Consider the following 112,526-nt stretch of genomic DNA (forward strand, 5'->3'; position numbering starts at 1 on the left):
CCCGCGCCAAGGGCGCGGGCCAGGTCGCCGCTGACGCGGCGATGCCTCCGGCGGGAATATTTTTGGCAAGATGAAGCGGGGCGGGCGCGCTGACTGGCGCCCGCGGGTCGTTGGTTCGGGATGTTCGGACTCAGATCTCGATGACTTCCATCACCTTGGGGGCGCGGACATCGACGCCGGGCAGGGCAGCTTTCAGCGCGTCGGCACTTTGTTCGAGGACCGGAAAGGTCTGGTAATGCATCGGGATCACCATCTTGAAATCAAAGAAGGTTTTCGCGGCATAGGCGGCGCGTTTCATGTCCATCGTGTAATACCCACCGGCGGCCAGGATGCCGATATCGGGGCTGTGCAGGGCATTGAACACACCCATGTCGGCCATCACATCGGTGTCGCCGGAGAAATAGATCGTGTGGCCCTCACCCGCGATCATGAACCCGCTTTCCGACCCGGCATAGGTGCCATCGGGGGTGGATGAGGAATGGGTCGCGTTCACCATTGTCACCGACACATCGTCCAACCGGACGGTGCCGCCCTTGTTGAAGCCGTTGGCATCGACCCCGGTCTTGGCTTGCAGCCAGCCCATCAGCTCAACCATGCCATAAACCGGAATCCCCAGCTCCTTGGCGAGTCCGCCGACATCGCCGACATGATCGCCATGGCCATGGGTGACAAAGATATGGGTGGCCCCGGCAATCGCCTCGTCGCGGCGGTCCTTGGGAAAGGTCGGGCCAGAGGGGAAAGGGTCGATCAGCAGGATCTTGTCTGCGATTTCGATGCGGAATGATCCGTGGCCGAGCCAGATGATTTTCATGGGGCGCCTCCTGTGAGTTGTGCATTGGCCGCGAAGGTAATGCGCGGAGGCGGGCGCGGCAATGCATCTGGCCGTGATCGCGTCAGCCGGTGGTGGCGCTGCGGCAAACCCGCTAGCTTTGGGTGAATGATAGATGGCATCGGAGGTTCGGCCATGGCCCGCTACTGGATTGGCGTCGCGGTCCGTGCTCATGTGAAACGCGGCGAGGCCGGCGGGTTTTGCCAGCTTGGTCATGGCAAGGCGGCGCCGGTGGCGCGATTGGCACCGGGCGACGGGCTGGTCTATTATGCGCCGCGCGAAACCCTGGATGGCAAGGACCCGGTGCAGGCCTTTGTCGCCATTGGCCGGGTGAAATCGGGCGACGTCTATCGCGCCGATCAGGGGGGTGGATTTCACCCGCACCGCCGCGATGTCACCTATCTGCAGGCGCGCGAGGCGCCGATCCGGCCCTTGCTCGATCATCTGAGCTTTATCGGCGATCCCAGCCATTGGGGCATGCCGTTCCGGCGCGGGTCCTTCGAGATCCCGCAGGCGGATTTCCTGGTGATCGCCAAGGCGATGGGCGTGGCTGACAGCTTTGCTGAGGAGAGATGAATGGACTGGACGCGGGCTGTGGACGGCTATTGTGAGAGGTTGGGGCCGGCCTATTGGGCAGAGCCGCTGAACGCCGTTACCAACCTCGCCTTTCTGGCTGCGGCGCTGCTGATGTGGCACCGTTGCGCCGGGTTGGTCAGCGGCCGGGTGCTGGCGGCGATCCTGTTCGCCATCGGCATCGGCTCTTGGTTGTTTCACACCCATGCGCAACCCTGGGCGGGCGTGGCGGATGTGGCGCCCATCGGCATCTTCATCATCGCCTATATCTTTGTCGTCAATCGCGACTTCCTGCGCCTGCCAGGCTGGCAGGCCGGGCTAGGTACGGTTTTTTCAGCGACGCTGATCCCGCTGTTGGCCTATCAATTCGGCAAATATGAACTGACCGCCGCCTCGGCGGGCTATGTGCCGGTGCCGATCCTCCTCTTCGGCTATGGCTGGGCGCTGCGGCAGCGCTTGCCGGTGGTGGCGCGGGGGCTGTGGATCGGGGCGGGGCTGCTGGTGGTCTCGATCACCCTGCGCAGCCTCGACCAACCGCTCTGTGGGGTCTGGCCGCTGGGCACCCATTTCCTGTGGCACCTGCTGAACGCCGCGCTGCTGGGCTGGCTGATCGAGGTTTGGCGGCGCCACGCGGTTGCGGCCTGAGCGTGCCAAACCCGGTCGCGCAGCGGTGATGCCGCGCCGCCTTGCGGCCCCGGCGCGGCGGGGCTAAACCTCCGGCAACCCGAAACCGCCGCCGAGAGGCCCCATGTCCATCGACACAACAACCGCCGCCCGGGTGGCGAAACTCGCCCGGATCAAGGTCGAAGACGCGGCACTGCCCGCGCTGGCCGATGAGTTCAACACCATTCTGGGCTTTATCGAGCAATTGAACGAGGTCGATATCGAGGGCGTCGAACCGATGACCTCGGTCGAGCCGATGCGCCTGAAGCGGCGTGAGGATGTGGTGACTGAAGGCCATCAACAGGCCAAGATCCTGGCCAATGCGCCGGATGCCCGCGAGGGGTTTTTCGCGGTGCCGAAAGTGGTGGAATAACTCATGAGCGATCTGAACAGACTCACCATCGCCGGAGCCCGCGACGCGCTGCGCAAGGGCGAGACCACCTCGGTCGCTCTGACCGAGGCCTGCCTGTCCGCCATCGAGGGCGCCAAGGCGCTGAACGCCTTTGTCCATGACACCCCGGAGCTGGCGCTGGAACAGGCCCGCGCAGCGGATGCGAAACGCGGCGCCGATGCACCCGCGCTGAGCGGCATCCCGCTGGGGATCAAGGACCTGTTCTGCACCAAAGGGGTGCCGTCACAGGCCGGTTCGGCGATCCTGAACGGGTTCAAGCCGGAATATGAATCCACCGTCACCCAGAACCTGTTTGATCAGGGCGCGGTGATGCTGGGCAAGCTGAACATGGACGAATTCGCCATGGGCAGCTCGAACGAGACCAGCATCTATGGCAATGCGGTAAACCCCTGGCGACGCGGCGATGACAACACCGCGCTGACGCCGGGCGGGTCCTCGGGCGGGTCGGCCTCGGCCGTGGCCGCGGATCTCTGCCTGGGCGCGACCGGCACCGACACCGGCGGCTCGATTCGTCAGCCAGCGGCCTTTACCGGCATCACCGGGATCAAGCCGACCTATGGCCGCTGTTCGCGCTGGGGCATCATCGCCTTTGCCTCCAGCCTCGATCAGGCCGGGCCAATGACCAAGGATGTGCGCGATGCGGCAATCATGCTGCAGGCGATGTGTTCGCATGATCCCAAGGATTCGACTTCGACCACCACGCCGGTGCCGGATTTCGAGGCGGCGCTGACCGGCGATATTCGTGGCAAGACCATCGGCATTCCTAAGGAATACACCCTCGACGGCATGTCGGACGAGATCGACGCGCTCTGGACCCGGGGCAAGGAAATGCTGCGCGACGCGGGGGCCAAGATCGTCGATATCAGCCTGCCGCATACCAAATACGCGCTGCCTGCCTATTATGTGATCGCCCCCGCCGAAGCGTCGAGCAACCTCGCTCGCTATGACGGGGTGCGCTATGGTCACCGGGCCAAGCTGGCACATGGCGATGGCATCACCGAAATGTATGAAAAGACCCGCGCCGAAGGCTTTGGCGCCGAGGTTCAACGCCGGGTGATGATCGGCACCTATGTGCTGTCGGCGGGGTTCTATGACGCTTATTACAACCGCGCCCGCCGGGTCCGCACCCTGATCAAAAAGGATTTTGAGGATGTGTTCGCCCAGGGCGTCGATGCGATCCTGACCCCGGCAACGCCCTCGGCCGCCTTTGGCCTGGGCGAGATGGCCGCGGCGGATCCGGTGCAGATGTATCTCAACGACGTGTTCACGGTTACGGTGAATCTGGCCGGATTGCCGGGTGTTGCGGTGCCCGCCGGGCTGGATCGTCAGGGTCTGCCGCTGGGGCTGCAGCTGATCGGACGCCCCTGGGAGGAAGATGCGTTGCTCAATACCGCCTATGCGCTGGAAACCGCCGCAGGTTTTGTGGCGAAACCGGCGAAATGGTGGTAAAGCAAATAAAAGTCAGGCCGATGAGCAGAAAACAGGTGCCTTTCATGCGTAGTATCCCGATGGCTGTGGTGCTTGGCGCTGCATTGCTGGTGACCGCCTGCACCCCGACAGTGCCCGACAGCGGGGCTGGTGTCGGCTTTGCCGATTACGAGGCCTATGCCGAACAGCGCGAGCGAGAGTTGCAGGGCCAGAGTCAGGCGGCATTGCCGCCGCCGCAGGCGATCGGGTCAGAGACGTTGCAACGTCTGGAAACCGGGCAAACCACCGGACAAACGACTGGCCAAACCACTGGCACGGGCAGCGGCAGCGATATCGCCGCGGACACCCAGGCGGCGCTGGCCGCGAGCCGGGTCAATTCCGGGCAGCAACCGGTGCAGGCCGATCCGAACAACCCGGCGCCCGAGGCGGTGAATTCATTCGGCATTTCGCGCGAACAGGATTTTTCGGCGGTTGACGAGCAACGCTCGATCGACGCGGACAAGGCGCGGCTGGCCCAGGTGCGGTCGCAATATCAGCAGGTCGAACCTTCGGCGCTGCCGTCGCGCACCGAGTCCGGGCCGAATATCGTGTCCTATGCGCTCAGCACCACGCATCAGCCGGGGGAGAGCCAGTATAACCGCAGCGGCTTCAACCTCCAGGCGCGCTATCAGCGCAATTGCGCCAAGTATCCCTCGCCGGATCTGGCGCAGACCGAATTTCTGAAAAACGGTGGTCCGCAATCCGACCGGATGGGGCTGGACCCGGATGGTGACGGTTTCGCCTGTTCCTGGGATCCGCGCCCGTTCCGCACCGCTCGTGGCGGCTGACAGCGAGCCTGATGCGCCGGGCGCGATCTGGTGTCCGTCCCCGAACCACGGACCACGCCGCCATGGTGGCGCGCCGTCGCTGATCGTCCTGCATTACACTGCGATGGCACGGGCCGAAGACGCGCTGGCGCGGCTCTGCGACCCTGATCCGCCTGACGGGCTGGGGCCAGTGTCGGCGCATTACCTGATCGGCGCCGAGGGGCGGATCTGGCAGATGGTGCGCGAAGCGGACCGTGCCTGGCACGCCGGGGCGGGCAATTGGGCCGGCTGCACAGATGTGAATTCGCACTCCATCGGGATCGAGCTGTCCAACACCGGCGCCAGCCCGTTTGCGGCGGCGCAGATGCAGGCGCTGGAGCGACTGCTGCCCGGTATCATGGCGCGCTGGGCGATCCCGCCCGCCGGGGTGATCGGCCATTCCGACATGGCGCCGGGGCGCAAATCCGACCCCGGCGCGCGCTTTGACTGGCGCCGCCTGGCCCTGCAGGGCTTGGCGCTCTGGCCCGAAACGACAGCCGAAACGACAGCCGATGTGGGCGATTTTGCCGCCGATCTGGCGCGGATCGGTTATCGCGTGCCCGAGTCGGCAGACCCCGAGGCGCTGCTATTGCAGAGCTTTCGCCAGCGCTTTCGCCCCTTTGCCCGGGGGCCGCTGTCTGATGCGGATCGCAGCGCCGCGCGCGCGCTGGCGCTGGCCTGCGGCTAAGGGTCCGATCCCGCCGGGCGGCGATTTGCGCAAGATCATTGTCATGGTGGCGTGAACCGGTCCAATCTCGCCCCAGCAAAAGGAGTGGATGTCATGTTGGACATTTCGGAACGCAAGATCGCGCAAGTGGTGTTGATGGCACATGAAATGCACCGCGCCGAGGGCGAATTGCGCGCCTTTATCGACGCGCTGAACGAAGATGAGGCGGCCAGCCTGGTCGCGCTCTACTGGATCGGTCGGGGCGCCTACGAGCCTGAGGAACTGGAAGAGGCCAAGGCGACGGCATTGAGAGAGGCCACGGCGCCGACCTCGGATTACCTGCTGGGCTCGCCGCATATGGCCGATCATCTGGAGGCCGGGATCGAGGCGCTGGGATTGGAAATCGTCGATGACGAAGATGATTTGATGCGCGGCGTCTGAGGCAGTGTAAGGCGGGGCAATGAAACCAAAAATTATTACAACCCTGCGCGGCTATAGCGCGGGCGATTTTCGTGCCGACACCCTGGCCGGGATCAGCGTCGCGATGGTGGCGCTGCCGCTCAGCCTGGCGATTGCCATTGCCTCGGGGGCCGATCCCGGCGCCGGGGTGGTGACGGCAATTGTCGCGGGCTTTGTGATCTCGGCACTGGGTGGCAGCCGGGTGCAGATCGGTGGACCGACCGGGGCGTTTATCGTTGTCGTCTACGGGGTGATTGCCGAGCATGGATATGACGGGCTGGTTCTGGCGACGCTGATGGCCGGGGCAATCCTGATGCTGGCCGGGCTGTCACGGGCCGGGGCGCTGATCCGCTGGGTGCCCGAGCCGGTGATCCATGGCTTTACCTATGGCATCGCGATCATCATTGGGGCCAGCCAGATCAAGGATGCGCTGGGGCTCACGACCGAGTCACTGCCCGCCGACTTTCTACCCAAGATGGAAGTGATGTGGGCGGCGCGGGCCAGCCTGACACCCGCCGCTGTCGGGGTGACGCTGGCCACCATGATTCTGATCACCCTGTTCCGGCGCGCCGCGCCGAAATGGCCGGGGCTGATCGTGGCGGTGGCACTGACCTCGGGCGCGGCGGCACTGCTGGCGCTGCCGGTGGACACGATTGCTGGCCGCTTTGGCGCGTTGCCGGATCACCTGCCAATGCCGCATCTGCCCGAGATCACCATGGCGCGGCTGGGGGAATTGCTGCCCTCGGCGCTGATCATCGCCTTTCTCGCCGGGATTGAATCGCTGCTCTCGGCGATGGTGTCGGACCGGATGATCGGTGGCAATCACCGCCCCAATGCCGAAATCATCGCCCAGGGGGCGGCCAACCTTGCCAGCGCGATGTTCGGCGGCCTGCCCGCCACCGGCGCCATCGCGCGCACCGCCACCAATGTGCGGGCCGGGGGCAAGACCCCGGTGGCCGGGATCGTGCACGCGCTGACCATCCTGCTGGTGATGATGCTGGCGGCGCCGCTGGCCGGGCTTCTGGCGATGCCGGCACTGGCCGGGGTGCTGCTGCTGACCGCCTGGAACATGGCCGAGCCGCAATCCTGGCGGGCGCATGGCAAGCTGCCGCGCGCCGATCTGGCGCTGCTGCTGATGACCCTGGTGCTGACGGTGCTGGCCGACCTGACCGTGGCGATCGGGCTCGGGGTGGCCGTCGGGCTGGCGCTGCGTCTGCGTCAGCGCGGCGGCAAGCCACCGACCTGGCACACGCCCGACCGTTAGGCCGGGCAGGCGGGTCTTGCGGCTAAAGCGTGATGCGGAACCGGGCAAAGCCGTCCGGCCCGTCGCCCGCCGCTTCGATCGTCACGCTCTTCAGGTCGCCGAGGTAATCGGCGGCCTTGGGGCCGGTGTCGAACAGGACGCTGGTGCCCGGCAACGGCTTGAAGCCCCAATTGCCATCTGCCGAAGGCTGGATCGTGCCCTTTTCGACGATATAGCGCACGATGATATCGCGGTTGGTGTCGGGGCCTTCAAAGATGATCGTATCGCCCTTGGCGCCGGGGAAATCACCGCCGCCAGAGGCGCGATAATTGTTGGTGGCAACGACGAACTCGATGTCGTCGGTCACCGGCTGGCCCTGATAGGTCAGGTTGACGATGCGGCTTGAATCGGGATTGAGCGGCTCACCCTTGGGCCCGAAACGCGACGGCTGACTCAGGTCGATCTGATAGCTGACCCCGTCGATTACATCGAAGTTGTAGCTCGGGAACGACGGGTCCAGCAGCGGCGCATCCACCGCCCCCACCGCGACCTGGTTAAACGCCCCGGCCGAGCGCTCCAGCCAGCCCTTGAGTTGCGCGCCAGTGATCCGCACCGCGCGGATGGTGTTGGGATAGAGATAGAGGTCGGCGACATTCTTGATCGCCACATCCCCGGCGGGCACATCGGTGTAATACTCCGGCCCGCCACGACCCCCGGCCTTGAACGGCGCAGCGGCCGAGAGGATTGGCAGCCCCTCATGCGCGGTGCCTTTCATCATCTCGGTGACATACCAGGATTGCGCAATCGAGACGATCTGCACGCTGGGATCGTCGGCCACCAGGGCGAAATAGGAATGCAGCGGTGCGGCGGTCTTGCCAACCCCGCGGCGGACATAGGCCAGCGTCGCCTCATGTTCGGCGCGTATAGAGTCAAGCACATCGGACTCGCTGTCGACCAGCGCACTGACCGACCGGTCCGGGTTGCGCTGCGAGATGGGCCGGGTCGAGACCTCTTGCATCACCACCCGCCAGCTGCCGCCTTGGTTTTCCAGCATCAGGTCGATCAACCCGAGGTGCGAGCCCCAGAAACCGCCCATCGTCGCCGGTTTGCCATGCAGCGTGCCCTTGGCCACGTCGACCCCGGCAAAGCCGTCATAGGTCGGTGACGGGAACACCAGGTGGCTGTGCCCGGTCAGCAGCGCGTCGATGCCATCAACCTCGGCCAGCGGCACCGAGGCGTTTTCCATGCCCTCGCTGTGTTGTGCCGCGCCGATGCCGGAATGGCTGAGCGCGATGATGATATCGGCGCCCTCTTCCTTCATCTGCGGCACCCAGGCGCGGGCGGTTTCGACGATGTCACGGGTGCTGATATTGCCTTCAAGATGCCTACGGTCCCAGTTCATGATCTGCGGCGGCACAAAGCCGATCAACCCGACCTTGATCATATGAGTGTCGCCCGATCCGTCGGTCAGGTGGTGATCGAGGATCACATAGGGTTTCAGCAGGGTGGTGTCGGCGCGTGGCGTGGCGCCGCGCTCCTTGACGACATTGGCCGAGACCACCGGGAAATCCGCCCCGGCGACGGATTTCATCAGGAAATCCAGACCATAGTTGAATTCGTGATTGCCCAGGGTCGAGGCGTCAAAGCCCAGGCTGTTCATTGCCTTGATCACCGGGTGCAGATCGCCCTCCTTCATGCCGCGCTCATAGGCGATGTAATCGCCCATCGGATTGCCCTGCAGGAAATCGCCATTGTCGAGCAGCAGCGCATTTGTCGCCTCGGCCCGGGTATCGGCGATATGGGCGGCGGTGCGGGCGAGGCCCACCGTGTCATCGGGTTTGTCGGAGTAATAATTGTATGGAAACACATGCACATGCAGATCGGTGGTTTCCATAATTCGCAGATGCGCCTGTCGGGCTGCCGCTTGGGCGGAGAAGGGGTGCAATGTGATCAATCCGGCACCGGCAATCGTGCCGGAAAGGAATGTCCGGCGAGACAAATGGTTTTGCGAATCGCGTTTCATATCGGGTTCCCCTGTTCAGGACTCCGTCAAAATATGCCAAAACGTGACACGCATATGATGTTTTTATGTGCGACCGAGTCTTGCAGAACAACTTTTGCCTGCATAGCCAAATATCGTTTCAGCACCGGACTCTTGCTAAAGTTGCAATGGCATCACGCAGGCTGGCGATTGCACTCGGCCCGGCTTTGGGGAAATGTGTGCCGAAACAGTGGAGGGCAGGATGCGGATTGCGGAAACGGTGACTTTTGGTGGCTCCGGGCTGGACCGGGCCGGAGAGATTCGAGGCAATGCAGATGTGATGCGCTTTGCCCGTGGCGCGGCCTCATCGGTCTGTATCGTACTCTGGCGCGGCAACATCCTGCTGGACGGCGGCGCGACACCGGTGCTGGCGCGGCTGCCGATGGATCACCCGTTGCTGGCGATTGGCGATGAGGAACCGATCCTGCTGGGCCGGGATCAGAACGGGCTGATCTTTGCCCAGGACATTTCCGGCTGGAAACCGGCGGGGGACACCTTTGCCGAACCGGGGCCGGGTCGGCGCATTGTGGCGCCGCTGCCTGCCCACCCGGACCAGGATGAAGAGCACCTGTTCAGCGATGTCCGCGCCGTGATGGCGGAGATGTCGCCGCGCGACGCCGAACTCGCCGCCACCGCCAAGGCGATCTACAATTGGCATTCCACCCATAAATTCTGCGCCCGCTGCGGCAGCCACAGCAAGATCGTCATGGCCGGTTGGCAGCGCTCTTGTGACGAATGCGGCGGCCAGCATTTTCCGCGCACCGATCCGGTGGTGATCATGCTGATCACCCATGGCAACAATGTGCTGATGGGCCGTTCGCAGGGCTGGCCGCAGGGCATGTGGTCGCTGCTCGCGGGCTTTGTCGAGCCGGGTGAGACGCTGGAGGCGGCCGTGCGCCGCGAGGTGATGGAGGAATCCAGTGTGCCGGTCGGCACAGTCACCTATCTGGCCAGCCAGCCCTGGGCGTTTCCGAATTCGATCATGTTCGGCTGTCATGGCGAGGCGACGGATGACAAGATCACCGTCGACGAGACCGAGCTGGAGGCGGCGATCTGGGTGCCGCGCGAAGAGATGGTCGATGTCTTTGCCGGGCAACACCCTGTGATCCGTTCGCCTCGCAAAGGCGCGATTGCAGAGTTCCTGTTGCGCAACTGGCTTGCGGATCGGCTGGATTAAAGTGAGATTGCGTCACGGGCAGGGGCGCAAGACCAGATAGAACGGGCGAGCCATGAAATTCGTTGCCAAAGAAGATATCGAGGCACCGATCGAATTTGTTTTCGATGATGTGTCAGATTTCGAAAGCTTTCAGCGTTCGGCAATGCGCCGGGGCGCCGAGATCACCCGCACCGATAGCTTGAGCGAGGTCGGGGTCGGGATGAGCTGGGACGTGGCGTTTGATCTGCGTGGTCGGCGCCGCGAAATGGCGGTCAAGCTGGTCGAATTCGAAAAGCCGACCGAAATGCGGTTCGAAGCGGAATCGCCCAGCTTGAATGTCGATTGCTGGATCGAGCTGATCGCGCTGTCGCGCAAACGCACCCGGATCAAGCTGCATCTTGAGCTGAAGCCGCAGAACCTGTCGGCACGGCTGCTGGTGCAGTCGCTGAAACTGGCCAAGACCAATCTGACCAAGCGGCTGCAACTGAAAGTGGCCGATTACGCCAGTCTGGTTCAGGACAAGTCCAAGCGCCACGCTTAGCGGGGCAGCCCGGCCGTGCTGGCCGGGCCTGGTTGCTCAGGCGGCCGCCTCTTCTGCCAGGCTGATCAGCACCGCGCCGCCCTCAACCGCGTCGCCGATGGCGCAGGTGATGGCGGTGATCGTGCCAGCACGCGGTGCCACCAGGGCGGTCTCCATCTTCATCGCTTCGATCACTCCCAGCCTGGCCCCCGCCTCGACCGCGTCCCCCGCCTTCGCCGACAGGCTGATGATGGTGCCGGTCATCGGTGCGGTGACCACATTGCTGTGGTCGATCACGGCGGCACCGCCCGCGCGGGCGTCGGGCAGGATCAGATCGCGCACCACCCCGTCATTCAGAACCGAAACCAGCCGGTCGGCCTTGCGGGTGATAACATGCGCCACCGCCTGAACCTGCTGACGGGTGGCGCCGCTGCGGGCGGTGATGGCGGGACCGTCGATCCGCAGATCGGTCAGGCTTAGCGGTCCGGTCGCGCCGCCGGTCAGACGGATCGCGCCGTTGCCGGTCATGATCAGCTGACGGTCGATCAATTCCCCGTCGTGGATCAGCCGCAGGTCATGGTTGGCGTCGCCCCATAGCCGGAAACCGAATTCCGGCGCATCGGGATCCAGCCCCAAGGCGGCAATCGCGGCAACGGCGATCTGTAGCTCGGTGAGCGGCGGTCGGGCGATCAAGGCTTCGACGTTGCGCTCGATCAGCCCGGTGTCAAATCCCTGGCCGTTGGCAAATTCTCGGTTCTGCGCCAGGGCGGTCAGGAATTCGGCATTGGTGGCGGTGCCTGCGACATGGGTGCCGCGCAGTGCTGCCAGCAGCGCCGCAAGCGCCGCCGCGCGGCTGCCGGCATGGGTGATGACCTTGGCGATCATCGGATCATAAAACGGGCTGATCGCGTCACCGCTGCGCACGCCGGAATCGTTGCGGGCCGTGGCGCTGAACGACAGATGCTCCAGCGTGCCGGTGGCGGGTAAAAAGCCATTGGAGGGGTCCTCGGCATAAAGCCGCGCCTCAAAGGCATGACCTCTGATCTGCAGATCCTCCTGCGCCAGCGGCAGCGGCGCCCCCGCCGCGACCCGCAATTGCCATTCGACCAGATCGACACCGGTGATCGCCTCGGTTACCGGATGTTCGACCTGCAACCGCGTGTTCATTTCCATGAACCAGAACCCGTCGGGGCGCAGCGGGCCGGAGCCGTCGACGATGAATTCGATGGTGCCCGCGCCGCTGTAATTGATCGCCTTGGCGGCGGTCACGGCGGCGGATGTCATCGCCGCGCGCAGCGCCTCGGTCATGCCGGGGGCCGGGGCCTCTTCGATCACCTTTTGGTGGCGGCGTTGCAGCGAACAATCGCGTTCGAACAGATGCACGGCATTGCCGTGATTGTCGCCAAACACCTGCACTTCGATATGACGCGGTGCGGCTATGAATTTCTCGACCAGCACATGGGCATCGCCGAACGCCGCCTGACCCTCGCGTTGAGCCGAGGCCAGGGCTTCGGCAAAATCCCCGGGCCGCTCGACCTTGCGCATGCCCTTGCCGCCACCCCCGGCGCGGGCCTTGATCAGCACCGGATAGCCGATCCGCCCGGCCTCTTCGGCCAGAAAATCGACCTCCTGTCGCGCGCCCTGATAGCCGGGCACCACCGGAACCCCGGCCTTGGTCATCAGGTCCTTGGCCGCGTCCTTCAGTCCCATCGCCCGGATCGCCTGGGCCGAGGGGCCGACAAAGACCAGACCGGCCTCGGTGACCGCGTCGACAAACTCCGGGTTTTCGGACAGGAAGCCATAGCCGGGGTGGATCGCCTCGGCCCCGGTTGTCAGGGCGGCCGCGATGATCGGGTCGGCGCGCAGATAGCTGTCAGCCGCCGCCGCGCCGCCGATATGCACCGCCTCACCGGCCAGGGCGACATGCAGCGCCCCCGCATCGGCATCGGAATAGACCGCGACAGTGGCAATCCCCATCTGATGCGCGCTGCGGATCACCCGGCAGGCGATTTCGCCCCGGTTGGCGATCAGGATCTTGGAAAAAGGTTTTGTCATCATCACATCCTGAACAGGCCAAATTTGGTGTCTTCGACGGGCGCATTCAGCGCGGCCCGCAGCGAAAGGGCGACAACATCCCGGGTCTTGCGCGGATCAATGATCCCGTCATCCCAGAGCCGCGCCGAGGCATAGAGCGGTCGTGATTGCCGGTCGAACATGTCGATCGTCGGCTGTTTGAACTGCGCCTCTTCCTCGCTCGACCACTCCCCGCCCTTGGCCTCGATCGCGGCGCGGCGGACATCCGCCAGCACGCCCGAGGCCTGCGGCCCGCCCATCACCGCGATCCGGGCATTGGGCCACATCCAGACAAACCGCGGCCCGAAGGCGCGCCCGCACATGCCGTAATTGCCCGCCCCATAGGATCCACCGACGATCACCGTGATCTTCGGCACCGAGGCGGTCGAGACCGCCGTCACCAGCTTGGCACCATCCTTGGCGATGCCGCCGGCCTCGTATTTCGAGCCGACCATGAAGCCGGTGATATTTTGCAGGAACAGCAGCGGGATCTTGCGCTGGCAGCAGAGTTCAATGAAATGCGCGCCCTTGGTCGAGCTTTCGGAAAACAGCACGCCGTTGTTGGCGATGATCCCGACCGGAACCCCGTCGATATGGGCGAATCCAGTGACCAGGGTGGTGCCGTAGCGCGGTTTGAATTCGGCGAAATCCGACCCATCGACCAGCCGGGCGATCAATTCGCGGGCGTCATAGGGGGTCTTGTCGTTCGCCGGGACCACGCCCATCACCTCGTCGACCGGATAGAGCGGTGCCCTGGGCGCGCGGAAATCAATGTTTGGGCGCGGGCGCGGCCCCAGGTGGCTGACGATTTCGCGGGCCAGGGCCAGGGCGTGCCGGTCATCATCGGCCAGGTAATCGGCAACGCCCGACAGCCGGGTGTGGGTGTCGCCGCCACCAAGGGTTTCGGCGTCGACGATCTCGCCAGTGGCGACCTTGACCAGCGGCGGGCCTGCCAGAAAGATCGTGCCCTGTTCGCGCACGATGATGGTTTGATCGCTCATCGCCGGGACATAGGCGCCGCCGGCGGTGCAGGATCCCATCACCACGGCGATCTGGGCGATGCCCTTGGCGCTCATCCGGGCCTGGTTAAAGAAGATCCGTCCGAAATGGTCGCGGTCCGGGAACACCTCGTCCTGATTGTTCAGATTGGCGCCACCGGAATCCACCAGATAGAGGCAGGGCAAGTGGTTTTCCTCAGCGATCTCCTGAGCGCGCAGGTGTTTTCGCACTGTCATCGGGAAATAGGTGCCGCCCTTCACTGTCGCGTCATTGCACAGGATCATGCAATCGCGCCCCTCGACACGGCCAATCCCGGCGATGGCACCGGCCGAGGGCACCTCGTCACCATATAGCCCGGAGGCGGCAAAGAGGCAGACCTCAAGAAACGGCGCGCCGGGGTCCAGCAGCCCGGCAATCCGGTCGCGCGGCAACAGCTTGCCCCGGGCGACATGGCGCTGGCGCGCGGAGTCTGAGCCGCCTTTCAGAACCCGCTCGGCCTCGGTCGCGATCTCGGCGTACTGGGCCTGCATGGCTGCGGTGTTTTCCGCAAACTCCGGCGCGTTCGGCGTCAGTTTGCTCTGCAATATCGTCATAGGGTCGTGTCTCCATTTTGGGCGGGCGGCGGCAGCCTGCGGACATGCCGATGCATCTCCGTTCTGATCCCCGGGGTTCAGCGGTGCGTTACGCTGTCAGCGCGCCATGAATTCCGGCAGGAACAGGGTGATCTCTGGCAGGGACAGCAGCAGCAGCAGCACCAGGATTTCCATTGCCAGAAATGGCAGGATGCCGCGAAAGATGGTCCTGAGCGGCACTTTGGTCTGCGCCGCCGCGACATAGGCGTTCAGGCCCAGCGGCGGCGTCAATAGCCCGATCTCGACGGTCTTGGTGACCACAATCCCGAACCAGACCGGGTTGTAATCCAGCGCCATCGCCGTCGGAAAGGCCAGCGGCATCGCCAGCGACAGGATCGCCAGCTGATCCATGAACATCCCCATCACCAGCAGCGAAAGAATGATGATTGCCATGATCGTTTCGCGCGACATGTCGGTGGTGGCGATGAATTCCAGCAGGCGATGGGTGATCCGGGTAAAGGCGAGGTAATTCGAGAAGATCGCCGAACAGGCCACAATCGTGACGATCATCACCGTGGCCCGGATGGCGCCGCTGATCGAGCGGTTGAATTGCACGAAATTCAGGGTGCGCTGAAACAGCACGATGATCAGCGCCCCCATGACGCCAAGGGCTGCCGCCTCAGAGGGCGAGGCCACGCCGCCGTAGATCGCGCCGATCACCAGCAGGATTAGCAGCACCATGGGAATGACATGGCGGCTGTCTTTGACCGCTTTGGTCAGGACAAAGGGCTCGCCCTTGGGTGCCTGATCGGTGGTGTGCGCGATGATCTTGATGACCACGGCCAGGCCAGCGGCGGTCAGCAACCCGGGGATGATCCCGGCGATGAACAGCTTGCCGATCGAGGTTTCGGTCAGCACCCCATAGACCACCAGCACGATTGAGGGCGGCACCACCACGGCCAGGGTGCCACCGACGCTGACCACAGCGGCGGCAAGGCGATCGGAATATTTGTGACGGCGCATTTCGGGAAAGGCCGAAGAGGCCATGGCGGCGGTTGAGGCGGTCGAACTGCCGACCAGCGCCGCCAGCAGCACCGAGGCCGCGACCGTTGCAATGGCCAGCCCGCCCTTGACGTGGCCGATCCAGGATTGGCAGGCGGTGATGGCGCGGCGGGTCACATCCCCGGCGGTCAGCAATTCGGCCATCAGAATGAACAGCGGGATCGCGACCAGAATAAAGGACGACGAGGTGTCGAAAAACGTGCGTTCCAACACCGCCAGCGCCGGTTTCCAGCCGAGCTGGGCGGCGAGGCCAAGCGCGCCGGTGATCCCCATGGCAAAGGCAATGGGCACGCGAAACGCCATCAGGACGGCGAGCAGGAAGAGTATGGCAATGAAAGTCAGCATCTGGTGCACCTGCGCTCCGTGAAAGGCAGGCGGTCGTCGCAACGACCGCCTGGATTGGGGGTTCGGAACCGGGGCTTAACGGCTGGTCAGCGCGCCATAAGCGTCCAGCACCGCCTTGGCCTGATCGTTTTTGAGGCGATCGGCCCAATCGGCGCTGACCGGCTGCAGCGCGGTTGCGACAGCGGCGAGTTCATCGTCGGACATCTGATAGGTCTCGATGCCCTGCGCCTTCCACTCTTCGACCAGACCCGAGACTGACTCGTCCTGCGCCTTGGCGACATGGGCCGCGGTTTCATCGCCGAGTTTCAGCATGGTCGCCTGCACGTCGGGCGACAGCGCGTCGAACAGATCGCTGCGCACCACCATCACAAAGCTGTAGCCGCCAAAGGAGCCATTGGTCGAAATGTGGCTGACGACTTCGTTCAGCTTGTAGCCGGGGACCGAGGCCAGCGGGAACAGGATGGCGTTCAGGCGGCCACGCTCGACAGCGGTATAGACCTCGGGACCGGGGATCGAGATCCCGACAGCGCCGAGCGTCCGCGCGGTCATTGATTGAGTGGACCCAGAGGTGCGCACATCCAGCCCGTCCCAGTCGGTCGGCATGCCGAGCCGTTTCTTGGCCAGAACCTGATAGGGCGGCAGCACAAAGCCATAGATTGGCGTCACCCCGGTCGCCAGGATTTCGTCACGCAGCGGGCCGTCTTTCAGCATGGTTTGCAGCGCCACGGTGCCCTGGACTGCCGAGCCATAGTAACCGGGCAGGCCGACCACCGAATTCAGCGGCAGCACATCGGCGTGATAGGCGGCGCCGAGCAGGGCGGCGTCGAGAATGCCATTGGCGACAGCGTCAAGCTGGGCGTTGGATTTCGCCGCCTGCTGGGACGGGAAATGTTCGAATTTGATCGCCCCGCCGGTGGCCGCTTCGACGGCGGCCATCCATTTGGTGGTGCCCTCGACCGACACGATATGTGTGGTGGATTGGAAATCACCCAGTCGCAGCGTTTCGGCCAGCGCGGGGGCTCCCGTCGCCAGCGCCAGGACTGCGGCGGACACAAATGCATTAAACGTCTTCATTGGTCTTCCTCCCATTGGTTTGTTGTCAGGTTTGAGCCACGGCTTTGTTCGAGAAAGCGTCGTGGAATAGCCGCAGACCCAGCACGCCACATCCCAGAGGAATGATCGCGTAGGCCCACCCGAGCGGCCAATCGAGCGCCCCGTATTCGACATCCCCGTGAGAGATGGCCTTGAGGGCAAATTTTCCGGACATCCAGGTGACCGCCACGAAGAAGGCGGCTGCCAGCAGCAACCGGCCTCTTGCGAGGAACGATCCCAGCAGTCCGGGCAGATGTTCCGGCACAAAATCCAGCGCCAGATGGCCGCCGTCGCGGAAAACCCGCGACAGCGACAAGGTGGCCAGGGCCGGCATCAGATAGAGCTCGGTGAGTTCGAATTGGATCTGCACCGGTCGGTTGAAAAACAGCCGGAGCAGAATATCCGCATTGAGCAACGCCGCGACAGCGACGAGGCTGAGGCAGCCTCCAAGGTGGAGGATGTCCTCGAGTTTGGTCAGAATTCTTCCAAACATGTTCAACCTAGCCTCCCCAGCGGTTGATCTTGCGGTTGATCAGCCGCGCCTCAGCGTTTGGGCAACTCGACGATGGCCGAACCGATCGCCGACATTTCGCCGTCCTGCTGTTCCGCGCGTTGCTGGACCTCGACCAGATAGCGTCCGTCTTTTTCGAATTTGCGGATCACGCTGGCGTGGATCAGGATGATGTCGCCTTCGGGGTTGTGCCGACGCACCTGGCTTTTCGCCTGGGCGAGAAAACCGTCATCGCCCATCCAGTTGGTGACCTGATGGGTCAGCCAGGAGGCGCGTTCGGGGCCGTAATCGTAGGCACCCGGTGCGCCGACCTCGAGCGCGAATTCCTCTTCCCAATGCACCCGCTCGGGGCAATCAGGGATGCCAAAGCGGTTCTTGATCCCGGCGCTGGGGTGTTTCTGTTGCAGTTGCCAGGCCAGTTTGTTGGCCCGGATATAAAGCCCACCCCAACCCTGCGCATAGGCGATGAAGCCGGTCGCGGTCATCGGACCCTTGACCATGGTCGGCAGCTCTTCGCCCTCGGTCACATCATCCCAATAGCGGGTTTCGGCGCCGCGAATGGTCTCTTGCGCATAGTATTTGTTGTAGGAATCGAGCTCGTCCTGGGTATAGACTCGACGGCCCTTGGCCTTGGCTTCGGTGTATTTGGTGCCGTTTTCGCGGGCCTGGTCGCGGTCGGTGCGGAAGCACCAGCTGTCGGCCGCGGCCAGCATGTCGCCGGTTTTCGCATCATAGAAATCGACGTGATAGATCTGTTGCACGGCTTTGCCGGCAAAGCGGGTTTCGTGTTCAATCAGGTCTTTCAGATAGGCTTCGGTGCGGAACTCGGTGTTGCGCAGGATCGGCTTGTGCCATTCCCAATTGGCACCGGACCACATTGCGTGCACGCCCGGCAGGCCACCGACATAGCCCGAGATGATCCGGCTGGTGGCGAACAGAAAGCTGGGCAGGGCAACCACGTCACCATATTTGGTGGTCTTGGCATATGCCGGGTCACACCACAGCGGGTTGTCGTCGCCAATGCCATGGGCGTAGTGGCGGATATTGTCGCGGGTGGCCTCATAGCACCAGGGTTCGACGGTGCGTTCGATCTTGACGCCAATCCGTTTGCGCAGATCATCCAGCCCCTCTTCGGTGATCTTTGGGAATTTCCGTGTCATGTCGTTCATTGCATTCTCCTTGAATGTCTTGATGGGTCTGGAAATTATTCTGCGGCGGCCAGTTTTTCGGCTTGCAGATCGCGAAGGATTTTTCGGTTCACCTTGCCTGCCGGTGTCTTTGGCAGATCGGTGACGAATTCGATTTGACGGGGGTATTCGTGGCGCGCGAGACGGGCGCGGACATGGTCCTGAATGCTGGTGATCAGGCCCTCGGTTTCCGCGCCCTTGAGGATGATGAACGCCTTGACCACTAGGCCGCGCAGCTCATCCGGGGCGCCGATCACGGCGCATTCGGCGACAGCCGGGTGGCTGAGGACCGCGTCTTCGACCTCGACCGCGCCAATCGTCCAGCCGGCCGAGATGATCACGTCATCGGCCCGTCCGCCGTGGTAGAAATAACCATCGGCATCGACCCGACCGAGGTCCTTGGTCGGGAACCATTTGCCGCGTTTCTTGACCATCAGCTCGCCGGTTTCACCGGGATCTGCCGGGGTGCCATCGGCGCGCTGAACTTCGACCTCGACGCCGGGCACCGCCTTGCCCATGGCGCCGTCCCGCACCTCAAGATCGTCAGCGCCGGGGTAGTTCGAGATGATGACGCCGATCTCGGTGGTGCCATACATCGAGCGCACCTTGGTGCCGAACACCTGCTCGACATAGGCGGCGGTCTCTGAATCGATCGGTTCGCCGGTGAAGGACAGCTTTTCAAAGCAATAGGTATAATCGCTGGCGACCCCGGTGTTGCGCATCATCCGGTAATGAGTGGCCGCCGCCGTCAGGTTGGTGATGCGGAAATCCTGGAGCGCCTTCAGCAGCCGCACCGGATCGAACTTGCCACTGAAAGTGCCGGTCGACACGCCCATCGCCAGCGGCGCCAAAGTGCCATGCCAGAGCCCGTGGCCCCAGGCCGGGGACGAGGGGCAGAAGAACCGGTCGCCGGGGCGGATGCCGGTGGCATAAAGCGCCGCGACCATCAGCGTGACAATCGAGCGATGATCGTGGCGCACGGCGGCGGGCAGCGCGCGGGTGGTGCCCGAGGTGTATTGCAACACAGCGAGATCGTCGTCCGAGGTTTCCAGATCGTATTGGGCGGGCAGGTGGTCGAGGCTGGTCAGAAAGCCGGTATCGACAACGGTGACATTCTTGGCGCCCCCGGTGATGGCGTCTTCGGCCTTTTCGGCATTGGTAAAGAAAATCTCAGGGCGGCAATCGCCGACCCGCAGCCGGATGCCATCCGGCCCGAACAGCGAAAACATCGGCACCGCCACCGCGCCGGTTTTGATCACCCCGAACATCGCGGCATAGAAGGCCAGCGACGGCTCGATCATCACCGCGACCCGATCTCCCTTTTTGATGCCCTGGTCGGCCAGGTAATGGGCAACTTGGGACGAGCGGCGCGACACCTCTTCGAAGCTGAGGATTTCATCCAGCCCGTCGGCATGGGCGATGCGCAGCGCGGTGTTGTCGCCGTCGACATGCCGGTCAATGCATTCATGGGCGATGTTGAAGCATTCACGATCGCCGTCGAACAGATCCCAGAGCTTCGCTTTCGAGTAGTGCGACTGAGCGTCCGCATAGGACGTGAAGTCTGTCAATCGGGTCATGCTCGCCTCCTTCCAATGTCGTGTCGGACCGCCAATTCAGGGCGTGTCCGGTTCGTTGACAAAGGGTGGGATTGTGAGAAATTATTGTCAATATGATTCTTTTATTGTATATAGACAATTAAATCGTGAATCATACGGAGGCCGAAATGGCGCATGATGACGACAAGCAGATGACCAAGCGACAGGTGCCTGCGGTCACCCGAGCCCTTGCAATCCTTAGACTTTTGGCGCGCTCGCCCGATCCGATCGGGGTCAATCCGATTGCCCGTCAGCTCGACCTGATCCCGAGCACTTGCCTGCACATTCTGCGGGTCTTGCAGGATGAGGGGCTGGTCGATTTTGATTCGAGCACCAAGCGCTACACCATCGGAATCGGTATCCTGCCGCTCGCCAGATCGGCCCTGCAGCGCAACACCTTTTCGACGCTGGTTCAGCCGAAACTGTCGCAGCTGTCGCAGGATTTTGATGTCACCAGTATCGCCACTCAGCTGTCCGAACCGGGCCAGATGGTGGTGGTCGCGCTGTCGCAATCGAACATGCCGTTTCGGCTTCAGGTCGATCTGGGCAGCCGCTTTCCCGCGCTGATCAGCGCCACCGGGCGCCTATTCGCGGCCTATAATGTCAGCGATGACGCCGAGCTTGAGGCGCGGTTTCACAAGCTGACCTGGGACAATCCGCCCTCGTTCGCGGATTGGCGGGCCGAGGTCAATGAGGCGCGCAGCCAGGGCTATGCGGTCGACCAGCGCAACTACATTTCCGGTGTGACGGTCGTTGCGGTCCCGGTCTTTGGCAATGACGGCAAGATGCTCCGCTCAATCGTCGCAATCGACATTTCCGAGCGCCTCAAGGACAAGAGCATTCCGAAACTGGCCAAGGCGTTGCAGGCGATCCGCGAAAGCATCGAGGGCAATCAGATCGACAGGGGGAGTTAGACGTGACGGGAGACGACAGCAGAGCGGCCAATTGGCGGGCCGGAAAGATGAAGGGGGCCCTGGGCCGGATCGGGCCGGTGTTGCGCGCGACCCGACCCGTCGCAGGTGCAATCGCCGTAATGATATCCGCGCCACGCTCAGGACCGAAAACATGACCGATCTCTCAGAACAGCCCCCCGCGGGCCCACTTGCCGGGATCAAGGTGCTCGACTTTTCGCGGATCCTGTCCGGTCCCTATGCCAGCATGGTTCTGGCGGATCTGGGGGCCGATGTTATCAAGGTCGAGGCCATTGAAACCGGCGACGACACCCGCAATTTTCCGCCGTTTCTGGGTGGGCTCAGCCATTATTACATCGCGCTCAATCGCAGCAAGGAAAGCATCTCGCTGGATCTGAAGTCAGCCGAGGGACAGCAGATCGCCAAGGATCTGGCGCAGGGCTGCGACATCGTGCTTGAGAATTTCAGACCCGGGGTGATGGACCGGCTCGGGCTGGGCTATGAGGCGCTGCGCCAAGTGAACCGGCAGTTGATCTATGGCTCGATCACCGGCTTTGGCGCGGACAGCCCGCTTGGCAGTAAGCCGGCCTTTGACATTGTCGCGCAGGCGCTGTCCGGGGTAATGAGCGTCAATTGCGAACCCGGCCAGCCGCCGAACAAGCTGGGGATCCCGCTGGGGGATATGGCGGGCAGCATATTCTCGCTGTTCGGGCTGCTGGCCAGCCTGCATGAACGCAATGCGACCGGGCAGGGCAAGCATGTCGAGGTGGCGATGCTGGACAGTATGATCGCGTTGCAGGGCTATCTGTCGCAGATCTATTTCGTCAGCGGTGAAAGCCCACGGCCCGTCGGCACCCAACACCCGAGCATTGTGCCCTATGGTGCGTTCCCGACATCGGATGGCCATGTCATCGTCGCCTGCCTAACCGACCGGTTCTGGCACAATTTTGCCCGTTCGCTGGGCCGCGAGGACCTGATCGAGGACGCGCGTTTCGGGGCCTACCAAGCGCGGCTGGACAACCGCAAAGCGCTGGACGCCATCATTCAGGACCGGATGACCCGCGACACCACCGGCTATTGGCTGGAGCGGCTGGAAACATTCGACGTCCCGAGTGCGCCGATCCTGTCGATTGGCGACGCGCTGGAACAGGATCATGTCATCCAGCGTGGGTTGGTCGAAACCGTCATCCATCCTTCGGTTGGGGCGATGAAGCTAGTGCGCGGCCCGATCCGGTTTAACGGGATTGGCCCGGCCCAGGCCAGGGCCCCGGCATTGCTAGGTGAAAACACCAGTGAGGTTCTGTCCCGCGAACTCAGCCTAAGCCCGGCGCAAATCTCTGAACTGGCCGCAAAGGGCGTGATCGGCGGGGCTTAGGCTCCGTCGGGTTCAGCTGCGGCGCGGATCGGCGGGATAGACTCCGAGGATTTCCAGCTCCGAGGTGAAATAGCCCAGCTCGTCCAGTGCCCGTTTGACCGGCGCGTCCTCGGGATGGCCTTCGATATCGGCGAGGAATTGGGTCGCGGTGAACGAGCCGTTCTTCATGTAGCTTTCCAGCTTGGTCATGTTCACGCCATTGGTCGCGAAGCCGCCCATCGCCTTGTAAAGCGCTGCCGGGATGTTGCGCACCTCAAAGACAAAGGTGGTGATCATCCCATGCGCGCCGCGCCGCGTCAGATCCAGGTCGGGCGACATCAACAGGAACCTTGTGGTGTTGTGGCCGTGATCCTCGATGTCGCGGGCCAGGACCTCCAGCCCATAGATCTCGGCCGCCAGATCGCTGGCCAGAACCCCGCAGTGCTGGTCGCCGTTGCGCGCCAGCTCGGCGGCGGCCCCGGCGCTGTCCACGGCGGTTTCGGCGGTGATGCCACGCTGGGCCAGAAACCCCCGCGCCTGTGGCAGCAGCACCATATGCGCCCGCACCTTTTCGATATCCTCCAGCGCCACGCCGGGGCGGGCCATCAGGCTGATCCGTACCCGAACGAAATGTTCCTCGATAATGTAAAAGCCGGAATTCGGCAGCAGCGAATGGATATCGGCGACTCGGCCATAGGTCGAATTTTCCACCGGCAGCATCGCCAGATCGGCGGCTCCGCTGCGCACCGCATCGATCACGTCGTCGAAGGTGCGGCAGGGCAAAACCGGGTGATCGGGGCGCGCCGCGACGCAGGCTTCGTGCGAATAGGCGCCCAATTCGCCCTGGAATGCGATGCGTTTGCTCATGGTTCCGATCCGCAACTTGGCCCAAAAGGGCGATTGGTCGCGGTAACTACACCTTGCGTAAGCCAAGGTGAAGCGGATAGATACCGGCGCAAACGGGATGAAATCCATCAAAGGACGCGCGAATTCCATGTTCGATACGATGACGATGACCAAGATCGTCGGCGGCTTCTGCGGGGCGCTGCTGGTCTTCCTTTTGGGAAATTGGGTGGCTGAGTCGCTCTATTCGATGGGGGGCGGGCATGGCGACGACCATGCGCAGGCCTATGTCATCGAAACCGGGGCCGAAGACACCGCCGACGAGGCCGATGAAGGCCCGGATTTCCCGACCCTGATGGCCGCCGCCGACGCGGGTGCGGGCGCCAAGGTGTTCAGCAAGTGCAAGGCCTGCCACAAGATCGACGGCAGCAATTCCACCGGGCCGCATCTGGACGGCGTCGTCGGACGCACCATCGATGCGGTTGAAGGATTCGGCTATTCCGGTGCCCTGCTGCAGGTTGGCGAGACCTGGACCCCGGAGAATCTGTTTCACTTCCTGGAGAGCCCGAAAGCCGCCGCGCCAGGCACCAAGATGTCCTTTGCCGGCCTGAAAAAGCCGACGGATCGTGTCAATCTGATCGCCTATCTCGACAGCATCAGCCAGTGATGACGTGCCGGGGCTGACCCGGTGCGGAAAAGGCCGCCGACCATCGGGTCCGGCGGCCTTTTTCATGCGCATTTTCTGCGCGTTGCGTTAGGTTGCATCACAAGGCTTCACGCATTCTCAACTTGAACCTTGCCAAGCCGCTCCTTTAGCTTGGCCACAAAGGGCCGCTGGCCCATCCTGTCCGGAGGTGTCTCGATGCTGCCCATGCCATTGCGTTCGCGCGTTTCCCTCGTCCCTCGTCCCCAGCGGGGCGCGGCGTTGTGGTCCGGGCTGGCGCTGGGGATTCTGGGGGCGCTGATGCTGGCGCTGCCGCTGGCGGCTCAGGACAGCACGGCCCAGGACAGCACGACCCAGGACGGTGGCGCCGAGGTGATCAAATCGCATGGTTTCAATGATTACAACGAGCTGAAATACCCCGCCGATTTTCCGCATTTCGACTATGTGAATCCCGAGGCCCCCAAGGGCGGCGAGATCGCCCTGGCGACCCAGGGCACCTTTGACAGCCTCAACCCCTACACCCGCAAGGGCCGCGCCGCGGCGCTGACCAGCGTGATGTTCGAAAGCCTGCTGGATGGCACGGCGCCCGCCGACGAATACGGCACCTCGTATTGCCTGCTCTGTGAAAGCCTTGAATACGACGCGGGCAAGACCTGGGTCATCTTTCACATGCGCAAGGATGCCAGGTTTTCCGACGGCACGCCGCTGACCGCGCATGACGTGGTGTTCACCCATAACCTGTTTCTGGAACAGGGCCTGCCATCTTATGCCGTGGCAGTGAAAAAGCGGATCACCGGGGCCGAGGCGCTGGACGATTACACGGTGCGGTTCACCTTTGCGGACGGTATTTCGCGCAAATCGCTCATTGATCAGGTTGGTGGCACCCCGGTGTTTTCGAAGAAATGGTTCGACGAAACCGGCGCCCGGCTGGATGAGCCGCGGCTGATCACCTCGCCCGGATCCGGCCCCTATGTGATCGACAATTTCGAAGTGAACCGGCGCATCGTCTACAAACGCAACCCGGATTACTGGGGCAAGGACCTGCCAGTAAATATCGGGCGGCACAATTTCGACCGCATCCGGATCGAATATTTTGCCGATGAAACCGCCGCTTTCGAGGCGTTCAAGGCGGGCGAATACACCATGCGTGTCGAGGGCAATTCCAAGCTCTGGGCGACCGCCTACGATTTCCCCGCCGCGCAACGCGGTCTGGTGGTGAAAGAGGAACTGCCGGACGGGTCGCCGCCCCCGGCCAGCGGCTTTATCTTCAACCTCGGGCGCGAGGCGCTCAAGGACATCAAGGTGCGCGAGGCGCTGGCGCTGGCCTATAATTTCGAATGGACCAACGAGAGCCTGCAATACGGGCTGTTCAGCCAACGCGAATCCTTCATCCAGGGCACGCCGCTGGCCGCCACCGGCGTGGCTGAGGGCGTCGATCTGGATTATCTGCAATCGCTTGGCGATCTGGTGCCGCCCGAGGTGCTGGGTGAACCGGTGCGGGTGCCGCATACCTCAAGCCCGGAAAAGCAGAATGACCGGCGCAATCTGCGCAAGGCGATGAAGCTGCTGGATGAGGCCGGTTGGCTGGTCGGCAGCGACGGGATGCGCCGCAACGCCGCCGGTGATCTGCTGCATATCGAGATCCCGGTCAATTCCGCCGGCGCCGCGGTGACAGAATCGGTGATCGAAACGCTGGTGCAAAACATGCGCCTGATGGGCGTCGACGCGCAGATGGAAAAGGTCGACCCGGCGCAATACACCAACCGCGAACGCGACCGCGACTATGACATCCTGCTGGATTCCTACCGCACCTTCCTGGGCGTCGGCACCGGGCTGAACCAGGTGTTCGGCTCGGCCGAGGCGGCATTCAGCCTGTTCAACCCGGCGGGTCTGGCCGATCCACTGGTCGATGCGATCATCCAAAAAGGTCTGGCCAGCGAGACGCTTGAGCAGGAAAACACCACGCTGCGGGTTCTCGACCGGGTGCTGCGCCACATCTTCTTTGTGGTGCCGGTCTGGTACAAGGCCAACCATTGGGTCGCCTATTGGGACATGTATGACCACCCTGACGAGATCGCGCCCTTCGACCTCGGCTATCTTGATTACTGGTGGTATGTCGCTGAAAAAGGCGAACAATTGCGGGCAACCGGGGCGTTGAGGTAATTCGCGCGCCATGGGAGCCTATATCCTCCGCCGGCTGCTGCTGATCATCCCGACGCTGTTCGGGATCATGGTGATCAACTTCACCCTGACCCAATTTGTGCCCGGCGGGCCGATCGAACAGATCATCGCCCAGATGCAGGGCGAGGGCGACGTGTTCCAGGGCATTTCCGGTTCGGGCAGCGATGCCGGGGCGACCGGGCCGGGCGAAGGTCTTGGTGCGTTGGGATCGGACAGCAAATACGAGGGCGCGCGCGGGTTGCCGCCGGAATTCATCGAACAGCTGGAAAAGGAATTCGGTTTCGACAAGCCGCCGCTTGAGCGCTTTGTCACGATGATATGGAACTACATGCGGCTGGATTTTGGCGAGAGCTATTTCAACAAGATGGGGGTGCTGGAGCTGGTGATCGACAAGCTGCCGGTCTCGATCACCCTCGGGCTCTGGTCGACGCTGATCGCCTATCTGATCTCGATCCCGCTGGGCATCCGCAAGGCGGTCAAGGACGGGTCGCGGTTCGACACCTGGACCAGCGGCACCATCATCGCGGCCTATGCGATTCCCGGGTTCCTGTTCGCGATCCTGCTGCTGGTGCTGTTCGCCGGTGGCAGTTTCTGGCGGGTGTTCCCGCTGCGCGGCCTGACCTCGGACAATTGGGAGGACCTGACCCTCTGGGGCAAGGTCGTCGATTATCTCTGGCACATCACCCTGCCGGTGCTGGCCTCGACGATCTCCAGCTTTGCCACCCTGACCCTGCTGACCAAGAATTCGTTCCTCGACGAGATCAAGAAGCACTACGTGATGACCGCCCGCGCCAAGGGGCTGAGCGAACGCCGGGTGCTGTATGGCCATGTGTTCCGCAATGCGATGCTGATCGTCATCGCCGGGTTCCCGGCGCTGTTCGTCTCGGTGTTCTTTGGTGGCTCGATCATCATCGAAACGCTGTTCTCGCTCGACGGGCTCGGGCGGCTCGGGTTCGAGGCGACCGTGGCCCGGGATTATCCGATCATCTTTGGCACTCTGTTCGTGTTTTCGCTGCTGGGACTGGTGGTCGGGATCCTGTCGGATCTGATGTATGTCTATGTCGATCCGCGCATCGACTTTGAACGGCGGGAGGGCTGAGATGGCCGTGGACCCCGCCCTGAAGCCGCCCAAGCGCAAATGGCTGTCGCCGCTGAACCAGCGTCGTTGGCGCAACTTTCGCCGCAATCGCCGCGCCTATTGGTCGCTGATCCTGTTCTCGATCCTGTTCACCCTGTCGCTGTTCGCCGAATTCCTGGCCAACGACAAACCGATCCTGATCCAGTATCGCGGCGGATATTATACCCCGATCTTCAACTTCTATCCCGAAACCGCCTTTGGCGGCGATTTCCAGACCGAGGCGATCTATTCCGATCCCGAGGTCAAGTGCCTGATCGCCACCGGCGGCATGGATGCGTGTTTCGACACTCCCGACGCTCTCATCGAAGATGCCAGGGACGGGGTGATCGCCGGGGCCGAGATTGCCAAGGGCTGGGCGCTCTGGCCACCGATCCCCTATGCCTTTGACAGCCCGGTGGACCGCCCCGGCGCGGCGCCTCTGCCGCCCAACGGGCAGAACCTGCTGGGCACGGATGACACCAAGCGCGACGTGCTGGCACGGGTGATCTATGGCTTTCGCCTGTCGATCCTGTTCACCCTGATCGTCACCACCGCCGCCTCGCTGATCGGCATCGCCGCCGGGGCGGTGCAGGGCTATTTCGGCGGCTGGCTGGATCTGGTGTTCCAACGGGTGCTGGAGATCTGGAACGGCATGCCGATGCTCTATGTCATCATCATCTTGTTCGCGATCCTGGGTCGCGGCTTCTGGTTGCTGGTGTTTCTGATGGTGCTGTTTGGCTGGCCCGGTCTGGTCGGCGTGGTGCGGGCCGAATTCCTGCGCGCCCGCAACCTGGAATATGTCCGCGCCGCCAAGGCGCTGGGGGTCAGCAACCGGGTGATCATGTTCCGCCACATGCTGCCCAACGCCATGGTCGCCACCCTGACCATGCTGCCGTTCATCGTCACCGGTACCATTGGCAGCCTCGCGACCCTGGATTTCCTGGGCTACGGCCTGCCATCCTCGGCGCCGTCGCTGGGTGAGTTGACCCTGCAGGCCAAGCAGAACCTGCAAGCGCCCTGGCTGGCCTTCACCGCGTTTTTCACCTTTGCGATCATGCTGTCGCTCTTGGTGTTCATCTTTGAAGGGGTGCGCGACGCGTTCGACCCCAGAAAGACCTTTCAATGAGCGTGCTTGAGGTCAAGGACCTCCACGTTGCCTTTCGTCAGGATGGGCAATTGTTCGAGGCGGTGCGCGGGGTGTCGTTCAGCGTCGACAAGGGCGAGACCGTGGCGATTGTCGGGGAATCAGGCTCTGGCAAATCGGTTTCGGCCCTGTCCACCGTGGCGCTGCTCGGTGACAATGCCGAGGTCAGCGGTTCGGTCACCTTTGAAGGCAAGGAAATGATCGGCGCGACCGAGGCACAGTTGCGGTCGGTGCGCGGCAACGACATCAGCTTTATCTTTCAAGAGCCGATGACCTCGCTCAACCCGCTGCACACGATCGAAAAGCAATTGGCCGAAAGCATCCAACTGCATCAGGGCCTGACTGGCGACGCGGTGCGGGCGCGAATCCTGCAATTGCTGGCTCGGGTCGGCATCCAGAATGCCGAGGAACGGCTGGGCGCCTATCCGCATCAATTGTCCGGTGGTCAGCGCCAGCGGGTGATGATCGCCATGGCGCTGGCCAACAAGCCGGCGCTGCTGATCGCGGATGAGCCGACCACGGCGCTCGACGTCACCATTCAGGCCCAGATCCTGGAATTGCTGGCCGAGCTGAAGCGCGAAGAGGGGATGGGCCTGCTGTTCATCACCCATGATCTGGGCGTGGTGCGGCGTATCGCCGACAGGGTCTGCGTGATGCAGGCCGGTGAAATCGTCGAGGCCGGCCCGACCGCCGCGATCTTTGACAATCCGCAGCACCCTTATACCCGGAAATTGCTGGGTGCCGAACCGGCGGGGCTGCCGGAACCGGTGGCGGATGACGCCCCGGTGGTGGTCGAGACCGATCACCTCAAGGTCTGGTTCCCGATCACGCGCGGCCTGTTCCGCCGCACCGTCGGCCATGTGAAGGCGGTGAACGACGCCACCATCAGCGTGCGCAAGGGCGAGACCCTGGGCATTGTCGGCGAAAGCGGATCGGGCAAGACCACGCTGGCGCTGGCGATCATGCGGCTGATCGCGTCCGAGGGCGGCATCACCTTTGTCGGCGAGGATGTCCGGCAATGGTCGACCCAGGAATTGCGCCGCCTGCGTGCCGATATGCAGATCGTGTTTCAGGATCCCTTTGGCAGTCTCAGTCCGCGGATGACCGCGGCGCAGATCATCGCCGAGGGGCTGGGGGTGCACAAGCTGGGCGGTGGCCGTCCACAGCGCGAGATGGTGGCCGAGGTGATGGCCGAGACCGGGCTCGACCCGGCGACGATGGATCGTTACCCGCACGAGTTTTCCGGCGGCCAGCGCCAGCGCATCGCCATCGCCCGGGCGATGATCCTGCGGCCCAAGCTGCTGGTGCTGGACGAACCGACCTCGGCGCTGGATATGACGGTGCAGGTGCAGATCGTCGAATTGCTGCGCGGCTTGCAGGTGAAATACGGGCTGGCCTATCTGTTCATCAGCCACGACCTGAAAGTGGTGCGGGCGATGGCACATCGGATGATGGTGATGCGGCGCGGTGATATCGTCGAACAGGGCGACGCCGAACAGATTTTCGGGGCGCCTCGCCACGCCTATACCCAGGAATTGCTGGCCGCCGCCCTGGCGCGTTAATCGGGGCCGAGCGCCTGCGCCCGGGTCCAGCCGATTGCCGCCTCAAGCGACAGCAATTGCGCCGCCGTCGACAGGCCCGAGGCCTGCGCCAGCGCGCCATAGGTTTCCACCCGCCAGTCGCGATCCAGATCGGCGGCGGTCTTGATCCGCTCCCAGGCCTCGTCCAGGCGATCCAGCTCGCGCAGCGCCTCGGCCTGCAGCATGGCGAGGATGGCGCGGGTGTCGCGGCGATCCTGGCCATCGTCGGGCAACCGGTTCACAAAAGTCGCGACGGCGCTGAGGGCCTCGTCCGGCGGGGCCGACATGGCGATCAGCCGGGTGCGGGTAAAGCGCATGTAAAGGATGTCGTCGGGCGGGATCCGGGCGACAAAATCCGGGTTGTCCAGGAACCGGTCGATCACCTCGGCCCCGAGATACCAATCGCCGCCGCCGCGCGGCCGTTCGATCGCATAGCCCAGGATCACCGGGTAGGCGACCCAGGGCCGCGCCGTCAGCGGATCAATCAGGTCATAGGCCTGCCGGGCGGTGCTGGCGGCGGCGCGGTCCTGTCCCATGCCGCCCTGGGCAATCGCGATCCGGTGCAGCAGGTACGCCTCCATATCGTCCGGGTGACCGGGCCGGTCACGCAGCCGCGACAGCGCGCCGCTGATCCAGGTCTGCCCTTCGCTGAACCGGCCCATCAGGTTCAGCGCATCGCCGACGCTGGCCATGTTCCAGATGTTCAACGGATGGTTCGTCGGCAGGGCCGCGGACACCTCTGCCGCCAGCGCCGCCATTTCCGCAAGCCGGTCTTCGATATTCTCGGTGCCGCCGGTTAGATCCAGATGATCGAAGTGCAACTGCGCAGAGAGCAGGCGCAGCCCGTCCTGGTCCGCATGACGGGCGCGGAGCGGGTCAAGGATGGCGCGGGCGGCCTCTTCGCCAAGCGCGTCATGCAGATCGGGGCCGATCATCAGCGCCGAAAAATCGGCGGTGGTGCTGGGGGCGGTCAGACCTGCCCATTGCCGCGCCCAATCCTGCACCAGCGCGCGGATCCGCGGGTGGTTGGCATCCAGCCGGTCAGAGAGGGCAAAAACCTGAAAGGCGGTGACCAGCAGCGCCATATCCGGCGCCAACTCCGGCAATCGCGCGACCAGCCGGTCCAGCGGCGCCTGAACCTCGGTCGCGGGGCGGGTGGAGCCGAACAGGACGGCGGTGAGCGCCACCAGATCGAGGAACGGATCATCCGGCGCCAGATCGGCGCCGGGTTGCGCGGCCAGCGCGCGGGCTTGGGTCAGCGCCGCGTCCGCGTCGTCGGGAAAGCCGGTCAGCGCCGCGTAATAGGCACCACTCGTCACCTGCAGCGCGGTCTTGCCATTCCCGGCCTGCAGCGCCTTGAGAACCGCGTTGTAGCCCCCGGACAGCACGCCACGCAGCACCGGGTTCCCATCCGCTGTCAGGTTGAGGGCTGCGACCGGTCGGAATTCATCCGCCAGGGCAAAGCCCCGCATGCCGGGATCGGCCACGTCGATCTCCGCCGCGATGCGCCGCACCAGATCTTCGCTGCGCCCGAGTGTGCGGCGGGCCACGCCATAGGCCCGCCGGAAAGCGGCCTGACTGGCGGCAGCGTCGCCCATGGCACGGGCAAAACCGGCGCGCAGTGCAATGAGCAGTGCCAGATCCGCGTCACCGACATTCGCGCCGGGATTTGCCGTCACCTGTGCCTCGCTCCGCGCCAGAATATCCGCCCCGGCGGGCAGGTCGCCGCGTTTTGCCAGCGCCCGCGCCAAGGCGGTGGCATTGCGGATATGGCCGCTGTCAAAGCGTTGATTTTCCTCAGCGCCTCGACCCGGTGCGGATGCGTGCCATAGCCCCCGGCATCGAGGATCTGCGCTGCCCCGGCCGCCATCCTTTCGCTCAGCTCCCAGTTGCGGACCGAGCGGTAGAGCCGGGCGAGGGCGAGATAGGGGTAGGCGCGAGCCAGCGCCGGGGAGTCGTCGGGCAGCCCGTCGCCGAGGCGGATCAGAGCGTCGCGCGCGCCGGTGCGATCGCCAGCGGCCGCCTGCGCCAGGGCGGCATCGGCGGCGGCGATCACCGCAGCAGTCGATAGCGGTTGCGCCAGGCCGGGGATCGGCACCAGGGCCAGCCAGAAGGCGGTGCAGAGGGCGGCGCGGCGCGGGCTCATAACGGTGGCGGGTCCGGGGGCAGTGACTGGGCGTAATCCCAGCCGATGATCGCCTCCCAAGCGGCACGATTATGCGCCTCGACCGCGTTGATATCGTCGCCATCCCCGGCCCGGATGGTGTCGCGCTGCCATTCGCTGCGAATGTCATTGGCGCGGGTCATCGCCGCCCAGGCGTCCGGGTAATCCTTGTTCCAATAGATCGCGATGGCCCGGGTCATCGCGATTTGCGACAGGTCGCGGCGCCAGTCGAGATTGTCGTCCGGCAGCGCCGCTTCGGCCAGGTCGAGCTGTTCCAGAACCACCGGAAGCTCGGCGTAATTGGCCAGCATGTCGGCATAGGTCTGATGCATATAGATCGCGTCGCGTGGCGGCAGCCGCTTCATGAAGGCCGCATCCTCGATATGCTTTTTCAGGATCGCACCGCCCATCTCGGCGTTGTCGTTGCGCATCCGCAGCGCATAGGCATAGGTCATCACCACCCCGGCGGCGAGATCGGCACGCGCCTCGAACAGGTCGATCATGTCATAGGCTTCGCGGGCCAGGGTCGCGGCAACATCGGCCTGATTGTCCTGCAGCATCAGATTGGCCTGGCGCGAGATCAGATAGGCCAGCGTGTCCTTGCGGTGATAGGGGTTGGCGCGCCAGGAATCCGTCGCGGCCTGCATCCAGGTCAGCGCCTCCTGGAACCGGTTGCGCGACCAGAAGGCATTGGCCAGGTTGAACTGGGTCGCCGCTGCGATCCCGTGATCGCGCGGCATCTGGTCGAGGATGACACTGGCCAGCCCGCTCATCTCAGAGAGGGCGCCGTCGGCGGAATAGAGGGTGGGCGAGCTCAGCAGATAGGAAAACCGCATGGTGTCACGCACCAGCGACAGGTCGAACTGATGGTCCATTTCGATCCAGCCGGTCATCCGGCTTGTCCATTCCTCGCCCTCTTCCGGGCCCATGTAGGTATAGATGACCTCACCCATCAGCGCATAAGCCCATTGTTCCAGAATATCCGGCGGGGTGCTGCGTTCGGCAGGCTGGGCCTCCATCCAGCGGCGGATGTCGGCGCGGATGCCGGCATCTTCGCCGGATTGGAACTTGGCCATCACCCGCAGCGCCAGATAGAGGCTGAGCTGTCCCTGCGGCAGGGTGGTTTCGCGGGCTTGCAGCCGGGCGATGGCACCGCCGACCTTGTCGGCCAGATGGGTGGTGCCCCAGGTTTTCGAAATCAGGTCGATCAGGTCAAAGATCGGGGCATTCGCCGGGATCGCATTGCCCAGCGAGGTGCGGGCGATGCGGCGGGCATCGTTCAGGGCGCTCTGACTTTCGTCATAGGCGCCCAGCATCGCCTTGTAGATGGCCAGGTTGACCAGATAGTCCGGGGTCTCGTCCTTGCCGTCCTTGCCGTCCTTGGCATAGGCGGCCAGCAGCCGTTCCAGCCCGGCGTAATTGCCCTCAAGGAACATCCGGATCGCATTTTCGCCGCCGCTGGTCAGGGCAAAGGACGCGGTGTCGATCGCGCCGAGTTCGGCGGCCAGCGCAAATCCCGCCATTCCCGGATCATCGGGATCGATCAGGTCGGCGTAGAATTTGACCTTTTTGTCCGTCACCCGGCGCGCCTTGCGCAGCTCAAGATAGGCGGCGCGGAAATATTCCTGGGTCTTGGCCTCGTTCTTTTGCCAGCGGTAGGTGAACGCGATCTGCCCAAGCAGATCAGACAGCGCCCAATCCGAGACTGTGCCGTTTTCGCGCAGCAGATCGACCGCCGCCAGCATGCTGGCCCGGGCCGCATCGATGCCATCGGTATTGGCGATGGCGCTGCCCAGCCGGGTTTCGTTCACCGCATAATCCGACCCGATATTGTTGACCGAGGTCAGATAGGCGCGGCGCTCCTCAAAGAACACCCGGGCTTCGCGAAAGCGCTTGGCCTCATAGAGCATCTTGCCGTGATTGCCGCGATAGAACGAACGATAGACCGGTTCGATCCCGTCGGTCTGATCCACCAGCTCCAGCAACTGTTCGGATTGGGTGATCAGCTGTTCAGGTGGCTCGCCCGCCGAAACCGCCGCGTTCAGCGACATATACATCAGGAACAGCGCCTGCGACTGGGTCACCAGATAATCGCCGCTGAACCGTGCCATAAAGCCTTCGCGCAGTCCCGAGGCGTCAGTCGAGGTGTTCACGGTCGCGGCGCGGGCCAGGAAGTAATGCGCCAGCTCGTTCAGATCGATGATCTCGTCATTGTCGTTGCTGTCCTGCATCGCGCCGCGCAGCACCACCTCGGCCTCGCTGGTGCGGCCGGATTCAAACAGCGCAACCCCCTGCAGCACCGTCGCCTCGATCCGGTAGGGGTGGTCGTTGGTTTCATCGCGGTCCAGCACCGAGGCCGTCGCAGCGGCAAAGCGCTGCATCTCGGACCAGTCTTCCTTGATGTAATAATAGCGGGCAAAGGCCAGTGCCGGATAGAATTCGGTCAGCAGATCGAATTCGGCCTCATGGGTGTAATCATTGGCCCGGCCGATCAGCGCAAAGGCGGCGTCCATCTCGCCAGCCTCGGCCAGGTCCAGCCCGGCATCGCAGAGTTCGAAAATCTCGTCCTTGGTCAGCTTGCGGGTGGCATAGCCGTCAGCCAGGGTCTGGCCGAGGGTCAGGTCAGGATAGCGCAGGAAATGGCTCTGAGCCAGGCTGACCAGGCCAAGGTCGTTGAAATCGTTCAGGAAAGCAGCGCGCAATTCGGCGGCGTCCGGTGCCGCGATCCTGGTGGCGGCCAGCGCCAGATAATAGCGCGCCAGTTCCTCTTGTGCCTGATCGTCGGGCAGCGGCGCGCTGTCGATCAGGCTCTGACGCAGCAGCGGGATGGCGGTGGTGGCGTCGCCTTTTTCATAGAGCGCGACGGCACGCAGAATGGTCGCTTCGATCCGAAAGGCGTGGTTGGTAAAGCCGACGTCGCGCATCGCCTCTTCGAAACTTGTTGCGAAGTTCAGGACATCGTCCCAGCGCGCCTCGCGGTAGGCCAGCTGGGCTTGGGGCAGGTCGGGAAAGCGCCGTGCCATCGGCGGCAGCGTCTCGTCAGCGGCCATCGCAATCGCCTGTTCCAGCGGTTCGCGGGCGCGGAGCACTTCGTTTTTCAGGAGATAGCCAATGGCCTGTGAGGTCAGTTCAAGCAGCTTGTCGCTTTTGCTGCCGCTGTTCTGGTCTTGGGCCTGGGCCTGGGCCTTGGATTGGTCCTGTGCCAGGGTCGGCACCGGCAGGATCATTGCCACGCTCAGCAGCAGCGCGGCGACGACGCGACGGGGCCCGAGGCCGCCGTCGCGCCGCATCATTTGGCCGTCAATTCGCGGCAATGACCTGCTCCATCCACGGCACAAAGTTGGACACTTTGGTATAGGCCGAGAACAGCGCGGTTTCGACGCAGGTCATGGTTTCGCTGTTGGCAAAGCCCCAGGACACAACCCCGGCCTGCACATAGGAGCCATCGCTGAGCGGCACGACGAGCGGGCCACCGGAATCACCCTGGCAGGAGGTCTTGCCGCCTTCATAGGTGCCCGAGCACAGCATGTTGTCGCTCAGCGGCATCGGCGCTTTCGAGAACAGGGCGTTCCAGGCGCTCTGTGCGTCATCGCCTTTGACGTTGAGGATTTGCAGCGCCTGAATGAAGGGCTCGACCGCTGCCTGACCACGGGCTTCCATCACGGCGCCGTTACACTGGTCGCGGCCCAGGATCTGGATCTGCGCCTGGTACATCTCGGCGGGATGGGTGCCGCCGTTGATCAGGCCCCAGCCGGTGACCACGGTCGGCACGCCGGTGACGTCAATCTGTTCGCCAAAGCTTTTGTCCGGCACTTTGATGGTCTGGTAGGACACGTTCGGTTTGCGGGCCAATTTGATCAGCGCGATGTCGCTGTCAAAGCCGTCCGGGTTATAGGCCTGGTTGCGGAAGATGCCCGCCACCGGGATCACGTCGCCCATGCCGGGCGCCAGTTTGTTGGTGCCGACAATGACGTTGACCTGCTGCGGGTTCAGGTCGAAATAGCCCTGGTCGTCCTGCATATAGACGCAATGCGCCGCGGTCAGAACCCATTGGTCCAGGATCAGCGAGCCGCCGCAGAATTGCGAATCCGGACCGACGGGGCGGCCAGCAATCAGCAGGCCGACCTGCCAGGGCCAGGCACCATTGGCGGCGATTTCGCCACCGATCACCCGGGCACCGCTGGCCTCAGCCTCTTTGCGGGCCATCTCGGCCTGCTGTTCCTTCTTGGCGGTTTCGGCAAAGGCGAAGGGCGAGGAAACGCTGGGATCGGCCTTGGGCGCGGCGTCGAAACTCTGGGCCATGCCGCCGGTGGCCAGCGCCGCAAGGGCGACGGCAGGAAGGGAAAGGCGTGTCAGGAATGTCATTTGTCTCACTCTCTTTGGTTGTGATTCACTTGGGGCTATCGGGTGCTGGTCGGAACCAGCGTGATGCGAAAACGCGTGACCTCGAGCGAGGGCAGGGCGCCTCCGAAACTGAAATTACGGGACTTTACCTCAGGATCCGCCGCCGCGAAAAGCCATTGTCCCAAATCGGGGGTGTCTTCGGGCATTGCGCGGGCGGTGCCATCGGCCAGGGCGGTCAGAACCGTGCGCGGCGCGCCCTGCACGGCGGGGGCGGCCAGAACCACCAGGTCCTCCTGTCCGGGCCGGTTGCTGGGGTTTGAGATTTGCAGCCCGATTTCTTCGCTTTCGCCAAAGCCGAGCCGGTTGGACAGGGCGCCGTCGGGATAGATCGGGATCACCCGGAAATCGCGGTCGATATAGAGAACCGTGATATCGCGCGCGGTTTTCGAGCCGTTCTTGACGGTCAGCCAAAGCTGGTCACAGGCATCGGCCCGCACCTCGCCCTCGGCAGCCGTCTCGGCGCCCGGGTCACCGCAATCGCTATCGGTGCCGGGGACATCGACCTTGGCCAGCGTCACGCTGAGCGAGGAGCCGGGCAGGGCAAAGCCCTTGACGCCGCTGCCCTCGGCGGCCTTCAGCGCCTGGCGCAGCCGATGCGCACGGATCGCCCGATCCAGAAAGGCGGCGGCCTCTTCGCGGCTGGCGCTGGCCGACAGGCGCGGGCTACTGCCGGCGCCAAGCCCGTCCAGAACCCCGTCACGCCCCGCCAAGGCCAGGCTGTCGCCGGTGAACACTGGCACATAATCCGGGGCGCCCTGGGCAATCACCTCAACCCCGTCGAGGCTGGCAGTCAAGTCGCGCAGCAGATCGGGCATCTGGCCGGGGGTGGCGCCCTGCATCAGCACCGGTGCCCCCAGTTTCAGGGCGGCGGGCAGGGCCGGGCGGTGCAGCCGGGCATAGCCTTCGGCGGGCAAGCCGGGGGTGCGGGCCAGCCGGGCGCTGTCGGCCTTGGCCTCGGCCACCTCGGCGATCACCGGATCCCCTGTGGTTTCGGCGCTGGCATAGACCGCGACCTGAGCGCCGGGTTCGATCCCGTGCAGCAGCCCGGCATTCAGCGCGCCGCCCTTGGTGCGCCAGACCGGGGCCACCGGATCGGCGGCACCAAACAGCGCCACGCCCAGCATCGGGCCCTCGGCATCCGGGGTCTGCGCTGCGGGCCCGTCCTTGGCCATGCCATCGACCGTGGCCAACAGGGCCTGTGACCAGCTGATGCCATTGGCGCTGGTCAGCACCGGCATCAAGGACCGGGTGAAATCGCCATACCAACTGGCCGCGTCACCTGGGTCGCCGACCGGGTATTCAAAGCTGCGCTGATCCGATTGCGAGGAATAGAGAAAGACGAAGCGGCCGCTCAGCGGCGGCGCGATCTGCCCCGGCAGGCTGTCGCCGGGCACCGCGTTCGGCACCCCGAGGCGCGCCGGGTCGATATAGCGCGCGGCTGAGATCTGGGCGTCCGGCAGGGCACGAAAACCGGTGGCGGAATGGCAGGCGTCCAGGATCGCCACCAGCTCGGCGCCGGTGTCGAGGATCGCCTGCATCATTACGCCGAGTTCGTCATCGACCAGCGCGTTTTCGACCGCGCCGATGGCGCCTTTCCAGTTCCTGGCATCCGACGGCAGCAGAATCTCGTCATAGCCCCCGGCCTCGTCACCGCTGGCATCGGGCATCTGCGAGCCATGGCCGGAGAAATAGAACAGCACCGTGTCGCCGGGTTGTGCGGTCGCCGCCAACCCTTGCAGGGCGGCGATGATCGCGGCGCGGGTCGGCGCGCCGTTGTGGCTGAGGCGCGGGTCAAGCCGGACGCCGGGGGCGGCCAGCACGGTGATATTCTCCGCCATTGCCCCGCGCGCCAGCAGCATGTTGCTGACCAGCCCGACGTCATTGGCCGGGCCACGCAGATCGGCGTTCAGGAATTCATAATCGGAAACGCCGACCACCAGCCCACGCACCTCGGCGCTGGCCGCCGGGGCGGTCAGGGCCAGCATTGCAACGGTGGCAAACCAACCTGCTGCAAGGTGGGGAGGGAAAGTCATCATGGGCTCCAGACCTTTGGTTCAATTAACGATTGCAACGGCCAAGCGCGCCAATCAAGTGAAACGCGCGTGTGACCAGATTTGTCATCAGTTCTTGATCGGGGTGATCCGCCTTGCGCCGGGGATATTGCCCGCGGCATCGGCCAGCTGGCGGGCGCGACCATAGCGGTTGGTCGAGCGTAGAAAGCCGTTGAGTTCCGGGTTCTGCCGGGTCGCCATCCGCCCCGCCTCGAGCGCCAGATCGACCTGATCGACCGGCAGTTGCAGGCGTGTCGGGATGGTGTCGAGCTTTTGCTTCATCGGTTCCGGCAGGCCCTGGAACGACACTTCCCCGACAAAGAATTTCAGATCACGGCAATCCCAACCCCGGGTTGATCCGCGCAGGCGGCGCACCTCAGAGGCAGGCAGCGCGCAGCGGTACTCGACCAGATCGGCCTGCCATTTGTCCAGTTGCAGCCGCATCGCGTCATAGCCGGTGCGCGAGGCCGAGGCCATCGCCGAGGACGCAATCGCCATCGCCAACTGCACCCCGCCGGGGCCGCGCAGATTCCTGGTCCAGGAATAATCGGTCTGCACCCCGGCATTGGCGACCAGGAACAGCATCCGCCGCAGCTTCACCGCCTCTTGCGCCGACAGGGGCGCAAAGGGCAGCTGTGCCCGCGCCCGTTCGACCGCCAGGCCGGTGGTGCCGAAATTGTCGGTAATGGCGCCGTCGAGCAGCTTGACGTACCGCACCGGATCGCCTGCGGCATAGGTTTCCAGCGCCGCGGCATGGGATTTCATCGCCCCCGTCGCCTCGGGGTTATAGCGTGCGGCGGTCAGCCAGTCCGGTTCGTTATAGCCGCAAGTGCCGGCATGGGATTCCAGGGTGATCGGCGAGAACACCAGTGGAAAGGCGGAGGAGGCGGCAATGGCATCGGACAGTGGATAACTGGACAGATCCGAACACAGCGCGTCAAAAGTTTCCGGTGAAAACAGGAACGTGGTCTGATTGGCGATGTCGCTGGCGTTGATCCAGGTGGTCACCCTGGACTGGCGGCTGAGGTCGCCAAAGGTGGCGCCGTGAAACAGGGTTTCGTCCAGGAACCGGCCATAGGTGCTGCGGCCATTGGCGCCGCCGGACAAGCCGCTGGCGATGGTGATCGGATTGTAGATCGACTTGGCCATGTATTTTTCGGCGTCGCGCACCAGAAAGCGGTCGCGATATCCGGCCAGCCCCCCGGCCCCCTTCAGCCCGAACCAGGCGGCGGTGACCGATCCGCCCGACACCCCCGACACCAGCCGGACGTCCGAGAGGATGCCGTCGTCATCGCCCGCGCCTTGAGTGGTGTCGCGCAGCGCCTCAAGCATCCCGGCAGCAAAGGCCGAGGCCCGCATCCCGCCGCCGGAAAACGCCAGCCCGACCCAGATCTCGCCATCGGTTTCGGAAACATTTACCGGGTCGACCAGAGGCCCGTTCACCCCCTTCGCCAGCGGTTGGTTCAACGGTGCGTTGATCGCTGCGCAGCCGGTCAGGACCAGACCGAATGCCAATGAAACCAAAGCCCTGAACACGTCAATTCCCCCTTGCCCCGGCAGCTTCAGGGCCGTGACAGTCTAGGCCAGGCGATTTCGATTCTGAAACCCTTTTGTGTGTTTGGCAGGCTCAGCGCGGCGCCGTGACGGGTGGCAATCGCCTGAACCAGCGCCAGGCCAAGGCCATGACCGGCCACCGATTGTTGATCGGCGCCACGGGTGAAGCGGTCAAACACCGTGGCGCGCAGCTCCTCGGACAGGCCCGGGCCACTGTCGCTGACGCTGAGCAGGTGGCGTTTGCCCTGCGGTTCCAGCGTCAGAATGATCCGGTCGCCCGCCTCGGTGTATTTGATCGCATTGTCGAGCAGGTTGGAAATCACCTGGGCCAGCAGATTGCGCTCGCCCAGCACCCAGGCCTCGGGGCTGATCTGCGCCTCGGCGTTCAGCCCCTTGTCTTCGGCCAGCGGCTCATACAGCTCAAACACCTCGGCGGCGATCTCGGACAGGTTCACCGGGACCAGACCGGGGCGCTGGCCCGAGGCGGCCTCGGCGCTGGAAATATCGAGCAGGCTGTCGAACATCCGGATGGTGCCAGCCATATCGGCGCGGATCGCGGCGACATCGTCCTCTTGCCCTTCGATCCGATCCAGACGCTGACGAATCCGGTTCAGCGGGGTGCGCAATTCATGGGCGATGGCGTCGGACAGCCGGTGGGTGGCGCGATTGAGCGCCTCGATCCGGTCCAGCATGGCGTGAAAATGGCTTTCCAGCGCGCCGAATTCATCACCGCTCCGCACCCCGGGCAGGCGCGCCGACAGCTCGCCCTCGGCAACCCGGTCGGCCAGGCTGTTCAGCCGACCGATGCGCCCGACCACCGCCCGCGCCACCAGCCAGCCAGCCAGCAGCGCCAGCGCCGAAAGGCCGATGGCGACCCAGAGGATGGTGCGGCGCAGCTCGCGCAGGGTTTCGGTGACCGGCGCCCAGGAACGGGCGGCGAGAAACGGAAACCCGCCGGGCAATTCCCGCGCCACGCCGCGAAAGGCCGCGCCGCCGGGCAGGGTCAGATCCTGCGCCGGGGTGGCGGCAAACAGGGCGCCATCCGGCACCGCGCCCGGTGGCCAGCCCTCAAGATTGCCCGCCAGAACTGCGCCGCTGCGGTCCTGCAACAGGTAGAGCCCGGAGTCCGGCGGGGTGATTGCGGCACGCGCCTCAACCGCCTCGCGCAGGCCGGGGATGCGGCGCTGGTCATAGACCTGGGCAAAGCCGGTCAGATCGGCGGCCAGCACCTCGGCCTGGCGCGCCTCAAGCGCGCGGGCGGTGATCCGGTATTGCAGCGCCATCGCGCCGAGCGACAGAAAGATGATGCCGCCGGCGACGATCAACATCACCCGCAGCGCGGCGGATCCGGCCAGGGATCGGCGCGGTCGGCTCATGCCTGCCCCGGGGCGCGGCGCGTCGAAATTGACGTGGATCGGGATTGGCGCAGCTTCACCCGACAACGCTCCCTTGCGGATCAAAGACATAGCCGACGCCGCGATCGGTGTGGATCACCGGATGCCCCGCCGCCTGCTCCAGCTTGCGCCGCAACCGTCCGACATGCACATCGACGACATTGGTTTGCGGGTCGAAATGCAGGTTCCAGACGTTTTCCAGCAATTGCGTCCGGGTCACCACCTCACCGGCATTGCGGGCAAAAAAGGTGATCAGTTCGAATTCCTTCGGGCTGACCGGGACATGGGCATTCCTGACATGCACGGTGCGCGCCTTCATCCGGATTTGCAGATCGCCAAAGGTAATCAGGTCATTGTCCAGCACCACCATGTCCTGACGCCGCAACAGGGCCCGCAGCCGGGCGCGCAATTCATCGCCATCAAACGGCTTGGCCAGGTAATCATCGGCCCCCTTTTCCAACCCTTCGATCTTGTTGGCGGCACGGCCCAGGGCCGAGACCACCAGCACCAGCGCGGTGGACCCGGCGGCACGGATCTTGGCGATGGCGTCGATGCCGTCGCCACCGGGCAGCATCCGGTCAAAGACAATGACCTTGAATTCCGCCAGACCGGCCGCCTTCAGACCGTCGGCGTAGTTGCGCATGACGATCGGTTCGGCGCCCAGATCGCGCACCGCTTCGGACAGCGCCTCGGCGGCCTCGATATCGTCCTCGACGATCAGAATACGGGGTGTGTCACTCATCGCCAGTTTCCTCCTGTTGCAGATCAGAACACCGACACCGCCGGGTCAAGGGCATTGGCACCGCCAAGCGGCACATTCAACTGTGCGTTGCTCCAGGGATCGACCAGGATATGCAGGGTGCGGCCACTGCGCTGCACCAGCAACACCACCGGGCGGTCGATTTGGGCGCTGTGCAGCGCCTCGGGCTCGGCGGCGCTGCCGTTCACCGCCAGGATCACGTCGCCCTGGGCCAGCCCGGCGCGGTAGCCGGGGCTGGACTGGGTGATGGTTTCAACCTTGGTGGTGTCGCTGGCCAGCCCGACGCCGAGCGTTTCCCAGCTGTAGGCGGCGATCAACCCGATCTGGCCCTTGATCTCGGCCAGGGTAAAGCGGGGCTTTTCCGGGGTCAGATCCAGCGCCAGGCTGATCTCTTGCCCGGCCCGCAGCACCATGATGCGCGCCTGATCGCCCTGGCGTGCATCCAGCTGCAGCGCCAGATCGCCGGGTTGGCGCAGCCCGCGCCCGTCCAGCGCCAGGATCACGTCACCGGCCAGCAGCCCGGCGCGCCAGCCAAAGCCACCGAGCGTGACATCGTCGACCAGCACCCCGTCACGATCCGCCAGCCCGAGGGCGCGGGCGATCTTGGGGGTGAGCGGGCGGGCGGTGACACCCAGCGAGGGCACCGGCGGTAGAGCCCCGGTCACCACCGCCGCCACCACATCGGCAGGAATCGCAAAGGCGATGCCCGCGAACAGCCTGGTGCCGTCGGCGATCCGGGCGTTCACCCCGCGCAGCGCGCCGCCTGCGTCGATCAGCGGCCCGCCGGAGGATCCGGGATTGAGTGCCGCGTCATGCTGGATCAGCCGCACCGGCACCGCCGGGTTCAGCTGCCGCGCCGGGGCCGAGACGATGCCGCGGGACAGGCTGAATTCCATTTCCAGCGGCGCGCCAAAGGCAAAGACCGGGATGCCCAGCGGCGGCGCCTCGGGGGTGGGTGGCAGACCGGGGCCGAACAAAGGCTCGTTCAGGCTGATCACCGCGATATCGCGGGCGGTGTCGACCTTGGTGACCGCCGCCGAGACGGTGCGCCCGGCCCGGTCGCGCAGGGTGACCCGGCTGCGTCCACGCAGCACATGGGCGCAGGTGACCACCACATTCCCGTCACCCCAGAGCGTTGCCGAGCCGAGGAATACCGCGTCGTCATCATCGCTGAGCACCACCAGCGTGGCGTCCAATGCCCGGCTCAGCAGCGCCGGATTGGCCACAGCTTCGGCGCGCACCGGGCGGTTGGCGGTCAACATCACCACCAGGAGGGCAAGCAACGGCACCATTGCCACCATCGGGGCAAGGCGGCGACGGCGGCGCTGCAGATGACGGGGATCGCTGGGCATCTCGGGGTCCTTTCACTGTGACGCTCCCTTGGTAACGGTCTGTGCGTCCGGGTTCACATGACAAGTCCCGTCATCTGCGCCAAACACCCAGAAACCTTTTGAACCACAGGGCATTGCGGCCCATTATCGGGGCAGCCTCAACCACCGGAGACCACCCCATGCGCCTATTCCCCGCCGCCCTCTTTACTGCCGCACTGGCGATCGTGCCGCAGGCCGGACCGGCCGAAGCGCTGTCGCTGGATGCCGACATGGTCCCGGCCAGCGCGGTGAAGCGGATCGAAATCTCGGCCCGGCTGCTGGAGACGGCGATGGGCGACCGCGATGCGCTGCTGGCGCTGGCAGCGGCCAAGCTGCGCAAATCGGCGCTGGGCAAAGAGGTGGCGCGCGAACCCGAACGCGACGGCCCGGTGCCCGAAGGCGCGGCCGAACCGCCGATCAGTTGGCAGGACATGCGCGACACCGCCCTGGCCCTGGCCCCCGGCGATCCGGTGATCGAGGGGCTGGCCGCAGATCTGACACTGGAAAAGTCCAAGGGCGTGGTCTCGGGCAAGGTCTATTCGATCAGCCAGATCCGGGCGGGCGGCACCGACACCTACCGGCCATTGCAATATGAGGGCAACGCCTATGCCGAGGTCTATGTCGAAGGCGCCAGCGCCGCCGATCTGAACGTCAAGGTGTTCGATCAGGCCGGGCGACTGGTCTGTTCTGACACTGACATCAGCGCCATCGCCTATTGTGGCTGGCGCCCGGCCGCGAGCGAGGAATTTTCTGTCGTGGTGCTGAACCGGGGTGGCGGCGGCACCTCCTATACCCTGATCACCAACTGATCCGATTTTGCCCCGAAAGCGATTGTGATGAAACGGTTATTCAAACTCAGCCTGGCTGTCGCCCTGACCCTGTCCACCGCGATCCCGGCGCTGGCACGTGACGCCCACGCGCTGCTGATCGGCGCGTCGCAATATCAGAACCTGGACGAAAGCGCCTGGCTGAACGGGCCAAAGAACGACATCACCCTGGTGCGCGATTATCTCAAGGCGAACCCGGTGCTCAGCTTTGCGCCTGAGCATGTGCATGTGCTGGCCGACGGGGTCGCGGGCGCGGCCCCGGCCACCCTGGCGGCGATCCGGCAGGAAATGGCGGCGCTGGCCGCCAATGTGGTGGCGGGCGATTTCGTCTATCTGCATTTTTCCGGCCATGGCACCCAGGCCCCCGCCGCCGACCCGGACAGCGAATTGGACGGGCTCGACGAATTGTTCCTGCCGGTGGATATCGGCCCCTGGAACGACACGGTGGGTGGCGTCGAAAACGGGCTGGTCGATGACGAGATCGGCCAGATGATCGACGCGATCCGCGCCAAGGGCGCCGATGTCTGGGTGGTGTTTGATTCCTGCCATTCCGGCACCGCCACCCGCGCCGCGCCCTCGGGCGACGATGATGTGCGCCAGCGGCAATTGAAACCCAAAGCGCTGAAAATCCCCGAGTCCCGGATGGCCGAGGCCGAGAGCAAGGCGCGCGGCCTGGCCGCCGCCGATCCGCGGGCGCGGGCGGCGGCCTCAATCGAGTCGACCGGTGACGCCGCGGCGACTCCCAATGAGGGGCAGGGCAGGCTGGTGGCGTTCTTTGCCGCCCAGACCAATGAGACCACCCCGGAAAAGAACATGCCGCGCGGCCAGCCCGGGCGCAAACCGCAGGGGGTGTTCACCTATACCCTGTTTGAGACCATGGCCGAACGGCCCGGCATCACCTATCGGCAATTGGCGCAGGAGGTGCTGCGCAAATATGCGGTGCTGAACCTGGCCCGCTCGACCCCGCTGTTTGAGGGCGATCTGGATCAGCCAGTGTTTGGCGAGGGTGGCGCCGGGTTGATCCTGCAATGGCCGGTCACTGTTGCGGGTGCGGAGCTGACGGTTCCGGCCGGGCTGCTGCATGGGCTGACCCCGGGTTCCGACCTGTTGTTGCTGGCCTCACCTGCCGATCCGGATGAGGCGGCATTGGCCAGCTACCGGGTGCGCGAAGCGACGACCTTTGCCGCCACCGCCATCGCCACCGACGAAGGTGCCGCGCCCGAGGTGCCCGCCGGGGCGGTGCTGCGCAAAGTGTCCAACGGTATCGACTTTTCGCTGACCGTCGCATTGCCGCCCGAGGGTACGACCGCCGCCGCCGCGATGCAGGCCGCCGTCGCGCAGATGATGCAGGAACCGGCGATTGCGTCGCGAATCAACTTTGTGCCGGCCGGCACCGAGGGCGCCGATCTGCGGCTGGCGGTTCTTCCCGACAGCCCGCGCCCGGATGCGATCTGGATCCTGCCCTCGACCGGGCTGGTCGCGCCCGAGGAGCTGGCCCGCACCCCATCGGTTTCCACCGCCGACAAGACTCCGGACAAGCTGGCCGCGGTCATGGCCGACAGCTTTGCCACCATCGCCAAGGCGCTGAACCTGATGAAGGTCGGCGCCGCCACCGCCAACACCAGCCTGCCGGTCGAGGCCGGGCTGATCACCGGGCGATTTGACTCCAGGACCGAAGAGGTGATCGCCAGCAGCCGCCTGCCAGTGGCCGGGGCTGATGTGCCGCGTATGGTGCCCGACGATGTGGTCGGGCTGCGGCTGACCAACACCGGCGACAGCCCGGTTGACTACAACCTGCTCTATGTCGGGGCGGATTATTCGATCAGCTTCATGGGCAACGGGCGGATGCAGCCCGGGGCGACGCTGGACGATGATTTCGTGCTGATCAGCGATGCCAGCTTTGGCCGCGACCGGCTGATTGTCATCCTGTCCCCGGCGCAGCCGCAATCGGCGGTCGAGGACCTGTCGTTCCTGGAACAGAACCCGCTGGAATTGTCGCGCAGCGCCGCAACACCGCGCGGGATCAAGGGGATGCTGGATGAGGCCGGGTTTGGCCAGACCACCCGCGGCGCGGTCAGCCTGTCCAGCCGCCGCAAAAAGGCCGATCCGGTGCCGGTGTTCCTGCAATATGAGATCGACACGGTGCCCGGCGGATCGTGACGTTGGAGCCTGTTTCCCTGTCCTGACCCCGGCGCTGGTCTCTCAGCTGCTGCGCTGGGCGATGCCATTCATGAACAGATCGAGGAAATGCGCCGAGACGTCCTGCGGCGACATCGCGTCATCTTCGCTGTGCCAGCGCAGGATCCAGTTCACCGCCCCAAGAAAGAAATTCGAGGTGATGCGCACATCGACCGGGCGCAGATCGCCCTCTTCGATGGCCTTTTCGATCAGCATCCGGGAGTAGCGATCCAGCGCGCGGCGACGATCCAGCAACTCGGCCTGATGGTCCTGGGGCAGGGAGCGGATATTGGCCATGGTGGTATAGGCGCCGCGTTCCTCCATCAGATTTTCCATGAACCGTCGGTAAAGAAGCTGCAGCTTTTCAAAGGCACTGCCATCGGCCTTTTCCGCCTCAAGCCGGGCATTCTGGCCGCAATTATAGGTCAGCTTGATGCATTCATACAGCAGCTGTTCCTTGTTCTTGAAGTAGTAATACAGCGCCGTCTTGGTCACGCCGATTTCGTCGGCGATCTCGTCCAGCGAAGTGGCGTGATAGCCCTTTTCGTTAAAGATTCGGGCCGCGACGCGCAGCGCCGCTCGCCGTTTCATCTCGCGGATTTCTGCCCGCGAAGCGACCGCGCCGTTCCAATTTGCCATGGGTGATCCAATTTTCTTGCGGTGTCCATACTCGACCGCTCTCGCGGCGCGATCAAGGGTCAATATGCGCAGATGCCTTGTAAACCTAAAGGAAACGGTCATCTCGGCTCGAATTTCGAGGGGCAGCGCAGGGATTTTCGACGGACTCTTCTCAGCGCATTCCCATCGGAAGATTTAGTTACGTATGAGTAAAAATAAGTTCTTTCCGGTAATGTAAACCAGTGGTTTCGGTGAGCCAAAAAGGGTTTCGGTGAGCCAAAAAGATTGTATCGTTGAATTGTTCAAGAAGTCCGCCAGGCGCGGACCGTCTTCAGGGAGGAAGAAAGATATGACCAACACTTCGAAAGCCATCAATCGTCGTTCGATGCTGCGCGGCGCGGCGGTGGGCGTCTTGGCTGCCCCGGCACTTGTCGGCAAGGGCATTGCCGCTGGTAAAGTCACCTGGCGTATCCAGTCGCATTGGCCGAAAGCCTCGGCGTCGTTCGAGGGCAGCCTGGTTGTTATGACCAAGCAGATCACCGAGGCAACCGAAGGCGCGTTCCAGTTCGAACTCTTCGGCGCTGGCGAATTCGCCAAGGGCCCGGATATCTACAACCTGATTCGCAAGGGTGTGGTTCCGATGGGCACTGCCTCGGGGTCCTATTTTCAGGACAAGGCCCAGGCCGCTTCCTTTGTCTACGGCATCCCCGGCGCATTGCGCGAAAGCTGGGAAATGCAATACGCCGTCAAGCTTGGCGGGCTCGAAGACCTGGTCAACGAAGAGCTGATCCCTGACGGTGTCATCCTCAAGAGCGACAAGGTTCTTCCGACCGAATTCGTGCTGTCGAAAAAGATCAACAGCGCGGCCGACTTTCAGGGCGTCAAAATCCGGTCCTCGGGCAGCATGCTTGACTATCTCAAGGCCGCAGGCGCGGCACCGCAATACATCCCGGGTTCGGAGCTGTACCAGGCGCTCAGCTCGGGCGTGGTCGACGGGGCTCATTGGGGCGCGGCCACCGGTGCCAAGTCGATGTCGCTGTGGGAGGTCTGTAAATACCACTACAAACCGGGGCTGGGTCTCACCACCGACAGCTACATCATGAACGTCAAGCAATACGAAGCGCTTGAGGACGATCTGCGCGGCGTGCTGGACACCGCCTGTGAGACTCGCTTCTACGAGCGGTCTTTGGAATATCAGCTGGGTGAGGCACAGTCGCTGTCCTGGGGTATTGCCGAAGAGGGCATCGAAGTGGTGCAACTGCCGCAAGACGTGCTGGAAATGCTGGCCGAGGCCTCGACCAAGATCCTTGAAACCGAGGGTCAGAAGGGTGAGATCGCGGCGCGGGCTGCGGGCATCTATACTTCGCTCATGAAAGACCTCGGCTACGCCTGATCCGCGAAGCTGACGATCTCTGGCGGTGCGGCCCTGACGGCCGCACTGTCGTTTACCAGCAATTCGGCGAACCATACGGGCGGTCTGGGTGCGCGGGCCGCGTCAATCGTTTTGCGGTCCAGGGCGCGGAGATATTGGCCATGGTGGTATAGGCGCCGCGTTCCTCCATCAGGTTTTCCATGAACCGTCGGTAAAGAAGCTGCAGCTTTTCAAAGGCACTGCCATCGGCCTTTTCCGCCTCAAGCCGGGCATTCTGGCCGCAATTATAGGTCAGCTTGATGCATTCATACAGCAGCTGTTCTTTGTTCTTGAAGTCGTGATACAGCGCCGTCTTGGTCACGCCGATTTCGTCCAGCGAAGTGGCGCGATAGCCCTTTTCGTCAAAGATTCGGGCCGCGACGCGCAGTACCGCTCCAATTCGCCATGGGTGATCCAAATTTCTTGCGGCGGCATGGCCCCACCGCTCTCACCGCGCGATCAAGGGTCAATATGCGCAGATGCCTTGTAAACCTAAGGAAAATGGTCATCTCGGCTCGAATTTCGAGGGGCAGCGCAGGGATTTCCGACGGAATCCCCTCGGCGCATTCCCAGCGGCAGATTTATTTACGGATGAGTAAAAATAGGTTCTCTCCGGTAGTGTAAACCGGTGGTTTCGGTGACCCAAAAAGATTGTATTGTTGAATTGTTCAAGAAGTCCGCCAGGCGCGGACCGTCTTCAGGGAGGAAGGAAGATATGACCAACACTTCGAAAGCCATCAATCGTCGTTCGATGCTGCGCGGCGCGGCGGTGGGCGTCTTGGCTGCCCCGGCACTTGTCGGCAAGGGCATTGCCGCTGGTAAAGTCACCTGGCGTATCCAGTCGCATTGGCCGAAAGCCTCGGCGTCGTTCGAGGGCAGCCTGGTTGTTATGACCAAGCAGATCACCGAGGCAACCGAAGGCGCGTTCCAGTTCGAACTCTTCGGCGCTGGCGAATTCGCCAAGGGCCCGGATATCTACAACCTGATTCGCAAGGGTGTGGTTCCGATGGGCACTGCCTCGGGGTCCTATTTTCAGGACAAGGCCCAGGCCGCTTCCTTTGTCTACGGCATCCCCGGCGCATTGCGCGAAAGCTGGGAAATGCAATACGCCGTCAAGCTTGGCGGGCTCGAAGACCTGGTCAACGAAGAGCTGATCCCTGACGGTGTCATCCTCAAGAGCGACAAGGTTCTTCCGACCGAATTCGTGCTGTCGAAAAAGATCAACAGCGCGGCCGACTTTCAGGGCGTCAAAATCCGGTCCTCGGGCAGCATGCTTGACTATCTCAAGGCCGCAGGCGCGGCACCGCAATACATCCCGGGTTCGGAGCTGTACCAGGCGCTCAGCTCGGGCGTGGTCGACGGGGCTCATTGGGGCGCGGCCACCGGTGCCAAGTCGATGTCGCTGTGGGAGGTCTGTAAATACCACTACAAACCGGGGCTGGGTCTCACCACCGACAGCTACATCATGAACGTCAAGCAATACGAAGCGCTTGAGGACGATCTGCGCGGCGTGCTGGACACCGCCTGTGAGACTCGCTTCTACGAGCGGTCTTTGGAATATCAGCTGGGTGAGGCACAGTCGCTGTCCTGGGGTATTGCCGAAGAGGGCATCGAAGTGGTGCAACTGCCGCAAGACGTGCTGGAAATGCTGGCCGAGGCCTCGACCAAGATCCTTGAAACCGAGGGTCAGAAGGGTGAGATCGCGGCGCGGGCTGCGGGCGTCTATACTTCGCTCATGAAAGACCTCGGCTACGTCTGATCCGCGAAGCTGACGCTCTCTGGCGGTGCGGCCCTGACGGCCGCACCGTCGTTTACCAGCAATTCGGCGAACAATACGGGCAGTCTGGGTGAGCAGGCTGCGTCAATCGTGTATCGCCGCAAGGGTAAGGGGTACCCCCTATGCTTAAACTCGCGCGGGCCATAACCGGCCTCAACATGTGGATCGGGAAGTGGGTGTCGCTCGCCGTTCTGGTCCTGTTTGCATTTCTGCTGGCCGATGTGGTCATGCGGTATCTCGTCGGACAGCCGACGATCTGGACGGCGGAGCTCGCCACCCTGATCTTCGGGGTCTATGCGATCATCGGCGGCGGCTACCTGTTGGCCGAGCGCGGTCATGTCAATGTCGACATCATCTACGGGGCGTTCTCGCGCCGCCGGAAATCGATGCTCGATATCCTGACCTTCCCGCTGTTCCTGATGTTTGTCTGTGTTCTTCTGTGGCAGGGCTATGATCTGGCGTCGGAATCCCTGGCCGATGCGGAAACATCGAACTCGATCTGGAAGCCCTATCTCTGGCCAACCAAGATCTTCATACCGATCGCGGCGACCCTGTTGCTGTTGCAGGGCTTTGTGCGGCTCTGGTCCGATATCCGGGTGCTGCGTGGGAAACCGATTCCCGAAGATGTGTTCGGCACGCCTGCCGCCGAGGAAACCAGTGCTGAAATGGCCGCTGCCGGGGAGATCCAGGAATGAGCGTCGAACTTTTAACCCTGCTGTTTTTCGGGGCCCTGCTGCTGTTCGTGATGCTGGGGACGCCGCTGGCCTTTGTGCTGGGCGGCATCTCGGTGGTCTTTCTCTATTTCGAGATGGGGTCGATCGGGTTTTACCTGTTGGCGTCCAAGATGTGGGAATCAATGTCGAATCCGACATTGATGGCGATACCTCTCTTCGTCTTCATGGCCATCCTGCTGGAGAAATCCGGCGTCGCCAACGATCTCTATGAGATGATGCATGTCTGGTTCGGCGGGCTGCGCGGTGGTCTGGCCATCGGCACCGTGCTGATCTGTGTGATCTTTGCCGCCATGTCGGGGATTTCCGGGGCGGCGGTGGTCACCATGGGGACCATTGCCCTGCCCAAGATGCTGGAGCGGGGATATGACAAGAAGATGGCCTTGGGAGCCATCAATGCCGGCGGCGGCTGGGGCATCCTGATTCCGCCGTCGATCCTGATGGTGCTCTATGCAATGCTGACCGAAGTCTCGGTGGGCCGGCTCTTTGCCGGTGGTGTCGGACCTGGGCTGACATTGTTCGTGCTGGTGTCGATCTATATCGGCGGGCGCTGCTGGTTGCAGCCGAATATGGGCCCGGCTCTGCCGAAAGAGGAACGCGCCGGTTGGGGGCCAAAGCTGCGCTCGCTGAAGGCGGTGATCTTGCCGATCATGATCGTGACCATCGTCCTGGGCGCGATCTTTGGCGGCTTTGCCACCCCGACCGAGGCGGCGGCGATCGGCGTCTTTGGCGCCATGTTCGCCACCACGGTGAACCGGCAGCTGAACTGGAAGGTGATCCACGAGGCCTCGATCGCGACACTGAAACTGGCGGCGCTGATCATGTGGATCCTGTTCGCAGCACATGCGTTTTCGACCGCCTATACGGCGCTTGGCGCACAAAGCCTGATCCAGGACCTGATGGCCTATATCCCGGGCGGAAAATGGGGCTCGCTGACCTTCATGCTGGCGGTGCTGTTCTTGTTTGGGATGGTGTTGGATCCGGTCGGCATCATGCTGATCACCCTGCCGGTGTTCCTGCCGGTGGTGAAGGCGGCAGGGTTCGATCCGGTCTGGTTCGGTATCCTGTTCATCATCATGATGGAGGTGGGGTATATGACCCCGCCCTTCGGCTTCAACCTGTTTTACCTCAAGGGGGTTTCACCTGCGGGGGTTACCATGGGCGACATCTATGCCTCGGTGCTCCCCTACGTCTTGGTCACCTTGATCGGGGTGCTGTTGATCATCCTGTTCCCGGGCATCGCCCTTTATCTGCCAAACCTGTTCTATAATTAGGAAATGCCAAGGCACGCCTCTTTCGCATCCGATCACCCTCAACAGGCCTGGCTAAGGTCAGGGTGTTGACGCGGATCGAGGCGGCCTTGGACAAGGCAGAGGGTGGGCGTGATGTCTGTGATCGCGTCGATCTCAACCCGACGACCAAGAAACTGCCAGAGGCCCGGGATTCCTGGGCCTCTGGCAATTGTGACGCGCTGATCGCGCTGGCTGGCGGGTTGTCCAACGACACCGCCAAGGGTGCGATGGCCTAAAGTCTGACCGGCAAGGATGCCTTTGCCCGTTTCCAGAACGATGTGTGGGTGCCGATGTGCGGGCGCCGCCGTTCGATGCGATTCCGACGACCGTGTCGATGGGCACGGACTTGACACGTCTCTGCTTGCAGGCCTGACCGCCTCGACCGGGTTCGAGCGTTTTGCTATGCCATCGACGCCTATGCCAACAACCAGGTGAAACCGGTGGCCAATGAACTCGCCCTCGCCTCGATGCGCAATGCCATTGAAGACCTGGAACGTGCCGTCACCGATGGCAGCGACCTTGAGGCGCGCACCGGTGTGAGGCTGTCAAGCTGTCTCGGCGGGGTCTGCATCGGGCAGAATGGGGTGGATGGACTCCACATTCTTCGCGCGCCGATTGATTTGACGTCGCAATGCGCTCGCAGAGCGGATGCCCCGGCCGCATCGCCAGTTGCGGGCTCTCGGGCGATAACCTTCCCCGCTCGACGGACATGGCGCTGCGGACACAAGCAACGCCTCGCACCAGCCGCGACATGAATTCCAAACAAATCTCCCAACTTTATGAGGCCCTGCTCTGATGTCTGCTTATCTCGATCCCGAACAAAAAATCCTGAAAGAGCAGGTTGACCGGTGGCTGGCGGAAAACGTCACCCCGATCATCAACAAGCATGAAAAGGACTGCACCTTTCCCTTCGAAATCCTCGATGAGCTGAAAAACTTTGGCTATCTCGGTGGCAAGATCCCCGAGGCGGATGGCGGTTTCGACCTGCCCTACACCACCTGGGGCATGTTGATGGAAAGCGCCGGATATTGCTGGGGCAGCCTGCGCACGATCGTCAACATCACCAATGGCACGATCCAGAAACTCAGCCGTTTCGGCACGCCCGATCAGAAAGAGCGGTTTCTGAAGCCAATGCTGCAAAACAAGCTGAAAAGCTGCACCGGCCTCAGCGAGCCGAATGTCGGCTCTGACGTGCGCGGCATCGAATGCCGGGCGGTTAAGAAGGGTGATCACTATGTCATCACCGGACGCAAGCTGTGGATCACCAACGGCATCAATGCCGACATTTGCCAGGTCGTCGCGCGCACCTATTCCGACGAATGCGATGGCGAACTGTCCACATTTATCGTCGAAAAGGGCATGCCGGGCTATTCGGCCAAGCGGGTTGAAAAGCTGGTGCTGCGCCCGACCGGCACCTCGGAGCTGGAATTCGACAATGTGAAAGTGCCGGTCGAAAACCGGTTGGGCCCCGAGGGCAAGGCGCTGTCCGGCACCCTGGCCGGGCTGAACACCGCGCGGGTCAACATCGCCATGGGGGCGGTCGGGGCCGCGCAATCGGCGCTCGATCTGTCGATTGAATACGCCAAGACCCGCAGCCAGTTCGGCAAGTTGATTGGCGAACACCAGCTGGTGCAGAAATACATTGTCGACATGACGATCCGGGTGAAGGCGGCGCGGGCGCTGTCCTACACCGCCGCCCAGGCGCTGGACCGGGGCGAAGAGGCGCGCGAGGATTGCTCGATTGCCAAGCTCTATGCCACCAAGGCCGCCTTTGAGGTCGCCGATATGGCGCTGCAGGTGCATGGCGGGCTGGGCTATGCCGTCGGCTATCCGATCGAGCGGATCTTCCGTGACACCAAAGGGGGCATGATCCCCGAAGGCACTGTCGAGGTGCAAACGCTGATTGCTGGCCGCGAGATCCTCGGCCTGAATGCAATCACCTGAGGAAAAATCAAATGACTGATCATTTTGAACCTTACCAGTTCCAAGATCTGACTCCGCTGTTCAATCCGAAAAGCATCGCCGTGGTCGGTGCCTCGGGCAAGGAACATTCCATCGGCAACCACACCTTCAAGAACATCGTCGAATATTCGAAGTTCGAAGGCACGCTTTACCCGGTGAACCCGAAACAGCGTGAGGTGATGGGGCTGAAGGCCTATCCCGATATCGCCTCGCTGCCCGAAGCCGTCGATGTGGTGGTCATCGTGGTGCCCGCGCAATTTGTGCGCGAGGCGCTTGAACAGGCGGGCGTCAAGGGTTGCGGCTTTGCCGTCATTCTGACCAGCGGCTTTTCCGAGGCCGACGCGTGGGGTATCGCGGAAGAGGCCAAGCTGGTCGAGATCTCCAAACGCACCGGCATCCGTATTTACGGGCCGAACTGCCCCGGTCTGGTGAATCTGAACGTGCCCTTGGGCATGTCGTTCAGCCCCGCCTACAAGGGCGACATCACCCCAGGCTCCATCGCGCTGGCGACCCAAGGCGGTGGCTTGGGCCGCAACATGATGCAGCACAATTACCGTGGGCTTGGGTTTTCGGCCTGGTCGTCTTCGGGCAATGAATGCGACCTGCAAGTTGCTGATTTCGTGTATCACTTCGCGCTCGACCCCGAATGCAAGGCGATTGCGATCCTGGTCGAGGGGTTCAAGGACGGCCCGCGTTTCGCCGCCGCCGCCGCCAAGGCCGCCGAGATGGGCAAACCGATCATCGGGTTGAAGGTGGGCCGGTCCGAATATGGCGCCAAGGCCGCGCAATCGCACACCGCCTCAATCACCGGTTCGGCCGAGGTCAACTCGACGGTGTTTCAGCAGCTCGGGGTCATCGAGGTTGATGATCTGGACGAGGCGATGGATGTCGCCATGCTGTTCACCCGCAAACAGCCGACCGGCAATGAAAAGGTCGCGGTGTTTGCCTCCTCCGGCGGCGCGGCATCGCTCTGCGCGGATAATGTCGGCACCGCCGGGCTGACCCTGTCGGAATTCACCCCTGAGACCACGGCGAAACTGGCCGAGACCCTGCCAAGCTTTGCCAATATCTCTAATCCGATCGACACCACCTCGATCTCGATCAGCCATCCACAGGCGCTGCTTGCCAGCCTGGTTGTCTGCGCCAGTGACGCCAACACCGATCTGGTGCTGGCGCCAATCCCGATGGATTACGGGATCTATACGGAAAACAACGCCAAGAACTTCAAGAAAGCGCAGGATACGACCGACACCCCGATCGTGCCGATCTGGTTCTCGGAAAAGACCGGTGCCGGCTATTTCGAACTGGCGCGCTCTGGCTTGGTCCCATTCCGCAGCCTGCGCAACATGGGCAAGGCGGTCCGGCGCTGGATCGACTACGGCCAGTATCTGTCGACCCGCGACAAGGGCTGGCAGCCGCTGATCGTCGAAACCGGCGTGGCGGGTGAGGCGGCCCAGACCCGCAGCCTGACCGAGGCCGAGGGCAAGGCGGAACTCGCCGCCGCCGACGTGCCCGTCACCGCGCCCGAGGTTGCCGCGACCAAGGCCGAGGCGGCCACGATCGCTGCCCAGATGGGCCGCCCGCTGGCGATGAAGATCGTCAGCGCCCAGATCACCCACAAATCCGATGTTGGCGGCGTGATGCTGAACGTCGCACCCGACAACGCGGGCGCTGCATTTGACACCATCATGTCGAATGCGGCCAAAGCCGCGCCCGGCGCCACCTTGGACGGTATATTGCTGGAGCCGATGGCGCCGGCGGGCGGAGTTGAGGCCTTTGTCGGCGTCGCCCGTGATCCGGTGTTCGGCCATGTGATGACGTTTGGTCTGGGCGGTATCTATGTCGAGATGTTCCAGGACGTGACCCGCGCCATGCTGCCGGTGTCCCAGACGCAGGCCAAGGCGATGATCGCCAAGTTGAAATCCGCGAAGCTTCTCACCGGTTATCGCGGTCAGCCGCCGCGTGATCTGGATGCGCTCGCCCTGCTGGTGGCAAAAGTGTCCGATTACGTGGCGGCGAATGCCGGTCGGATCGAAGAGCTGGACATCAACCCGGTCTGGGTCGGCGCCGCGGGTGAAGGCGCGCAGGCGCTGGACGCCGTGGTGGTGGTCCGGGCATGATGGCAGCGCATCTATGACGAAGCTGGCGCCGACGACATCACCAGCCAGCAGCCAGCGCCAGATCGCGCTGGTGCCCCCCGCCTGTGCGGTCTTTGCCACCGCCGATGGCGGCGCGGCCTCAGCGGCCACCATTGACCGGTCTTCTGTTCTTGGCGATGGCTTAGCGGCCACCGCTGACATGGATCGTCTGCGCGGTGATGAAATCGGCCAGCCCGGAACAGAAATAGAGGATCGTCTTGGCAACATCGACCTCGTTGCCAAGGCGCGGCAGCGGGGTCAGCGCCAGACTGCGCTGTTCCAGCTTGGCGAAATCCGGGCGCGCCCGCAGGCGCGGCGTCGCGATCAGTCCCGGCGCCACCGCATTGACGGTGATGTTGAACCCGCCCGCCTCGCGCGCCAGCGCATTGGTCAGCCCGATCAGCCCGGCCTTGGCCGAGGAATAATTGGTCTGCCCCTTGTTGCCGAGATAGGCCATCGACGAGGTGTTGACGATCCGGCCCCAGCCGCGCCCCATCATCCCCGGCAGCACCGCGCGGCAGCAATGGAACGTGCCTTTGAGCACGGTGTCATGGACATCGTCCCAATCGTCCTCGGCCATCTTCACCATGTATTTGTCGCGGCTGAACCCGGCGTTGTTGATCAGCACGTCGACCGGGCCAAGCTCAGCGGTGACCGCATCAAAGGCGGCGGCAACGCTGGCCTTGTTGGTCACGTCGCAGGTGATGATGGCGACCGCGGCCCCCGGCACTTCGCCTTCGATCCAGGCCTTGGCATCCGCCGCCGCATCGAGGTTGAGGTCCAAAAGCGCCACTGCGGCACCTTCAGCGGCCAGCAGCTTTGCGGTGGTGCGTCCGATGGCGCCACCGCCGCCGGTCACAGCCGCGACGCGGCCGGTGAGACCCAGATCCATGTTTGCCTCCCTGACAAAATTTTTACTGTTCGGACAGCAGATTGCCATTTCGCCATGGCAAGAGCAAGAAATTCGATTGTGGATATGGGGGATCAATTTTACTATCCGGTAAGTGAAAGGCGCTGAGACAGGGCGCTAAGGAAGGAAAGTACGATGGAATTGGAAAAACCCGACCTCTTTAGCCTGTCGTCGGACGGCGGCCTGCTGGACCTGCGCGGCGGGCGCTGCGGTGCCTGCGGCGATCTGAACTTCCCGTTCGGCCCCTATGGCTGCACTGCCTGTGGCGCCGAACCGGACCGGATGAGCGAAGAGGTGATGCCGGGCCGCGCCCAATTGCTGACCTTCATCACCATCCATCAGAAACTCGCCCCCGGCATCGTGCCGCCCTGTGTGGTCGGTGAGGCGCGTCTCGCCAACGGGTCGATCCAGGAGGTCATGCTGCATGGCGCTGAGGATCAGTATCGCGATGAGATGATGCTTCAGGCGATCCCGGTCGAAACCAAACGCGGCGAGGATGTTGTGATCGCCTGCCGCTTTGCCCCGGCCAAGGAGGCGTGAAAATGACCGCAACGCTCAAGGATCTGCGCCCCGTCTACGTCGTCGGCGTCGGTATGCACCGCTACCAGTTCGCCAGCGACACCCCCTATATCACCCTCGGGCTGACCGCGGTGCGCCGGGCGCTGGCCGATGCCGGGATCGACTTTCCTGCCGTCGAAAGCGCCTATGTCGGCTGCACCGGCATCGGACTGGCCGCCGGGCGGATCATGTTCAACCATCTGGGCAGCACCGGCCTGGGCGTGACGCAAGTCGAAAACGCCTCGGCCTCCGGTTCCTCAGCGTTCCAGCTGGCCTGTTTCGAGGTCGCCGCAGGGCTCAAGGATTGCGCCATTGCCGTTGGCGTCGACAAATACGGCGATCAGCTGCGCGCGGTGAACAAGGAAGGGGTGAGCAAGCTCTCTGACACGGCCAACATCCCGCTGATCCGCTATGCGATCATGGCCGAGCATCTGAAAAAGGCGAAGGGCCTCAGCCAGGAGGATCTGGCACTGGTCGCGTCCAAGAACCACACCAACGGCGCCACCAATCCGTTCGCCCAGTTCCAGAAGCCGCGCAGTGTCGAGGATATCCTGAAATCAACGCTGGTTGCGGGCACCACCACCTCGCTGATGTGCACCCCGCGCGGCGAGGGCGGCGCGGCGGCGATCATCTGTTCCGAGGCGGGGATCAAGCGGCTTGGCATTTCCGGCGCCAAACCGATCCGCATTCTGAGCTCGGTTCTGCTGTCGGAGAAACCACAGGTGGGCCGCGAATTGCCCTCGGTCACCGTGGCGCAAACTGTGGCGGAGCAGGCCTATGCCGAGGCCGGGATCACCTCGGGTGACCTCGATTGCGTCGAATTGCACGATGCCTTTGCGATTGAGGAAATTCTTTACACCGAAACCTTTGGCCTGGCGCCCAAGGGCGAGGGGCAGCTGTTCCTGCGCGATGGCGGCAGTGCCATCGGCGGAAAATGCAGTGTCAACTCCAGCGGCGGGCTGATCGCCCAGGGCCATCCGCTCGGCCCGACCGGGATCGGCCAGATCCACGAGATCGTCAAACAGCTGCGCCACGACAATGGCGACCGCCAGCAGCCGGACGCAAAGACCGGCATGGCCCATATGATCGGGCTTGGCACCATTTCGATCGCGCATGTTTTCCAGAGGGATTGAATCGATGCCAGAATATGAAACCCTGATCTATGACAAGGCCGACAATGGCGTCGTCACCATCACCCTGAACCGTCCCGACCGGATGAACACCCTGGGCGGCACGATGAAGCCAGACCTTTACGACGCGTTCCAGAACCAGATGCTGAACGATCGCAATGTGCGGTGCGTGATCATCACCGGAGCGGGCGAACGGGCGTTCTGTGCGGGCGCCGATATCAAGGAGCGCGCCGGCAATCGGCCGCCACGCGCCGAATATTACGCCAAACAGAAATTCACCCATGACCTGACCCGGCTGATCGAGGATTTTGAACGGCCCGTCATCGCCGCAATCAACGGTGTTGCCCTGGGTGGCGGTATGGAAATCGCGCTCTGCGCCGATATCCGCATTGCCGCCGACCATGCCAAGATGGGCCTGCCCGAGGTCAAGCTGGGGGTTCTGCCTGCCGCTGGCGGCACCCAGCGGATGCCGCGCCTGATCGGTGCGCCGCTGGCCAAGGAACTGATGTTCACCGGCCGCCACATCACCGCGGATGAGGCGCTGGCCTATGGCATCGTCAACCGCGTGGTGCCGATGGCCGATCTGATGAGCAATGCCCGTGCATTGGCCGACGACATCGCCGCGCAGCCGCCGCTGTCGGTCGCCTTCATCAAGCAGACGATCAACAAGGGGCTGCAGGTCGGGCTGGAAGAGGGGCTGGAATACGAACGCCTCGGCGCCGCGATGATCATGGACAGCGAAGACCGCAAGGAGGGCATGGCCGCCTTCCTGGAAAAACGTAAACCCGTGTTCAAAGGTGAATAACATGCACCCGCCAGTCTTTCGCACCCGCCTGACCGAGATGTTCGGGATGCCGCATCCGCTGTTCGTCGGTGGCATGATGGGCCATTCCCGCGCCAAATTCGTCGCCGCCTGCGCGCGGTCCGGGGCCATGGCCTTCATGACCCCGAAGAGCTTTGCCTCGCCCGAAGCATTTGGCGAGGCATTGGCGGAATGCATCGACCTGGCCGATGGTCACCCGGTCGGGGTCAATTTCTCGATCTCGCGGTTTCACAGCAACGAGGTCAATGACGCCTGTTTCGAAATCGCCCGGGCTGCGGGCGTCACCCGATTTGAAACCGCCGGCAATCACCCCGGCGAGATGATCCCGAGGATTCACGATGCCGGTGGGGTGGTGATCCACAAATCGACCCAGGTCCGTCATGCGCTGAAAGCGGCGGAAGATGGTGTCGATGCGCTGATCGTCGTCGGCATGGAGGCCGGGGGGCACCCCGGGATCAACCCGCATCCCGGTCATATCCTGCTTTCCAACCTGTTGCCGCAGGTCGATATCCCGGTGGCCCTGGGTGGCGGGCTCGGCACCGGGCGGCAGCTTTGCGGGGCTTTGGCCCAGGGGGCCGATGCGGCGTTGATCGCCACCCGGTTTCTCACCTCGTCGGAAATCGAGGTGCATGACAATTACAAGACGCGGATGGCCGAGGCCGGGATGGATGATTCCTTGGCCGTGCTGCATTCGCTGAAAGATACCTGGCGGGTGCTGCGCAACAAGACTTCGGAATGGGTGGCGCAAAAGGAAGCCGATCTGGCAGGCAAGGCCAGCCGCGATGATTTCGGTGAGGTTCTGATGGGCAATTACGCCCGGGAAAACGCCTATAAGGCCGGCGATATGGACAAGGGGCTGATGTCCTGTTCCGCCGCCATCGCCCATGCCGACAAGGTGCAAAGCGCCTCCGAGATTGTCGATACGCTGATGGCCGAGGCCCGGGCCGCATCATTGGCGATGCAGGCCCGCACGCTATGAGCGTCGTTTGCCTCGCGCCGGGATCAAACCCTGGATCAGAGCGGCTTGTCAGCGCCCTGCGCCCGTGCGGCGCGGACATGGCGTGAGTCGATGGGAACCTGTGAGCCGCGATCAACCAGCACCGGGTCAAGCAGCGCATTGGTTTCGCGGTCGTGGAACCGATAGGGCGGGGTGCCGTCATGCGGCTGATAGGTTTCGGCCCATTGGATCAGCGACACCATCACCGGATAGAGCGCGCGGCCCTTTTCGGTCAGCCGGTATTCAAAGCGTGGCGGCGCGGTACTGTATTGCTGGCGCTCCAGCACCCCGGTGCTTTCCAGTCGCTTCAACCGGTCGGCCAGCACATGCCGGGTGATTTTCAGGCTGGCGTGGATATCGTCAAAGCGGCGCAGCCCGCGAAAGCAATCGCGCAGCACCAGCAGCGTCCAGCGGTCGCCAACCACGGATAATCCGCGGGCCACCGGGCAGGGTTCGTTTTCCAGATCACTCCAACGCATGGCCCATGGTAGCGCCTCGAGTGAGTTCCGAAAAGGAATTTCCTTGCCATGAGTTCCGAAACGGAACTAACTTGGGTGAAAACGGGACAAGGGGCGCGGACATGACAGCTGAGACGAAGGGTGCCAAGCGCCGGCAGAGGGCTGAGGCGATGCTGCACGGGCCGGTCACCGCCACCGTCGCGCGGATGGCAGCGCCGAATGTGATTGGCATGATTGCGACGGTGCTGATCAGCGTTGCCGAGGCGACCTGGGCGGCGCAGCTGGGGCTTGAGGCGCTGGCGACCGTGGCGCTGGTGTTTCCCTTCGTGATGCTGACCCAGACCCTGGCCGGGGGGGCTTTTGGCGGTGCCACCTCGGCCGCCGTCGCCCGCGCCCTTGGCGCCGGTGATGAGGTGCGGGCCGGGCGCATCGCCTTGCACGCGTTGATGATTGCGGTGCTGGCCGGTGCGACGCTGGCGGTGCTGTTTCTGAGCGCGGGCGAGGCGATCTTTCGTTTGCTCGGCGGGCGCGGCGCGATGCTGAGCCTGGCGCTGGCCTGGGGCGCGGTCTATTTTCCCGGCGCGGCGCTGGTCTGGCTGTCGCAAATCGCCTCGTCAGTGATCCGCGGCACCGGCAATATGCTGCTGCCGGCGTTCAGCCTGGTGATGATCTCGATCCTCTCGGCCAGTTTTTCCGGCGCCTTTGCCCTGGGCTGGGGCCCGTTTCCGGCGCTGGGCGTGCCAGGGCTGGCGCTGGGCTTCTTGACCGGTCATGGCGTCACCGCATTGGCGATCATGATCTATTTCGCCCGGGGTGGGCTGGGTTTTTCGGTGTTCGTCAATCTGCGCCCGGCGCGGGCGTTCTTTGCGCCGATCCTCAAGGTGGCGCTGGTCGCCGCCCTATCGCCGGTGCAAACCATCCTCACCACCCTGGTGGTCACCGCCTTTGTCGCCCGGTACGGGGCCGAGGCGCTGGCCGGTTACGGGCTGGGCGCGCGGCTGGAGTTCCTGATGATCCCGGTCAGCTTTGGCTTTGGTTCGGCCGCAACGGCAATGGTCGGAACCAATATCGGCGCCGGAAACATCGCCCGGGCCCGGCGCATCGCCTGGACCGCCGCCGGGATGGCTGCCGCCTGTGTCGCGGTGATCGGCATCACCGCCGCGCTGGCGCCGAACCTGTGGCTGGGGCTGGTGCTCGAGACAAGCAGCGGCGGCGTGCATGAGGTCGCCTTGGGCTATCTCAGGACCGTGGCGCCGTTCTACGGGTTTCTTGGCCTCGGCCTGGCACTTTACTTCGCTTCGCAGGGGGCAGGGCAGGTGATCTGGCCGGTGCTGGCCGCCAGCGCCCGGCTGATGATCGTGGTGGCCGGTGGCCTTGCCGTGGTGGCCTTGGGCCTGCCGCTGTCCTGGCTCTATGCCGTCATCGCGCTGGCGATGCTTGGTTATGGTCTGCTGACCGCCCTGGCGGTGCTGAAGGCCAATTGGGCGCCGCCTCCGCCCAAGCCGGCATGAGGTCTTCTCGGGGCGTTGGGATTGCATGCCTGGCCCGAACCGGTTACCGCCTTGAGAACAGAAAGAATTGTAGCGGAGACCACCAGTAATGGCCGATCAGGATGATGAATATGTCTATGACGAGGCAACCGGCGAATGGCGCCCGGCCTCGGAACTGGCTGCGGCAGAGGCAAGCAATCTGGTGGTGCGCGACTCCGCTGGGACCGAGCTGGCAGATGGCGACTCCGTCACCCTGATCAAGGATCTGAAGGTGAAGGGCGCCAATCAGACCCTGAAACAGGGCAGCGTGATCAAGTCGATCCGGCTGACGGACAACCCGGAAGAAATCGATTGCCGCCACAACAGCATCAAAGGGCTGGTGCTGCGCACCGAATTCGTGCGCAAGCGCTGACCTGCCTGCCCAGATCAGCCGAACCAGCAGGTTGATCGGCCCGCGAAAGGCAAAGCCGTTCCAGACCACATCAGCGGCCTCGGCCAGTTCCGTATTCGGGAACCGGGCGAACAGCCGCAGCCGCATGATGTCGGTCACCGCCCGGCGCGCCAGATCGGTGCCCTGGCAGAAACGTGGCCCATTGCCGAACCTCTGATGTGGTCGCCCTCGAAACGTCCGCCGTTCGGCCAGATCTCTTCGTCTCGATTGGCCGAAGCCGGGACACAGAGGCAGATCGGATCGGGGCCACCGGCAGAGCCTCGCCCAGGAATTGATATGGGCAAAAACGATATCAGATGAGACTTTCGCGGCGTGCGATCGGGGGGCCGCTGAAACGAAAACCCCCGGGGCCATCGCCCCGGGGGTCATCAAAACTTGAAGTCTGTCCTAAGGAAGCCCTCAGAGCATGCCTTCGCGTTGCGCCTTTTTGCGCGCCAGCTTGCGGGCACGGCGAATCGCTTCGGCTTTCTCGCGCGCTTTTTTCTCGGAGGGTTTCTCGAAATGTTGCTTGAGCTTCATTTCCCGAAACACGCCTTCGCGCTGGAGCTTTTTCTTCAGAGCGCGGAGCGCCTGATCGACATTGTTGTCGCGAACAGAGACCTGCATGTGGTTGTCACCACCTTCCTAGGTTAGAGTTGCAATAGTCTGCAGGAGGTGGCGCTATAGCAGCGCCTGAAATAATTGTCCAGCAGATCGGACCGAGATATGAGGCCGCGATGAGTGATCAATCGACCCCCGCCAAACCCGCAGCCGAGGCGCTGCTCGACGCCGCGTTGTCGCATGTGCCGTTTGACGGCTGGTGCGACGCCACCTTTCAGGCGGCGGCAGCAGATGCCGGTGTCGATCCCGGCCTGGCCCGGGCGCTGTTTCCGCGCGGCGCGGTCGACCTGGCGTTGGCCTTTCATGCCCGTGGCGATGCGGTGATGCTGGCGCGGTTGGCTGAACGCGACCTTGCCGATCTGCGGTTCCGCGACCGGGTCGCGCTGGCGGTGCGGCTGCGGCTTGAGGCGGTCGAGGACAAGGAATTGGTGCGCCGTGGCATGACATTGTTTGCGATGCCGCAGCATGCCGGTGACGGCGCCCGCGCGGTCTGGGGCACCGTCGACACGATCTGGACGGCGCTGGGCGATAGTTCGGATGATGTGAACTGGTATACGAAACGCGCCAGCCTCAGCGGCGTTTATGGCTCGGTCCTGCTCTATTGGCTGGGCGATGACAGCCCGGGCCATCAGGCCACCTGGGAGTTTCTCGACCGGCGCATAAACGATGTGATGCAGATCGAAAAATTCAAGGCGCAGCTGCGCGACAACAAGCTGGCCGCGACGCTTCTGGCCGGGCCGCTGGCTGTGCTGGGGCAGATCCGGGCGCCGCGCGGCAAAGGCGGGTTGCCGGGCCGGACCGGCTGAACCACCAGTTTCACAAAGGATGGGGTCATGCGCCTTAAGGGTGTGCGCCGCAGCAAGAATGTCGAAGATCGCCGCAAGATGCGTGGCGGCGGCGCCGGGATCGGTGGGCTGGGCGTTGGCGGCGTGCTGCTGGTGCTGGCCATCGGCTATTTCACCGGGGTCGATGTCACCCCGTTCCTGACCGACAGCGGCGGCACCGCCGGCGCCCAGGTCGAGGTCGAATTGACCCCGGAAGAGGAGCGCGCCGCCGATTTCACCCTGCGGGTGCTGGCGACCACCGAAACACTCTGGGGGCAGGTGCTGCCGGATCAGGCCGGGATCCGCTATGCTCCGCCGGTGCTGGTGCTCTATTCCGGGGTCACGCAGAGCCCTTGCGGCGACGCCTCGGGCGCCACCGGGCCATTCTATTGTCCGGCGGACAAACGCGCCTATCTCGACACGGCGTTCTTTGCCACCCTGGCCCAACGTCTGGGCGCAAAAGGCGATTTCGCCGCCGCCTATGTGGTGGCGCATGAGGTCGCGCATCATGTGCAGAACGAGCTGGGCATTCTCGGCCAGGTGCATGAGGCGCGCCAGAGCGCCAGTGAAGGCGATGCCAACGCCCTGACCGTGCGTCTGGAACTGCAGGCCGATTGCCTGTCCGGAGTCTGGGCTTCGGGTGTCGACGGGATGCTGGAACCCGGCGATATCGAAGAGGCGCTGAATGCCGCCCGCCAGATCGGCGACGACACCCTGCAACGCAATGCCGGGCGGGTGCCGCAGCCACATACCTTTACCCATGGCACCAGTGCGCAGCGTGCGGGGTGGTTCACCAAGGGCTATGACAGCGGCCAGATCAGCGCCTGCGACACCTTCGCGGCCAAGCGGCTCTGACAGCCGTGTCGCCGACGAAGCCAACTGGCTGGGTTCTGGCGCTGATCCTCTGGGCATAGCTGTCGCCCCCCTGGACCTGGCCTGTTCTTACACGTCGTCGCTGGTCTTGCTCCGCCGCCCGGCCGCCTGGGTGCGGTTGTAATGACGTGACAACCGCTTGTCGCGGGCCCGCCCCTCGGCGACCGAGGCGCTGGCCTGACGATCCTCGGCCTTCAGCTTGCGCCAGCGGGTCAGCCGTGCCGGGTCGAGATCGCCTGCCGCAATCGCCGCCTGCACCGCACAGCCCGGTTCGCCCTCATGGGCGCAGTCGCGGAACCGGCAGGTTTCGGCCAGTTCGGTGATTTCGGAAAACACCGCGTCGATGCCCATCGCCGCGTCAAACACCCCCATTTCCCGCATCCCCGGCGTGTCGATCAGCCAGCCGCCCGCCAGACAGCGGTGCAGCGCGCGCGCCGTCGTGGTGTGGCGCCCGCGCGCGTCATCCTCGCGGATCGCGCCGGTGGCGGTGTCGATGCCGCAGAGCGCATTGGTCAGGGTGGATTTGCCGGTGCCCGACATGCCGATCAGCGCCACGGTCTTGCCCGGCCCGCAATGATGGGTCAATTGCGCGGCGGCCGCGTCGGATTTGGCGTTCAGGGCGATGACCTCGATATCCCGCGCGGCGCTGCGGGCCTGTTCAACATAAGGGTCCGGGTCGGCCAGATCGGCCTTGGTCAGCAGGATCACCGGTTCAACCCCGGCCTCATAGGCCAGCGCCAGCGCCCGTTCGAGCCGCGGCAGGTTGAAATCGTCATTGCAAGAGGTGGTGACGAACAAAGTGTCGATATTTGCGGCGATCAGCTGTGCCCTTGCCTCGGGGCCAGAGGCGCGGCGGGTCATTTCGGTCTTGCGATCCAGCCGCCGCACCACCCGGCTGCCCTCGGCCAGAACCCAGTCGCCGACCGCGTAATCCCCGGCCGAGGCATCGCCGGGAAAGACCAGGCTCAGCGGTCCAGCCTCGGTCAGGGCGGTGACCCGGTCGCGCATCACCTCGGACACCCGGGCGGGGGTCTGGCTTTCCAGCTCGTCCAGATCAAGTTGCGACAGGAAATAGTTCGACCAGCCGAGGTCGCGCAGGCTGAGCGGGTCGTTGGTCATTGGAGTAAGGGGTGCGCGCAGATCATGGCGGTCAATTTAGCGCCATGGCCGGGCCCGGGGCAATGGATCTTCGATCCAGGCGCGCATTCTTGTTGAGCGGTGTGGGGCGGCACTTGAAGGCGCTGGCCCGATTCCGCAGATCGCCGGGCGATCCGCTCTGTCGGGCGGCAGGTTTCCGCTTGGCGGAAACCCTGGGGTGAGAGGCTGGACAACGACCCAAGCGGGGCTCGTTACGGCTGCTTCCTTCCGGATCTGACCGGGTTGGCGAGGTGCCTGCCCGCGCCAACCTCTCAATCGGTGATATAGGGCGGCAGACCGGCGATGGCAAGTCATCGGCGGTGCCGTTGCGCTGGACCTCGCGCGTCCCGACGATTAGGTTGACGCGGATCAGCACGGGGACCCAATGAGCACCACCGAAACGCCCGCCTATCAGGTGCTGGCCCGGAAATACCGGCCTGAAACCTTTGTCGATCTTGTCGGCCAGGATGCGATGGTGCGCACCCTGAAAAACGCCTTCAAGGCCGATCGGATTGCGCAGGCCTTCATCATGACCGGGATTCGCGGCACCGGTAAGACCACCACCGCGCGGATCATCGCCAAGGGGATGAACTGCATCGGTGTCGACGGCCAGGGCGGCCCGACCACCGATCCCTGCGGGCAATGCGAAAACTGCGTGGCGATCATGGAAGGCCGCCATGTCGATGTGCTGGAAATGGACGCCGCCTCGCACACCGGGGTCGGCGACATTCGCGAGATCATCGATTCGGTGCATTACCGCGCCGCCTCGGCCCGCTACAAGATCTACATCATCGACGAAGTGCACATGCTCAGCACCAGCGCCTTCAATGCGCTGCTGAAGACGCTTGAGGAACCGCCGGCGCATGTGAAGTTCATCTTTGCCACCACCGAGATCCGCAAGGTGCCGGTCACCGTGCTGTCGCGCTGCCAGCGCTTTGATCTGCGCCGGATCGAGCCCGAGGTGATGATCGCGATGCTGCGCCGCATCGCCGATGCCGAAAACGCGACGATCACCGATGATGCGTTGTCGCTGATCACCCGCGCCGCCGAAGGCTCCGCCCGCGATGCCACCTCGCTGCTGGATCAGGCGATCAGCCACGGTGCCGGCGAAACCACCGCCGATCAGATTCGCGCGATGCTGGGTCTGGCCGACCGGGGCCGGGTGCTCGACCTGTTCGAGATGGTGATGCGCGGCGACGCGGCGGCCGCGCTGCACGAATTGTCATCGCAATATGCCGAAGGCGCCGATCCGATGGCGGTGCTGCGGGATCTGGCCGAGATCACCCATTGGATTTCGGTGGTTCAGATCACCCCCGAGGCGGCGGATGATCCGACCATTGGCCCGGATGAACGGGCGCGCGGTCAGGATCTGGCAACGCGCCTGCCGATGCGGGTGCTGACCCGGATGTGGCAGATGCTGCTGAAAGCGCTGGAAGAGGTCGCCGCCGCGCCGAATGCGATGATGGCCGCCGAGATGGCGGTGATCCGGCTGACCCATGTCGCCGATCTGCCCAGCCCCGAGGATCTGGTCCGCCGCTTGCAGGACACGCCACCCCCGCCGGGGCCTGGCGGCGGCAATGCGGGATCCGGCGGCGGCGGGTCGGCCTCTGCTGGCCGAACCGCCATGGCGCCCGCCGCCAGCGCCAGCACCGGCGCCCCGATCGCCCAGCACCACAGCGCTGGCGCGGCCCAGGCGCTGGCTGTCGATCAGGCACTGGCTCGGTTTCCCACATTCGACCATGTGCTTGAACTGGTCCGTGCCAATCGTGACGTCAAGCTGCTGGTCGAGCTGGAAACCACCCTGCGCCTGGTCGCCTACCAGCCCGGTCGCATCGAATTCGTTCCCACCCAGGCGGCGCCGCCGGATCTGGCGCAGCGGCTGGGCCAGCGGCTGCAGCTCTGGACCGGCAACCGCTGGGCGATCAGCGTGGTCAATGAGGGCGGCGCAGAAACCATTGCCGAACGGCGCGACGCCAAGGCGCGGGCGCTGAGAACCCAGGCCGAGGATCATCCGATGGTGCAGGCGGTGCTGTCGGCCTTTCCCAAGGCCGAGATCGTCAGCATCCGCACCGCTGCGGATATCGCCGCCGAGGCTGAGGCCGAGGCCCTGCCCGAGGTCGAGGACGAATGGGATCCGTTTGAAGAAGACTGATCCGGCTTGATTGTTTGCCACGGCGCCGCCATGTGCGGCAGAGAAATTGAATCGGCGGCGATCCCGCCGCAACGTGACAGGAGAGACACCATGTTCAAAGGCCTCGGACAGATGGGCGACATGGCCAATATGCTGAAATCCGCACAGGAATTGCAGCAAAAGATGGCCGATTTGCAAGAGCAGATGCGCGAGATGATCGTCGAGGGCAGCTCGGGTGCCGGGCTGGTCAAGGCAACCTGCACCGCCAAGGGCGAATTGCGCGGGCTGGATATCGACCCGTCGATCTTCAACCCGGAGGAAAAGGAAGTGGTCGAGGATCTGATCCTCGCCGCGATCAAGGACGCACAGACCAAGGCCAGCCAGAAATCCCAGGACGAGATGAACGCCCTGACCGAAGGCATGGGCCTGCCCAAGGACATCAAGTTTCCGTTCTGATGGGGCTGTTTCTGTTCTCTGCTGAACAGGCCGCCGCGCTTGGGCGGGCAGGGGTGGCACGGGTGATCTTCGGGGCATGGCTGGTGTGGGTCGTGGTGACCGTGCTGCCGTTCGTCGGGGGCATTCTATGAGTTCGACCCGCGACATCGACGATCTGATCGAGATGATGGCCCGGCTGCCCGGCCTCGGACCGCGCTCGGCCCGGCGCGCGGTGCTACACATGATCCGCAAAAAGGCGCTGGTGCTGAACCCGCTGACTGCTCTGTTGCAGCGGGTCGGCGCCAATGTGCGGGAATGCGTCACCTGCGGCAATCTCGGCTCGGCTGACCTCTGCGACCTCTGCGCCAACGAAAAACGCGCCATCGGTGAACTCTGCGTGGTCGAAGATGTCGCGGACCTCTGGGCGATGGAGCGTGGCGGCGCTTTTCGCGGTCGCTATCATGTGCTTGGCGGCACCCTGTCGGCGCTGGCCGCCATCGGCCCCGATGAGTTGCGCATTCCAAAGCTGATCCAACGGGTTGCCGAAGAAAACATCAGCGAGGTGATCCTCGCCCTCAACGCCACCGTCGACGGCCAGACCACCGCCCATTACATCGCCGACCAGCTTGACGGTCAGGTGCGGCTGACCTCGCTGGCCCAGGGCGTGCCGATCGGGGGGGAATTGGATTACCTCGACGACGGCACCATCTCGGCCGCTCTGAAAGCCCGCAAGACAATTTGACTAAAATTGTCCCCCGCTTCCTCTGGTCCAAAATATCCTCTGGGGTGAATTGGGCCAAAGGCCCAAGAGGGGGCAGACAGCCCCCTACAGACCGGCCCGCTATAGCCCGGCCCCCTCAAACAGACCGGCCCCCTCAAACCACCGCCGCCTCCAGCGCCCAGGCGGGCAGGGCGTGCCCCTGCACCACCTCCGCACCGAGCCGCCCCAGCTCATCGGAACATTTCGCGCCGCGCCCGCAGCCGGCGACGGCGACACTGACCCGCTGCGACAGGCTGCGGATCGTGGCGATATTCTCCGGCGCATAGCTGGTGACGCAGGGCATTGTCTGGCGGGCCTCGAGTGCCACGCCGGGCATCCGGGCGCGCAGCATCTGCTCCAGCGCGGCGGCGACCTCGGTGCTGCCATCGCTGCGGAACCAATCGCCGATCTCTTCACCGCGCAGCGGCAGGTCCACCGGGTCGCCGCCCATCTTCAGATAATATTGCCCGTCCGGATAAGGGATCGGCGGCAGCAGATAGGGATCTTCGCCGTTCGGATGCAGATAGATCAGGCTCGGCTGGGGGCTGAGGCGGCGCGCCTCGGCCGGGCTGATCCGCAGCAGGGCGACGGTGCGGGCGTAGACCGCCAGATCCAGCGCGTTGTTCAGCAGCAGGTTGGAAAACCCGCCCGCCGCCACCAGCACCCGGTCGGCGCACACCTCGCCGAGACCGGTGGCGATGCGCACCCCGGGGCTGACCTCGTCGATCCCGGTGGCCTCGGTCCGCAGGATCCGCGCCCCGGCGCGTTCGGCGGCGATGCCCTGCGCCAGCACCAGACGGCGCGGGCTGATATGCCCGGCGCGGCGTGGCTCATGCAGGGCGATGGTGCCGGGTGGAAAGGCAAAATAGGGGAATGCCGCAGCCAGATCCGCGTCACGGTAGGTCTGGCAATCGATGCCGTCGCGATCCCGCACCGCCTGCAATTGCTGCATCGGGCGGCTGGTCTCGGGCCCGGCCATCAGCGATCCGACCTCGGTGAAAAAGTCGATGCCGCTTTCGCTTGCGATCTCGGCGTAGCGACTGATCGAGGCGCGGCTGACCCGGCTCCAGAACGGCCAGGGATCGAGGCCGCGGGTGATCCGCCCCTCGTCGTAATGACTGGCAAAGACGCCGCGATGTGCGGCGCGATCCGTCGGTTCATCCGGCCCGATCAGCGTCACCTCGACCCCGGCTTTGGCCAGATGTCGCGCCGCCGCCGACCCGATCAATCCGCGCCCGATCACTGCGATATGCATGCGCCGCCCCTTTCGAACCCGGCCTCAGGATGTCACGCGCGCGGCGCGGGTGGAAGGGGGCGGTTCACCAGGATCACCCCGACCACCGCCAGCGCCACCCCGGCGAAAACCATCGTATCCGGGCGCTCGCCCAGCACCAGCATGCCTAAGCCCACCCCGACCGCCTGCCTGAGATAGGCCTGGCTGGCAACGCCCAAGGGGCCAAGCCGGGTCAGCAGGTGGAAATAGATCAACAGGGCAATCCCGGTGCAGAACAACGCCAGCATTGCCCAGGCGCCGAGTGCCAGCGGCGCGGGCGACAGCCTCAGCGGTGCTTCAAAGACGAAGGCCAGCGGCCAGAGGGTGAGTGCGGCGCAGATCATCGTGCCCGAGGCCACCGCCAGCGGCGGCACCCCGGCAAAGCGGCGCCCCCAGAAGGTCGCCAGCGCATAGATCATGGTGCCGAGCACACAGGCGATCTGGCCCAGAACTTCGGCCCCCAGCCCGTGGAGCGCCGCCGGGCCGACGATCAGCACCACGCCAGCCAGCCCGGTGATGGTGCCCGCCAGATGCGCCCGGCTGGCGCCCCGCGCCCGGGTGATCAGCAGGATAAAGACAAAGACCCAGAGCGGTGAGGTCGAATTCAGCACCGTGGCCAGGGCCGAGGGCACGAATTGCAGCCCCCAGGCCAGAAGCACCCAGGCGCCCGAGGCATTGAGCACCGATTGCACCGCCAGCAGCGCCCAGATCCGCCGCCCGCGCGGCAACCGGACACCGCGCGCCGCCATCACCGCCAGCAGCAGCAGCGCGCCGCCGGTGACCCGCCCGGCGACCAGGGTCAGCGGCGGGATTTCCGGCACCGCGATCCGCTGGAACAGATAGCTGGACCCCCAGAGCGTCGCCAGCAGGCAGAGCAAGGCGTAATCGCGCCCGCGCCCGTCACCCATCGTGGCGGGCCCGGCTGTCCGCCGGTGCCTCTGTCCGGTCCTCCAGGCCATAGGTGCGCAGGACCGTGGCGATGCGCAGCCGGGCGGCCTGGGCAAGATAGGCGTCGCGGCGGCCTGCGGCGGGGATGGCTTTGAACATCACGGCAATCATGCGGCGGCCTTTCAACGGATGCATTCGAGGAAGGTGCGGTCCTCGCGGATGATAAGGCCTTCGGGCTGGGCGAATTCGAAATTTTCGCGTCCCTGCGGATCCGCCGCCAGCCGCATCTTTCAGGCCTCATAGGCGGCGAGGCTTTCGCTGTCGTAGATGCCATAGGCCAGGTGATGGCAGCTTCGTGCGGCTGATAATAGCCGGTCAGATCGACCCCGCAACGCGGAATCGCCTCGGCCCGGTTGCGGGTATATTCGGCCAATTGTTCCCTTTTGGCCGGGTCGATCTGGTGGCGGAAGATGCAGACCCCGGTATGTTCCTTCTCGCAAAGTAAGCGCCCCGACGCCGCCGACCGGGCCGTGCGGGTCTTGCGCAAGTCTCAACCTGAACCGGCCAGATCCGCCGAAAATGGAGCGGATTTTTTTGCGGCTCTTGGCGCGGGGCCAACCAGAATGACAGCTGCCAGAACGGCAACGGCCCGCCCGGTGGTGCCGGACGGGCCGCGAAGTTGCAAAAGTGCAGGGATCACCCCGCCCGGGCGATCAACGCCCGCGACGATCGTCCTCTTCGTCATCCTCGTCGTCGTCATCCGATTTGCCGGGCAGGTTGAAGAAGCTTTCGGCGTCGCGGAAATCTTCTTTCTTTTCCGTGTCCTCACCGAGATCGGTGGACAGCGAAAAGGTTTCCAGCCCTTCGATGGCGGTCGGAATCCGCGGCTCGGCATCCATGCCAAGGCTCTGTTCGGTCGACAGCAGCTTGCGGCGTTCGTCATCGGTCATCGGGGTGCCGTCGGCGGCCTTCTTGCTGGCGGCTTTCTGCACCGAAGAGTCCAGTTCGGTTTGTTTGCACAGGCCCAGAGCCACCGGGTCGATCGGCTGCATGTTCGAGATGTTCCAATGGGTCCGCTCGCGGATCGACTGGATCGTCGGCTTGGTGGTCCCGACCAGTTTCGAAATCTGGCCATCGGTCAGCTCGGGGTGGAACTTCACCAGCCAGAGGATCGCGTTCGGGCGATCCTGACGTTTGGACAATGGCGTATAGCGCGGACCACGGCGTTTTTCCTCGCCTACGGCGGCCGAGTTGAACTTCAGCTTGAGCACATGCGTCGGGCTTTTTTCGGCCGCGTCGATCTCTTCCTGGGTCAGCTGGTTGTTGGTGATCGGGTCAAAGCCCTTGACGCCTGCGGCGACGTCGCCATCGGCGATGCCCTGAACTTCCAACTCGTGCAGACCAACGAAATCGGCGATCTGTTTGAACGTAATCGTCGTGTTGTCCACCAGCCAGACTGCGGTGGCTTTGGCCATGATCGGTTTGCTCATTGCAGGCGCTCCTTCTATGTCTCGCCGCAACATGCGGCACATCTTCCCCGGCGCCTGAATCAGGCGGCACCGGCCTTCGGTGCAGGTTTCCGTTGTCGGGGAACTTGGCGGTTATATAGTCGGGACGATACCAGTTGGAAAGCCCGAATGCATAAACTGATCGCGACCCTTGTTTCCTTGGCTCTGACACTGGCCACCCCGCTGCGGGCCGAGGGTGAAAAGGCCGGGGTGTTTGATTACTATCTGCTGTCGCTCAGCTGGTCGCCAACCTGGTGCGCGCTGGAGGGCCGGGCGCGATCCTCGCCGCAATGCGATGAGGAGGCCGATTTCGGCTGGGTTCTGCACGGGCTCTGGCCGCAATATGAGCGCGGCTACCCCAGCCAGTGCTCGACCGTCCACAGCGGACCGAGCTGGGGCCGAACTGCGGCGATGGCCGATATCATGGGCGCCCCCGGGGTGGCCTGGTATCAATGGCAGAAACACGGGCGCTGCAGCGGGTTGGCGGCCAACAGCTATTTCGACCTCGCCCGGCTGGCCTATGACAGGGTAAACCGCCCGCCGGTGTTACGCGCGTTGACCCGCGACGTGACCCTGCCGGCCAAGGTGGTCGAAGACGCGTTTCTTGAGGTCAATCCCGATCTGCGGGCCGATATGGTGACCGTCACCTGCAAGGCCGGGCGGATTCAGGAGGTGCGAATCTGCCTGACCCGCAGTTTGGAATCGCGCCGCTGCGGGGCGGATGTGATCCGCGATTGCAGCCTGAGGGATGCCCTGTTTGACGCCATTCGTTAGCGAAAAACAGCACGAAGGTTCAAATTTGGCGACATATCCTGCGGGTCTGCTGGGACTGCCAGCCTGCCGCCACTAAGACCCACCCGGCGTCAAATGACCGGGTCAGGCAGAGCGGTTGGCTGGCCCAGCCGTTTTACGGCGAGGACGAGGTGCTGACCCCGGCCAACAGCCTCATCGACGGCGATGCGACGCGGTCGACAGGGCCATCTCCAACGGGGGTCTATACCGAACGTTTTCTGCCCGGCCCCCGGGAGGCTGCAAGTCCGGGCGCCGAGGGCGCGCCGGATAAGCACCGGGTCGAGCTTTGACGCGCGACGGCTGGCGGATCAGTCGCCGATCTTCAACACGATCTTGCCGATATGGGCGCTGCTTTCCATCCTTGCATGGGCGTCGGCGGCCCGGTCCATCGGAAAGGTGCTGTCGATCACCGGGGCGATCCGGTCGGGCCCCAATTTCGGCCAGACCAGTTCGCGCAGCTGATCGGCGATTCGGGCCTTGGCGAGGTCGGATTGCGGGCGCAGGGTCGAACCGGTGATTGTCAGCCGCTTGACCATGATCAGGGCAAAATTCACCTCGGCCTTGGGGCCTTGCAGAAAGGCGATGTGGACCATCCGCCCGTCTTCGGCCAGGGCCTTGATATTGCGCGCAATGTAATCGCCGCCGACCATGTCGAGGATCAGATCGACCCCGCCCTCGTCCTTTAGCGCCTCGACGAAATCCTGATCGCGGTAATTGATCGCCCGCTCGGCCCCCAGCGCCACGCAGGCGCGGCATTTCTCATCCGACCCGGCGGTGGTAAACACTCGTGCGCCAAAGGCGCGGGCGAGCTGGATCGCGGTGGTGCCAATGCCGGAGGACCCGCCATGCACCAGGAATTTCTCACCCGCCTTCAGCCCGCCGCGCATGAAGACATTGGACCAGACGGTGTAGAAAGTTTCGGGCAGGCAGGCGGCCTGGGCCATCGAAAAGCCCTCGGGCACCGGCAGGCAATGGGCGGCGGGGGTGGTGACATATTCGGCATAGCCACCACCCGGCAACAGCGCACAGACTTGATCGCCGACCGCCCATTCACTGACATTTGGGCCAATGGCGGCAATCTCGCCCGAGGCCTCGAGCCCGGGCAGGTCGCTGGCGCCGGGGGGCGGGGCGTAATTGCCGGCGCGTTGCAGCGCATCGGGGCGGTTGACCCCGGCATAGGCAACCCGGATCAGCACCTCACCGGCGCGCGGCACTGGCATCGGGCGGTTGACCGGCTGCAGAACCTCGGGCCCGCCGGGCTTGGAAATCTCGATTGCGCGCATCGTCTCGGCCATGTCAGCTCCCCAGTTTTGGTGATTATTGCGACGCCGGGCGGGATTGTCCACCAAGCGCATAGGCTGCAGCGGCGCGCCCGGCCCGCTGGCCGGTGGCCAGACAGGCGCTGAGCAGATAGCCCCCGGTCGGCGCCTCCCAATCCAGCATTTCACCGGCGGCGAAGGTGCCGGGGCGGTCGGTGAGCATCAGATCCGGGGTCAGCGCGTCAAAGCGCAGGCCCCCGGCGCTGGAAATCGCCTGATCCAGCGGCGCCAGACCGGCCACAGGCACCGGCAACGCCTTCAGCAGCGGCGCCAGATCATCGGGCATCGGCCGCCCCCATTCCATCAGCAGGGCGCGCAGGATCGGCGCGAGCTTCAGCGTCCGGCGCAGATGGGTCGAGAGGCTGTCGCCCTGCCGCCGTCGCTGCAGACGGGCGCGGATGTCATCAAGGCTGCGGTCAGGGAACAGATCGAGGCTGAGCGGCGCGCCCGCCCGCAAGGCCGGGGTGAGCGCGTAGACGCCGCCGCCCTCGAGCCCTGCCGCCGAGATCACGCTTTCGCCGCGCGAGGTGATGGTCCCGGCGCTGAGGGCCACCGCCTTGACCGGCTGGCCAAAGAACGGGCGCATATGATCGGACCAGGCGATCCGCAGCGCCGCATTGGCCGGGGCAAAGGCGCGGCGTTGAGCGTCAGGGAACGCCGCCGCCCAGGCGCCGTCCGAGCCGAGCCGCGCCCAGCTGGCGCCGCCGAAGGCCAGCACTGCGACCTCCGCCTCGATCTGGCGCGGGCCCTCGGGCGTGTCGAATTGATGGATCTGCCCGTCCTGACCGGTCCAGCGCCAGCGGCGGCGCAGGGTCGCGCCGCTGGCCGACAGGCGGGCCAGCCAGGCGCGCAAGAGCGGTGAGGCTTTCATCGCCCGGGGAAACACCCGCCCGGTCGAGCCGGTGAACAGCGGTTGCTCCAGCGCCTCGGCCCAGGCGGCGATCTGATTGGGTGGGAAATCCGCCAGCGCGGTGGCCAGCGCAGCGGGCAGGGTCGGGCCAAAGGCGGCGCGAAACGCTTCGGGGGATTCGGATTTGGTCAGGTTCAGCCCGGATTTTCCGGCCATCAGCAGCTTGCGCCCCGGGGTCGGCATCTGTTCGGTGATCAGCGGAGCCAGCCCGGCAGCGGCCAGCGCCTCTGCCGCCATTAGCCCGGCGGGGCCAGCCCCGATGACCAGGGCGCGGATCGGTTCGGATGATGGCATGGCTTGCCCCTTGGCTTGGGTTGGCTTGGTTTGGGCCGAGATAACTTGGGTTGGGCGGTGGTCGAGGCCCGTCATGCGCCAGCCCTTGGCTGGAGGCAAGGCGGCCGCACGGGGGACGGCGGCCAGTCTGGCCATCGAGGCCAGCCCGTCCGGGGCCTTGCGGCCCAGGGGGCGCGGCCCCCTCGACCTGCGGTCTCACCCCCGGGATATTTTGGACCAGAGGAAGCGGGGGGGGGGCGGTTGCGGGGTTAGGCGATCAATCCGATCCGGCGGCGCAGGGTTTCGTCGCGCAGCGAGAGCTCCTGGCCGAGGCAATCGTCGGCGGCCTTGGTGCACATCCAGGCCAGCGCCCGGGCCGGCCAGTCGGCGGGGATGTGATCCTGCCAGTCGAGCTTTGACACCGGGTTGATGCCGCTGGCCTTGATGTCGCGCTGCATCTGGGTGGCGACGGTGCCCGGCGACAGGCCCATCACCCGCAGCCCGGACTGGGCGTTTTCCAGATGCGCGGCACGGGTGAGCATCGCCGCCCCGGCCTTGGAGGCGCAATAGGCGCTCCAGCCCTCCATCGGGCCATGCGCGGCGCCGGAGGAGATGGTGAGGATGCTGCCGCCACCGGCCCTGGTCATCACCGGAATCGCGGCGCGCATGCCGTGATAGACCCCCTTGAGATTGACGTCGATGAGCTGGCCCCAGGCTGCCGGGTCGGTGTCCTCGATCCGGCCGATCGGGGCGATCACCCCGGCGTTGCCGATCAGCACATCGAGGCCGCCGAACCGGTCCAGCACCCTGGCCAGCGCCGCATCGACCTGATCCTGGCGGGCGACGTCGCAGCGGATGGCAAGCGCGGTCTCACCGATCTCGTCGGCCAGTTCAGCGATCCGGTCGCCGGAGCGGGCGAGCAGCGCCAGCCTGGCGCCCTGCGCTGCAAATTCGCGCGCCGCCGCTTCGCCGATGCCGCGGCTGGCGCCGGTGATCATCACCACTTTGTCGCTCAATTCACTCATGGTCTCGACTCCCTGCTGCATCTGCATCTGGCCCGGATTGGTACTGCGTCGCGCCGCCCGGGTCCATTCCAACGCTCTTGACCGCAGATGCGGCAGATATGAAGCTGTGTGCAATTTTGCAAAGGAGTGACTTCGATGACGAATCTGTATTTGAAATCCGCCCCCTATTTGCGCAGCTTGCTGGCCGCCGGGGCGCTGGGCCTGCTGGCCGGGCCCGGCCAGGCGCTGACCGCGGATGAGCTTTGGGGTCAGTGGCGCGAATACCTGGGCAGCTATGGCTATGAGGTCTCGGCGCAGATCGCCTCGTCCGGTGACACGCTGACGATTTCGGATCTGGCGGTGAAACTGGACATGAAGGCGTTTGACGCCGGTGCCGGGGCGGTGACGATCAGCCTTGGTCAGATCACCCTGGCTGGGCAATCGAACGGCACCGTGATCCTGACCCTGCCGCCGGTCACGCCGCTGGTCGTCGATGTCGCGGCCGAGGGCGAACCGCCGGTCAAGGTGACGATGGATTACGCCCAACAGGGGTTTTCGATGATCGCCTCCGGCGACAAGGAGGCCACCCATAACGAATTCAGCGCCGACAGCCTGAAAGTGGCGCTGAAATCGATCCAGCAGGATCGGGTGAGCCTCGATCTGGGCGTGATCGAACTGGTCCTGGCCGGGCTCAACGGCACCAGCGATATCAGCTCTGGCGCGATCTATACGATCGAACAGGTGCTGGAGGCCGACCGGCTGAGCTATGTCGTCGACATCCACAATCCGGAGCCGGGCAGTGACGGCACCTTCAAGATGTCCGGCGAGATGCGTGGATTGACGAGCAACGGCGGCGGCGCAATCCCCAAAGACGTTGACATGACCGATATGGCCGCGGCGCTGAAAGCCGGATATGCCGCCTTTGCCGAGCTTGATTATCAGGGCGGCACTTCCGATATCGCCTTTCGTGAGCACGGCAAGTGGTTCGAGCTCAAGACCTCGTCCGAGGGTGGTTCCTTTGACTTCGACATTGACGCCGAGACCCTCAGCTATGGCATCTTTTCGCAGAACCTGGCGCTTTATACGGCGGGCGACGATGTGCCGTTCCCGGTCAATGTCTCGGCCGAAGAGGTCGGCTTTGGCCTGGCGATGCCACTGGCGGCCTCGGACGATCTGAAGGATTTCTGGGCCGAGATTTCGGCGACCGGGGTCAACCTGCCCAACGAGGTCTGGATGATGGGCGATCCGGGCAATGCGCTGCCGCATGATCCGGTGACGGTACAGGCGTCGCTGGCGGGCACCGGGCGGCTGTTTGTCGATCTGACCGACGAAGAGCAGATGATGAAGCTGGGTCAGACCGGCGGCCTGCCGGGGCTGGTTGAGACGTTGACCCTGGAAGCGCTGACGATCAAGGGCGCCGGCGCCGAGATCAACGCCAGCGCGGTGCTGGATGTCGACAATGACGCGCAGAGCCCGCTCGGCCCGTTTCCAAATGTCTTCGGCACCGCCGAGCTGCGGCTGATGGGGGTCCGGGCGCTGGTTGAAAAGCTGGCGGCGATGGGGCTGGTACCGCAGGGTCCGGCGTTGATGATCAATGGCATGGTGTCGGAACTGGGCAAACAGGAGACCGGCCCCGACGATCTGTCGGCGCATGTGGTGCTGGGTGAACAGGGCACGCTGACCGTGAACGACAAGCCGATTCCACTGAAATGATCCCTCTGCGGTGCCGGGCCTGATCCCCCCGGCCTGATTTCCCCGGCCCTCCCATCCCGGCCTGGATGCTGATCTGACAAGAAGATTGACCGCCCGCGTTCGGCGTGGGCGGTCATGCTTTGCAAGTGTGGTGGCTTGCACCGGCTGGTGTGCCGGGCTACCCCCTGTAGGCCGCCGAACCGGAGTCCTCACATGACCGACGCCCCTGCCGATCTGGAAACCATTGCCGCCGCGCTGCTCGATGCGGCGCGCAAGGCCGGAGCCGAGGCAGCGGATGCGCTGGCCCGCGATGGCACCTCGGTGTCGGTGGATGTGCGCGCCGGGGCGCTGGAACATGCCGAGCGCGCCGAGGGCATCGAAATCGGGCTGCGGGTGCTGGTCGGGCAGCGCCAGGCCTGTGTTTCTGCCTCTGACATCCGGGCGGAAACCCTGCAGGCGATGGCCGAGCGGGCGGTGGCGATGGCGCGCGAAGCGCCCGAGGATCCGTGGATCGGCCTGGCCGAGCCGGGGCAGCTGGCCCGCGAGTTGATCGACCTCGACCTTTGCGATCCGGCGGCCGAACCGGCGCCCGGGGCGCTGGAAGCGGCGGCTCTGGCGGCCGAGGCGGCGGCGTTGGCGGTCGACGGGGTGGCGCAGGTCTCGGGTGCCAGCGCCGGCTATTCGGCCTCGGCAATGCATCTGGCGGCGAGCAACGGGTTTTCGGCCGGGATGCGGCGCACCTCCTCCAGCCTGTCCTGCACCGCGATTGCCGGGCGTGGCGCCGGGATGGAGCGCGATCACGATTACGATGGCCGTCTCTATCGCGCCGATCTGCGTGATCCGGCCGATATCGGCCGCCGGGCCGGGGAACGGGCGGTGGCCCGACTCGGCGCCCGCCAGCCCAAGACCGGGGCCTATCCGGTGATCTTTGACGAACGGGTGGCCGGATCGATCATCGGCCATCTGCTGGGGGCGGTGAACGGCCAGGCGATTGCCCGGGGTGGGTCATTCCTGCGCGACGATCTGGGCGCCCAGATCCTGCCTGCCGGCCTGTCAGTGACCGAGGATCCACTGCGCCGCCGGGTGGCCGGGTCGCGCGCCTTCGACGGTGAGGGGCTGGCCACGGCGCGGCGCGATATCATCCGCGACGGGGTGTTGACCGGCTGGACCATGGACCTGGCGACGGCCCGGCAATTGGGGATGACCGCGACCGGCAATGCGGCGCGCGGCCTGTCCTCGCCACCCTCGCCCGCGACTTGGAACATCGAACTGACCCAAGGCAGGCAGAGCCGGGCCGAGTTGATGCGCGAGGTCGGCACCGGGCTGTTGGTGACCTCGCTGATCGGCGCGACGATCAACCCCAACACCGGCGATTATTCCCGCGGCGCCGCCGGATTCTGGATCGAGAACGGCGAGCTGGCCTATCCGGTAAATGAGATCACCATCGCTGGCAATCTGCGCCGGATGTTCGCGGCGATGGTGCCGGCCAATGACGCGCGCGGCTGGCTGAGCCATGTGGTGCCGTCACTGCTGATCGACGGGCTGACCCTTGCTGGAAGCTGACCTGGATCTGTTGGTTGCGGCGGCGCGCGAGGCGGGGGAGATCGCGCTCGATTTCGCCGGGCGGGCGCATCAGAAATGGGAGAAGCCGGATGGCGCCGGGCCGGTGACCGAGGCCGATCTGGCGGTGAATGCGATGCTTGAGGCGAAGCTGCGCGAGGCCCGCCCCGACTATGGCTGGCTGTCCGAGGAAAGCCCGGATGATCCCGACAGGCTGACCCGCGAACGGGTGTTCGTCATCGATCCGATCGACGGCACCCGCAGCTTTATCGAGGGCGGCGAAACCTGGGCGCATGCGCTGGCGGTGGTCGAAAACGGCACTGTGACGGCGGCGGTGGTCTTTCTGCCGGTCAAGGACAAGCTCTACAGCGCGGCGGTGGACGAGGGCGCCTGGTTGAACGCGCGCCCGATCCGTGCCTCGCATCGGACCCGGGTCGAGGGCGCGACGATGCTGGCAGCCAAGCCGGCCTATGAGTCGCGGCATTGGCCCGGTGGCATGCCGGTGCTGGTGCGCCATTACCGCCCGTCGCTGGCTTATCGCCTGGCGTTGGTCGCAGAGGGGCGGTTCGATGCGATGCTGACCCTGCGCGACAGCTGGGAATGGGACATTGCCGCCGGGGCGCTGTTGCTGGCCGAGGCCGGGGCTGCGGTGAGCGACCGCCATGGCGGGCCACTGAAGTTCAACAATCCGCATCCGCAGGTGCATGGGGTGGTCGCCGCCGGGCCGGATGTGCACAGCGGCCTGTTGGCCGGGCTGCACGGCTGAGGCATTGCGCCACCCGGCAGGGTGGCGCGCTGGGCGGCGCCTCGGGGGATCGACCCCCTCGGTGCCGGGCCTCCGGCGGGAATATTTCCGGCAAGATGAAGCGGCGGGTGGTCAGCCGGAGCCGATCAGCACCCCGGCGGCGAAGACCAGCGCCCCGCCCAGCACCACCTGGAAGGCGGCGCGAAAGAACGGGGTTTCCATATAGCGGTTCTGGATCCAGGCGATTGCCCAGAGTTCGAGGAAGACCACCACGAAGGCGGTGATCGTCGCGGTCCAGAAATCCGGGATCAGATAGGGCAGGGCGTGTCCGAGGCCGCCGAGAGTGGTCATCACCCCGGCCGCGATGCCGCGTTTCACCGGCGAGCCGCGCCCGGAGAGTTCGCCGTCATCCGAGGCGGCCTCGGTGAAGCCCATCGAGATCCCTGCCCCGATCGAGGCGGCGAGGCCGACGAGGAAGGTGGTGCCGGTGTCATGGGTGGCGAAAGCGGTGGCAAAGATCGGCGCCAGGGTGGAGACCGAGCCATCCATCAGCCCAGCCAGCCCCGGCTGCACCCAGGTCAGGATGAACTTGCGATGCGAGGATCGCGCCTCGGCGGCTTTTGAATCGTCATCGAGATACCGCTCGGCCAGATCTTCGGCCTTGCGCTGATGCCCGGCCTCGGCGGCGGCGAGATCACCGAGCAGAGCGCGGGTGGCGGGATCGGTACTGCGGGCGGCGGCGGCAAGGTAGAAGTGTTCGGCGTCGCGCTCCATGCCTTCGGCCTCTTCGCGGATCCGCTCGATCCCGAGGTTCTCGATCAACCAGACCGGGCGGCGGGCATAATATCCCGCAACATGTTCGCGCCGGATCAGCGGGATGGTGTTGCCGAAGCGTTCGGTGAACAGCGCGATCAGCCGCCGCCGGTGCTCGTCTTCTTCGGTTGCCATGCCGTCGAAAATTGCGGCGCTGTCGGGGAATTCGGCGCGCAGCCGTTCGCCGTAGCTGCGATAGATCTGGGCGTCGTCCTCTTCTGACGAAATGGCCAGGGCGAGGATTTCACGCTCGCTCAAATCGCGAAATTGACGGCGTTGGGTGAGAAAGCGCATGGCGGTCTCCGGCTGGTGGCAGGTCCGGGGCAGGGTAGGCCTTTGCTGGGGGGGCGTCCAGTTTGCATCGCTGCGAATCGGGGGCCTGGCTCCGGAAATCGGTGCCCGCGCGGCTTGCCGAAACTGAACCGTTCAGTTTATTATGAGGCCGCATGTCGCCGCGCTGAAATTGCCGCCCACCAACCCCGGAGTTGCCATGAACGCACCGAAATCCGTCATCCGTGTCGGCCGGAAATTCGAGCAGGTGCTGGAAGGCGCGCGCGACGTGTTCCTGGCCCAGGGCTTTGAAGGCGCGTCGGTGGATGAGATCGCCAAGCGGGCCGGGGTGTCGAAAGCCACGCTGTACAGCTATTTCCCCGACAAACGGTTGCTGTTTGTCGAAGTGGCCAAGCGCGAATGCGGTCAGCTGGCCGATGACGCGTTGGATCTGATCGCCCTCGATCTGCCGCCGCGGGAGATGCTGCGTCTCGCCGCCGACCGGATGGTGAGCTATTTCAATTCCGATCTGGCGATCAACACCTTTCGGGTCTGCGCCTCTGAGGCCGAGCGGTTTCCGGAACTGGCGCGGGAATTCTATCGCAATGGCCCGGAACTGGGCCGCGCGCGGCTGATGACCTACCTGGCAGGCGAGACCGGCAAGGGCGGGTTAACGATCGACGACATCGAAATGGCCGCCGATCAATTCGCCGAATTGTGCAAGGCGCGTCTGTTCTGCGACCGGATTCTTGGCATGCGCGCCCGGCTGACCCAGGCGGAACTCGACCGCATCGCCGCCGAGGCGGTCGAAACCTTCATGGCGCGCTACGGGCCGCGCCCGACCTAATCGAGGCGGCGGATCATCAGCTGATTTCCGGCGCCGCTGCGGGTTTCGAACGCCTTCAGCTCGGCCACCAGATCGGACAGTTTACGCTTGCCATAGGATCGGGTGTCGAAATCCGGGTTCTCGGCGGTGATATACTGGCCGACCTGACCCAGCGGATACCAATCGTCCTCACCCTCGATCCGATCCATGGCGCGGCGGATCAGCGGCACCGCCTCGATCGGACGCATCTTGGCAGTGGGTTTTTCAGTGCCACGCACCGGATCCGCGTCTTCGGTGATGTTTTCCAGCAGGATGAAGCGGTTGCAGACATTGCGCAGGCTTTCCGGCGCCTTGGCCTCGCCGATGCCGATGACGTCCAGACCCTGTTCGCGGATCCGGTTGGCCAGCGCGGTGAAATCGCTGTCCGAAGACACCAGCACAAAGCCGTCAAAGCGGCCGGTGTGCAGGATATCCATCGCGTCAATCACCAGCCCGATGTCGCTGGCGTTCTTGCCCTTGGTGTTGGCCGTTTCCTGATGCGCGACCAGGCCCAGCGCCCGGGTCTGGTCGGCCCAGTTGCGCAGCCGTTCTGCGGACCAATCGCCATAGACCCGGCGCAGGGCCGGTTCGCCAAAGCTGGTGATTTCCTTGAGCACGGCAGCCGCGAACCGGGCCGGGATGTTGTCGGCGTCGATCAGAACGGCGTAAAGTTTGCGGGTGTTGGGCATTTGTGGCTCCTGTTGCAATGCCATCCCTCGCATTGAAAGCGCACCGGGTCAAATCAAGGTGCGGGCGCAGGCGTCAGGTGGCGGTTGGTGCGGCGGTGATCATGCTGACACAAATCGGACAACCTGATTTCGGATCAACTCAATTCCGTGATCGGAAGCGACGATCCAGATGGCGTTAAAGGTCACGTCTTTGAGGTCAGTTATTTCAAGAGCGTCTAGCTCCCATTCCGGAGTCTCAAAGCTGTTGGCATATGTATTGGGATAAATCAGAAGAGTATCTATCCGATAGTCTACCTGTGATTTTCGTCGTATTGCCTGACCGACCAACTCGGAAAACCGGCGTTTCCGAGTCGGGTCGTCCAAATCAATTTCGTCCACTTTGGTTGGCTCGGTGTCCTGCGCGTCTTTTTCGCGGGATGTCCAAAGCTTCTGTTCTTCCGGATCGACCGCTTCTGTCACTTCAATGAAGTTTTTACCAATTTGGTCATTCAAAACGAAATCGGGGCGGTCGCGCTGGTTGATGCTGATAGGATAGGCAAATTTGCGGGCATTCGCTTTCAAAAACAGAAGCATCACATAGCCTTCGAGCAGGTGCTGCTTTCCACGTCGCTCCAACCTCGGCGGTGGAGATCCCCACCGCTCTTCAGCGATCGCAATCAGATCTGACCAGTTCGCGGCCCGAACCTCTGGCGTCAATACAGCACCACCGAACGGATGCTTTCGCCCGCATGCATCAGGTCGAACCCCTTGTTGATCTCCTCCAGCGTCAGCCGGTGGGTGATCATCGGGTCGATCTGGATCTTGCCCTCCATGTACCAATCAACGATTTTCGGCACATCGGTCCGCCCCTTGGCGCCACCGAAAGCGGTGCCTTTCCAGACCCGGCCGGTGACCAGCTGGAACGGGCGGGTGGTGATTTCCGCGCCTGCCGGGGCGACGCCGATGATGATCGATTCCCCCCAGCCGCGATGGGCGCATTCCAGCGCCTGGCGCATCACGTTGACATTGCCGGTGCAGTCAAAGGTGTAATCCGCCCCGCCGATCAGGTCGCCCCGGCGCTTGGTCAGGTTGACCAGATAGGGCACCAGATCCTCGCCGATCTCGCTCGGGTTGACGAAATGGGTCATGCCGAATTTCTCGCCCCATTCCTTTTTCGAATTGTTCAGATCAACGCCGATGATCATGTCGGCCCCGGCCAGCCGCAGGCTCTGGATGACGTTCAGCCCGATCCCGCCGAGGCCAAAGACCACCGCTGTCGCGCCAATCTCGACCTTGGCTGTGTTGATCACCGCGCCGATGCCGGTGGTGACGCCACAGCCGATATAGCAAATCTTGTCGAACGGCGCGTCTTCGCGCACCTTGGCCAGGGCGATTTCCGGCAGCACCGTGTGGTTCGAAAACGTCGAACAGCCCATGTAATGCAGGATCGGATCGCCATCGAGGGTGGTAAAGCGGGATGAGCCATCAGGCATCAGCCCTTGGCCCTGGGTCGCCCGGATCGAGGTGCAGAGGTTGGTCTTGCCGCTGGTGCAGGAATAACATTCCCGGCATTCCGGGGTGTAGAGCGGGATGACGTGGTCGCCCGGCTTGACGCTGGTGACACCGGCGCCGACCTCAAGCACCACACCGGCGCCCTCATGCCCCAGAATCGCCGGGAACAACCCTTCGGGATCGGCACCGGACAGGGTGAATTCGTCGGTGTGGCAGATGCCGGTGGCCTTGACCTCGACCAGAACCTCACCGGCGCGCGGGCCTTCCAGGTTCACCTCCATGATTTCCAGTGGTTTTCCGGCTTGCGTGGCGACGGCGGCACGGGTGCGCATGGTGTAGTCCTCCCTGAAGGTTCCCGCCGAAGGTGGGCGAAAGACGGCTCATTTGCAACGCTTCACGCGGCTGTTGCTTGTCATTTTGCCGCCGCCGGCTTCATGCTGGCGGCAATGGGCCCGAGACCCGAGATGAGGACAAGAGCATGATCCGTTTGGCATTTGCCGTGCTGGCGCTGGCGCTGCTGAGCGCCTGCAAGGAAGAGGATGACCCGATGCCCAACACGGACGAGTCCGCCTTGCAGGACGCCTGTGGCGCCTCCGGCTTGCAGGATATCGTCGGGCTGAAGTTTGATGCCAACCTGCTGCCCGCCGGATCCGGCAAGGTGCGGGTGATCCATCCCGACACCATGGTCACCAGGGATTACCGCCCGGACCGGCTGAACATCATTCTGGACGAGAGCGAAATCGTCACCGATGTGCGCTGTGGCTGAGGCTTGCCTCGGGTTGCGGTCCGATATATCCCTTATCTGGGAATGATTCCCAGATAAGGGAACAACATGGACGATCTTGCCAGTCGCCTGGCCGCCCGGCTCAGATCTCTGCGCCTGGAACGTGGCCTGACCCTGGACGCGCTTGCCGGTGAAAGCGGCGTCAGCCGGGGCTCGCTGTCGCGGATCGAAACCGCCGAGACCAGCCCGACCGCCGAGGTGCTGGGGCGGCTGGCGGCGGTGTATGGTCTGTCGACCTCGCGGCTGATGCGGCTGGCCGAGGTCGATCCGGCGCCGCTGATCCGCCGGGCCGATCAGGAGGTCTGGCAGGATCAGGTCACCGGCTTTACCCGCCGCACCGTTTCTCCACCCGCTGAAACCCTGGCCGGACATGTGATCGAAAGCCGCCTGCGCCCCGATGCCATGGTGCGCTATGACCGGGTGCCGGTGCCGGGGATGGAACATCACCTGCTGCTGACCGAGGGCGCGCTGCAGCTTGAGGTCGCGGACACAACCCACGCGCTCGGCCCCGGCGATTGCCTGCGCTACCGGCTGGATGGGCCCACAAGTTTCCACGCTGGTGACAGCGGCGCCACCTATCTGCTTTTCATTCTGTAAGGTTCAAAATGATCGAGGAAATCGCACCCGGAAGTTACGACGCTGAAATCGACGGGCTGACCAGCCTGTTGCACGCCTGCGTCCACGCCGGGGCAAGTGTGAATTTCGTCCTGCCGTTTCCGCCAGAAGAGGCACGGGCGTTCTGGACCGGCAAGGTCGCCGTTGCGATGGCGGCAGGCAAGCGGCGGCTCTGGCTGGCGCGCGCGGCCGGGCAGGTCGCGGGCTGCGTGATGCTGGATTGGGACCTGCCGCCGAACCAGGCGCACCGGGGTGAGGTCACCAAATTGCTGGTGCATCCCGATTTCCGTCGCCGTCACCTGGGACAGGATCTGATCGCCACCCTGCTGGCGGCGGCTGCGGCGCAGGGGCTGCGGCTGGTGACGCTGGACACCACCACCGGCAGTCCGGCGCAGGGGCTCTATGCCGCCGCCGGATTCAACCTGGCCGGGTCGATCCCCAATTTTTCGCGCCACCCGAGCGAGGATCGGCTGGAATCCACCAGCTATATGTACCGGGTGCTGTGATCGCGGTGCAGAGGCCGATCTGTGCCCGCATGGCGCAGCTGCTTGGCGGGCGGTTCCAGACAGTGCTGACCGCCCTTGCCTCGGCGGCGCTGGCGAGCTGGCGGCGGCGTTGGCCCGGCGTAACCGCCACGCGGATTGACGCCCCGCAGCGCATTCGCTAGCAGGCGGGTTTCAACCGACGGAGGCGACCCATGGCGCGCAGAAAAAAAGGCCGCGACATTTCCGGCTGGCTGGTGGTGGACAAGCCCACCGGGCTGACCTCGACCGCCGTGGTGAACAAGGTGAAATGGGCCTTTGACGCCAACAAGGCCGGGCATGCCGGCACGCTCGACCCCGAGGCGACCGGGGTGCTGGCAGTGGCGCTGGGCGAGGCGACCAAGACCGTGCCCTATATCACCGACGCGCTGAAAGCCTATGAATTCACGGTGCGCTTTGGCCAGGCCACCAACACTGACGATGCCGAAGGCACGATCATCGCCAGCAGCGACACGCGCCCTACGGATGAAGAGATCAAGGAGGCGCTGCACGGGTTTGTTGGTGAGATTCAGCAGGTGCCACCGCAGTTTTCCGCGGTCAAGATCGACGGCCAGCGCGCCTATAAGCTGGCCCGCGACGGCGAGTCGGTCGAGATTGCCGCCCGGCCGCTCTGGGTCGAAAGCCTGCTGCTGACCGACCGGCCCGATGCTGATAGCGCGGTGCTGGAAATGGTCTGTGGCAAGGGCGGCTATGTGCGCGCCATCGCCCGCGATCTGGGTGAACTGCTGGGCTGTTATGGCCATGTGACCCGGCTACGGCGGATCTGGTCGGGCCCGTTCGCGGCGGCGGACGGGATCAGCCTGGAGCAGATCGAGGCGCTGGCCCGGACCCCGGATCTGGATGCGCATCTGCTGCCGGTCTCCGCCGGGCTGACCGAGCTGCCCGAGGTCCACGCCACCGAACTCGGCGCCACACGGTTGCGCAATGGCAATCCCGGTCAGGTGATCGGCCCGGCGCTGGAATTCGGCGATGAATGCTGGGCCAGTTTCAACGGTCAGCCGCTGGCTGTCGGCACCTATCGCGGCGGCGAGCTGCATCCGGCCCGGGTGTTCAACCTGTGACCACCCCGCCGATGCGTGCCGGAGCGATCGAGCGGCGCCATCTGGCAGAAGGCGTCATGTCTCGGGCGCTCTATTCGCCCTGCGAAACCTATCGCTATCTGCTGGAACGCGACTGGCAGCCAGCCGCAGGGCGCATCGCTTTTGTGATGTTGAATCCTTCGACCGCCTCCGAGCAGCGCAATGATCCGACGGTGGAACGCTGTGAACGCCGGGCCCGGCGCCTGGGCTTTGGCGGGTTTACGGTGGTCAATCTCTTTGCGTTTCGCGCCACGCGTCCCGCTGATCTGCGCCGCGCGGAAGATCCGGTTGGGCCCGAGAATGACGCGGTCCTGGCGCAGGCCATTGCGGCGGCCGATCTGGTGCTGGCGGCCTGGGGTGCGCATGGCGCCTATCGTGATGCCGGCGCGCGCTGGGCGGCGGCGCAGCGCGCCAGCGGGCAGGCCATGCACCACATCGGGCTGACCAAGGACGGCCACCCGCGCCATCCGCTCTATGTGCCCTATGCGGTCGCTCCGCAGCTCTGGTTCTGACAAGTCTTTGTTAACCATCTGTTTTGAAAGGATTTGACCGGTGCCGCTCGGGTGTGGTTCCTAGGCCGCATCTGTGGGGGGCAGGCCGATGCTGATGCTGGCCGGATTGATGGGAATGATGCTGGTCGGCGCGTCGATGGTCGTCGGGCTGGACGAGCCCGAGGTGCCGGACGATGACCCGACAGCGCCCGAGGCCGAGGATGATCCGTCGGGCAAGATCCTGATCGGCAGCATTCTGGCCGACCTGATGGTGGGCACTGCAGGTGCGGATCAGATGGGCGGCTATGACGGCGACGACCAGATGACTGGCGGCAGCAGCGGCGATCAGATGCTGGGCCAAACCGGGCGGGATTCGATCGACGGCGAGGCGGGCAATGACACACTCTGGGGCGGTGACGGCGCCGATCAACTGGCGGGTGGGGCAGGCGATGACACGCTTTATGGCATGCTCGACAACGATGTGCTTTCCGGTGGCGCGGGCAATGACAGTGCTGAGGGCGGCATGGGCGCCGATCTGCTGAGCGGTGGCGTCGGCGATGACGCACTGCACGGTGGTCATGGCGGCGACAGCCTGATCGGTGGTGCCGGGTCCGATACCCTGTTCGGCGGGTTTGGCAACGACTGGATCGACGGGGCGACACGGCAAGATGCGCCCGAGGTCGATGCGGCGGCTGATCCGGTCAATGACCCGAGCACTGATGCCGATTACCTGAACGGTGGCGGTGGCGCGGACACGCTGATCGCGGGCAGTGGTGATATCGTCACCGCCGGGCGCGGCGCCGATCAGATCGTGCTGGGCAATTGGATCATCCCGGGCGAAGAGGCCGGGATCATGGATTTCACCCCCGGTGAGGACAGCCTGCTGGTGGTCTATGACGATGCCGCCGGTCCGGCACCCGAGGTTGAAATCGTCCCGGTCGGTGGGCAGGTGCATCATGTGATCGTTGGCGGTGTGCTACATGCCAGCCTGATCTCGGACTTGCCGGTCGACCTGGCCGATGTGGTGCTGACCGCGCAAAGCGCCTTTGGCGTAATCCCCACGGCCAGCGCCCTCGTTACTGCCTGAGTGCCGGGCACGATTTCCCTTTCCAAGCCGGGGTGGATGCCCTATGTGCCCGCAATCTCCTGCGAAACGCGCAGGGGTGACTCCATGGACCCTGCTGGACGACATCCCGGCTTGCGCCCGTAACCCTTTGATAACAGGAGACCCCGATGTCGATCACACCCGAAGAAAAAGCCCGTCTGATGAAAGAATATGCAACCAAAGAAGGCGACACCGGCTCGCCCGAAGTTCAGGTTGCCATTCTGACCAGCCGGATCACCACCCTGACCGAGCATTTCAAGACCCATAAGAAAGACAACCACGGTCGCCGTGGCCTTTTGAAAATGGTCGCCCTGCGCCGCAAGCTGCTGGATTACACCAAAGGCAAAGACGAAGCGCGCTATCAATCGTTGATCCAGCGTCTGGGCATTCGCCGCTGATCACCGGCTGGCCCTGTAAATCAGGCCAAACCACCGGCTGAGTTTGAAACCGCGTCCCTGGGGCGCGGTTTTTTCGTTTCGCTCCGAATTCCATTTGGCAACTCAGTTTTTTCTCCTTTGTCTGCGCCACACAATCCGGCCAACAAGGTCGGAACCAAGGGACAGAAAACGAACAAATACTTCGCAGAACTTATTGGGACTTTCACGCAGGTGCTGTTCGGCTGTGGATCGGCGGTTATTGCCGGGGCGGACATCGGGTTGATCGGGATCAGCTTTGCCTTTGGTCTGGCGCTGATCGGCATGGCCTATGGGATCGGTCCGGTTTCTGGCTGCCATATCAACCCGGCGGTGTCGCTGGGCATGGTGGCCGCCGGCCGCATGGCGCTGCCGGAAGCGGTGAAATATATGATCGCGCAGATCATCGGCGCGATCATCGCGGCCGGGGTGCTGTTTGTCGTCGCCAGCGGCAAGGCCGATTACAGCATCGCCACCAACGGTCTTGGGCAGAACGGCTGGGGTGCCGGGTATCTCGGCGAATATTCCATGCAAGCCGCGCTGGTATTCGAGGTGGTCGCAACCTTCCTGTTCATGGTTGTGATCCTGGGGGCCACCGGGGCCGGGGCGCTGGCCGCAGGGCTGGTGTTTCGCAGTGGGATGTTGAACGCGGCGGAATAAAGCCGACCGGCTGCCAAGCCGGAGTCAGGCCACGCCGGGGTGCCATCGGTGCCCCGGCGTGCTGGTGACGTAGCGGACCACCGTTTGCGGCCAGCGCAGAGCGCAATCCTCTGTCCTTTCCTGTTTCAAATTGCGGCAATCTCCTGTATGGCCCGCCCATCTGAGACGTGACGCCAAGGACCCCGGCGTTGTGCAACAGGATCAGGGGTCGGCGGCAATGGGGCCGCCATTTAAATGGGAGACCCGGGAACGCCCGGGAGTGCTCCCCTACAGGATACGCTAGATGTTCAATGTAACGACGAAAACGATGGAGTGGGGCGATGAAACCCTCACTCTTGAAACCGGCAAGGTTGCCCGTCAGGCGGATGGCTCTGTCATCGCGACGCTGGGTGAAACCTCGGTCATGGCGAACGTGACGTTTGCGAAAACGCCGAAGCCCGGTCAGGATTTCTTTCCGCTGACCGTTCACTATCAAGAGAAATACTATGCCGCCGGTAAAGTGCCGGGCGGCTTTTTCAAGCGCGAAGCGCGGCCGACCGAAAAGGAAACGCTGACCGCTCGCCTGATCGACCGTCCGATCCGCCCGCTGTTCGTTCCCGGCTTCAAACATGAAGTGCTGGTGATGTGCACGGTGCTGTCCCACGATCTGGTCAATGATCCCGACATGGTCGCAATGATCGCCACCTCGGCGGCGCTGACGATTTCCGGCGCCCCGTTCCGTGGCCCGATCGCTGGTTGCCGGGTTGGTTTCGTCGATGGCGACTATGTGCTGAACCCGGAAGTCGCGGATATGCACAAGCTGCGCGAAAACCCCGAGCAGCGCCTCGATCTGGTTGTCGCCGGCACCAAAGACGCCGTGATGATGGTCGAATCCGAAGCCTATGAGCTGAGCGAGGCCGAAATGCTGGGCGCAGTGAATTTCGCCCATGCGCAGATCCAGCCGGTGATCGACCTGATCATCTCGCTGGCCGAAGACGCGGCGAAAGAACCGTTCGATTTCCAGCCGCCGGATTATTCCGAGCTCTACGCGGCTGTGAAAGCGGCGGGCGAAGACAAGATGCGCGCCGCCTATGCGATCACCGACAAGCAGGAACGCACCACGGCTGTTTCGGATGCCAAAACCGCGATCAAAGCGGCGCTGAACGAAGATCAGCTGGCGGACGACAACCTCGGTTCGGCCCTGAAAAAGCTGGAAAGCGCGGTTCTGCGCGGCGATGTGGTGAAGAACGGCAAACGTATCGACGGTCGCAAGACCGACGAGGTGCGCCCGATCGTGTCCGAAACCGGCCTGCTGCCGCGGACCCATGGTTCGGCCCTGTTCACCCGTGGCGAAACCCAAGGTCTGGTTGTGACCACCCTGGGCACCGGTGACGACGAGCAGATGATCGACGCGCTCAGCGGCACCTACAAGTCGAACTTCCTGCTGCATTACAACTTCCCCCCCTATTCGGTTGGCGAAGTGGGCCGCGTGAGTGGCCCGGGACGGCGTGAAATCGGCCATGGCAAACTGGCATGGCGCGCGCTTCAGGCGGTTCTGCCGGCGGCCACCGATTTCCCCTACACAATCCGGGTTGTGTCCGAGATCACCGAATCCAACGGCTCTTCGTCGATGGCGTCGGTCTGCGGCGGTTCGCTGTCGATGATGGATGCGGGCGTGCCGCTGAAATCCGCGGTTGCCGGTGTGGCCATGGGCCTGGTCCTGGAAGATGACGGATCCTATGCCATCCTGACCGACATCCTGGGCGACGAGGATCACCTCGGCGACATGGATTTCAAAGTGGCTGGCACCGAGAACGGTATCACCTCGTTGCAGATGGACATCAAGGTCGCCGGCATCACCTCCGAGATCATGGAAAAAGCCCTGGCGCAGGCCAAGGCTGGCCGGATGCACATCCTGGGCGAGATGAACAAGGCGCTGTCCGGCGCTGGTGATTTCTCGGTTCATGCGCCGCGCATCGAAACGATGCAGATCCCCACGGACAAAATCCGTGAGGTCATCGGGTCCGGCGGCAAGGTGATCCGCGAGATCGTCGAACTGTCGGGTGCCAAGGTCGATATCAACGACGAAGGCATCATCAAGATCGCCAGCCCGAACGGCGATGCCATCCAAAAGGCCTATGACATGATCCATTCGATCGTGGCAGAGCCGGAAGAAGGCAAAATCTACAAGGGCACCGTGGTCAAGATCGTCGATTTCGGCGCCTTCGTGAACTTCTTTGGCAAGCGCGACGGTCTTGTGCATGTCAGCCAGATCGAGAACCGCCGTCTGAACCATCCCTCGGATGTTCTGAAAGAAGGTCAGGAAGTCTGGGTCAAGCTGCTCGGCTTTGACGATCGTGGCAAGGTGCGCCTGTCGATGAAAGTCGTGAACCAGGAAACCGGCGAAGAGGCTACCGAGGAAGCCGAAGCGTAAGCTTCACCGCTCGACTGATAAGGAAAGGCCCCGAAGCATCGCTTCGGGGCCTTTTTATTGGTGATCTCTGACGCCAGTCGGGATCAGCTTTTCGGCGCGGTGCCGTCAGCTGGGGCGGCGTCCGGGTTGACGCAGGCGATGAGCTGGCAGCCTTGCGACCCCAGTTCCTCACCGGCCTTGCAGGAGGCACGGGCCGCCGTGGCCGCGTCGCGCACGGTTGCTGCTTCGGCGACATATTCGTTGCCATTGGGCTGGAACGGACCGGTGTTGCCTTCGCTGTCCGCAGCGCCGGGGGCACCGCCATGGAAAGTGCAGGTAATAGGGGAAGCGGCCTGGGTCGCAATGGTGCCACCCAAGAGGATCGCCAGAGCGGCGATAACAGAATAATGACTCATGATTTGTCCATGGATGATACCGCGGCGCGCCCATAAAAGCCGCCGCGATTCAATTCGTTATGCTGAGTCGTTTGATCCGTCAATATGGATTTATACTGCCGCCACAACTTTGGTTTCCGCCCGGGAACCTGTCGCAAAATCCCGGCGGCTTCCCGGTGGGTTGACGGCAGCCCCGGGCCTGCGATGCTTTGCTCAGGAGGTGGCCCATGTATCATGAAGGCGAGGTCAGTTACGAACCGGTCCCGTTGCCGGATCGCCGCGATCTGAGCGACAGCGAGATGGCGGAAAAGGCTGCGGAATTTTTCGATCTGATGAAGCGGCGGCACAGCATCCGCGCGTTTTCCGACCGGCCGGTGGCGGCGGCGGTAATTGCCGATTGCATCGCCACGGCGGGGCGGGCACCCTCTGGGGCCAATCACCAGCCCTGGCATTTCGTGGCGATTGCCGATCCCGGCATGAAGGCCGAAATCCGCCGGGCGGCCGAGGTGGAAGAACAGAAATTCTATGCCGGCGGTGGCGGCGAGGAATGGCTGAAGGCGCTGGAGCCGATCGGCACCGGGGTCGACAAGCCGCATCTCGAGGTGGCGCCCTGGCTGATCGTGGTCTTTGCACAACGCTACGGGGTGACCCGACAGGGCAACCGCTACAAGAATTACTATGTGCCGGAAAGTGTCGGCATCGCCACCGGGTTCCTGATCGCGGCGCTGCACAATGCCGGGCTGTCCTGTCTCACCCATACGCCAAATCCGATGCGGTTTCTGAATGGGCTCTGCAATCGGCCAGAAAGTGAAAAGCCGGTGATGATCCTGGCGGTCGGGCATCCGGCTGAGAATGCGACGGTGCCGGCGGTGGCCAAGATCAAGAAGCCGCTGGATGAGATATTGACGATCTTCTAATCCTGACGGGCCGGGGGCTGTCTGCCCCCATCGGCCTTTGGCCGATCCCCCCGCCAAAGATGTTTGGAACCAGAAGAAGCGGCAGGGTGCATCGCCGGTCCGGGTTCGCTATGCAGGGGTGAGATGTGAAAAGGTGAGATGCGGATGCGGGTGATTTCAGAGAACCGGTGCTTTGGCGGGGTGCAGGGGGTCTATGCCCATGCCAGCGCAGTGACCAAATGCGAGATGACCTTTGGCCTGTTCCTGCCCGAGGCGGCGGCACGCGCGCCGGTGCCGGTGCTGTGGTATCTCTCCGGGCTGACCTGCAGCCATGAGAATGCGATGTTCAAGGCCGGGGCGCAGGGCTGGGCCGCCGAACAGGGGATCGCGCTGGTGTTTCCCGACACCTCGCCGCGCGGTGCCGCCGTCGCCGATGACCCGGCCTATGATCTGGGCCAGGGGGCGGGGTTCTATGTGAATGCGACCGAAGCGCCCTGGGCCGAACATTTCCAGATGTGGGACTACCTGACAGAGGATTTGCCCGAGGTTCTGGCGGAAGACTTCGCTCTGGACATGTCGCGCCAGGCGATCACCGGGCATTCGATGGGCGGACACGGGGCGCTGACCCTGGCGATGGCCTTGCCGGGGCGGTTCCGCTCGGTCTCGGCCTTCGCGCCGATCTGCAATCCCTGTGGCTCGGATTGGGGGCGCAAGCAATTTGGTGCCTATCTGGGTGCAGATGAGGCGCGCTGGCAGGCGCATGATGCCAGCCTGTTGATGGCGGCGCGCGGCTTTAACGGGCCGGTGCTGGTCGATCAGGGCGGCGGCGATGAATTCCTTGACCTGCTGCGCCCGGAAACCCTGTTCGCTGCGGCGGCGGCCCGGCGCCAGGCCGGCAGCTTTCGGATCCAACCGGGCTATGACCACAGCTATTTCTTTGTGGCGAGTTTCATCGCCGAACATGTCCGCTTTCACGGCGCGGCGCTGCGCGGATGAGCGTCATCTATATCGATGCCGACGCCTGCCCGGTGAAGGCCGAGGCCGAGCGGGTGGCGAGCCGCCATGGGCTGCGGATGCTGCTGGTCTCGAACGGCGGCATTCGCCCCTCGGCCAATCCGCTGGTCGAGATCATGGTGGTCGCCGCCGGGCCGGATGCGGCGGATATGTGGATTGCCGAGCGCGCCGGACCGGGCGATGTGGTGGTCACCCAGGACATCCCGCTGGCGGCGCGCTGCGTCGAGGCCGGGGCGCGGGTGCTGAAGCCGAATGGCGAGGTGCTGGATGCCCGCAACATCGGCCAGGTGCTGGCGATGCGCGATCTGATGACCGATCTGCGCGCCGCCGATCCGTTCCGCCAAGGCGGCGGTCGACCGTTTTCCAAGGCTGACCGGTCGCGGTTCCTGGAGGCGCTGGAACGCGAGATCCGGGCGGCGCAGCGCGGCTGAGGCACCGGGTTTCAGCGGCCGGGCATCCGGGGCAGGGGGGCCTCGGCATGAAAGGACCTCACCGGGTGCACCGCCGTCGGGTCATCGAGCCGCGCGGTGAAATCGTGGTCTGCATCGTGGTCTGCGGGGAGGCGGGGGGCTGTCTGCCCCCCATCGGCCGATGGCCGATTCCCCCCGAGGATATTTCAGACCAGAGGAAGCAGGGGCGTCAGTTTTCTTAGGCGGTGGCGATTCCGGCGATCCGGGCGCGGGCCGAGTTGGAGCGCGGCGTCCAGAGGCCGCGATCGATCGCCTCTTGCAGGCGTTCGGCAATCTCGCGCAGGGCGGCGGGGTTGTTGTCGGCGATGAACTGGCGGGTGACTTCGTCGTTCAGAAACGCCTCTTCGACCAGATCGAAATGGTGGTTCTGCACCGCGCCGGTGGTGGCGGCAAAGGCGAACAGATAATCCACCGTGGCAGCGATTTCGAAAGCGCCCTTGTAGCCATGGCGTTTCACCCCGTCGATCCATTTCGGATTGACCACGCGCGAGCGGATGACGCGGGAGATCTCTTCGTCCAAAGTGCGGATCACCGGGCGTTCGGGGCGGGAATGATCGTTGTGATAGATCGGGCGATCCTGGCCTTGCAGGCTGTGGATCGCCGCCGCCGCGCCGCCTTCGAATTGGTAATAATCGTCGCTGTCGAGGAGATCGTGCTCGCGGTTGTCCTGGTTCTGCACCACCGCCTCGGCCTGTTTCAGCCGGGTTTCAAAGCCGTCGCGGTCGGCGGTTCCCTCGGAGTCGGCGGCATAGGCGTAGCTGCCCCAGGTCAGATAGGCCTCGGCGAAGTCGGATTTGTCGGCCCAGAGCCGTTCGTCGATCAGCGCCTGCAGCCCGGCCCCGTAGGCGCCGGGTTTGGCGCCATAGACCCGCGCCACCGGTTCGCCGGCCCGGGCGCGGGCGGCGGCCGGGTTCATCTCGGCGGGTTCATCGAGCGCCTGCACCGCGCGGGCGGCGCGGTCGATCAGCGCGATCAGCTGCGGAAAGGCGTCGCGGAAGAAGCCGGAGATACGCAGGGTGACATCGACGCGGGGCCGGGCGAGGATCGAGAGCGGCAGGATCTCGAACCCGGTGACCCGGCGGTTGGCACTGTCCCATTGCGGTTTCACCCCCATCAAGGCCAGCGCCTGGGCAATGTCGTCGCCGCCGGTGCGCATATTGGCGGTGCCCCAGGCGGTCAGCAGCAGCGACCGAGGCCAGTCGCCCTGGGTCTGCAGGTGCTTTTCGATCAAGAGGTTGGCGGATTTCCAGCCCAAGGCCCAGGCGGTCGGGCTTGGCACTGCACGGCTGTCGACCGAATAGAAATTGCGCCCGGTCGGCAGCACATCCAGCCGCCCCCTTGTCGGCGCGCCGGAGGGCGCCGGGGCGACGAAACGCCCGGCCAAGGCGGTGAGCAGGCCCGCGGCTTCGCCCGGTCCGCAGGCGTCGAGCGCCGGGGCGATACGGCTGACGAGGGCGGAAAGGACGGCAGCACTGGCGGGACCGGGAGCAGCGGGTGCCGGTTGGTCGAGCAAGTCGATCGCCAACAACTCCAGCCGTTCGACCGTGTCGCCCTGGTTGCGCCAGCTCGCCGGTGACAGGGCCGCCAGTGCCGCCGGGCGCGGGCCGTCCCAGGCCGCGGCCATGTCGCAATCCAACGGATCGAAATCGAGGCCGAGATCGGCCGCCAGCGCGCGGAGCAGCGAGGCGTCGCCGCCCGTGCCATCGCCGCGCGGGATCCGGGTCAGGGCGATCAGCAGATCGCGGCGCAGGCGGCCTTCGGGCGTGTGTCCGAAGATATGCAGACCGTCGCGGATCTGGGCCTCTTTCAACTCGCAGAGGAACGCGTCGAGCTTGGCCAGATCGCTGTCGGCGTCAGCACCTGACATCCCGGCATCCTTGTCCAGCCCGGTGGCGGCGGTCAGCGACAGGATTTCGCGGCGCAGATGGGCGATGCGGCGGGGGTCGACGCCTGCCGCCTCGTAATACTCATCGACCAGCGCTTCGAGATCGCGCATCGGGCCATAGCTTTCGGCGCGGGTCAGCGGCGGCGTCAAATGGTCGATGATCACCGCCTGGGTGCGGCGCTTGGCCTGGGTGCCTTCGCCGGGATCGTTGACGATGAACGGGTAGATATGCGGCATCGGGCCGAGCACCGCCTCGGGCAGGCAGCTTTCGGACAGCGCCAGCGCCTTGCCGGGCAGCCATTCCAGATTGCCGTGCTTGCCCATATGGACGATGGCATCGGCGCCGAAGGCCTCGCGCAGCCAGATGTAGAAGGCGAGGTAATTATGCGGCGGCACCAGGTCCGGCGAATGGTAGGTGTCGGTGGGATCGATGTTATAGCCGCGTGCCGGTTGCAGGCCGACGACAACATTGCCGTAGGTCAGTACCGAGAGCTTGAACGCGGGCGCCGCAGCGTCGGGTTCGGGTGACGCGCGCCCCTCCGGGGGGACTATTCGTGGCAAGATGAAGGGGTCATCTTCGGGCCTGCCCCAGCGATCGGTGATCTTTTGTTTCACCGCCCAGGGCAGGGCGTTGAAGTGGTCGAGATAGGTCGAGAGCGGCAGCGCGACCCCGCCGCTGCGCTCGGCCCGGTCGGTGAGCCAGTTGGTCGGGCCGGCAAGGATCGCCTGCATCAGCGCGGCGCTGTCGTTCGGCGCGGCATCGACGCGATAGCCGTCGCGGGTCAGCAGCTGGAGGGCATGAACCGTCGCGGCGGGGGTGTCGAGGCCGACGCCATTGGCCAGGCGGCCGTCCTTGTTGGGGTAATTGGCCAGCACCAGGGCGACACGGCGCTGGCTGGCCGGTTTGGTGCGCAGGGCGCACCAGCGCCGGGTCAGGGCGGCGACGAAATCAATGCGGTCGCCGCGCGCCCGGTAGGTGGCAATCGGGCATTGGGTGGCCGCGTCGAAATAGGCTGCGTCCTTAAAGCTGATGGCACGCGACAGGATGCGGCCATCGACCTCGGGCAGGGCGACATTCATCGCGATGTCGCGCGCCGACAGGCCGCTGAGACCACTTTCCCAGGCCTCTTCGGTGCCGCCGGAAAGCACGATCTGGAACACCGGTGCGGCATTGGCGCTGGCCGTGGCCAGCGGGTTGGCTGCACCGTCGTCACCCTGATGCGGAGTGCCGGTGGCAAAGGCGGTGGCGTTGAGGATCACGGCGGGTGGCGCGGCGGCGAACAGATGTTCGAGCGTGGCGGTGGAGATCGGATCCTTCAGCGAGGCGACAAAGATCGGCATCGGCGCCAACCCTTCGCGCAGCAGCGCCTTGGTCAGCCGGTTGATCGGGTTCAGCCCGGCGCCCTGCAGCAATGCCCGGTAGAATATGATCGGCACCACGGCGGCATTGTTTGGCCAATGGCCGCGCAGCTCCGCCAGGGTCGGGGCCGGGTCGCCAGGCCAGTAGAGCCCGGCGCGCAGCAGCGGCGCCGGGGCGGCGGGCGGCGCGCCACCGTCGAGCATATGCGCCGCATGGGCCAGGAAATTGCTGGCATTGTCCGGCCCGCCTTCGACCAGATAGGACCAGAGCCGGTCGTAATCCGCATCGGCAACGCTGGACAGGGCGCGAAGTTCGTTGTCCGGCTTGTCATCGCCGGGCAGCAACGCCAGCGGCACCCCGGCGGCATGCAACCGGGCGCAGTATTGATCGACGCCATAGCGCCAATAGCCGCTGCCGCCGAGCAGCCGGATCACCACCAGTCGCGCCTTTGTGGCGCAGTGGTCGAGATGCAGATCGACCGACATCGGGTGGCGCAGATGGGTGAGATTGGCCAGCCGCAGACCGGGGGCTGCGGCCAGATCGGCGCGGGCCGCCGACAGCGCCGCGAGTTCGGTGTCGGCCGCCGAGATCACCACCAGATCCGCCGGGGTCTGGTTCAGATCGACAGGATCGTCACCGTCGTCATGGGATCCGGGGGTGGCGGCGAGAAGGTGCATGGCGGTGGGTCTGTCGCTTTCGGTCGGGCTAGGTCAGCCGTTTTTCCATGAAGACCGAACGCGGGTCTTCGCGATAGGCGCCGAACGGGCCGCAGGTGGCAAAGCCATGGGCGCGATAGAGCGCCTGGGCGGCGTGCAGGGTGTCGCCGGTTTCCAGCCGGATCAGCGGCAGGTCCTCGGCCCGGGCCAGATCCTCAAGCGCGCGCATCAGCGCCTTGGCGGCGCCGCTGCCTCGGGCGGCGGGATCGACGAACATCGATTTGACCTCGCCATAGCCCTCGCAAAGGGCCAGCGCGGCACAGCCGATCACCACCGCGCCCCGGCGGGCGATGAGAAACCGGATATTGGCGGCGGTCAGCGCGTCGATCGACAGGAAATGGTTACTCTCGGCCGGGAATTCGGCACGCATCAGCGCATGGCTCTGGCCCAGCAGATGCCGGGCGGCGGGGCTGCCCGGATCACCAGGCTCGACGATGATCACCGGCTCAGCTCGCGGGTGATTGCGGCACGGTCAAGCCCGGCCTGGCCGATCACCACCAGCCGGGTTTCCCGCGCCTCAGCGCCAAAGGGACGGTCGAAATAGCTGTCGACCCGGGGACCGACCGCTTGCAGGGTCAGGCGCATCGGCTTGCCGGTGACGGCGGCAAAGCCTTTCAGCCGCAGGATGTCATGGCTGCGGATGGTCTCGGTCACGGCCGCAGCAAAGGCCGCGGGATCGCTGATTTCGCCACGGGTGATGACAAAGGTTTCGAATTCGTCATGGCCGTGATCGTGATGATGGTCGTCGTCCGCATGATCATCTTCGTCATCATCATCATGGTGATGATGGTGGTGCAGCTCGTGCCGGGCTTCGGTGTCGGCCTCGGCGCCGGAATTCATTCCCAGCAGCACCGCGATGGGCAGCGCGCCCATCGAGGCGGCAACCACATGCACGCCGTCACGGGTGGCGCCGCCCAGATCGGCAAGGATGCGGGTGGTCTCCGCCTCGGACAGCAGGTCGGCCTTGTTCATCACCACCATATCGGCGCAGGTCAGCTGATCTTCGAACAGTTCCGACAATGGGGTGTCGTGATCGAGGCTGTCATCGGCGCTGCGGGCGGCGTCCACCGCCGCCACATCATGGGCAAAGCGGCCATCGCGCAGCGCCGGGCCATCGACCACGGTCACCACCCCGTCAACCGTCACCCGGGTCGAGATTCCCGGCCAGTTGAAGGCGCGGATCAGCGGCTGTGGCAGCGCCAGGCCCGAGGTTTCGATGACGATGTGATCGGGCCGGTCGGGCCGGTCGAGCAGCTTTTCCATGGTCGGGATGAAATCCTCGGCCACGGTGCAGCAGATGCAGCCGTTGGAGAGCTCAAGGATATCATCCGCGGTGCAGGCCTCGTCATTGCAGCCTTTCAACAACTCGCCATCGACGCCGAGATCGCCGAATTCATTGATGATCAGCGCGATTTTCTTGCCGCCCGCATGGGTCAGCATATGGCGGATAAGGGTGGTTTTCCCGGCGCCGAGAAAGCCGGTGATGATGGTGGCGGGGGTTTTGGCAGGCATGACGATCCCATGAGGCTGCGGGGGCGAAACGGCCCCTCAAAACGTCTGGGGCCGGGGGCAAGCCCCGGCCCGTTGCTTTCGGTCGGATCGACGCTCAGCCGGCGTTGAACAGCCGGGGCGTGGTCAGCCCGGCGCGTTCCAGCCCGCGCAGCGATTTGGCAGCGGCCAGCACCGCGAGATCGGCAATCGGTTCGATCAGCACGACCAGCATATAGGCGCCACCAAAGGTAAAGACGCTTGCGGTGGTCGCGGCGGTAAAGCCCTGACCGTAGAAGGCCCAGAAGGCCACCCAGAGAACGACGCCACCCTGATAGGCGGTGGAAAGCGCCAGCGCGTCCTTATAGCTGATGTCGACATAGGCGGTGTCGCGCGGGATCAGCCGGTCGGCCAGCGCCTTGACCGCAAACAGCGGGACCAGCACCGTGGTCACGTTGATGAAATATTGCGGCAGATCGAAGGGCGCGAAAAACATCCCCTGCAACAGCAGACCAAGCGCCAGACCAAAGGCCGCAGGCGCGGCGCCGAGCAGCAGAAACAGGGTCGAGCCGAGGATGAAATGCACCTCGGACACGCCAACCGGATAATGCGGCAGCAATTCGAAAAAGCTGAACACCGCGACGGCGGCAAGTGCGGTGCGGCTGGCGAGCGACACCAGGCCCTTGTCCTTCAACGTGTCCCAGCCCTGTTTCAGGGCCCAGGCGCCAGCGCCTGCGGCGGTGGCATAGCTGAGCACCATTTTGGCGCCGTGAACGATTCCGGGTTCGATATGCATTGTCTCTATCTCCTTCGCCGTCACACCCGACAGCGGCATTCGGTTTCCAACGCACGGCCGGTCTCCTGGCTGGCGGGTCGATACGGGCCGTCGCCTTCCCGGTTTCCCAGTGGCTGATGATGGCCCGCTCACCGCTTCACAGTCGCGGGGGCGGCTGCGGCTCGGGATCCCGATATGGGTCATCCGTTCCGCATTCCCGATTATCCCCGAACGCTTTGCGTTCTTGTTGGGGAACCGTGCCTCACCTTCTTGCAGGCGCGCGGGGGGCGAGGTCAAGGTGAATCCGCGCCGGGGTGCAGCGGGCCCCCGATTTCACCGCGCCAGCCCGCCGGTTGTTTGCGCATCGCCAAGCCGGTCGGCGCAAGGATGCGCTCATTGCCGATCACCGCGGTTAAGGCCAGGGCGGCGTGGAAGGCCTGGAGATAAGGCCAGGGCGGGGATTTCCCCTCGGTCGGCCATATCTTGTGGATAACTGGCGGGATTACGCCATATCCAGTTCGCCAGTGATTGACTCAACCCGGCCCGGCCCGGCACGCTCAAGGACAACGGGAATCACCCGGCAGGGTAGGCTATTGCGGTTTTCCAAACTCAGACTGACCGGCTTCAAAAGCTTTGTTGATCCGACTGAATTGTCAATTCAGGACGGTTTGACCGGCGTGGTTGGGCCAAATGGCTGTGGCAAATCCAACCTGCTGGAGGCGCTGCGCTGGGTGATGGGCGAGACTCGCGCCAGTGCAATGCGTGGCGGCGGTATGGAAGACGTGATCTTTGCCGGGGCCTCCAGCCGCCCGGCGCGCAACTTCGCCGAGGTGCAGTTGCATCTGGACAATTCCGAACGTCTGGCCCCGGCCGGGTTCAATGATCACGATCATGTCGAAATCATCCGCCGGATCACCCGCGATGTCGGATCGGCCTACAAGGTCAACGGCAAGGATGTGCGCGCCCGCGATGTGCAGATGCTGTTCGCCGATGCCTCGACCGGGGCGCATTCCCCGGCGCTGGTGCGCCAGGGCCAGATCAGCGAATTGATCAACGCCAAACCCAAGAACCGGCGCCGGATTCTTGAGGAAGCGGCGGGGATTTCGGGCCTTTATCAAAGGCGTCACGAGGCTGAGTTGAAATTGAACGCGGCCGAGCAGAACCTGCTGCGGGTCGATGACGTGGTCGAACAGCTGGCGGCACAGCTGGCGCAGTTGGAACGGCAGGCCCTCCAGGCCGCGCGCTATCGCGCCATCGGTGCCGATCTGCGCCAGGCCGAGGGCATGTTGCTCTATCGGCGCTGGCGCGAGGCGGATGAGGCGCGCAACACCGCGCTGACCCTGCTGCGCGAGCGCACCAGCGCCGCCGCCCAGGGCGAGGCCGCCGCCCGCAACGCTGCCAAGGCGCGCGAAGCGGCAGAGGTGGCGCTGCCGCCCAAGCGCGAAGAAGAGGCGATTGCCGCCGCCGTCTTGCAACGCCTGCAGGTCGAACGCGACACGCTGGCTGAACGTGAAGCGCGGGCGGTTGAGCGGATCGAGGCGCTGAAGGCGCGGATCGCCCAGCTCTTGCATGATATGGAGCGCGAGGCCGGGTTGAACCGCGACGCCGGCGAAACCATCGCCCGGCTGGAGGCCGAGCGCGCGACGCTGGCCAGCGCCGGTGACGGCCATGCTGTGGCGCTGGAAACCGCCGCCGAGGCGGCGCGCGAAGCGGCGGCGCTGTTGCAGGAGCGTGAGGGCGAGCTGTCGCAGCTGACCGAAGACGTGGCGCGGCTGGCCGCCCGCCATCAATCGGCGCATCGCTTTCTCGATGACAGCCGCAAGATGCTGGCGCGTTCTGAGGGCGAGGCGGCCAAGGCCAATGCGGCGGTGGCTGACTCGCGCAAGCTGTTGCAGGGCGCCGAGGCGGCGCAGGCCGCGGCCAAGGCCGCCGAGGCGACGGCCCAGGCCACCGCGCTCAATGCCGAAGAGACATTGCTGGCCGCCGAAACCGCCCGCGCCGACACCCAGTCGCGCGAGGCCGAGGCACGGGCCGAACGTTCGGCCGCCGAGGGCGAGATGAATGCGCTTCAGGCCGAGGTGCAGGCGCTGGCCCGGCTGGTGGCCCGCGACACCGCCGAGGGCGGCCAGGTGATGGATCTGGTCAAGGTGCGCCCGGGCTATGAAAAGGCACTGGGCGCGGCTCTGGCCGATGATCTGCGCGCGCCGGTGGTGGACGAGGATGGCCCCTCGGGCTGGACCCGGCTGCCAGGCTATGGCGCGGCGCAGGAATTGCCCGCCGGGGTGCAGGGGCTGGCGAATTTCGTCACCGTGCCCGAGGTGCTGCACCGCCGGATCAGCCAGATCGGTGTGGTCGAGGCCGAGGAAGGCGCGCGGCTGCAGGCGCTGCTGAAACCCGGCCAGCGTCTGGTCACCGCCGAGGGTGATCTCTGGCGTTGGGACGGGCTGCGCGCCTGGGCCGAGGATGCGCCCTCGACCGCCGCGCTGCGGCTGCAACAGCTGAACCGGCTGGAAGAGCTGAAGCAGGAATTGGAGCGGGCCGGCAACCGGGCCGAAGGCGCCCGCGCTGCGCATGAGCATCTGGCCAAGCGGCTGGCCGATCTGGCCGAGGCCGACAAGGCCGCCCGTCAGGCCCGCCGCGATGCCGACCGGCTGGTTGCTGAGGCCGCCCGCGCCCTGTCCCGCGCCGAGGCCGATCAGAACCTCGCCGAGAGCCGGTTGGAGAGCCTGGGGCTGTCGGTGCAGCGCCACGAAGAAGACGCGATGACCGCGCGCAAGCAATTGGCCGAGGCGGAAAAGGCGATGGCCGATCTGGGCGATCTCGGCGCCGCCCGCACCGCCGCCGAGCAGATCAAGCTGGCGGTCGAAGGCGCGCGGATGGCGATGATGTCGCGCCGCGCGGCGCATGATGAGCTGCGCCGCGATGGCGAGGCGCGGGTGAAACGCGCCGCCGAGGTTGCCAAGGAACTGGCCAGCTGGACCGCCCGGCTGGACAGCGCCGGTCAGCGGGTCGGCGAGTTGAACACCCGCAAGGTGCAATCCGAGGCCGAGCTGGTCGAGGCGGCGGATGTGCCCGCCGGGCTGGCGGCGGAACGTGACAAGCTCGACGCTGGTATCGTCGAGGCCGAGACCCGCCGCCGCAACGCTGCCGATGCGCTGGCGGCGGCCGAGGCGCGCGCCCGCGAAACCGTCGCGGCGGAACGTCAGGCCGAACGCGACGCCTCGGACGCGCGAGAGGCCCGCGCCGCCGCCGAAGCCCGCGCCGAAGCCGCCGCCGAAGCGGTCAGCGCCGCCGCCGAGCGGATCGCCGATGACACCGAACTGTCGCCCAAGACCCTGCTGGAAAGCCTCGACACCGATCCCGATGCGATGCCCGCCGCCGATCTGATCGAGGCGGATGTGAACCGGCTGAAACGTCAGCGCGACGCGCTGGGCGCGGTCAATCTGCGCGCCGAAGAGGATATGAAAGAGGTCGCCGGCGAACATGCGCAGCTGATCCACGAAAAGGCCGATCTGGAAGCGGCGATTCAGGCGCTGCGCGGTGGCATCGCCAGCCTGAATCGCGAGGGGCGCGAACGGCTGCTGACGGCGTTCGAGCAGGTAAACAGCAATTTCGCGCTGCTGTTCAACCATCTCTTTGGCGGCGGCGAGGCCAATCTGTTGCTGGTCGAAAGCGACGATCCGCTTGAGGCCGGGCTGGAAATCATGTGCCAGCCGCCGGGCAAGAACCTGGCCACTCTTTCCTTGCTGTCAGGGGGCGAACAGACCCTGACCGCGCTGGCATTGATCTTTGCGGTGTTCCTGGCCAACCCGGCGCCGATCTGCGTGCTGGACGAGGTCGACGCGCCGCTGGACGATGCCAATGTGAACCGCTTCTGCGACCTGCTCGACGAAATGTGCCGCCGCACCGACACACGGTTCCTGATCATCACCCACCATGCGGTGACAATGGCGCGGATGGATCGGTTGTTCGGGGTGACAATGCAGGAACAGGGCGTCAGCCAGCTGGTCTCGGTCGATCTGAAAAAGGCCGAGGCGCTGGCGGCCTGAACACCCGGGCGGCGACACCCGACGGGTGAAGGATTCCGGACTTGACCGATGCTGGGGCAATGCGGTGTCCTAGGGTCAGCCTGCATTGATCCGAGAGTTTGACATGAAACATTTTTCTCCCCGCATCGTTTCGTTCGCCCTTGCGCTTGCCATGGTCTGCAGTGGCCCGGCCCTGTCGCAGGGGTTGATCCCGATCACCGGCGGCACCCCGGGTAACCCGGATGCGCCGCCCGATGCCGGAGGTCAGCCGCCTGACGATGGCGGTGCCGGGATCAGCCGACCGGCACCGGGCGGTGATGCGCCACAGCCGCCGGGGCCGGGCGGATCGCCTGCCGCCACGACCAACCTGCTGGCCAACAACCCGGAATCGATCCGCGACGCGATTCAGGCCGCTGGATTTCAGGCAATCCTGGAAACCGATTCATCGGGCAACCCGTTGATCCGCTCAAAAATATCCAAATCGCCGATCTGGATTTTCTTTCTGAATTGCGACCGCGAAGGCGGCTGCCGCGCCCTGCGTTTTCACACCGGGTACAAGTTGAACCGGCAGGTGGATTTCAAGGAACTGAACGGTTTCATGCAGGAATACGCCTATGCACGGGCTTTCCTGAATAACGAGGGCTATCCGCGCATCCAGATGGATGTGCTGATGCGCGCCGATGGTATGGGGCGCGAGAATTTCGCCTATTACCTCGATCTGTGGCGTGAATTGGTGATGCTGTTCGAAAAGCGCATCGGCTTCTGATCACGCCAGCGCGCTGCCGGGCCGGGGTCGGATGTCTGACCCCGGCCCGGTGAATGGCTCAGAGCCACCCGAGCAGATCCCGGGTCGGCCAGGCGTCGGCGGGCAAGCCCAGTTTGATCTGCATTTGCTGCACCGCCTCGCGGGTCTTTTCGCCGAGGATGCCGTCAACCTTGCCCACGTCATAGCCGCGCGCGGCCAGCTTGCGCTGCAATTGCTTCATCTGTGGTCCTGACAGGCCGGGATCGGGATTGCCTGCGTCAAACACCGGGGCGCCCATCAGCCGGGTGGCGAAATAGGCGGCGGTCATCACATAGACAAAGCTTTGGTTCCACTCGAAATAGACCCGGTAATTCGGATAGGCGAGGAAGGCCGGCCCGTGACGCCCCTGCGGCAGCAACAGCGAGGCGGGCAGCGACGGCGCCAGCATCCCGCCATCGCGCGGCTGCACCCCGCGCCGCGCCCAATCGGCGGCGGACATCTGATGATCGAGGCCGGACAGCGACCAGTCGAGATTGGCCGGCACCCGCACCTCCTGCATCCAGGGCTCACCGGCCCGCCAGCCCAGCCGCTGCAGCATCTTGCCGCCGGACATCAGCGCATCGGGGGCGGAACGTTTCAGATCGACATGGCCATCGCCATCACCATCGGTGCCGTTTTCCAGGATATCGGCAGGCAGCATCTGCACCATGCCGATCTCTCCGGCCCAGGCGCCGGTGGTGGTTTTCGGGTCGAAGTCGCCGCGTTCATAGAGGCTGAGCGCGGCAAAGATTTGCGGGCGGAACAGCTCGGGGCGGCGGCAATCATGGGCCAGGGTGACCAGCGCGTTCAGGGTGTTGAAATCTCCCTGAAACGCCCCGTAATCGGTTTCAAACGCCCAGAAGGCCAGCAGCACCCCAGGCGGCACACCAAAGTCACGCTCGACCCGGTCAAAAACCCGGGCGTAGCTCCGCGCCTTTTTCCGCCCGACCTGCATCCGGTTGGCGGAAATCAAACGCCGGGCGAAGGTGGTGAAATCCAGCTGAAACACCCCCTGGGCGCGGTCGGCTTTCAGCACCCCTCCATCCTGGCGCACATTGGCAAAGAACCGGTTCACCTGGGCGGGCGCATGGCCCCTGGCGACGGCCTCTTGTTTCAGCCCAGCGACAAAGCCGGAGAAGGCGCCGCCACATTGGGCGGTGGCGGCACTGGCGCTGAGGGTCAGGGCAATGAGAGCGGCGGAAATGGATTTCATAAGGTCCTCTGGATGATCGAAATATCGGGCGAACCTAGCAGTCTGGCGGATTTGGGCAATGCTCAGATCACCACCACCAGCAGCGCCGCCAGGGTTGCGGCAATCAAGATCGCCGCCCAGACTCGCCAGAGCACCTGCACCGCGGCCTCGATCTGGCCGGGGCCGGGGCTGTGGGTGCCGTCCGGATGAACAAAGGCATAGTCGCGCATTTGCCCGTCATAGGCACGCGGCCCCGACAGGGCGGTGTCGACGGCGCGGGCCATGGCCGCCTCGGGCCAACCGGCATTGGGCGAGCGGTGGCGGCGTGCCTCGGCGCGGATCGCGGGCCATTGCCGCAAGCCGCCGGTCAGCAGCGCGATCAACAATGCCGATAGCCGCGCCGGGATCAGATTCATCAGATCGTCGGTGCGCGCTGCGAGTTTGCCGAATGCCTCATAGCGCGGGGTGCGATAGCCGATCATGCTGTCGGCGGTGTTCACCATCTTGTAGGCGGCGAGGCCGGGCAACCCGCCGATCAGAAACCAGAAGGCCGGGGCCACCACCCCGTCGCTGAAATTCTCGGCGGCGCTTTCGATGGCGGCGCGGCTGATGGCGGCATCATCCAGCCCGGCGGTGTCACGCCCGACGATCCGGGCGACGGCGATGCGCGCGGCCTCGGTCGAGTGGCGCAGGGCGGCGGCCACCGCGCTGACATGATCGCAGAGCGAGCGCTGCGCCAGCAGGATCGCGGCGCCCAGCACCTCGGCCCAGGGGCCAAGCCAGGCGATGGCCGATCCGGCGGTGAGTGCCAGCAGGACCAGCAGCGCCAGCGCCAGGCCGCCGCGCAGGATCCGCTGGCGGCCCTGGTTGAGTCTGCTCTCACAAATCGTCACGGCCCGGCCCATCAGCACCGCAGGATGCGGCAGGCGCGACCAGAGCCACTCCGGCTCACCCGCCACAGCGTCAAGGATCAGCGCCAGGCAGAGGATCGCGGCCAGCGACATCGTTCACCCTGCCAGGGCGTCGGTCAGGCGCGCCCAGTCGCCGGGCGCGGGCAGGCCCAGTCGGATGTGGCGCGGCGACCAGGGAAACACCCGCGTCCAGATCCGCTGCTGCGCCAATTGGTCCTGCAGCGTCGCCGCATCGGGCAATGTGTCGGGCAGTGTGTATAGACGAAACAGGCTGGTGCCACCGGCGAGTTCTGCGCCGGTCGCGTTCATCAGCCGGTCCAGCCGTGCGGCATCCGCATTCAGCCGGGCGCGGGTGGCCTCGGCCCAGCCGGGATCATCCAGCGCCGTCGCGCCGATCGCCAGAGCCGGGCCCGAGATGCTCCAGGGCCCGAAAGCGATGCGCAGTTCTGCGATCAGCGCCGGGTCTCCGATGGCAAAGCCGAGTCGCAGGCCCGCCAGCCCCCAGAATTTGCCCAGACCCTTCAGGATCAGGGTGCCGGGCTGTGTGGCCTCGGCGATCAGGCTGCGCTCCGGCGCGGTGTCGCAAAAGCTCTCGTCGATCACCCGCAGCCCGATGCTGCGCGGTGGCGCGATATGCCAACGCCCGGTCGGATTGTTCGGCGAGACGATCACCAGGCCCGAATCGCCGGGTGCCGGATCCCGGTCCTGCACATCCCATCCGGCGCGGGCAAAGGCGGGGGTATATTCGTTATAGGTCGGTCCCGGTATCGCCACAGGTCCGGGCGGCGCCAGCGCGGGCAGGCGCGGAATGACGGCCGACAGCCCCGGCAGGGCCAGCAGATCGGCGCCTTCGGGCACCGACCAATGGCATCGCGCGGCGCTAGTCAGCCGGGCCAATGCGCCCCGGTCTGGCAGCGCCTGCCAGATCTCCGGCGTCAGCTCCGGAATCGGATAAGGCACCGGGTTGATGCCGGTGGACAGGTCGATCCACTCACCGCGCGCGCCGCCATAGCGCCCGGCGGCGTCATCCAGGCCACCGCCATGGTCGCGCCCCACTGCCATATCAGCTCTTGGGCAGCGGCGGGTGGCGGGTCACGAAATGTCCCTTCACCCCCTGCGGCCAGGCACGGAACGGCACTTGTCCGGACTCCGAGGCGGCATGCTGGCGGGCATAGTCGACAATCGCCTCGGCGGCCTCGGGCAGCGGTTCGAACCGGCCCAGAGTATAGGCCAGCTTGCCCGTCGCCTGGATCGCGATGTTGCAGGAATGGCTGCAGCCCATCAGGCAGGACACCCGGCGGGTGCGTAGACCGGCGGCCTCGGCCAGCGGCTCGATCAGATCGGCGAGCTTTTCGCCATCCGTGGTGTCGCTGACCTTATCGGCCGAGTCGTCGCGCTTGCAGGTGTCGCAAATGGTGATCCAGCTGGTCATCGGGTCTCCGAAATGTGACGCCAAGCAGCGCCAGTTTTCTGTTGAATTTCTAGGTGATAGGTGAAAATTTGAGCATCCCCAGCCCAATCTTGTGCAATTCCTCGCGCATCGACCAATGGTCGCACCCCAGAAGGGCAAATTTTAACCCTTTGTTAGGAACTCGGGCGGAGTTTGTTCATGTAGTCGGCGGGGTCAGCGCGACGATTGTGTAACGCGAACCCCGACACCGGCGCAAGGCGGCGACGACCGCAGCGCAGAGCATTGGATGACAGGGCCAGGAGCAGATGAAAGTATTGATCGTTGAAAGCGAACCCGAATTGGGCCGGTTGTGGCAGCGCCACATGGACCGGCAGGGCTGTGACACGGTGCTGGTGCATGACCAGGACGGCGCGGTCGAGGCGCTGCGCGGCGATCCCTTTGATGTGATCGTGCTGGACCTGATCCTGACCGAGGGCTCGGCGCTGGCGGTGTCCGATTTCGCCAGCTACCGACAGCCGGATGCCAAGGTGATCTTTGTCACCAATTCGGCATTCTTTTCCGACGGCTCGATCTTTAACCATTGCGTCAATGCCCGCGCCATGGTGCGCGCGGACAGCCCGCCCGACGATCTGGCGGCGATGGTCGAGCACTACGCCTTGGCCGGGTGATCTGCACCTTGTTTCCCCAGAAAATTGGTACAACGGGCGGGTCGATGACGCGTCCGCGCCGTATCGCGTCGGGATTGCCAATTGCC

At 64.5% G+C, this 112,526-nt stretch carries 104 protein-coding genes, 1 other RNA gene, 1 pseudogene and 1 riboswitch; of the genes and pseudogenes, 60 read left to right on the plus strand and 46 right to left on the minus strand.

Annotated elements, in window-relative coordinates; translation table 11 throughout:
- Positions 1-130 precede the first annotated feature (130 nt).
- Positions 131-811, minus strand: coding sequence for a metal-dependent hydrolase (locus P1U48_RS06540; protein WP_301068137.1), 681 nt, complete (start codon positions 809-811; stop codon positions 131-133).
- A 153-nt stretch (positions 812-964) separates the two neighbouring features.
- On the opposite strand from P1U48_RS06540, the gene P1U48_RS06545 reads away from it, so the two are divergent.
- The 8 genes from P1U48_RS06545 to P1U48_RS06580 all read left to right on the plus strand — a co-directional run bounded on the left by P1U48_RS06545 (position 965) and on the right by P1U48_RS06580 (position 7,140).
- Positions 965-1,405, plus strand: a complete 441-nt coding sequence (locus P1U48_RS06545; protein WP_301068138.1) for an EVE domain-containing protein — start codon at positions 965-967, stop codon at positions 1,403-1,405.
- The gene (locus P1U48_RS06550) at positions 1,406-2,047 is read left to right on the plus strand and encodes a ceramidase domain-containing protein (RefSeq protein WP_301068139.1); all 642 of its coding nucleotides are present in this window, start codon (positions 1,406-1,408) and stop codon (positions 2,045-2,047) included.
- Between the two features lie 103 nt (positions 2,048-2,150).
- Positions 2,151-2,438, plus strand: coding sequence for an Asp-tRNA(Asn)/Glu-tRNA(Gln) amidotransferase subunit GatC (gene gatC / locus P1U48_RS06555; protein ID WP_301068140.1), 288 nt, complete (start codon positions 2,151-2,153; stop codon positions 2,436-2,438).
- A gap of 3 nt (positions 2,439-2,441) precedes the next feature.
- Positions 2,442-3,926, plus strand: coding sequence for an Asp-tRNA(Asn)/Glu-tRNA(Gln) amidotransferase subunit GatA (gene gatA, locus P1U48_RS06560; protein ID WP_301068141.1), 1,485 nt, complete (start codon positions 2,442-2,444; stop codon positions 3,924-3,926).
- 44 nt (positions 3,927-3,970) lie between these two features.
- Positions 3,971-4,732 carry a hypothetical protein gene (locus P1U48_RS06565; RefSeq protein ID WP_301068142.1) on the plus strand — a complete coding sequence of 254 codons (762 nt, stop codon included), beginning with the start codon at positions 3,971-3,973 and terminating at the stop codon, positions 4,730-4,732.
- Positions 4,722-5,438 carry an N-acetylmuramoyl-L-alanine amidase gene (locus tag P1U48_RS06570; RefSeq protein ID WP_301068143.1) on the plus strand — a complete coding sequence of 239 codons (717 nt, stop codon included), beginning with the start codon at positions 4,722-4,724 and terminating at the stop codon, positions 5,436-5,438. Before P1U48_RS06565 ends, P1U48_RS06570 begins: the two co-directional genes overlap by 11 nt.
- 93 nt (positions 5,439-5,531) lie before the next feature.
- A complete protein-coding gene (locus tag P1U48_RS06575; protein WP_301068144.1) occupies positions 5,532-5,858 on the plus strand; it encodes a DUF3775 domain-containing protein in 327 nt (108 codons plus the stop codon).
- Positions 5,859-5,877: 19 nt separating this feature from the next.
- Positions 5,878-7,140 (plus strand): SulP family inorganic anion transporter, encoded by a 1,263-nt coding sequence (locus P1U48_RS06580; RefSeq protein ID WP_301068145.1) that lies wholly within the window; start codon positions 5,878-5,880, stop codon positions 7,138-7,140.
- A 22-nt stretch (positions 7,141-7,162) separates the two neighbouring features.
- Here the strand turns inward: P1U48_RS06580 and P1U48_RS06585 are convergent, their stop codons facing one another.
- Positions 7,163-9,142, minus strand: a complete 1,980-nt coding sequence (locus tag P1U48_RS06585) for a bifunctional 2',3'-cyclic-nucleotide 2'-phosphodiesterase/3'-nucleotidase (RefSeq protein WP_301068146.1) — start codon at positions 9,140-9,142, stop codon at positions 7,163-7,165.
- A gap of 220 nt (positions 9,143-9,362) precedes the next feature.
- Between P1U48_RS06585 and nudC the strand changes: the two genes are divergently transcribed.
- A complete protein-coding gene (nudC, locus tag P1U48_RS06590) occupies positions 9,363-10,337 on the plus strand; it encodes an NAD(+) diphosphatase (RefSeq protein WP_301068147.1) in 975 nt (324 codons plus the stop codon).
- A 52-nt stretch (positions 10,338-10,389) separates the two neighbouring features.
- Positions 10,390-10,857, plus strand: coding sequence for an SRPBCC family protein (locus tag P1U48_RS06595; RefSeq protein ID WP_301068148.1), 468 nt, complete (start codon positions 10,390-10,392; stop codon positions 10,855-10,857).
- Positions 10,858-10,893: 36 nt separating this feature from the next.
- Here the strand turns inward: P1U48_RS06595 and P1U48_RS06600 are convergent, their stop codons facing one another.
- The 7 genes from P1U48_RS06600 to P1U48_RS06630 form a co-directional block, all read right to left on the minus strand.
- Positions 10,894-12,891, minus strand: a complete 1,998-nt coding sequence (locus tag P1U48_RS06600; RefSeq protein WP_301068149.1) for a biotin carboxylase N-terminal domain-containing protein — start codon at positions 12,889-12,891, stop codon at positions 10,894-10,896.
- A gap of 2 nt (positions 12,892-12,893) precedes the next feature.
- Positions 12,894-14,438: a carboxyl transferase domain-containing protein gene (locus P1U48_RS06605; RefSeq protein WP_301068150.1), complete on the minus strand. Its 1,545-nt coding sequence runs from the start codon at positions 14,436-14,438 to the stop codon at positions 12,894-12,896.
- Positions 14,439-14,597: 159 nt separating this feature from the next.
- Entirely contained in the window at positions 14,598-15,887 is a 1,290-nt protein-coding gene (locus tag P1U48_RS06610; RefSeq protein WP_301068151.1) for a TRAP transporter large permease, read from the minus strand.
- A 75-nt stretch (positions 15,888-15,962) separates the two neighbouring features.
- Positions 15,963-16,961 (minus strand): TRAP transporter substrate-binding protein DctP, encoded by a 999-nt coding sequence (gene dctP, locus P1U48_RS06615; RefSeq protein ID WP_301068152.1) that lies wholly within the window; start codon positions 16,959-16,961, stop codon positions 15,963-15,965.
- Positions 16,962-16,986: 25 nt separating this feature from the next.
- A complete protein-coding gene (locus P1U48_RS06620) occupies positions 16,987-17,472 on the minus strand; it encodes a TRAP transporter small permease (protein ID WP_301068153.1) in 486 nt (161 codons plus the stop codon).
- A gap of 50 nt (positions 17,473-17,522) precedes the next feature.
- Complete coding sequence (locus tag P1U48_RS06625; RefSeq protein WP_301068154.1) at positions 17,523-18,659, minus strand: MaoC family dehydratase N-terminal domain-containing protein; 1,137 nt, start codon at positions 18,657-18,659, stop codon at positions 17,523-17,525.
- Between the two features lie 35 nt (positions 18,660-18,694).
- The gene (locus P1U48_RS06630; RefSeq protein WP_301068155.1) at positions 18,695-20,254 is read right to left on the minus strand and encodes an AMP-binding protein; all 1,560 of its coding nucleotides are present in this window, start codon (positions 20,252-20,254) and stop codon (positions 18,695-18,697) included.
- A gap of 146 nt (positions 20,255-20,400) precedes the next feature.
- Between P1U48_RS06630 and P1U48_RS06635 the strand changes: the two genes are divergently transcribed.
- A complete protein-coding gene (locus tag P1U48_RS06635) occupies positions 20,401-21,186 on the plus strand; it encodes an IclR family transcriptional regulator (RefSeq protein WP_301068156.1) in 786 nt (261 codons plus the stop codon).
- A gap of 151 nt (positions 21,187-21,337) precedes the next feature.
- Positions 21,338-22,558 (plus strand): CaiB/BaiF CoA-transferase family protein, encoded by a 1,221-nt coding sequence (locus P1U48_RS06640; RefSeq protein ID WP_301068157.1) that lies wholly within the window; start codon positions 21,338-21,340, stop codon positions 22,556-22,558.
- 12 nt (positions 22,559-22,570) lie between these two features.
- Here the strand turns inward: P1U48_RS06640 and P1U48_RS06645 are convergent, their stop codons facing one another.
- Positions 22,571-23,404, minus strand: a complete 834-nt coding sequence (locus P1U48_RS06645; RefSeq protein ID WP_301068158.1) for a prephenate dehydratase — start codon at positions 23,402-23,404, stop codon at positions 22,571-22,573.
- Between the two features lie 127 nt (positions 23,405-23,531).
- Between P1U48_RS06645 and P1U48_RS06650 the strand changes: the two genes are divergently transcribed.
- From P1U48_RS06650 to P1U48_RS06670, 5 genes are all read left to right on the plus strand, one after another.
- On the plus strand, positions 23,532-24,047 hold the full coding sequence (locus tag P1U48_RS06650; protein WP_301068299.1) for a cytochrome c family protein: 516 nt from the start codon (positions 23,532-23,534) through the stop codon (positions 24,045-24,047).
- A 297-nt stretch (positions 24,048-24,344) separates the two neighbouring features.
- Entirely contained in the window at positions 24,345-26,207 is a 1,863-nt protein-coding gene (locus tag P1U48_RS06655) for an extracellular solute-binding protein (RefSeq protein ID WP_301068300.1), read from the plus strand.
- Positions 26,208-26,217: 10 nt separating this feature from the next.
- Entirely contained in the window at positions 26,218-27,324 is a 1,107-nt protein-coding gene (locus P1U48_RS06660; RefSeq protein ID WP_301068159.1) for a microcin C ABC transporter permease YejB, read from the plus strand.
- A gap of 1 nt (position 27,325) precedes the next feature.
- Positions 27,326-28,468, plus strand: coding sequence for an ABC transporter permease (locus tag P1U48_RS06665; RefSeq protein ID WP_301068160.1), 1,143 nt, complete (start codon positions 27,326-27,328; stop codon positions 28,466-28,468).
- Positions 28,465-30,048 carry an ABC transporter ATP-binding protein gene (locus tag P1U48_RS06670; RefSeq protein ID WP_301068161.1) on the plus strand — a complete coding sequence of 528 codons (1,584 nt, stop codon included), beginning with the start codon at positions 28,465-28,467 and terminating at the stop codon, positions 30,046-30,048. The genes P1U48_RS06665 and P1U48_RS06670 overlap by 4 nt, the downstream gene beginning before the upstream one ends.
- Here the strand turns inward: P1U48_RS06670 and P1U48_RS06675 are convergent.
- The 9 genes from P1U48_RS06675 to P1U48_RS06715 form a co-directional block, all read right to left on the minus strand.
- Positions 30,045-31,817 (minus strand): hypothetical protein, encoded by a 1,773-nt coding sequence (locus tag P1U48_RS06675; RefSeq protein ID WP_301068162.1) that lies wholly within the window; start codon positions 31,815-31,817, stop codon positions 30,045-30,047. The two genes, P1U48_RS06670 and P1U48_RS06675, sit on opposite strands and share 4 nt — an antisense overlap.
- Complete coding sequence (locus P1U48_RS06680) at positions 31,742-32,212, minus strand: hypothetical protein (RefSeq protein WP_301068163.1); 471 nt, start codon at positions 32,210-32,212, stop codon at positions 31,742-31,744. The genes P1U48_RS06675 and P1U48_RS06680 overlap by 76 nt, the downstream gene beginning before the upstream one ends.
- A complete protein-coding gene (locus P1U48_RS06685; RefSeq protein ID WP_301068164.1) occupies positions 32,209-35,523 on the minus strand; it encodes a hypothetical protein in 3,315 nt (1,104 codons plus the stop codon). The genes P1U48_RS06680 and P1U48_RS06685 overlap by 4 nt, the downstream gene beginning before the upstream one ends.
- A 7-nt stretch (positions 35,524-35,530) precedes the next feature.
- Positions 35,531-36,595 carry a serine protease gene (locus tag P1U48_RS06690; protein WP_301068165.1) on the minus strand — a complete coding sequence of 355 codons (1,065 nt, stop codon included), beginning with the start codon at positions 36,593-36,595 and terminating at the stop codon, positions 35,531-35,533.
- Between the two features lie 35 nt (positions 36,596-36,630).
- Positions 36,631-38,619, minus strand: a complete 1,989-nt coding sequence (locus tag P1U48_RS06695) for a caspase family protein (RefSeq protein ID WP_301068166.1) — start codon at positions 38,617-38,619, stop codon at positions 36,631-36,633.
- Between the two features lie 135 nt (positions 38,620-38,754).
- Positions 38,755-40,200, minus strand: coding sequence for a patatin-like phospholipase family protein (locus P1U48_RS06700; protein ID WP_301068167.1), 1,446 nt, complete (start codon positions 40,198-40,200; stop codon positions 38,755-38,757).
- Between the two features lie 47 nt (positions 40,201-40,247).
- A complete protein-coding gene (locus P1U48_RS06705; protein WP_301068168.1) occupies positions 40,248-41,615 on the minus strand; it encodes an ATP-binding protein in 1,368 nt (455 codons plus the stop codon).
- 55 nt (positions 41,616-41,670) lie between these two features.
- Positions 41,671-42,375: a response regulator transcription factor gene (locus P1U48_RS06710; RefSeq protein ID WP_301068169.1), complete on the minus strand. Its 705-nt coding sequence runs from the start codon at positions 42,373-42,375 to the stop codon at positions 41,671-41,673.
- A 23-nt stretch (positions 42,376-42,398) separates the two neighbouring features.
- Positions 42,399-43,745, minus strand: coding sequence for a trypsin-like peptidase domain-containing protein (locus tag P1U48_RS06715; RefSeq protein ID WP_301068170.1), 1,347 nt, complete (start codon positions 43,743-43,745; stop codon positions 42,399-42,401).
- A gap of 158 nt (positions 43,746-43,903) precedes the next feature.
- Between P1U48_RS06715 and P1U48_RS06720 the strand changes: the two genes are divergently transcribed.
- Together P1U48_RS06720 and P1U48_RS06725 are read left to right on the plus strand one after the other, a co-directional pair.
- The gene (locus tag P1U48_RS06720; protein ID WP_301068171.1) at positions 43,904-44,572 is read left to right on the plus strand and encodes a hypothetical protein; all 669 of its coding nucleotides are present in this window, start codon (positions 43,904-43,906) and stop codon (positions 44,570-44,572) included.
- A gap of 27 nt (positions 44,573-44,599) precedes the next feature.
- The gene (locus tag P1U48_RS06725) at positions 44,600-46,750 is read left to right on the plus strand and encodes a caspase family protein (protein ID WP_301068172.1); all 2,151 of its coding nucleotides are present in this window, start codon (positions 44,600-44,602) and stop codon (positions 46,748-46,750) included.
- 42 nt (positions 46,751-46,792) lie between these two features.
- On the opposite strand, the gene P1U48_RS06730 is transcribed toward P1U48_RS06725, so the two are convergent.
- Positions 46,793-47,407, minus strand: coding sequence for a TetR/AcrR family transcriptional regulator (locus P1U48_RS06730; RefSeq protein ID WP_301068173.1), 615 nt, complete (start codon positions 47,405-47,407; stop codon positions 46,793-46,795).
- A gap of 328 nt (positions 47,408-47,735) precedes the next feature.
- On the opposite strand from P1U48_RS06730, the gene dctP (P1U48_RS06735) reads away from it, so the two are divergent.
- Positions 47,736-48,779, plus strand: a complete 1,044-nt coding sequence (dctP, locus tag P1U48_RS06735; RefSeq protein WP_301068174.1) for a TRAP transporter substrate-binding protein DctP — start codon at positions 47,736-47,738, stop codon at positions 48,777-48,779.
- Positions 48,780-48,831: 52 nt separating this feature from the next.
- On the opposite strand, the gene P1U48_RS06740 is transcribed toward dctP (P1U48_RS06735), so the two are convergent.
- Positions 48,832-49,215 (minus strand): TetR/AcrR family transcriptional regulator, encoded by a 384-nt coding sequence (locus tag P1U48_RS06740; RefSeq protein ID WP_301068175.1) that lies wholly within the window; start codon positions 49,213-49,215, stop codon positions 48,832-48,834.
- A gap of 297 nt (positions 49,216-49,512) precedes the next feature.
- On the opposite strand from P1U48_RS06740, the gene dctP (P1U48_RS06745) reads away from it, so the two are divergent.
- From dctP (P1U48_RS06745) to P1U48_RS06770, 7 genes and pseudogenes are all read left to right on the plus strand, one after another.
- Positions 49,513-50,556 carry a TRAP transporter substrate-binding protein DctP gene (dctP, locus tag P1U48_RS06745; RefSeq protein WP_301068176.1) on the plus strand — a complete coding sequence of 348 codons (1,044 nt, stop codon included), beginning with the start codon at positions 49,513-49,515 and terminating at the stop codon, positions 50,554-50,556.
- Between the two features lie 140 nt (positions 50,557-50,696).
- Complete coding sequence (locus tag P1U48_RS06750; RefSeq protein WP_301068177.1) at positions 50,697-51,269, plus strand: TRAP transporter small permease subunit; 573 nt, start codon at positions 50,697-50,699, stop codon at positions 51,267-51,269.
- Positions 51,266-52,579 (plus strand): TRAP transporter large permease subunit, encoded by a 1,314-nt coding sequence (locus P1U48_RS06755; protein ID WP_301068178.1) that lies wholly within the window; start codon positions 51,266-51,268, stop codon positions 52,577-52,579. Before P1U48_RS06750 ends, P1U48_RS06755 begins: the two co-directional genes overlap by 4 nt.
- Before the next feature lie 47 nt (positions 52,580-52,626).
- On the plus strand, positions 52,627-52,833 hold the full coding sequence (locus P1U48_RS06760) for an iron-containing alcohol dehydrogenase (RefSeq protein WP_301068301.1): 207 nt from the start codon (positions 52,627-52,629) through the stop codon (positions 52,831-52,833).
- A 165-nt stretch (positions 52,834-52,998) separates the two neighbouring features.
- Positions 52,999-53,352: pseudogene (locus tag P1U48_RS18175) on the plus strand (iron-containing alcohol dehydrogenase); the annotation flags it as partial.
- Positions 53,353-53,392: 40 nt separating this feature from the next.
- A complete protein-coding gene (locus P1U48_RS06765; protein WP_301068179.1) occupies positions 53,393-54,541 on the plus strand; it encodes an acyl-CoA dehydrogenase family protein in 1,149 nt (382 codons plus the stop codon).
- A gap of 11 nt (positions 54,542-54,552) precedes the next feature.
- On the plus strand, positions 54,553-56,679 hold the full coding sequence (locus P1U48_RS06770; protein ID WP_301068180.1) for an acetate--CoA ligase family protein: 2,127 nt from the start codon (positions 54,553-54,555) through the stop codon (positions 56,677-56,679).
- Between the two features lie 160 nt (positions 56,680-56,839).
- Here the strand turns inward: P1U48_RS06770 and P1U48_RS06775 are convergent, their stop codons facing one another.
- Positions 56,840-57,589 (minus strand): SDR family NAD(P)-dependent oxidoreductase, encoded by a 750-nt coding sequence (locus tag P1U48_RS06775; protein ID WP_301068181.1) that lies wholly within the window; start codon positions 57,587-57,589, stop codon positions 56,840-56,842.
- Positions 57,590-57,742: 153 nt separating this feature from the next.
- Here P1U48_RS06775 and P1U48_RS06780 point away from each other — a divergent pair, with 153 nt between their 5' ends.
- From P1U48_RS06780 to P1U48_RS06795, 4 genes are read left to right on the plus strand one after another with little or no spacing between them, the layout of a single operon-like run.
- Positions 57,743-58,147 (plus strand): hypothetical protein, encoded by a 405-nt coding sequence (locus P1U48_RS06780; RefSeq protein ID WP_301068182.1) that lies wholly within the window; start codon positions 57,743-57,745, stop codon positions 58,145-58,147.
- Positions 58,148-58,149: 2 nt separating this feature from the next.
- Entirely contained in the window at positions 58,150-59,298 is a 1,149-nt protein-coding gene (locus tag P1U48_RS06785; protein ID WP_301068183.1) for a thiolase family protein, read from the plus strand.
- 4 nt (positions 59,299-59,302) lie between these two features.
- Positions 59,303-60,100 carry an enoyl-CoA hydratase-related protein gene (locus P1U48_RS06790; protein ID WP_301068184.1) on the plus strand — a complete coding sequence of 266 codons (798 nt, stop codon included), beginning with the start codon at positions 59,303-59,305 and terminating at the stop codon, positions 60,098-60,100.
- 1 nt (position 60,101) lies between these two features.
- The gene (locus tag P1U48_RS06795) at positions 60,102-61,097 is read left to right on the plus strand and encodes a nitronate monooxygenase (RefSeq protein ID WP_301068185.1); all 996 of its coding nucleotides are present in this window, start codon (positions 60,102-60,104) and stop codon (positions 61,095-61,097) included.
- A gap of 35 nt (positions 61,098-61,132) precedes the next feature.
- On the opposite strand, the gene P1U48_RS06800 is transcribed toward P1U48_RS06795, so the two are convergent.
- A complete protein-coding gene (locus P1U48_RS06800; protein WP_301068186.1) occupies positions 61,133-61,594 on the minus strand; it encodes a helix-turn-helix domain-containing protein in 462 nt (153 codons plus the stop codon).
- Between the two features lie 101 nt (positions 61,595-61,695).
- Here P1U48_RS06800 and P1U48_RS06805 point away from each other — a divergent pair, with 101 nt between their 5' ends.
- The gene (locus P1U48_RS06805) at positions 61,696-63,084 is read left to right on the plus strand and encodes an MATE family efflux transporter (protein ID WP_301068187.1); all 1,389 of its coding nucleotides are present in this window, start codon (positions 61,696-61,698) and stop codon (positions 63,082-63,084) included.
- Between the two features lie 88 nt (positions 63,085-63,172).
- Positions 63,173-63,475, plus strand: coding sequence for an alkylphosphonate utilization protein (locus P1U48_RS06810; RefSeq protein WP_301068188.1), 303 nt, complete (start codon positions 63,173-63,175; stop codon positions 63,473-63,475).
- Between the two features lie 438 nt (positions 63,476-63,913).
- Here P1U48_RS06810 and rpsU read toward each other — a convergent pair whose 3' ends face one another.
- The gene (gene rpsU, locus P1U48_RS06815; protein ID WP_008207378.1) at positions 63,914-64,120 is read right to left on the minus strand and encodes a 30S ribosomal protein S21; all 207 of its coding nucleotides are present in this window, start codon (positions 64,118-64,120) and stop codon (positions 63,914-63,916) included.
- Positions 64,121-64,230: 110 nt separating this feature from the next.
- Here rpsU and P1U48_RS06820 point away from each other — a divergent pair, with 110 nt between their 5' ends.
- Positions 64,231-64,920, plus strand: coding sequence for a COQ9 family protein (locus P1U48_RS06820; protein ID WP_301068189.1), 690 nt, complete (start codon positions 64,231-64,233; stop codon positions 64,918-64,920).
- Positions 64,921-64,947: 27 nt separating this feature from the next.
- Complete coding sequence (locus P1U48_RS06825; RefSeq protein WP_301068190.1) at positions 64,948-65,793, plus strand: neutral zinc metallopeptidase; 846 nt, start codon at positions 64,948-64,950, stop codon at positions 65,791-65,793.
- Between the two features lie 87 nt (positions 65,794-65,880).
- On the opposite strand, the gene rsgA is transcribed toward P1U48_RS06825, so the two are convergent.
- Positions 65,881-66,930 (minus strand): ribosome small subunit-dependent GTPase A, encoded by a 1,050-nt coding sequence (gene rsgA, locus P1U48_RS06830; RefSeq protein WP_301068191.1) that lies wholly within the window; start codon positions 66,928-66,930, stop codon positions 65,881-65,883.
- Between the two features lie 194 nt (positions 66,931-67,124).
- Positions 67,125-67,223, minus strand: an RNA gene (gene ffs / locus P1U48_RS06835) — signal recognition particle sRNA small type.
- A 110-nt stretch (positions 67,224-67,333) separates the two neighbouring features.
- On the opposite strand from ffs, the gene P1U48_RS06840 reads away from it, so the two are divergent.
- The 4 genes from P1U48_RS06840 (at position 67,334) to recR (ending at position 70,256) form a co-directional block, all read left to right on the plus strand.
- On the plus strand, positions 67,334-69,100 hold the full coding sequence (locus tag P1U48_RS06840; RefSeq protein WP_301068192.1) for a DNA polymerase III subunit gamma/tau: 1,767 nt from the start codon (positions 67,334-67,336) through the stop codon (positions 69,098-69,100).
- Between the two features lie 90 nt (positions 69,101-69,190).
- Positions 69,191-69,535, plus strand: a complete 345-nt coding sequence (locus tag P1U48_RS06845; RefSeq protein ID WP_301068193.1) for a YbaB/EbfC family nucleoid-associated protein — start codon at positions 69,191-69,193, stop codon at positions 69,533-69,535.
- On the plus strand, positions 69,535-69,666 hold the full coding sequence (locus P1U48_RS06850) for a hypothetical protein (RefSeq protein WP_301068194.1): 132 nt from the start codon (positions 69,535-69,537) through the stop codon (positions 69,664-69,666). The genes P1U48_RS06845 and P1U48_RS06850 overlap by 1 nt, the downstream gene beginning before the upstream one ends.
- A complete protein-coding gene (recR, locus tag P1U48_RS06855) occupies positions 69,663-70,256 on the plus strand; it encodes a recombination mediator RecR (RefSeq protein ID WP_301068195.1) in 594 nt (197 codons plus the stop codon). The genes P1U48_RS06850 and recR overlap by 4 nt, the downstream gene beginning before the upstream one ends.
- Positions 70,257-70,389: 133 nt before the next feature.
- Here the strand turns inward: recR and P1U48_RS06860 are convergent, their stop codons facing one another.
- From P1U48_RS06860 to P1U48_RS06880, 4 genes are all read right to left on the minus strand, one after another.
- Positions 70,390-71,529 carry an FAD-dependent oxidoreductase gene (locus P1U48_RS06860; protein ID WP_301068196.1) on the minus strand — a complete coding sequence of 380 codons (1,140 nt, stop codon included), beginning with the start codon at positions 71,527-71,529 and terminating at the stop codon, positions 70,390-70,392.
- A 32-nt stretch (positions 71,530-71,561) separates the two neighbouring features.
- Complete coding sequence (locus tag P1U48_RS06865; protein ID WP_301068197.1) at positions 71,562-72,455, minus strand: DMT family transporter; 894 nt, start codon at positions 72,453-72,455, stop codon at positions 71,562-71,564.
- Positions 72,448-72,594: a hypothetical protein gene (locus P1U48_RS06870; RefSeq protein WP_301068198.1), complete on the minus strand. Its 147-nt coding sequence runs from the start codon at positions 72,592-72,594 to the stop codon at positions 72,448-72,450. Before P1U48_RS06870 ends, P1U48_RS06865 begins: the two co-directional genes overlap by 8 nt.
- A gap of 554 nt (positions 72,595-73,148) precedes the next feature.
- Positions 73,149-73,925, minus strand: coding sequence for a DUF1013 domain-containing protein (locus P1U48_RS06880; protein WP_301068199.1), 777 nt, complete (start codon positions 73,923-73,925; stop codon positions 73,149-73,151).
- A gap of 147 nt (positions 73,926-74,072) precedes the next feature.
- Here P1U48_RS06880 and P1U48_RS06885 point away from each other — a divergent pair, with 147 nt between their 5' ends.
- The gene (locus tag P1U48_RS06885) at positions 74,073-74,717 is read left to right on the plus strand and encodes a ribonuclease T2 (protein WP_301068200.1); all 645 of its coding nucleotides are present in this window, start codon (positions 74,073-74,075) and stop codon (positions 74,715-74,717) included.
- A gap of 326 nt (positions 74,718-75,043) precedes the next feature.
- On the opposite strand, the gene P1U48_RS06890 is transcribed toward P1U48_RS06885, so the two are convergent.
- The 3 genes from P1U48_RS06890 to P1U48_RS06900 all read right to left on the minus strand — a co-directional run bounded on the left by P1U48_RS06890 (position 75,044) and on the right by P1U48_RS06900 (position 78,262).
- The gene (locus tag P1U48_RS06890) at positions 75,044-76,030 is read right to left on the minus strand and encodes an NAD(P)H-quinone oxidoreductase (RefSeq protein ID WP_301068201.1); all 987 of its coding nucleotides are present in this window, start codon (positions 76,028-76,030) and stop codon (positions 75,044-75,046) included.
- A gap of 22 nt (positions 76,031-76,052) precedes the next feature.
- Positions 76,053-77,258: a TIGR03862 family flavoprotein gene (locus P1U48_RS06895; RefSeq protein WP_301068202.1), complete on the minus strand. Its 1,206-nt coding sequence runs from the start codon at positions 77,256-77,258 to the stop codon at positions 76,053-76,055.
- 248 nt (positions 77,259-77,506) lie between these two features.
- Entirely contained in the window at positions 77,507-78,262 is a 756-nt protein-coding gene (locus tag P1U48_RS06900; RefSeq protein ID WP_301068302.1) for an SDR family oxidoreductase, read from the minus strand.
- A gap of 135 nt (positions 78,263-78,397) precedes the next feature.
- Here P1U48_RS06900 and P1U48_RS06905 point away from each other — a divergent pair, with 135 nt between their 5' ends.
- From P1U48_RS06905 to P1U48_RS06915, 3 genes are all read left to right on the plus strand, one after another.
- Complete coding sequence (locus P1U48_RS06905) at positions 78,398-79,954, plus strand: hypothetical protein (RefSeq protein ID WP_301068203.1); 1,557 nt, start codon at positions 78,398-78,400, stop codon at positions 79,952-79,954.
- A 192-nt stretch (positions 79,955-80,146) separates the two neighbouring features.
- A complete protein-coding gene (locus P1U48_RS06910) occupies positions 80,147-81,496 on the plus strand; it encodes a TldD/PmbA family protein (RefSeq protein WP_301068204.1) in 1,350 nt (449 codons plus the stop codon).
- Complete coding sequence (locus P1U48_RS06915) at positions 81,483-82,259, plus strand: 3'(2'),5'-bisphosphate nucleotidase CysQ (protein ID WP_301068205.1); 777 nt, start codon at positions 81,483-81,485, stop codon at positions 82,257-82,259. Before P1U48_RS06910 ends, P1U48_RS06915 begins: the two co-directional genes overlap by 14 nt.
- 111 nt (positions 82,260-82,370) lie before the next feature.
- Here P1U48_RS06915 and mbfA read toward each other — a convergent pair whose 3' ends face one another.
- The gene (mbfA, locus tag P1U48_RS06920) at positions 82,371-83,345 is read right to left on the minus strand and encodes an iron exporter MbfA (RefSeq protein ID WP_301068206.1); all 975 of its coding nucleotides are present in this window, start codon (positions 83,343-83,345) and stop codon (positions 82,371-82,373) included.
- Positions 83,346-83,541: 196 nt separating this feature from the next.
- Here mbfA and P1U48_RS06925 point away from each other — a divergent pair, with 196 nt between their 5' ends.
- The gene (locus P1U48_RS06925; RefSeq protein WP_301068207.1) at positions 83,542-84,168 is read left to right on the plus strand and encodes a TetR/AcrR family transcriptional regulator; all 627 of its coding nucleotides are present in this window, start codon (positions 83,542-83,544) and stop codon (positions 84,166-84,168) included.
- Here the strand turns inward: P1U48_RS06925 and P1U48_RS06930 are convergent.
- The 3 genes from P1U48_RS06930 to P1U48_RS06940 form a co-directional block, all read right to left on the minus strand.
- Complete coding sequence (locus P1U48_RS06930) at positions 84,165-84,875, minus strand: NYN domain-containing protein (RefSeq protein WP_301068208.1); 711 nt, start codon at positions 84,873-84,875, stop codon at positions 84,165-84,167. The genes P1U48_RS06925 and P1U48_RS06930 overlap by 4 nt on opposite strands.
- 99 nt (positions 84,876-84,974) lie before the next feature.
- Positions 84,975-85,571 carry a hypothetical protein gene (locus P1U48_RS06935; protein WP_301068209.1) on the minus strand — a complete coding sequence of 199 codons (597 nt, stop codon included), beginning with the start codon at positions 85,569-85,571 and terminating at the stop codon, positions 84,975-84,977.
- A complete protein-coding gene (locus tag P1U48_RS06940; protein ID WP_301068210.1) occupies positions 85,568-86,698 on the minus strand; it encodes an S-(hydroxymethyl)glutathione dehydrogenase/class III alcohol dehydrogenase in 1,131 nt (376 codons plus the stop codon). The genes P1U48_RS06935 and P1U48_RS06940 overlap by 4 nt, the downstream gene beginning before the upstream one ends.
- A 146-nt stretch (positions 86,699-86,844) precedes the next feature.
- Between P1U48_RS06940 and P1U48_RS06945 the strand changes: the two genes are divergently transcribed.
- The 10 genes from P1U48_RS06945 (at position 86,845) to pnp (ending at position 94,468) form a co-directional block, all read left to right on the plus strand.
- Positions 86,845-87,132, plus strand: coding sequence for an I78 family peptidase inhibitor (locus P1U48_RS06945; RefSeq protein WP_301068211.1), 288 nt, complete (start codon positions 86,845-86,847; stop codon positions 87,130-87,132).
- Between the two features lie 66 nt (positions 87,133-87,198).
- The gene (locus tag P1U48_RS06950; RefSeq protein ID WP_301068212.1) at positions 87,199-87,747 is read left to right on the plus strand and encodes an XRE family transcriptional regulator; all 549 of its coding nucleotides are present in this window, start codon (positions 87,199-87,201) and stop codon (positions 87,745-87,747) included.
- An 8-nt stretch (positions 87,748-87,755) separates the two neighbouring features.
- On the plus strand, positions 87,756-88,271 hold the full coding sequence (locus tag P1U48_RS06955) for a GNAT family N-acetyltransferase (protein WP_301068213.1): 516 nt from the start codon (positions 87,756-87,758) through the stop codon (positions 88,269-88,271).
- 29 nt (positions 88,272-88,300) lie between these two features.
- The gene (locus P1U48_RS06960) at positions 88,301-88,432 is read left to right on the plus strand and encodes a hypothetical protein (RefSeq protein WP_301068214.1); all 132 of its coding nucleotides are present in this window, start codon (positions 88,301-88,303) and stop codon (positions 88,430-88,432) included.
- Between the two features lie 30 nt (positions 88,433-88,462).
- Positions 88,463-89,368 carry a tRNA pseudouridine(55) synthase TruB gene (gene truB / locus P1U48_RS06965; RefSeq protein ID WP_301068215.1) on the plus strand — a complete coding sequence of 302 codons (906 nt, stop codon included), beginning with the start codon at positions 88,463-88,465 and terminating at the stop codon, positions 89,366-89,368.
- An 11-nt stretch (positions 89,369-89,379) separates the two neighbouring features.
- A complete protein-coding gene (locus tag P1U48_RS06970) occupies positions 89,380-89,898 on the plus strand; it encodes a DUF1643 domain-containing protein (RefSeq protein WP_301068216.1) in 519 nt (172 codons plus the stop codon).
- Between the two features lie 88 nt (positions 89,899-89,986).
- The gene (locus tag P1U48_RS06975) at positions 89,987-90,964 is read left to right on the plus strand and encodes a calcium-binding protein (protein WP_301068217.1); all 978 of its coding nucleotides are present in this window, start codon (positions 89,987-89,989) and stop codon (positions 90,962-90,964) included.
- 146 nt (positions 90,965-91,110) lie between these two features.
- Positions 91,111-91,380 carry a 30S ribosomal protein S15 gene (gene rpsO / locus P1U48_RS06980; RefSeq protein ID WP_301068218.1) on the plus strand — a complete coding sequence of 90 codons (270 nt, stop codon included), beginning with the start codon at positions 91,111-91,113 and terminating at the stop codon, positions 91,378-91,380.
- A 117-nt stretch (positions 91,381-91,497) separates the two neighbouring features.
- The gene (locus P1U48_RS06985; RefSeq protein ID WP_301068219.1) at positions 91,498-92,055 is read left to right on the plus strand and encodes an aquaporin; all 558 of its coding nucleotides are present in this window, start codon (positions 91,498-91,500) and stop codon (positions 92,053-92,055) included.
- A 283-nt stretch (positions 92,056-92,338) separates the two neighbouring features.
- Entirely contained in the window at positions 92,339-94,468 is a 2,130-nt protein-coding gene (gene pnp, locus P1U48_RS06990) for a polyribonucleotide nucleotidyltransferase (RefSeq protein ID WP_301068220.1), read from the plus strand.
- Between the two features lie 83 nt (positions 94,469-94,551).
- Here the strand turns inward: pnp and P1U48_RS06995 are convergent, their stop codons facing one another.
- Positions 94,552-94,863: a hypothetical protein gene (locus tag P1U48_RS06995; RefSeq protein ID WP_301068221.1), complete on the minus strand. Its 312-nt coding sequence runs from the start codon at positions 94,861-94,863 to the stop codon at positions 94,552-94,554.
- A gap of 206 nt (positions 94,864-95,069) precedes the next feature.
- Between P1U48_RS06995 and P1U48_RS07000 the strand changes: the two genes are divergently transcribed.
- From P1U48_RS07000 to P1U48_RS07010, 3 genes are all read left to right on the plus strand, one after another.
- The gene (locus P1U48_RS07000) at positions 95,070-95,759 is read left to right on the plus strand and encodes a nitroreductase family protein (protein ID WP_301068222.1); all 690 of its coding nucleotides are present in this window, start codon (positions 95,070-95,072) and stop codon (positions 95,757-95,759) included.
- Positions 95,760-95,903: 144 nt separating this feature from the next.
- Complete coding sequence (gene fghA / locus P1U48_RS07005) at positions 95,904-96,734, plus strand: S-formylglutathione hydrolase (protein WP_301068223.1); 831 nt, start codon at positions 95,904-95,906, stop codon at positions 96,732-96,734.
- Complete coding sequence (locus P1U48_RS07010; protein WP_301068224.1) at positions 96,731-97,183, plus strand: YaiI/YqxD family protein; 453 nt, start codon at positions 96,731-96,733, stop codon at positions 97,181-97,183. Before fghA ends, P1U48_RS07010 begins: the two co-directional genes overlap by 4 nt.
- Before the next feature lie 217 nt (positions 97,184-97,400).
- Here the strand turns inward: P1U48_RS07010 and cobN are convergent, their stop codons facing one another.
- The 4 genes from cobN to P1U48_RS07030 all read right to left on the minus strand — a co-directional run bounded on the left by cobN (position 97,401) and on the right by P1U48_RS07030 (position 103,467).
- Positions 97,401-101,144 (minus strand): cobaltochelatase subunit CobN, encoded by a 3,744-nt coding sequence (gene cobN, locus P1U48_RS07015; RefSeq protein ID WP_301068225.1) that lies wholly within the window; start codon positions 101,142-101,144, stop codon positions 97,401-97,403.
- Positions 101,145-101,172: 28 nt separating this feature from the next.
- On the minus strand, positions 101,173-101,625 hold the full coding sequence (locus P1U48_RS07020) for a GNAT family N-acetyltransferase (RefSeq protein WP_301068226.1): 453 nt from the start codon (positions 101,623-101,625) through the stop codon (positions 101,173-101,175).
- Positions 101,622-102,695 carry a cobalamin biosynthesis protein CobW gene (cobW, locus tag P1U48_RS07025; protein WP_301068227.1) on the minus strand — a complete coding sequence of 358 codons (1,074 nt, stop codon included), beginning with the start codon at positions 102,693-102,695 and terminating at the stop codon, positions 101,622-101,624. The genes P1U48_RS07020 and cobW overlap by 4 nt, the downstream gene beginning before the upstream one ends.
- A gap of 94 nt (positions 102,696-102,789) precedes the next feature.
- Positions 102,790-103,467 carry an energy-coupling factor ABC transporter permease gene (locus P1U48_RS07030; protein WP_301068228.1) on the minus strand — a complete coding sequence of 226 codons (678 nt, stop codon included), beginning with the start codon at positions 103,465-103,467 and terminating at the stop codon, positions 102,790-102,792.
- A gap of 37 nt (positions 103,468-103,504) precedes the next feature.
- A riboswitch (cobalamin riboswitch) is annotated at positions 103,505-103,721 on the minus strand.
- Positions 103,722-104,039: 318 nt separating this feature from the next.
- Between P1U48_RS07030 and smc the strand changes: the two genes are divergently transcribed.
- Positions 104,040-107,495, plus strand: coding sequence for a chromosome segregation protein SMC (gene smc, locus P1U48_RS07035; RefSeq protein ID WP_301068229.1), 3,456 nt, complete (start codon positions 104,040-104,042; stop codon positions 107,493-107,495).
- A gap of 103 nt (positions 107,496-107,598) precedes the next feature.
- Positions 107,599-108,240 carry a YbjN domain-containing protein gene (locus P1U48_RS07040; RefSeq protein ID WP_301068230.1) on the plus strand — a complete coding sequence of 214 codons (642 nt, stop codon included), beginning with the start codon at positions 107,599-107,601 and terminating at the stop codon, positions 108,238-108,240.
- Between the two features lie 58 nt (positions 108,241-108,298).
- On the opposite strand, the gene P1U48_RS07045 is transcribed toward P1U48_RS07040, so the two are convergent.
- The 4 genes from P1U48_RS07045 to P1U48_RS07060 form a co-directional block, all read right to left on the minus strand.
- Positions 108,299-109,471 (minus strand): lytic murein transglycosylase, encoded by a 1,173-nt coding sequence (locus P1U48_RS07045; RefSeq protein ID WP_301068231.1) that lies wholly within the window; start codon positions 109,469-109,471, stop codon positions 108,299-108,301.
- A gap of 62 nt (positions 109,472-109,533) precedes the next feature.
- On the minus strand, positions 109,534-110,454 hold the full coding sequence (gene cbiB / locus P1U48_RS07050; protein WP_301068232.1) for an adenosylcobinamide-phosphate synthase CbiB: 921 nt from the start codon (positions 110,452-110,454) through the stop codon (positions 109,534-109,536).
- Between the two features lie 3 nt (positions 110,455-110,457).
- Positions 110,458-111,423 (minus strand): threonine-phosphate decarboxylase, encoded by a 966-nt coding sequence (locus P1U48_RS07055; RefSeq protein WP_301068233.1) that lies wholly within the window; start codon positions 111,421-111,423, stop codon positions 110,458-110,460.
- 1 nt (position 111,424) lies between these two features.
- The gene (locus P1U48_RS07060; protein ID WP_301068234.1) at positions 111,425-111,793 is read right to left on the minus strand and encodes a DUF1636 domain-containing protein; all 369 of its coding nucleotides are present in this window, start codon (positions 111,791-111,793) and stop codon (positions 111,425-111,427) included.
- 284 nt (positions 111,794-112,077) lie between these two features.
- Between P1U48_RS07060 and P1U48_RS07065 the strand changes: the two genes are divergently transcribed.
- Positions 112,078-112,440 carry a response regulator gene (locus P1U48_RS07065; protein ID WP_301068235.1) on the plus strand — a complete coding sequence of 121 codons (363 nt, stop codon included), beginning with the start codon at positions 112,078-112,080 and terminating at the stop codon, positions 112,438-112,440.
- Positions 112,441-112,526 lie beyond the last annotated feature (86 nt).

The organism is Pseudooceanicola sp. (assembly GCF_029213205.1).
GTDB lineage: Bacteria > Pseudomonadota > Alphaproteobacteria > Rhodobacterales > Rhodobacteraceae > Pseudooceanicola.

What these genes read in the sequence shown, in the direction of transcription:
- P1U48_RS06540 (WP_301068137.1), bottom strand. Translation starts at nt 811, where the DNA reads ATGAAAATCATCTGGCTCGGCCACGGATCATTCCGCATCGAAATCGCA.
- P1U48_RS06545 (WP_301068138.1), top strand. Translation starts at nt 965, where the DNA reads ATGGCCCGCTACTGGATTGGCGTCGCGGTCCGTGCTCATGTGAAACGC.
- P1U48_RS06550 (WP_301068139.1), top strand. Translation starts at nt 1,406, where the DNA reads ATGGACTGGACGCGGGCTGTGGACGGCTATTGTGAGAGGTTGGGGCCG.
- gatC (WP_301068140.1), top strand. Translation starts at nt 2,151, where the DNA reads ATGTCCATCGACACAACAACCGCCGCCCGGGTGGCGAAACTCGCCCGG.
- gatA (WP_301068141.1), top strand. Translation starts at nt 2,442, where the DNA reads ATGAGCGATCTGAACAGACTCACCATCGCCGGAGCCCGCGACGCGCTG.
- P1U48_RS06565 (WP_301068142.1), top strand. Translation starts at nt 3,971, where the DNA reads ATGCGTAGTATCCCGATGGCTGTGGTGCTTGGCGCTGCATTGCTGGTG.
- P1U48_RS06575 (WP_301068144.1), top strand. Translation starts at nt 5,532, where the DNA reads ATGTTGGACATTTCGGAACGCAAGATCGCGCAAGTGGTGTTGATGGCA.
- P1U48_RS06580 (WP_301068145.1), top strand. Translation starts at nt 5,878, where the DNA reads ATGAAACCAAAAATTATTACAACCCTGCGCGGCTATAGCGCGGGCGAT.
- P1U48_RS06585 (WP_301068146.1), bottom strand. Translation starts at nt 9,142, where the DNA reads ATGAAACGCGATTCGCAAAACCATTTGTCTCGCCGGACATTCCTTTCC.
- nudC (WP_301068147.1), top strand. Translation starts at nt 9,363, where the DNA reads ATGCGGATTGCGGAAACGGTGACTTTTGGTGGCTCCGGGCTGGACCGG.
- P1U48_RS06595 (WP_301068148.1), top strand. Translation starts at nt 10,390, where the DNA reads ATGAAATTCGTTGCCAAAGAAGATATCGAGGCACCGATCGAATTTGTT.
- P1U48_RS06600 (WP_301068149.1), bottom strand. Translation starts at nt 12,891, where the DNA reads ATGACAAAACCTTTTTCCAAGATCCTGATCGCCAACCGGGGCGAAATC.
- P1U48_RS06605 (WP_301068150.1), bottom strand. Translation starts at nt 14,438, where the DNA reads ATGCAGGCCCAGTACGCCGAGATCGCGACCGAGGCCGAGCGGGTTCTG.
- P1U48_RS06610 (WP_301068151.1), bottom strand. Translation starts at nt 15,887, where the DNA reads ATGCTGACTTTCATTGCCATACTCTTCCTGCTCGCCGTCCTGATGGCG.
- dctP (WP_301068152.1), bottom strand. Translation starts at nt 16,961, where the DNA reads ATGAAGACGTTTAATGCATTTGTGTCCGCCGCAGTCCTGGCGCTGGCG.
- P1U48_RS06620 (WP_301068153.1), bottom strand. Translation starts at nt 17,472, where the DNA reads ATGTTTGGAAGAATTCTGACCAAACTCGAGGACATCCTCCACCTTGGA.
- P1U48_RS06625 (WP_301068154.1), bottom strand. Translation starts at nt 18,659, where the DNA reads ATGAACGACATGACACGGAAATTCCCAAAGATCACCGAAGAGGGGCTG.
- P1U48_RS06630 (WP_301068155.1), bottom strand. Translation starts at nt 20,254, where the DNA reads ATGACCCGATTGACAGACTTCACGTCCTATGCGGACGCTCAGTCGCAC.
- P1U48_RS06635 (WP_301068156.1), top strand. Translation starts at nt 20,401, where the DNA reads ATGGCGCATGATGACGACAAGCAGATGACCAAGCGACAGGTGCCTGCG.
- P1U48_RS06640 (WP_301068157.1), top strand. Translation starts at nt 21,338, where the DNA reads ATGACCGATCTCTCAGAACAGCCCCCCGCGGGCCCACTTGCCGGGATC.
- P1U48_RS06645 (WP_301068158.1), bottom strand. Translation starts at nt 23,404, where the DNA reads ATGAGCAAACGCATCGCATTCCAGGGCGAATTGGGCGCCTATTCGCAC.
- P1U48_RS06650 (WP_301068299.1), top strand. Translation starts at nt 23,532, where the DNA reads ATGTTCGATACGATGACGATGACCAAGATCGTCGGCGGCTTCTGCGGG.
- P1U48_RS06655 (WP_301068300.1), top strand. Translation starts at nt 24,345, where the DNA reads ATGCTGGCGCTGCCGCTGGCGGCTCAGGACAGCACGGCCCAGGACAGC.
- P1U48_RS06660 (WP_301068159.1), top strand. Translation starts at nt 26,218, where the DNA reads ATGGGAGCCTATATCCTCCGCCGGCTGCTGCTGATCATCCCGACGCTG.
- P1U48_RS06665 (WP_301068160.1), top strand. Translation starts at nt 27,326, where the DNA reads ATGGCCGTGGACCCCGCCCTGAAGCCGCCCAAGCGCAAATGGCTGTCG.
- P1U48_RS06670 (WP_301068161.1), top strand. Translation starts at nt 28,465, where the DNA reads ATGAGCGTGCTTGAGGTCAAGGACCTCCACGTTGCCTTTCGTCAGGAT.
- P1U48_RS06680 (WP_301068163.1), bottom strand. Translation starts at nt 32,212, where the DNA reads ATGAGCCCGCGCCGCGCCGCCCTCTGCACCGCCTTCTGGCTGGCCCTG.
- P1U48_RS06685 (WP_301068164.1), bottom strand. Translation starts at nt 35,523, where the DNA reads ATGATGCGGCGCGACGGCGGCCTCGGGCCCCGTCGCGTCGTCGCCGCG.
- P1U48_RS06690 (WP_301068165.1), bottom strand. Translation starts at nt 36,595, where the DNA reads ATGACATTCCTGACACGCCTTTCCCTTCCTGCCGTCGCCCTTGCGGCG.
- P1U48_RS06695 (WP_301068166.1), bottom strand. Translation starts at nt 38,619, where the DNA reads ATGCTGGCCCTGACCGCCCCGGCGGCCAGCGCCGAGGTGCGTGGGCTG.
- P1U48_RS06705 (WP_301068168.1), bottom strand. Translation starts at nt 41,615, where the DNA reads ATGAGCCGACCGCGCCGATCCCTGGCCGGATCCGCCGCGCTGCGGGTG.
- P1U48_RS06710 (WP_301068169.1), bottom strand. Translation starts at nt 42,375, where the DNA reads ATGAGTGACACACCCCGTATTCTGATCGTCGAGGACGATATCGAGGCC.
- P1U48_RS06715 (WP_301068170.1), bottom strand. Translation starts at nt 43,745, where the DNA reads ATGCCCAGCGATCCCCGTCATCTGCAGCGCCGCCGTCGCCGCCTTGCC.
- P1U48_RS06720 (WP_301068171.1), top strand. Translation starts at nt 43,904, where the DNA reads ATGCGCCTATTCCCCGCCGCCCTCTTTACTGCCGCACTGGCGATCGTG.
- P1U48_RS06725 (WP_301068172.1), top strand. Translation starts at nt 44,600, where the DNA reads ATGAAACGGTTATTCAAACTCAGCCTGGCTGTCGCCCTGACCCTGTCC.
- P1U48_RS06730 (WP_301068173.1), bottom strand. Translation starts at nt 47,407, where the DNA reads ATGGCAAATTGGAACGGCGCGGTCGCTTCGCGGGCAGAAATCCGCGAG.
- dctP (WP_301068174.1), top strand. Translation starts at nt 47,736, where the DNA reads ATGACCAACACTTCGAAAGCCATCAATCGTCGTTCGATGCTGCGCGGC.
- dctP (WP_301068176.1), top strand. Translation starts at nt 49,513, where the DNA reads ATGACCAACACTTCGAAAGCCATCAATCGTCGTTCGATGCTGCGCGGC.
- P1U48_RS06750 (WP_301068177.1), top strand. Translation starts at nt 50,697, where the DNA reads ATGCTTAAACTCGCGCGGGCCATAACCGGCCTCAACATGTGGATCGGG.
- P1U48_RS06755 (WP_301068178.1), top strand. Translation starts at nt 51,266, where the DNA reads ATGAGCGTCGAACTTTTAACCCTGCTGTTTTTCGGGGCCCTGCTGCTG.
- P1U48_RS06765 (WP_301068179.1), top strand. Translation starts at nt 53,393, where the DNA reads ATGTCTGCTTATCTCGATCCCGAACAAAAAATCCTGAAAGAGCAGGTT.
- P1U48_RS06770 (WP_301068180.1), top strand. Translation starts at nt 54,553, where the DNA reads ATGACTGATCATTTTGAACCTTACCAGTTCCAAGATCTGACTCCGCTG.
- P1U48_RS06775 (WP_301068181.1), bottom strand. Translation starts at nt 57,589, where the DNA reads ATGGATCTGGGTCTCACCGGCCGCGTCGCGGCTGTGACCGGCGGCGGT.
- P1U48_RS06780 (WP_301068182.1), top strand. Translation starts at nt 57,743, where the DNA reads ATGGAATTGGAAAAACCCGACCTCTTTAGCCTGTCGTCGGACGGCGGC.
- P1U48_RS06785 (WP_301068183.1), top strand. Translation starts at nt 58,150, where the DNA reads ATGACCGCAACGCTCAAGGATCTGCGCCCCGTCTACGTCGTCGGCGTC.
- P1U48_RS06790 (WP_301068184.1), top strand. Translation starts at nt 59,303, where the DNA reads ATGCCAGAATATGAAACCCTGATCTATGACAAGGCCGACAATGGCGTC.
- P1U48_RS06795 (WP_301068185.1), top strand. Translation starts at nt 60,102, where the DNA reads ATGCACCCGCCAGTCTTTCGCACCCGCCTGACCGAGATGTTCGGGATG.
- P1U48_RS06800 (WP_301068186.1), bottom strand. Translation starts at nt 61,594, where the DNA reads ATGCGTTGGAGTGATCTGGAAAACGAACCCTGCCCGGTGGCCCGCGGA.
- P1U48_RS06805 (WP_301068187.1), top strand. Translation starts at nt 61,696, where the DNA reads ATGACAGCTGAGACGAAGGGTGCCAAGCGCCGGCAGAGGGCTGAGGCG.
- P1U48_RS06810 (WP_301068188.1), top strand. Translation starts at nt 63,173, where the DNA reads ATGGCCGATCAGGATGATGAATATGTCTATGACGAGGCAACCGGCGAA.
- rpsU (WP_008207378.1), bottom strand. Translation starts at nt 64,120, where the DNA reads ATGCAGGTCTCTGTTCGCGACAACAATGTCGATCAGGCGCTCCGCGCT.
- P1U48_RS06820 (WP_301068189.1), top strand. Translation starts at nt 64,231, where the DNA reads ATGAGTGATCAATCGACCCCCGCCAAACCCGCAGCCGAGGCGCTGCTC.
- P1U48_RS06825 (WP_301068190.1), top strand. Translation starts at nt 64,948, where the DNA reads ATGCGCCTTAAGGGTGTGCGCCGCAGCAAGAATGTCGAAGATCGCCGC.
- rsgA (WP_301068191.1), bottom strand. Translation starts at nt 66,930, where the DNA reads ATGACCAACGACCCGCTCAGCCTGCGCGACCTCGGCTGGTCGAACTAT.
- P1U48_RS06840 (WP_301068192.1), top strand. Translation starts at nt 67,334, where the DNA reads ATGAGCACCACCGAAACGCCCGCCTATCAGGTGCTGGCCCGGAAATAC.
- P1U48_RS06845 (WP_301068193.1), top strand. Translation starts at nt 69,191, where the DNA reads ATGTTCAAAGGCCTCGGACAGATGGGCGACATGGCCAATATGCTGAAA.
- P1U48_RS06850 (WP_301068194.1), top strand. Translation starts at nt 69,535, where the DNA reads ATGGGGCTGTTTCTGTTCTCTGCTGAACAGGCCGCCGCGCTTGGGCGG.
- recR (WP_301068195.1), top strand. Translation starts at nt 69,663, where the DNA reads ATGAGTTCGACCCGCGACATCGACGATCTGATCGAGATGATGGCCCGG.
- P1U48_RS06860 (WP_301068196.1), bottom strand. Translation starts at nt 71,529, where the DNA reads ATGCATATCGCAGTGATCGGGCGCGGATTGATCGGGTCGGCGGCGGCG.
- P1U48_RS06865 (WP_301068197.1), bottom strand. Translation starts at nt 72,455, where the DNA reads ATGGGTGACGGGCGCGGGCGCGATTACGCCTTGCTCTGCCTGCTGGCG.
- P1U48_RS06870 (WP_301068198.1), bottom strand. Translation starts at nt 72,594, where the DNA reads ATGTTCAAAGCCATCCCCGCCGCAGGCCGCCGCGACGCCTATCTTGCC.
- P1U48_RS06880 (WP_301068199.1), bottom strand. Translation starts at nt 73,925, where the DNA reads ATGAGCAAACCGATCATGGCCAAAGCCACCGCAGTCTGGCTGGTGGAC.
- P1U48_RS06885 (WP_301068200.1), top strand. Translation starts at nt 74,073, where the DNA reads ATGCATAAACTGATCGCGACCCTTGTTTCCTTGGCTCTGACACTGGCC.
- P1U48_RS06890 (WP_301068201.1), bottom strand. Translation starts at nt 76,030, where the DNA reads ATGGCCGAGACGATGCGCGCAATCGAGATTTCCAAGCCCGGCGGGCCC.
- P1U48_RS06895 (WP_301068202.1), bottom strand. Translation starts at nt 77,258, where the DNA reads ATGCCATCATCCGAACCGATCCGCGCCCTGGTCATCGGGGCTGGCCCC.
- P1U48_RS06900 (WP_301068302.1), bottom strand. Translation starts at nt 78,262, where the DNA reads ATGAGTGAATTGAGCGACAAAGTGGTGATGATCACCGGCGCCAGCCGC.
- P1U48_RS06905 (WP_301068203.1), top strand. Translation starts at nt 78,398, where the DNA reads ATGACGAATCTGTATTTGAAATCCGCCCCCTATTTGCGCAGCTTGCTG.
- P1U48_RS06910 (WP_301068204.1), top strand. Translation starts at nt 80,147, where the DNA reads ATGACCGACGCCCCTGCCGATCTGGAAACCATTGCCGCCGCGCTGCTC.
- mbfA (WP_301068206.1), bottom strand. Translation starts at nt 83,345, where the DNA reads ATGCGCTTTCTCACCCAACGCCGTCAATTTCGCGATTTGAGCGAGCGT.
- P1U48_RS06925 (WP_301068207.1), top strand. Translation starts at nt 83,542, where the DNA reads ATGAACGCACCGAAATCCGTCATCCGTGTCGGCCGGAAATTCGAGCAG.
- P1U48_RS06930 (WP_301068208.1), bottom strand. Translation starts at nt 84,875, where the DNA reads ATGCCCAACACCCGCAAACTTTACGCCGTTCTGATCGACGCCGACAAC.
- P1U48_RS06940 (WP_301068210.1), bottom strand. Translation starts at nt 86,698, where the DNA reads ATGCGCACCCGTGCCGCCGTCGCCACGCAAGCCGGAAAACCACTGGAA.
- P1U48_RS06945 (WP_301068211.1), top strand. Translation starts at nt 86,845, where the DNA reads ATGATCCGTTTGGCATTTGCCGTGCTGGCGCTGGCGCTGCTGAGCGCC.
- P1U48_RS06950 (WP_301068212.1), top strand. Translation starts at nt 87,199, where the DNA reads ATGGACGATCTTGCCAGTCGCCTGGCCGCCCGGCTCAGATCTCTGCGC.
- P1U48_RS06955 (WP_301068213.1), top strand. Translation starts at nt 87,756, where the DNA reads ATGATCGAGGAAATCGCACCCGGAAGTTACGACGCTGAAATCGACGGG.
- P1U48_RS06960 (WP_301068214.1), top strand. Translation starts at nt 88,301, where the DNA reads ATGGCGCAGCTGCTTGGCGGGCGGTTCCAGACAGTGCTGACCGCCCTT.
- truB (WP_301068215.1), top strand. Translation starts at nt 88,463, where the DNA reads ATGGCGCGCAGAAAAAAAGGCCGCGACATTTCCGGCTGGCTGGTGGTG.
- P1U48_RS06970 (WP_301068216.1), top strand. Translation starts at nt 89,380, where the DNA reads ATGCGTGCCGGAGCGATCGAGCGGCGCCATCTGGCAGAAGGCGTCATG.
- P1U48_RS06975 (WP_301068217.1), top strand. Translation starts at nt 89,987, where the DNA reads ATGCTGATGCTGGCCGGATTGATGGGAATGATGCTGGTCGGCGCGTCG.
- rpsO (WP_301068218.1), top strand. Translation starts at nt 91,111, where the DNA reads ATGTCGATCACACCCGAAGAAAAAGCCCGTCTGATGAAAGAATATGCA.
- pnp (WP_301068220.1), top strand. Translation starts at nt 92,339, where the DNA reads ATGTTCAATGTAACGACGAAAACGATGGAGTGGGGCGATGAAACCCTC.
- P1U48_RS06995 (WP_301068221.1), bottom strand. Translation starts at nt 94,863, where the DNA reads ATGAGTCATTATTCTGTTATCGCCGCTCTGGCGATCCTCTTGGGTGGC.
- P1U48_RS07000 (WP_301068222.1), top strand. Translation starts at nt 95,070, where the DNA reads ATGTATCATGAAGGCGAGGTCAGTTACGAACCGGTCCCGTTGCCGGAT.
- fghA (WP_301068223.1), top strand. Translation starts at nt 95,904, where the DNA reads ATGCGGGTGATTTCAGAGAACCGGTGCTTTGGCGGGGTGCAGGGGGTC.
- P1U48_RS07010 (WP_301068224.1), top strand. Translation starts at nt 96,731, where the DNA reads ATGAGCGTCATCTATATCGATGCCGACGCCTGCCCGGTGAAGGCCGAG.
- cobN (WP_301068225.1), bottom strand. Translation starts at nt 101,144, where the DNA reads ATGCACCTTCTCGCCGCCACCCCCGGATCCCATGACGACGGTGACGAT.
- cobW (WP_301068227.1), bottom strand. Translation starts at nt 102,695, where the DNA reads ATGCCTGCCAAAACCCCCGCCACCATCATCACCGGCTTTCTCGGCGCC.
- P1U48_RS07030 (WP_301068228.1), bottom strand. Translation starts at nt 103,467, where the DNA reads ATGCATATCGAACCCGGAATCGTTCACGGCGCCAAAATGGTGCTCAGC.
- P1U48_RS07040 (WP_301068230.1), top strand. Translation starts at nt 107,599, where the DNA reads ATGAAACATTTTTCTCCCCGCATCGTTTCGTTCGCCCTTGCGCTTGCC.
- P1U48_RS07045 (WP_301068231.1), bottom strand. Translation starts at nt 109,471, where the DNA reads ATGAAATCCATTTCCGCCGCTCTCATTGCCCTGACCCTCAGCGCCAGT.
- cbiB (WP_301068232.1), bottom strand. Translation starts at nt 110,454, where the DNA reads ATGTCGCTGGCCGCGATCCTCTGCCTGGCGCTGATCCTTGACGCTGTG.
- P1U48_RS07055 (WP_301068233.1), bottom strand. Translation starts at nt 111,423, where the DNA reads ATGGCAGTGGGGCGCGACCATGGCGGTGGCCTGGATGACGCCGCCGGG.
- P1U48_RS07060 (WP_301068234.1), bottom strand. Translation starts at nt 111,793, where the DNA reads ATGACCAGCTGGATCACCATTTGCGACACCTGCAAGCGCGACGACTCG.
- P1U48_RS07065 (WP_301068235.1), top strand. Translation starts at nt 112,078, where the DNA reads ATGAAAGTATTGATCGTTGAAAGCGAACCCGAATTGGGCCGGTTGTGG.